Origin of the sequence: Methylobacterium sp. E-025, from assembly GCF_022829705.1 — a bacterium.
GTDB lineage: Bacteria > Pseudomonadota > Alphaproteobacteria > Rhizobiales > Beijerinckiaceae > Methylobacterium.
In genome coordinates this window covers 54,897-167,876 of record NZ_JAKSYR010000120.1, presented here as the reverse complement: position 1 = coordinate 167,876, position 112,980 = coordinate 54,897, and the positions used below count along the sequence as shown (strand labels likewise).

At 70.5% G+C, this 112,980-nt stretch carries 104 protein-coding genes, 1 tRNA gene and 1 other RNA gene (2 of these 106 running past the window's edge); 42 read left to right on the top strand and 64 right to left on the bottom strand.

All coding sequences use genetic code 11. From position 1 onward, the window contains the following. On the bottom strand, positions 1–44 hold the 5' portion of the coding sequence (locus tag MKK64_RS18545) for a hypothetical protein (RefSeq protein WP_147841083.1). 205 nt of this gene lie to the left of the window's left edge; the window shows 44 of its 249 coding nt (coding positions 1–44); it begins with the start codon at positions 42–44; its stop codon lies beyond the left edge, outside the window. Between the two features lie 68 nt (positions 45–112). On the opposite strand from MKK64_RS18545, the gene MKK64_RS18540 reads away from it, so the two are divergent. The 3 genes from MKK64_RS18540 to MKK64_RS18530 all read left to right on the top strand — a co-directional run bounded on the left by MKK64_RS18540 (position 113) and on the right by MKK64_RS18530 (position 2,217). Then, on the top strand, positions 113–340 hold the full coding sequence (locus MKK64_RS18540) for a hypothetical protein (protein WP_243936341.1): 228 nt from the start codon (positions 113–115) through the stop codon (positions 338–340). Positions 341–417: 77 nt separating this feature from the next. Next, positions 418–657, top strand: coding sequence for a DUF2188 domain-containing protein (locus tag MKK64_RS18535; protein ID WP_147726267.1), 240 nt, complete (start codon positions 418–420; stop codon positions 655–657). Between the two features lie 24 nt (positions 658–681). Then, positions 682–2,217, top strand: a complete 1,536-nt coding sequence (locus MKK64_RS18530) for a DUF6880 family protein (protein ID WP_243936340.1) — start codon at positions 682–684, stop codon at positions 2,215–2,217. Between the two features lie 7 nt (positions 2,218–2,224). Here MKK64_RS18530 and MKK64_RS18525 read toward each other — a convergent pair whose 3' ends face one another. Both MKK64_RS18525 and MKK64_RS18520 read right to left on the bottom strand, forming a co-directional pair. Further along, complete coding sequence (locus MKK64_RS18525; protein ID WP_147726268.1) at positions 2,225–2,584, bottom strand: DUF427 domain-containing protein; 360 nt, start codon at positions 2,582–2,584, stop codon at positions 2,225–2,227. Beyond that, complete coding sequence (locus tag MKK64_RS18520) at positions 2,581–3,480, bottom strand: methyltransferase domain-containing protein (RefSeq protein ID WP_147841086.1); 900 nt, start codon at positions 3,478–3,480, stop codon at positions 2,581–2,583. The genes MKK64_RS18525 and MKK64_RS18520 overlap by 4 nt, the downstream gene beginning before the upstream one ends. 166 nt (positions 3,481–3,646) lie before the next feature. On the opposite strand from MKK64_RS18520, the gene MKK64_RS18515 reads away from it, so the two are divergent. Both MKK64_RS18515 and MKK64_RS18510 read left to right on the top strand, forming a co-directional pair. Next, complete coding sequence (locus MKK64_RS18515; protein ID WP_147726270.1) at positions 3,647–3,871, top strand: hypothetical protein; 225 nt, start codon at positions 3,647–3,649, stop codon at positions 3,869–3,871. Between the two features lie 72 nt (positions 3,872–3,943). Beyond that, complete coding sequence (locus MKK64_RS18510) at positions 3,944–4,714, top strand: ComF family protein (protein ID WP_409567972.1); 771 nt, start codon at positions 3,944–3,946, stop codon at positions 4,712–4,714. Positions 4,715–4,732: 18 nt separating this feature from the next. Here the strand turns inward: MKK64_RS18510 and MKK64_RS18505 are convergent, their stop codons facing one another. Beyond that, a complete protein-coding gene (locus MKK64_RS18505) occupies positions 4,733–5,464 on the bottom strand; it encodes a GNAT family N-acetyltransferase (RefSeq protein WP_243936339.1) in 732 nt (243 codons plus the stop codon). 145 nt (positions 5,465–5,609) lie between these two features. On the opposite strand from MKK64_RS18505, the gene zapE reads away from it, so the two are divergent. Further along, positions 5,610–6,839: a cell division protein ZapE gene (gene zapE, locus MKK64_RS18500; protein WP_243936338.1), complete on the top strand. Its 1,230-nt coding sequence runs from the start codon at positions 5,610–5,612 to the stop codon at positions 6,837–6,839. A gap of 189 nt (positions 6,840–7,028) precedes the next feature. Next, entirely contained in the window at positions 7,029–9,965 is a 2,937-nt protein-coding gene (locus MKK64_RS18495; protein ID WP_243936337.1) for a response regulator, read from the top strand. Positions 9,966–10,166: 201 nt separating this feature from the next. On the opposite strand, the gene MKK64_RS18490 is transcribed toward MKK64_RS18495, so the two are convergent. The 7 genes from MKK64_RS18490 to ileS all read right to left on the bottom strand — a co-directional run bounded on the left by MKK64_RS18490 (position 10,167) and on the right by ileS (position 19,582). Continuing rightward, on the bottom strand, positions 10,167–10,940 hold the full coding sequence (locus tag MKK64_RS18490) for a ferredoxin--NADP reductase (RefSeq protein WP_147726273.1): 774 nt from the start codon (positions 10,938–10,940) through the stop codon (positions 10,167–10,169). A gap of 137 nt (positions 10,941–11,077) precedes the next feature. Continuing rightward, positions 11,078–12,010, bottom strand: a complete 933-nt coding sequence (locus MKK64_RS18485; RefSeq protein ID WP_243936398.1) for a ring-cleaving dioxygenase — start codon at positions 12,008–12,010, stop codon at positions 11,078–11,080. A 104-nt stretch (positions 12,011–12,114) separates the two neighbouring features. Next, positions 12,115–13,413, bottom strand: coding sequence for a M16 family metallopeptidase (locus MKK64_RS18480; RefSeq protein WP_147726274.1), 1,299 nt, complete (start codon positions 13,411–13,413; stop codon positions 12,115–12,117). Positions 13,414–13,473: 60 nt separating this feature from the next. Next, on the bottom strand, positions 13,474–14,874 hold the full coding sequence (locus tag MKK64_RS18475) for a M16 family metallopeptidase (RefSeq protein WP_243936336.1): 1,401 nt from the start codon (positions 14,872–14,874) through the stop codon (positions 13,474–13,476). A 178-nt stretch (positions 14,875–15,052) separates the two neighbouring features. Further along, positions 15,053–15,724: a hypothetical protein gene (locus MKK64_RS18470; RefSeq protein ID WP_313898923.1), complete on the bottom strand. Its 672-nt coding sequence runs from the start codon at positions 15,722–15,724 to the stop codon at positions 15,053–15,055. Between the two features lie 158 nt (positions 15,725–15,882). Further along, entirely contained in the window at positions 15,883–16,383 is a 501-nt protein-coding gene (gene lspA, locus MKK64_RS18465; protein WP_243936335.1) for a signal peptidase II, read from the bottom strand. Positions 16,384–16,606: 223 nt separating this feature from the next. After that, positions 16,607–19,582 carry an isoleucine--tRNA ligase gene (gene ileS / locus MKK64_RS18460; protein WP_243936334.1) on the bottom strand — a complete coding sequence of 992 codons (2,976 nt, stop codon included), beginning with the start codon at positions 19,580–19,582 and terminating at the stop codon, positions 16,607–16,609. A 400-nt stretch (positions 19,583–19,982) separates the two neighbouring features. Between ileS and MKK64_RS18455 the strand changes: the two genes are divergently transcribed. Continuing rightward, positions 19,983–20,255: a hypothetical protein gene (locus tag MKK64_RS18455; RefSeq protein WP_147841093.1), complete on the top strand. Its 273-nt coding sequence runs from the start codon at positions 19,983–19,985 to the stop codon at positions 20,253–20,255. Positions 20,256–20,441: 186 nt separating this feature from the next. Further along, entirely contained in the window at positions 20,442–20,714 is a 273-nt protein-coding gene (locus MKK64_RS18450) for a hypothetical protein (protein WP_147841094.1), read from the top strand. A gap of 32 nt (positions 20,715–20,746) precedes the next feature. On the opposite strand, the gene MKK64_RS18445 is transcribed toward MKK64_RS18450, so the two are convergent. The 3 genes from MKK64_RS18445 to MKK64_RS18435 all read right to left on the bottom strand — a co-directional run bounded on the left by MKK64_RS18445 (position 20,747) and on the right by MKK64_RS18435 (position 23,595). Continuing rightward, a complete protein-coding gene (locus tag MKK64_RS18445; RefSeq protein WP_243936397.1) occupies positions 20,747–21,703 on the bottom strand; it encodes a DMT family transporter in 957 nt (318 codons plus the stop codon). A gap of 128 nt (positions 21,704–21,831) precedes the next feature. Beyond that, positions 21,832–22,053 (bottom strand): hypothetical protein, encoded by a 222-nt coding sequence (locus tag MKK64_RS18440; protein WP_243936333.1) that lies wholly within the window; start codon positions 22,051–22,053, stop codon positions 21,832–21,834. Positions 22,054–22,287: 234 nt separating this feature from the next. Next, positions 22,288–23,595: a murein L,D-transpeptidase gene (locus MKK64_RS18435; RefSeq protein ID WP_147729137.1), complete on the bottom strand. Its 1,308-nt coding sequence runs from the start codon at positions 23,593–23,595 to the stop codon at positions 22,288–22,290. Positions 23,596–23,827: 232 nt separating this feature from the next. On the opposite strand from MKK64_RS18435, the gene MKK64_RS18430 reads away from it, so the two are divergent. The 3 genes from MKK64_RS18430 (at position 23,828) to MKK64_RS18420 (ending at position 27,429) form a co-directional block, all read left to right on the top strand. Then, entirely contained in the window at positions 23,828–24,196 is a 369-nt protein-coding gene (locus MKK64_RS18430) for a hypothetical protein (RefSeq protein WP_243936332.1), read from the top strand. 43 nt (positions 24,197–24,239) lie between these two features. Beyond that, positions 24,240–25,208, top strand: coding sequence for a DUF1775 domain-containing protein (locus MKK64_RS18425; protein WP_243936331.1), 969 nt, complete (start codon positions 24,240–24,242; stop codon positions 25,206–25,208). Positions 25,209–25,326: 118 nt separating this feature from the next. Next, complete coding sequence (locus tag MKK64_RS18420; RefSeq protein WP_243936330.1) at positions 25,327–27,429, top strand: TonB-dependent receptor family protein; 2,103 nt, start codon at positions 25,327–25,329, stop codon at positions 27,427–27,429. A 6-nt stretch (positions 27,430–27,435) separates the two neighbouring features. Here MKK64_RS18420 and MKK64_RS18415 read toward each other — a convergent pair whose 3' ends face one another. Continuing rightward, a complete protein-coding gene (locus tag MKK64_RS18415; protein ID WP_243936329.1) occupies positions 27,436–27,834 on the bottom strand; it encodes a DUF2306 domain-containing protein in 399 nt (132 codons plus the stop codon). A 70-nt stretch (positions 27,835–27,904) separates the two neighbouring features. On the opposite strand from MKK64_RS18415, the gene MKK64_RS18410 reads away from it, so the two are divergent. Together MKK64_RS18410 and MKK64_RS18405 are read left to right on the top strand one after the other, a co-directional pair. Further along, positions 27,905–28,474 carry a TetR/AcrR family transcriptional regulator gene (locus MKK64_RS18410; protein ID WP_243936328.1) on the top strand — a complete coding sequence of 190 codons (570 nt, stop codon included), beginning with the start codon at positions 27,905–27,907 and terminating at the stop codon, positions 28,472–28,474. 148 nt (positions 28,475–28,622) lie between these two features. Continuing rightward, positions 28,623–29,153 carry a DUF1465 family protein gene (locus MKK64_RS18405; RefSeq protein WP_243936327.1) on the top strand — a complete coding sequence of 177 codons (531 nt, stop codon included), beginning with the start codon at positions 28,623–28,625 and terminating at the stop codon, positions 29,151–29,153. A 96-nt stretch (positions 29,154–29,249) separates the two neighbouring features. Here the strand turns inward: MKK64_RS18405 and rpmE are convergent, their stop codons facing one another. Further along, a complete protein-coding gene (rpmE, locus tag MKK64_RS18400) occupies positions 29,250–29,501 on the bottom strand; it encodes a 50S ribosomal protein L31 (RefSeq protein WP_147728574.1) in 252 nt (83 codons plus the stop codon). Positions 29,502–29,762: 261 nt separating this feature from the next. Between rpmE and MKK64_RS18395 the strand changes: the two genes are divergently transcribed. Further along, positions 29,763–31,607, top strand: coding sequence for an ABC transporter transmembrane domain-containing protein (locus MKK64_RS18395; protein ID WP_243936326.1), 1,845 nt, complete (start codon positions 29,763–29,765; stop codon positions 31,605–31,607). Between the two features lie 65 nt (positions 31,608–31,672). Then, the gene (locus MKK64_RS18390) at positions 31,673–32,698 is read left to right on the top strand and encodes a D-cysteine desulfhydrase family protein (RefSeq protein WP_243936325.1); all 1,026 of its coding nucleotides are present in this window, start codon (positions 31,673–31,675) and stop codon (positions 32,696–32,698) included. A 107-nt stretch (positions 32,699–32,805) separates the two neighbouring features. Here the strand turns inward: MKK64_RS18390 and MKK64_RS18385 are convergent, their stop codons facing one another. The 6 genes from MKK64_RS18385 to MKK64_RS18360 all read right to left on the bottom strand — a co-directional run bounded on the left by MKK64_RS18385 (position 32,806) and on the right by MKK64_RS18360 (position 38,089). Next, positions 32,806–33,819, bottom strand: coding sequence for a peptidoglycan -binding protein (locus MKK64_RS18385; protein ID WP_243936324.1), 1,014 nt, complete (start codon positions 33,817–33,819; stop codon positions 32,806–32,808). Next, the gene (locus MKK64_RS18380) at positions 33,819–34,727 is read right to left on the bottom strand and encodes a MotA/TolQ/ExbB proton channel family protein (RefSeq protein ID WP_243936396.1); all 909 of its coding nucleotides are present in this window, start codon (positions 34,725–34,727) and stop codon (positions 33,819–33,821) included. Before MKK64_RS18380 ends, MKK64_RS18385 begins: the two co-directional genes overlap by 1 nt. A 268-nt stretch (positions 34,728–34,995) precedes the next feature. Continuing rightward, complete coding sequence (locus tag MKK64_RS18375; RefSeq protein ID WP_243936322.1) at positions 34,996–35,814, bottom strand: TIGR00282 family metallophosphoesterase; 819 nt, start codon at positions 35,812–35,814, stop codon at positions 34,996–34,998. 2 nt (positions 35,815–35,816) lie between these two features. After that, on the bottom strand, positions 35,817–36,404 hold the full coding sequence (locus tag MKK64_RS18370; RefSeq protein ID WP_243936320.1) for a 5-formyltetrahydrofolate cyclo-ligase: 588 nt from the start codon (positions 36,402–36,404) through the stop codon (positions 35,817–35,819). Beyond that, a non-coding RNA gene (ssrS, locus tag MKK64_RS18365) (6S RNA) lies at positions 36,394–36,550 on the bottom strand. Before ssrS ends, MKK64_RS18370 begins: the two co-directional genes overlap by 11 nt. Before the next feature lie 63 nt (positions 36,551–36,613). After that, a complete protein-coding gene (locus MKK64_RS18360; protein WP_313898922.1) occupies positions 36,614–38,089 on the bottom strand; it encodes a formyl transferase in 1,476 nt (491 codons plus the stop codon). A 353-nt stretch (positions 38,090–38,442) separates the two neighbouring features. Between MKK64_RS18360 and MKK64_RS18355 the strand changes: the two genes are divergently transcribed. Then, positions 38,443–40,545 (top strand): GumC family protein, encoded by a 2,103-nt coding sequence (locus MKK64_RS18355; RefSeq protein ID WP_243936316.1) that lies wholly within the window; start codon positions 38,443–38,445, stop codon positions 40,543–40,545. Positions 40,546–40,555: 10 nt separating this feature from the next. Beyond that, the gene (locus tag MKK64_RS18350; RefSeq protein WP_243936314.1) at positions 40,556–41,890 is read left to right on the top strand and encodes a VpsF family polysaccharide biosynthesis protein; all 1,335 of its coding nucleotides are present in this window, start codon (positions 40,556–40,558) and stop codon (positions 41,888–41,890) included. Here MKK64_RS18350 and MKK64_RS18345 read toward each other — a convergent pair. Then, complete coding sequence (locus tag MKK64_RS18345) at positions 41,844–43,097, bottom strand: glycoside hydrolase family 5 protein (protein ID WP_243936312.1); 1,254 nt, start codon at positions 43,095–43,097, stop codon at positions 41,844–41,846. The two genes, MKK64_RS18350 and MKK64_RS18345, sit on opposite strands and share 47 nt — an antisense overlap. A gap of 2 nt (positions 43,098–43,099) precedes the next feature. Next, positions 43,100–44,323, bottom strand: coding sequence for a DUF1972 domain-containing protein (locus MKK64_RS18340; protein ID WP_243936310.1), 1,224 nt, complete (start codon positions 44,321–44,323; stop codon positions 43,100–43,102). A gap of 223 nt (positions 44,324–44,546) precedes the next feature. Between MKK64_RS18340 and MKK64_RS18335 the strand changes: the two genes are divergently transcribed. The 3 genes from MKK64_RS18335 (at position 44,547) to MKK64_RS18325 (ending at position 48,215) form a co-directional block, all read left to right on the top strand. Then, positions 44,547–45,707 (top strand): glycosyltransferase family 4 protein, encoded by a 1,161-nt coding sequence (locus tag MKK64_RS18335; protein ID WP_409567969.1) that lies wholly within the window; start codon positions 44,547–44,549, stop codon positions 45,705–45,707. A gap of 388 nt (positions 45,708–46,095) precedes the next feature. Continuing rightward, a complete protein-coding gene (locus MKK64_RS18330; protein WP_243936308.1) occupies positions 46,096–47,091 on the top strand; it encodes a sterol desaturase family protein in 996 nt (331 codons plus the stop codon). Continuing rightward, positions 47,088–48,215 carry a GNAT family N-acetyltransferase gene (locus tag MKK64_RS18325; RefSeq protein ID WP_243936306.1) on the top strand — a complete coding sequence of 376 codons (1,128 nt, stop codon included), beginning with the start codon at positions 47,088–47,090 and terminating at the stop codon, positions 48,213–48,215. Before MKK64_RS18330 ends, MKK64_RS18325 begins: the two co-directional genes overlap by 4 nt. Positions 48,216–48,236: 21 nt before the next feature. Here the strand turns inward: MKK64_RS18325 and MKK64_RS18320 are convergent, their stop codons facing one another. Together MKK64_RS18320 and MKK64_RS18315 are read right to left on the bottom strand one after the other, a co-directional pair. Next, positions 48,237–49,547, bottom strand: coding sequence for a hypothetical protein (locus MKK64_RS18320; protein ID WP_243936304.1), 1,311 nt, complete (start codon positions 49,545–49,547; stop codon positions 48,237–48,239). 253 nt (positions 49,548–49,800) lie between these two features. Then, positions 49,801–49,974, bottom strand: a complete 174-nt coding sequence (locus MKK64_RS18315) for a hypothetical protein (protein WP_243933309.1) — start codon at positions 49,972–49,974, stop codon at positions 49,801–49,803. 52 nt (positions 49,975–50,026) lie between these two features. Between MKK64_RS18315 and glp the strand changes: the two genes are divergently transcribed. Both glp and MKK64_RS18305 read left to right on the top strand, forming a co-directional pair. Continuing rightward, the gene (glp, locus tag MKK64_RS18310; RefSeq protein ID WP_243936301.1) at positions 50,027–51,277 is read left to right on the top strand and encodes a gephyrin-like molybdotransferase Glp; all 1,251 of its coding nucleotides are present in this window, start codon (positions 50,027–50,029) and stop codon (positions 51,275–51,277) included. A 110-nt stretch (positions 51,278–51,387) separates the two neighbouring features. Further along, a complete protein-coding gene (locus tag MKK64_RS18305) occupies positions 51,388–52,662 on the top strand; it encodes an efflux RND transporter periplasmic adaptor subunit (RefSeq protein WP_243936300.1) in 1,275 nt (424 codons plus the stop codon). 6 nt (positions 52,663–52,668) lie between these two features. On the opposite strand, the gene MKK64_RS18300 is transcribed toward MKK64_RS18305, so the two are convergent. After that, the gene (locus MKK64_RS18300) at positions 52,669–53,058 is read right to left on the bottom strand and encodes a plastocyanin (RefSeq protein ID WP_313898921.1); all 390 of its coding nucleotides are present in this window, start codon (positions 53,056–53,058) and stop codon (positions 52,669–52,671) included. Positions 53,059–53,338: 280 nt separating this feature from the next. On the opposite strand from MKK64_RS18300, the gene MKK64_RS18295 reads away from it, so the two are divergent. After that, entirely contained in the window at positions 53,339–56,161 is a 2,823-nt protein-coding gene (locus MKK64_RS18295; protein WP_243936298.1) for an EAL domain-containing protein, read from the top strand. Positions 56,162–56,220: 59 nt separating this feature from the next. Here the strand turns inward: MKK64_RS18295 and MKK64_RS18290 are convergent, their stop codons facing one another. The 7 genes from MKK64_RS18290 to MKK64_RS18260 all read right to left on the bottom strand — a co-directional run bounded on the left by MKK64_RS18290 (position 56,221) and on the right by MKK64_RS18260 (position 62,832). Next, the gene (locus MKK64_RS18290; RefSeq protein ID WP_243936296.1) at positions 56,221–57,603 is read right to left on the bottom strand and encodes a class II 3-deoxy-7-phosphoheptulonate synthase; all 1,383 of its coding nucleotides are present in this window, start codon (positions 57,601–57,603) and stop codon (positions 56,221–56,223) included. A gap of 155 nt (positions 57,604–57,758) precedes the next feature. Next, a complete protein-coding gene (locus MKK64_RS18285) occupies positions 57,759–58,127 on the bottom strand; it encodes an RNA polymerase sigma factor region1.1 domain-containing protein (protein ID WP_147842866.1) in 369 nt (122 codons plus the stop codon). A gap of 55 nt (positions 58,128–58,182) precedes the next feature. Then, positions 58,183–59,568 (bottom strand): glutathione-disulfide reductase, encoded by a 1,386-nt coding sequence (gene gor, locus MKK64_RS18280; protein ID WP_243936294.1) that lies wholly within the window; start codon positions 59,566–59,568, stop codon positions 58,183–58,185. Further along, a complete protein-coding gene (locus MKK64_RS18275) occupies positions 59,565–60,752 on the bottom strand; it encodes an O-antigen ligase family protein (protein WP_243936292.1) in 1,188 nt (395 codons plus the stop codon). The genes gor and MKK64_RS18275 overlap by 4 nt, the downstream gene beginning before the upstream one ends. 79 nt (positions 60,753–60,831) lie before the next feature. Beyond that, positions 60,832–61,404 carry a DUF2059 domain-containing protein gene (locus tag MKK64_RS18270; protein ID WP_405042593.1) on the bottom strand — a complete coding sequence of 191 codons (573 nt, stop codon included), beginning with the start codon at positions 61,402–61,404 and terminating at the stop codon, positions 60,832–60,834. A gap of 83 nt (positions 61,405–61,487) precedes the next feature. After that, positions 61,488–62,201, bottom strand: a complete 714-nt coding sequence (rpiA, locus tag MKK64_RS18265) for a ribose-5-phosphate isomerase RpiA (protein ID WP_243936290.1) — start codon at positions 62,199–62,201, stop codon at positions 61,488–61,490. Between the two features lie 166 nt (positions 62,202–62,367). Further along, the gene (locus MKK64_RS18260; RefSeq protein WP_243936288.1) at positions 62,368–62,832 is read right to left on the bottom strand and encodes a hypothetical protein; all 465 of its coding nucleotides are present in this window, start codon (positions 62,830–62,832) and stop codon (positions 62,368–62,370) included. Positions 62,833–63,007: 175 nt separating this feature from the next. Here MKK64_RS18260 and gph point away from each other — a divergent pair, with 175 nt between their 5' ends. Then, a complete protein-coding gene (gph, locus tag MKK64_RS18255; protein WP_243936286.1) occupies positions 63,008–63,691 on the top strand; it encodes a phosphoglycolate phosphatase in 684 nt (227 codons plus the stop codon). Here the strand turns inward: gph and MKK64_RS18250 are convergent. The 6 genes from MKK64_RS18250 to MKK64_RS18225 form a co-directional block, all read right to left on the bottom strand. Beyond that, positions 63,682–66,918 carry an efflux RND transporter permease subunit gene (locus MKK64_RS18250; RefSeq protein WP_243936284.1) on the bottom strand — a complete coding sequence of 1,079 codons (3,237 nt, stop codon included), beginning with the start codon at positions 66,916–66,918 and terminating at the stop codon, positions 63,682–63,684. The two genes, gph and MKK64_RS18250, sit on opposite strands and share 10 nt — an antisense overlap. Positions 66,919–67,061: 143 nt before the next feature. Then, on the bottom strand, positions 67,062–68,192 hold the full coding sequence (locus MKK64_RS18245; RefSeq protein WP_409567971.1) for a M48 family metallopeptidase: 1,131 nt from the start codon (positions 68,190–68,192) through the stop codon (positions 67,062–67,064). After that, positions 68,189–69,442: a DUF898 family protein gene (locus MKK64_RS18240; protein ID WP_243936280.1), complete on the bottom strand. Its 1,254-nt coding sequence runs from the start codon at positions 69,440–69,442 to the stop codon at positions 68,189–68,191. Before MKK64_RS18240 ends, MKK64_RS18245 begins: the two co-directional genes overlap by 4 nt. 33 nt (positions 69,443–69,475) lie before the next feature. Further along, positions 69,476–69,910, bottom strand: a complete 435-nt coding sequence (locus MKK64_RS18235; protein WP_147844056.1) for a tellurite resistance TerB family protein — start codon at positions 69,908–69,910, stop codon at positions 69,476–69,478. A 112-nt stretch (positions 69,911–70,022) separates the two neighbouring features. Beyond that, positions 70,023–70,247, bottom strand: a complete 225-nt coding sequence (locus MKK64_RS18230) for a YbdD/YjiX family protein (RefSeq protein ID WP_147844055.1) — start codon at positions 70,245–70,247, stop codon at positions 70,023–70,025. Positions 70,248–70,252: 5 nt separating this feature from the next. Further along, on the bottom strand, positions 70,253–72,310 hold the full coding sequence (locus MKK64_RS18225; protein ID WP_147844054.1) for a carbon starvation CstA family protein: 2,058 nt from the start codon (positions 72,308–72,310) through the stop codon (positions 70,253–70,255). Positions 72,311–72,516: 206 nt separating this feature from the next. Here MKK64_RS18225 and MKK64_RS18220 point away from each other — a divergent pair, with 206 nt between their 5' ends. Continuing rightward, a complete protein-coding gene (locus MKK64_RS18220) occupies positions 72,517–73,383 on the top strand; it encodes an NAD(P)-dependent oxidoreductase (protein WP_147844058.1) in 867 nt (288 codons plus the stop codon). Positions 73,384–73,389: 6 nt separating this feature from the next. On the opposite strand, the gene miaA is transcribed toward MKK64_RS18220, so the two are convergent. Then, the gene (gene miaA / locus MKK64_RS18215; RefSeq protein ID WP_243936279.1) at positions 73,390–74,313 is read right to left on the bottom strand and encodes a tRNA (adenosine(37)-N6)-dimethylallyltransferase MiaA; all 924 of its coding nucleotides are present in this window, start codon (positions 74,311–74,313) and stop codon (positions 73,390–73,392) included. Positions 74,314–74,332: 19 nt separating this feature from the next. Here miaA and serB point away from each other — a divergent pair, with 19 nt between their 5' ends. Next, positions 74,333–75,229, top strand: a complete 897-nt coding sequence (serB, locus tag MKK64_RS18210) for a phosphoserine phosphatase SerB (protein WP_243936278.1) — start codon at positions 74,333–74,335, stop codon at positions 75,227–75,229. Positions 75,230–75,235: 6 nt separating this feature from the next. On the opposite strand, the gene MKK64_RS18205 is transcribed toward serB, so the two are convergent. From MKK64_RS18205 to MKK64_RS18180, 6 genes are all read right to left on the bottom strand, one after another. Next, complete coding sequence (locus MKK64_RS18205) at positions 75,236–75,622, bottom strand: CCDC90 family protein (RefSeq protein WP_243936276.1); 387 nt, start codon at positions 75,620–75,622, stop codon at positions 75,236–75,238. A gap of 161 nt (positions 75,623–75,783) precedes the next feature. Then, complete coding sequence (locus MKK64_RS18200) at positions 75,784–77,307, bottom strand: Do family serine endopeptidase (RefSeq protein ID WP_147727451.1); 1,524 nt, start codon at positions 77,305–77,307, stop codon at positions 75,784–75,786. Between the two features lie 127 nt (positions 77,308–77,434). Next, a complete protein-coding gene (gene hflC / locus MKK64_RS18195) occupies positions 77,435–78,391 on the bottom strand; it encodes a protease modulator HflC (protein WP_147843690.1) in 957 nt (318 codons plus the stop codon). Continuing rightward, on the bottom strand, positions 78,388–79,560 hold the full coding sequence (gene hflK / locus MKK64_RS18190) for an FtsH protease activity modulator HflK (protein ID WP_147728693.1): 1,173 nt from the start codon (positions 79,558–79,560) through the stop codon (positions 78,388–78,390). Before hflK ends, hflC begins: the two co-directional genes overlap by 4 nt. 235 nt (positions 79,561–79,795) lie before the next feature. After that, positions 79,796–80,290 (bottom strand): dihydrofolate reductase, encoded by a 495-nt coding sequence (locus tag MKK64_RS18185; protein WP_243936393.1) that lies wholly within the window; start codon positions 80,288–80,290, stop codon positions 79,796–79,798. A gap of 26 nt (positions 80,291–80,316) precedes the next feature. Then, a complete protein-coding gene (locus tag MKK64_RS18180; RefSeq protein WP_243936391.1) occupies positions 80,317–81,111 on the bottom strand; it encodes a thymidylate synthase in 795 nt (264 codons plus the stop codon). 121 nt (positions 81,112–81,232) lie between these two features. Between MKK64_RS18180 and selA the strand changes: the two genes are divergently transcribed. Both selA and MKK64_RS18170 read left to right on the top strand, forming a co-directional pair. Then, entirely contained in the window at positions 81,233–82,654 is a 1,422-nt protein-coding gene (gene selA / locus MKK64_RS18175; RefSeq protein WP_243936275.1) for an L-seryl-tRNA(Sec) selenium transferase, read from the top strand. 171 nt (positions 82,655–82,825) lie between these two features. Beyond that, entirely contained in the window at positions 82,826–83,302 is a 477-nt protein-coding gene (locus tag MKK64_RS18170; protein ID WP_147726067.1) for a MarR family winged helix-turn-helix transcriptional regulator, read from the top strand. A gap of 13 nt (positions 83,303–83,315) precedes the next feature. Here MKK64_RS18170 and MKK64_RS18165 read toward each other — a convergent pair whose 3' ends face one another. The 3 genes from MKK64_RS18165 to MKK64_RS18155 all read right to left on the bottom strand — a co-directional run bounded on the left by MKK64_RS18165 (position 83,316) and on the right by MKK64_RS18155 (position 86,680). Then, complete coding sequence (locus tag MKK64_RS18165) at positions 83,316–83,837, bottom strand: SRPBCC family protein (RefSeq protein ID WP_243936274.1); 522 nt, start codon at positions 83,835–83,837, stop codon at positions 83,316–83,318. Positions 83,838–83,888: 51 nt separating this feature from the next. Beyond that, positions 83,889–85,223, bottom strand: a complete 1,335-nt coding sequence (locus MKK64_RS18160) for an alpha-amylase family glycosyl hydrolase (protein WP_243936272.1) — start codon at positions 85,221–85,223, stop codon at positions 83,889–83,891. A 62-nt stretch (positions 85,224–85,285) separates the two neighbouring features. Then, positions 85,286–86,680 carry a pentapeptide repeat-containing protein gene (locus tag MKK64_RS18155; protein WP_243936270.1) on the bottom strand — a complete coding sequence of 465 codons (1,395 nt, stop codon included), beginning with the start codon at positions 86,678–86,680 and terminating at the stop codon, positions 85,286–85,288. 185 nt (positions 86,681–86,865) lie between these two features. Here MKK64_RS18155 and MKK64_RS18150 point away from each other — a divergent pair, with 185 nt between their 5' ends. Next, on the top strand, positions 86,866–89,157 hold the full coding sequence (locus MKK64_RS18150; protein ID WP_243936268.1) for an FdhF/YdeP family oxidoreductase: 2,292 nt from the start codon (positions 86,866–86,868) through the stop codon (positions 89,155–89,157). A 103-nt stretch (positions 89,158–89,260) separates the two neighbouring features. Here MKK64_RS18150 and MKK64_RS18145 read toward each other — a convergent pair whose 3' ends face one another. From MKK64_RS18145 to MKK64_RS28285, 5 genes are all read right to left on the bottom strand, one after another. Continuing rightward, positions 89,261–89,476, bottom strand: coding sequence for a hypothetical protein (locus MKK64_RS18145; protein ID WP_243936266.1), 216 nt, complete (start codon positions 89,474–89,476; stop codon positions 89,261–89,263). 101 nt (positions 89,477–89,577) lie between these two features. Then, on the bottom strand, positions 89,578–90,279 hold the full coding sequence (locus MKK64_RS18140; RefSeq protein WP_243936264.1) for a BA14K family protein: 702 nt from the start codon (positions 90,277–90,279) through the stop codon (positions 89,578–89,580). Between the two features lie 116 nt (positions 90,280–90,395). Then, positions 90,396–91,628 carry an acyl-CoA dehydrogenase gene (locus tag MKK64_RS18135; RefSeq protein ID WP_409567968.1) on the bottom strand — a complete coding sequence of 411 codons (1,233 nt, stop codon included), beginning with the start codon at positions 91,626–91,628 and terminating at the stop codon, positions 90,396–90,398. Between the two features lie 128 nt (positions 91,629–91,756). Further along, positions 91,757–92,674: an AEC family transporter gene (locus MKK64_RS18130; protein ID WP_279593246.1), complete on the bottom strand. Its 918-nt coding sequence runs from the start codon at positions 92,672–92,674 to the stop codon at positions 91,757–91,759. A 116-nt stretch (positions 92,675–92,790) separates the two neighbouring features. Next, positions 92,791–93,723: a 3-hydroxyacyl-CoA dehydrogenase NAD-binding domain-containing protein gene (locus MKK64_RS28285; protein WP_243936261.1), complete on the bottom strand. Its 933-nt coding sequence runs from the start codon at positions 93,721–93,723 to the stop codon at positions 92,791–92,793. Between the two features lie 114 nt (positions 93,724–93,837). Here MKK64_RS28285 and MKK64_RS18120 point away from each other — a divergent pair, with 114 nt between their 5' ends. From MKK64_RS18120 to MKK64_RS18100, 5 genes are all read left to right on the top strand, one after another. Continuing rightward, positions 93,838–94,818, top strand: a complete 981-nt coding sequence (locus tag MKK64_RS18120) for an ABC transporter substrate-binding protein (protein WP_243936260.1) — start codon at positions 93,838–93,840, stop codon at positions 94,816–94,818. Beyond that, a complete protein-coding gene (locus tag MKK64_RS18115) occupies positions 94,818–95,627 on the top strand; it encodes an ABC transporter permease (protein ID WP_243936259.1) in 810 nt (269 codons plus the stop codon). The genes MKK64_RS18120 and MKK64_RS18115 overlap by 1 nt, the downstream gene beginning before the upstream one ends. A 7-nt stretch (positions 95,628–95,634) precedes the next feature. Next, the gene (locus MKK64_RS18110) at positions 95,635–96,429 is read left to right on the top strand and encodes an ABC transporter ATP-binding protein (protein WP_243936258.1); all 795 of its coding nucleotides are present in this window, start codon (positions 95,635–95,637) and stop codon (positions 96,427–96,429) included. Between the two features lie 94 nt (positions 96,430–96,523). Continuing rightward, positions 96,524–97,177 (top strand): ABC transporter ATP-binding protein, encoded by a 654-nt coding sequence (locus MKK64_RS18105; protein ID WP_147726065.1) that lies wholly within the window; start codon positions 96,524–96,526, stop codon positions 97,175–97,177. Between the two features lie 88 nt (positions 97,178–97,265). Then, positions 97,266–98,507 carry a capsule biosynthesis protein gene (locus tag MKK64_RS18100; protein WP_243936257.1) on the top strand — a complete coding sequence of 414 codons (1,242 nt, stop codon included), beginning with the start codon at positions 97,266–97,268 and terminating at the stop codon, positions 98,505–98,507. Positions 98,508–98,535: 28 nt separating this feature from the next. Here MKK64_RS18100 and MKK64_RS18095 read toward each other — a convergent pair whose 3' ends face one another. Continuing rightward, positions 98,536–99,276: a general stress protein gene (locus MKK64_RS18095; RefSeq protein WP_243936256.1), complete on the bottom strand. Its 741-nt coding sequence runs from the start codon at positions 99,274–99,276 to the stop codon at positions 98,536–98,538. 197 nt (positions 99,277–99,473) lie between these two features. Between MKK64_RS18095 and flhA the strand changes: the two genes are divergently transcribed. Then, the gene (flhA, locus tag MKK64_RS18090; RefSeq protein WP_147728230.1) at positions 99,474–101,621 is read left to right on the top strand and encodes a flagellar biosynthesis protein FlhA; all 2,148 of its coding nucleotides are present in this window, start codon (positions 99,474–99,476) and stop codon (positions 101,619–101,621) included. Here flhA and MKK64_RS18085 read toward each other — a convergent pair. The 6 genes from MKK64_RS18085 to fliI form a co-directional block, all read right to left on the bottom strand. Continuing rightward, on the bottom strand, positions 101,533–102,054 hold the full coding sequence (locus MKK64_RS18085; RefSeq protein WP_243936255.1) for a hypothetical protein: 522 nt from the start codon (positions 102,052–102,054) through the stop codon (positions 101,533–101,535). The genes flhA and MKK64_RS18085 overlap by 89 nt on opposite strands. Beyond that, entirely contained in the window at positions 102,051–102,194 is a 144-nt protein-coding gene (locus MKK64_RS18080) for a hypothetical protein (RefSeq protein ID WP_243936253.1), read from the bottom strand. Before MKK64_RS18080 ends, MKK64_RS18085 begins: the two co-directional genes overlap by 4 nt. A gap of 41 nt (positions 102,195–102,235) precedes the next feature. Continuing rightward, positions 102,236–102,571 (bottom strand): hypothetical protein, encoded by a 336-nt coding sequence (locus MKK64_RS18075; protein ID WP_243936251.1) that lies wholly within the window; start codon positions 102,569–102,571, stop codon positions 102,236–102,238. 52 nt (positions 102,572–102,623) lie between these two features. Further along, positions 102,624–103,676 (bottom strand): lysylphosphatidylglycerol synthase domain-containing protein, encoded by a 1,053-nt coding sequence (locus MKK64_RS18070; RefSeq protein ID WP_147728231.1) that lies wholly within the window; start codon positions 103,674–103,676, stop codon positions 102,624–102,626. 179 nt (positions 103,677–103,855) lie between these two features. Next, positions 103,856–104,263: a flagellar export protein FliJ gene (fliJ, locus tag MKK64_RS18065; protein WP_147728232.1), complete on the bottom strand. Its 408-nt coding sequence runs from the start codon at positions 104,261–104,263 to the stop codon at positions 103,856–103,858. Between the two features lie 86 nt (positions 104,264–104,349). Next, complete coding sequence (fliI, locus tag MKK64_RS18060) at positions 104,350–105,705, bottom strand: flagellar protein export ATPase FliI (protein WP_147843018.1); 1,356 nt, start codon at positions 105,703–105,705, stop codon at positions 104,350–104,352. 418 nt (positions 105,706–106,123) lie between these two features. Here fliI and ctrA point away from each other — a divergent pair, with 418 nt between their 5' ends. The 6 genes from ctrA to MKK64_RS18030 all read left to right on the top strand — a co-directional run bounded on the left by ctrA (position 106,124) and on the right by MKK64_RS18030 (position 111,918). Next, a complete protein-coding gene (gene ctrA, locus MKK64_RS18055) occupies positions 106,124–106,825 on the top strand; it encodes a response regulator transcription factor CtrA (protein ID WP_147727979.1) in 702 nt (233 codons plus the stop codon). A 415-nt stretch (positions 106,826–107,240) separates the two neighbouring features. Continuing rightward, entirely contained in the window at positions 107,241–108,803 is a 1,563-nt protein-coding gene (locus tag MKK64_RS18050; protein WP_147843017.1) for a 2-isopropylmalate synthase, read from the top strand. 142 nt (positions 108,804–108,945) lie between these two features. Further along, positions 108,946–109,021 (top strand) — tRNA-Lys (locus MKK64_RS18045). Between the two features lie 174 nt (positions 109,022–109,195). Beyond that, positions 109,196–109,993, top strand: coding sequence for an ABC transporter ATP-binding protein (locus MKK64_RS18040; RefSeq protein ID WP_147843016.1), 798 nt, complete (start codon positions 109,196–109,198; stop codon positions 109,991–109,993). Further along, on the top strand, positions 109,993–110,877 hold the full coding sequence (locus MKK64_RS18035; protein ID WP_243936250.1) for an ABC transporter permease: 885 nt from the start codon (positions 109,993–109,995) through the stop codon (positions 110,875–110,877). The genes MKK64_RS18040 and MKK64_RS18035 overlap by 1 nt, the downstream gene beginning before the upstream one ends. 75 nt (positions 110,878–110,952) lie before the next feature. Further along, positions 110,953–111,918 carry an ABC transporter substrate-binding protein gene (locus MKK64_RS18030; RefSeq protein WP_243936249.1) on the top strand — a complete coding sequence of 322 codons (966 nt, stop codon included), beginning with the start codon at positions 110,953–110,955 and terminating at the stop codon, positions 111,916–111,918. A 43-nt stretch (positions 111,919–111,961) separates the two neighbouring features. On the opposite strand, the gene MKK64_RS18025 is transcribed toward MKK64_RS18030, so the two are convergent. Then, on the bottom strand, positions 111,962–112,207 hold the full coding sequence (locus MKK64_RS18025) for a hypothetical protein (protein WP_243936248.1): 246 nt from the start codon (positions 112,205–112,207) through the stop codon (positions 111,962–111,964). 121 nt (positions 112,208–112,328) lie between these two features. Continuing rightward, on the bottom strand, positions 112,329–112,980 hold the 3' portion of the coding sequence (locus MKK64_RS28120) for a cold-shock protein (protein WP_279593245.1). Its footprint extends 134 nt past the window's final position; 652 of the gene's 786 nt are visible here — the last part of the coding sequence; its start codon lies beyond the right edge, outside the window; the stop codon is at positions 112,329–112,331.

The window sequence follows — 112,980 nt, the reverse complement described above, 5'->3', positions numbered from 1 at the left end:
CCGGCCGCGAGGATCGCGGCGGCGAGCGTTGTGCGGTAGGGCATCGATATCCTTCGTCTTGTGGCTCTCGTCAGATAGGGCTGCGGCGGCTCGGGCGGGAACGGAAAACGTCATGGAACCGCATCGGATCGAGCGCGACGGCACGACCTACGACGTCACCTTCGAGCGTGCGCCCGAAGGCTGGGTCGCCCGCATCCGCCGGACGAGCGACGGCGCGGTGCACGTCGTCGCCTTCGCCGACGGCGTGGGCTACGCGGCGGACGACCCACGCGGCTCGCTGATCGCCGGTTGCGAGGCGGCGATCGAACGGCTGCCGTGGGGCGTCCCGACCAGGCACTGATCGCCCGGTCGGCGGAACCTGCGCTTCGCCCCCGTGTTCGCGCTGGACAGATCCTATTCTCAAGACCGGAGTTTTCGATGTCCGAAGTCACCTATCACGTCGTCGAGCACGATGGCGGATACGCCTACAAGGTCGGCGACGTCTTCTCGGAGACCTTTCCGAGCCGCGACGAGGCCCTCCAGGCGGCACAGGCCGCCGCGGCCGAGCAGCAGGTGCCGGGCTCGACCGAGGGCATCCGCTATCAGGACGGTGCCGGCGCGTGGCACGACGAGACCGCGCGCGGCGACGACCGCCCGACCGCGAAGGTCGCGGACTGATCGAGACCCGTCCCGCGTCGAACGATGGCACGCAAGGCGACCTCGGTGCCGCGGAAGCCGAAGACCGAACCGGAACCGGACGTCGTGCCGGTTCTGGCGAAGCTGCCGAAGGGTGCACGCCGAACGACGCCGTCCCGTGAGACGCTCGCCGCCCTCGCCCCCGATCGGCTCATCGGCCTGATCCTCGCCGAGACCGCCCGCAACGCCGCGTTCAAGAAGCTCGTGAGCGCGGCGCTCGCCTCCCTGCAGGGGCCGGAAGCGGTCGCGGCGATCGTCGACCGGCGGCTGACCGCCCTGGAGGGCGCCCGCGGCTTCATCGACTGGCAGAAGCGCCGGGCGTTCACCACGGATCTCGGCGCGATGGTCACGGTGATCCTCACCGAGCTCGCGCCGCTCGATCGCATGGCGGCTCTCGAACGTCTGGTGCGCTTCCTCGGCGGCGCCGACGCGGTGCTCAACCGCGTGGACGACGGTTCGGGCGCGATCCAGGCGATCTACGAGCGCGCTTCGGATGCCGTGGTCGAGATTGCCGCAGAGCTCGAGCCGGACGAGGCCGGGCGGTTCGCGCTGACGCTGATCCCGCGCTTCGTCGCCGACCCCTACGGGCCGTTCGGCGTGCTGATCCGCGATCTGGTCCCGCGCCTCCCCGCTGCCGCCCTCGCCTCGCTCGATGCGAAGCTCGCCGAGGCGGCGGACACGAAGCATCGGGCCGCGGATGCACCGAACGGGCCCGCGGCCTCGCGAGCCGATCTCCGCCACGGGAACATCCTGCGCGTCCGTCAGGACATCGCCGACCGGCGCGGCGACGTCGCGGCCTACATCGCGCTCGAGCAAGCGATCATGCCCGGCCGTCCCGACGGGACCGAGATCGCAGGGCGCCTGCTCGCGGCCGGGCGGGCCGCCGAGGCGCTGGATTGGATCCGCCGCCCGAAATCATCGCGGAGCGGCGTGATCACCCGCGCGATGCTCGCGACCGGAGATGCGGCGCTCGACGGCCCGGACCGCGAGCGGATCGGGCTGGAGATCCGCATCCTCGATGCGCTCGACCGACGCGAGGAGGCTCAGGCTCTGCGCTGGCAGGGGTTCGAAGCGACGCTCGACGCCGACATGCTCCGCGCGCACATCGCCAAGCTCCCGGATTTCGAGGACGAGGAGGTGCTGGAGCGCGCCCTCGACCACGTCGCCCGGCACGACGATGCCCATCGCGCGCTGGCCTTCCTGGTGGCGTGGCCGAGCCTCGACCGCGCGGCGCGCCTCGTCTTCGATCGCCGCGCGGAGTGGCGGAGCGAGGCCTATCGCCTGCTCGGTCTGGCGGCGGAGGCGCTGGAGCCCGATCATCCGGCCGCGGCGACGCTGCTGCTGCGCCGGATGATCGACGACATCCTCCGGGACGGACGCAGCAGCGCCTACCCCTATGCCGCCCGCCACCTCGCCGCCCTCGACGGAATGGCGCCGCGCCTGGCGCCGGGATCGATCGATCCGCCGCCCGAGGCCTACCGCACCGGCCTGCGGACGGCGCATGGACGCAAGCACGGGTTCTGGTCGCTCGTGCCGGCGTGAGGCCGAATCACACCGTCTCGATCGCGTCGACGCGGTCCGGGTAGAAGGCGAGATGCCCTGCGATCTCGGCGACCGCCGGAAACGGCGCCTCGTAGCTCCAGACCGCGTCGGGACGCGATGCGTCGCCGACCGCGAGGCTGAAGTAGCTCGCATCGCCCTTGTACGGGCAGTGGCTGGTCCGCGCCGACTTCGTGAAACGCGAGAGGTCGGCATCGCTGCGCGGAATGTAGAGAACCGGAGGGTACGACGCTTCCTTGAGGGAAAGCACCCGCTCGCTCTCGGCGACGGCGACGCCGTCGAGCATCACCCGGACGCGGCCCGGATGCGGCGTGATGGTGATCGGATGGTCGGGGCCGGGTTGCTTCATCGCGGAATCCTCTCGGTCGGGTTCAACTCGATGGTGCCGAGGGCGTCGGCGAGCCGTGCCTTCGCGCTGCCGGGCTTCAGCGGGACCTGCTGACTCGCATGCGGCGCCCAGCCGGTGAGCCACAGGATCTCGAAGCTGGCGCGAAGCCGCCCGTCCGCGTCGGCGAAGCGCGACGCGTAGATGTCCGCCATCCGCATCAGCGTCGCCCGCCGCAGGGGCGTGCGGCGGCGCTCGACCAGCGCGTTGGTCAGGCCCATGGCGCGCAGGTCCCGCATCAGGGAAAACGGGTCTGCGTAGCGCACCGTCACGGTCTCGGTGTCGGCGACCGGCAGGGCGAAGCCGGCGCGCTGCAGCAGGGCGCCGGCCTCGCGCACCTCGGCGAACGGCGCGACCCGCGGGCTGACGCCGCCCTCGACCTCGCTCTCGGCCTGGGCGAAGCTCGCCCGCAGCTCGTTCAAGGTGGCGCCGCCGAGCAGGCAGCCGAGGAACAGCCCGTCGGGGCGAAGCGAACGGCGGAGCTGCACCAGCGTCCCGGGAAGATCGTTGACGCCCTGGAGCGCCAGCAGCGACACGGCGAGGTCGAAACCCTCGGGCGCGGCCGGCAGCGCCTCGGGGTCGGCGACCGCCTGCCGGACGCCGGGCACGGCCCGGTCCAGGATCGGCGCGAGGCGTAGGACCGTCGCGTCGGGGTAACGCGCCGACAGGACGCGCGCGGCCGCCGCGGTCGGCGTCGCGAGATCGAGGCTTCGGGTGAAGTCGCGCAGCACCGCGCCGAGGCGATCGTCGAGATCCTCCGCGACACGGGCAATCAGGAAATCGGCAAAGCCCGCACGCTGCGCCCGCGCCAGGCGTCGGCGGGCGAGGACGGTGTCGAACAGGGGCGAAGGCGCTGTCATCTGCCCCATCACATGGCGCTCGGATCGCTGTCTTGCCAGCGGCGCGATCGACGGGTGGCGAGGCCCGGACGACGATCACACTTCTGAGAGGGTGGAACGGGAACGGGGCGTCGCCGTTCCTGGTCAGTTCCATCGGCCGCTCGGCCGCGTACCGGAGTCCCATGCCATGATCCGCTTCCTGTCCGGGGCCGCGCTGGCCCTCTCGATCGTCGCTTTCGGCTCGGCCGCCGATGCCAAGGGTTGCATCAAGGGCGCCATCGTCGGCGGGATCGCCGGGCACTATGCCGGCCATCATGGGCTCGTCGGCGCTGCGGCCGGCTGCGCCATCGGCCGCCATCGCGCGAATGCCGAGGCCCGCCGCAACGATCAGACCGCGCCGACGACGCGCTGAGGCGCGCTCCCGATCGCGTCGACGCGGCGGACGGATCGGGCGGTGCATGCGCCTGAGACGTCGAGCATCGAGATCGGCCGTGCGTCGAAGGGCGCGCGGCCTTTCGCCGTTCCGGGTCGCGTCGCCCGCGCCCTGGTCGGTCTCGTCTACCCGCCGTCCTGCGCCGGCTGCGGCGCGGCGACCGCCGATCCCGGCGCGCTCTGCCCGTCCTGCTGGGCCGGCCTGCGCTTCATCGAGGAGCCGTGCTGCGCGCGGTACGGCACGCCGTTCGCCGTCGATCTCGGAATCGGTCCCCTGCTGTCGCCGCGGGCGATCAGCGAGCCGCCGGTCTTCGCGCGGGCCCGCGCCGTGGCGCTCTACGACGACACCGCCCGCGGCCTCGTCCATCGCCTGAAGTACCAGGACCGCCTCGACCTCGCCAAGGCGATGGCCGCGATGATGGCGGCGTCCGGCGCGGCGCTGATCGCGGAGGCCGACTGCGTCGTGCCGGTGCCGCTGCATCGCTGGCGCCTGTGGCGGCGGCGGTTCAACCAGGCGGCGCTGCTGGCGCGGCCGGTCGCCCGGGCCGGCAGCCTGCCGTTCCTGCCGCGGGCCCTGGCGCGCGTGAAGGCGACGCGCTCGCAGGTCGGGCTGACTCGCGCCGGGCGTGCCGAGAACCTTCAGGGCGCCTTCCGGGTGCCGGCGGCGCATCGGGCCGGCATCCAAGGACGGCGCGTCCTCCTCGTCGACGACGTCACCACCACCGGCGCGACCGCCAACGCCGCCGCCCGCGCTCTGCTGCGCGGCGGGGCCGCCTCGGTCGACCTGCTCACCTTCGCCCTGGTGGCCGACCCGATCGGTTGAGCGGGGGCGCGATCGTTCTCACGCGGGCGGCGGGTTTCGCGACTGAAGCGCCGCGATCGTCAGATCGAACGCCTCGGCGATGCTCTCGTGCCAGAGCGAGAACGGGGTGGGCCGTTCGAGGTGCACGGCGGCCTCGGCTTCCGTCCCGCTGGCCTGGAGGTCGGCGCCGTGCCGGATCGCGAGGCGGCGCATCGGTCCGTTCATGGCCAAGCACCGCACGTGCAAATCGCCGACGCCACGATTGCGCCCCGCTTCCGTGATCCGCGCGAACAGCGCGCCGCCGATGCCGCGACGCCGATAGGCGCGCTCCACCGCGAAGGCCGCCTCGGCCTGCCTGCCGAGGTCGAGCGGCGTCGCACCCGGGCCGGACGGTCGCAGCTCCGCGACCCCGCGCAGGGTGCCTGACACGAAGGCACCGAAGATCAATCCGTCGGCCGTGACGGCGCGCTCGGCATAGGCACGGATCCCGGCCTCGCCGACGCTTCCCATGAACCGGTTCGCGCGGGTTTCGGGGTCCAAGCGCAGGAAGTAGGCGAGGATCTGCGCGCGGTCGCTCGCGCGCAGGCGTCGGATCGTGTGTCCCGCCGGTTTCGGCTCGGGCAATGCCATGTGCAGGTCTCCGGTATCGGCGCGCTGGGTGCGCGCATCCGGGCGTGCCCTCCCTCGAGGCAGGCAGGGTCTCGCACCGCCAAGCCGATTATGCAATGCAACAATTCGTCGTCGCATCGCGTCGCGAGGGCTGACATGCACCCAGGGGATGGAACCACTTCTGTTGCATCGCGGTGCGACGCGGGGTTGATCGACCCGCCCGCGCGCGGCAGACGGGTGGGACGGGTCCCGCGTTGCAGCACCGCGCGGATGCCGAGCAGGATCCCGTGGTCGTGAGCCGGAAGCCGTGAGCCCAACCTCGCCGAGCCATGCGCCCTCCGCCGATGCGCGCAGCGGTGCGCTTTCTCCCGGCCCCGTCCACGATCGCTACGAGGCGCTGATCGCCTCCGGCGCGATCGAGCGCGACCCGGCCCAGGCGCGGCTGGTGCGCGCCCTCGACCGCCTGGTCCTCGACCTCGAGCGGAGGCGTCGCGCCAAGAAGGGCAGCGCGCTCGGCTGGCTGTTCTCGCGGAAGGACAGCGTCGGGCCGCCGAAGGGCCTCTACATCTGGGGCTCGGTCGGGCGCGGCAAGACCATGCTCATGGACCTGTTCCACGAGGCCGCCCCCGGGCCGAAGCGCCGCGTCCACTTCCACGGCTTCCTCGCCGACGCGCACGAGCGCATCCACGCCTACCGCCAGGCGCTGAAGCGCGGCGAGGTGAAGGGCGACGACCCGATCGGCCCCGTCGCCGACGCGCTCGCCGACGAGGCGACGCTGCTGTGCTTCGACGAGTTCACGGTCACCGACATCGCCGACGCGATGATCCTCGGCCGGCTGTTCGGCGCGCTGTTCAGGCGCGGCGTGACGGTGGTCGCGACCTCGAACGTCGAGCCGGACCGCCTCTACGAGGGCGGCCTCAACCGCGCGCTGTTCCTGCCCTTCGTCGAGGAGCTGAAGGAGCGGGTCGAGGTGCTGCGCCTGGATTCGCGCACGGATTTCCGCCTGGAGAAGCTCGGCGGCGCACCGGTCTACCATGTGCCCGCGGACGCGGAGGCCCGAGCCGCGATCGATGCCGCGTTCAAGGGGCTGACCGGGAAGGCCAAGGGCCGGTCGGCGACGATCACCGTGCACGGCCGCGCCGTGCCGGTGCCGCAGGAGGCGGCCGGCGTCGCCCGGTTCTCCTTCGCCGACCTCTGCGCCCAGCCGCTCGGCGCCTCCGACTACATGGCGATCGCCCGGGCCTTCCACACGGTGATCGTCGAGGACATCCCGGTGATGGGCGAGCAGAACCGCAACGAGTGCAAGCGCTTCATCACCCTGATCGACACCCTGTACGACCGCCACGTGAAGCTCGTCGCCTCGGCCGCGGCGGAAGCGCAGGACCTCTACACGGTCCGCGAGGGCCGCGAGGCCTTCGAGTTCGACCGCACCGTGTCCCGGCTGATCGAGATGCGATCGACCGAATACCTCGCCCTGCCGCATGGACGGGCGGATTCGGAAGCCTCCGGCGCCACGACCGGCCTCGTCGAGACCTGATGCGGCTTCGCGGCCGCCCGAGCTTCGACGGGTAAGGCTTCGACAACCGCCCCGTCCCGTCTATGTCTGCGCAGGTCGCCTCGGCACGTCGCCGGGCCGATCCGAGGCGCCCGAGATGATCACCGATACGAAACACCCGCTCGCCGCGGGTGGTGCTGCGATGCGGGGCGGGTTCGGGATGGTCGTCGCGTGGTGAGCCCCCGATCGATCTCGTTCCTGCGTCGGTCGAACTGGCGCCGCGCACGGCCCTTCGCCGGGCTGCTCGGCTCGCCGGTCGCCTTCGGCCTCCTGATCGTCGCCCTGGTGGCGGGTGGCTGGAACTACGTCGGCGGCGAGGCGAGCCGCGCGGCGGTCGCGGCCGGAAACACCCGGATCTCGGGGCTCGAGCGGCTGCTCTCGGCGGTGAAGGACCTCGAGACCGGCGAGCGCGGCTACGTCCTCGTCGGCGGCGACGTCTACCTCGAGCCCTACCAGAAGGCGCTCGGCGCGATCGACACCGGTCTCGCCGGGCTCGGCAGCCTCGCCCAGGTGCCGCTGCGCCAGGGCGGGACGTCCCTTGCCGCTCTCATCGCGGACAAGCGCGACTTCGCGGCCCGGGTCGTCGCCGCGCGGCGGGACGTGAGCTTCGATGCGGCGACCGAGATCGTCCGCACCGGCGTCGGCAAGCAGCAGATGGACGCGATCCGCGCCGAGACCGCAGGATTGCAGGCCTCGATCGCCCGGCGAATGGAGGCCGATCGCAGCCGCGACGCCGCGCGTTCCCTGCTGCTATCGATCCTCACGGCGGTCTGCGCGGTCGTGGCGATCGTGCTCCTCGCCCGCCTCGCCCTCGTCCGCCGCCGGGAGGCGATGCGGATGTCGGGCCTGCTCGACGGGGTGCTCGCCAATGCCCCCGTCGGCCTCGGCTTCCTCGACCGCGATCTCAAGATCCGCCACATGAACCGGGCGCTGGCGGTGATGAGCGAGCGCGGCTTCGGCGCCGACCTCGGCGCGCCGATCTGGGCGATGCTGCCGACCCTCGCCGACGCCCTGGGTCCGAAGCTCGCCGCGGCCCTCCACGAAGGGCTGGTGACGCCCGACGTGCCGGTCGCCGTCCCGACGCCCTCGGCCCCCGGCGGCGTGCGCCGCTTCTCGATGAGCTTCTATCCCCTCCGCGGCACCTCCTCTGAGGTCGAGCCGGCGATCGAGGGCGTCGGCATCGTCGTTCTCGACGAGACCCTGCGCTGGATGGTCGAGGAGCGCATGCGCCGCAGCGAGGAGCGCTTCCGCTCGCTGATCGAGGCGAGCGCGTCGATCGTCTGGACCGCGACGGCCGAGGGTACCCTGCACCCGCGGCAGGCCTCCTGGACGCGCTTCACCGGCCAGGACGACGCGGCCTATGGTGGCGAGGGCTTCCTCGACGCGATCCACGCGGACGACCGGGCGCATACGGCCGAGGCCTGGACCGTGGCGGTCTCGACGCTGCAGCCCTACGAGACCGAGCACCGCCTGCGCCGGGCCGACGGCGAGTACCGCCACATGGCGGTGCGCGCCGTGCCGATCCTCGCCGAGGACGGGCGCCTGCGGGAATGGGTCGGCACGCATACCGACATCACCGAGCGCAAGGCGGCCGAGGCCGCCGTCGAGGCGGCTCGTCAGGCGGCGGAGGACGCCAACCGCGCCAAGAGCCAGTTCCTAGCCAACATGAGCCACGAGCTGCGCACGCCGCTTTCCGCGGTGATCGGCTATTCCGAGATGCTGCAGGAGGAGCTGGAAGACCTCGGCGAGCCCTCGCTGATCGCCGACATGAAGAAGATCGAGTCAAACGCCCGCCACCTTCTCGGGCTGATCAACGACGTCCTCGACCTGTCGAAGATCGAGGCCGAGCGCGTGGAGATCTACGCCGAGGACTTCTCCGTCGCCGAGGTCGTGGCCGAGGTCGCCGCGACGGTCGAGGGTCTGATCGCCAAGAAGGAGAACGCTCTCGACCTGACGATCGCCGAGGACGTCGGCACGGCGCATACCGACGTGACCAAGCTGCGCCAGTGCCTGATCAACCTCCTGAGCAACGCGGCGAAGTTCACCGAGAACGGCCGCATCGGCCTTACCGTGACGCGCGATGCGGAGGCCAGGCTCTGCTTCGCGGTCAGCGATACGGGGATCGGCATGACCGACGAGCAGGTCGGGCGGCTGTTCGAGCGCTTCACCCAGGCCGACGCCTCCACGACCCGGCGCTTCGGCGGCACCGGGCTCGGCCTCTCGATCATCCGCGCCTTCGCCGAGCTGCTGGGCGGCACCGTCGAGGTCGCGAGCCGCGAGGGCGCAGGCAGCACCTTCACGCTGATCCTGCCGGCGCAGTTCTCCGGCCCCGACGCCGGAGCGGCACACGAGGAGGATACGGCGGTGGGAAACCGCATCCTCGTCATCGACGATGATGCGGCGACGCGCGACCTGCTCGCGCGCTTCCTCGAGAAGGAGGGCTTCGTGGTCTCCACGGCGGAGGACGGACGCCAGGGCCTGGAACGGGCCAGGGCCCTGCGTCCCCGCGCGATCCTCCTCGACGTGACCATGCCGCGGATGGACGGCTGGTCGGTGCTGCGCGCGCTCCGGGCCGACCCCGAGCTCGGCGCGACGCCGATCATCATGGTGACGGTGCTCGACGAGCAGAACCTCGCCTTCTCACTCGGCGCCACCGACTACCTGCACAAGCCGATCGAGTGGGGGCACCTCAAGGCCGTCACCGACCGGTTCCGCCCCGGCAATGCCGAGGGACCGATCCTCGTCGTCGAGGACGATCCCGACGCCCGCGAGCGCGTGACGACCTTCCTGGAACGCGAGGGCTTTCCGGTGCGCTCGGCCGAGCACGGCAAAATCGCGCTGGAGGAGGTGGCGCGGGAGAAGCCCGCCCTCGTTCTCCTCGACCTGATGATGCCGGAGATGGACGGCTTCGGCTTCCTGCGCGCCCTGCGGACGCGGGCGGAGTGGCGCGACATCCCCGTGGTGGTGCTCACCGCCAAGGACATCACGGCCGAGGACCGACGCCGGCTCGCCGGGCAGGCGGACCGGGTGATCAGCAAGGGCTCGGTCAGCCTGTCGGATCTGGCTCAGGAGGTGCGGGGTCTGGTGGGGATTCCGGCGCGGGATTGAGAAGGGCGCAGCTGCCCGGAACGATCGCGCGAGCGATCACGGTGGCCATGCCCTCCCCGTCATCCCGGGGCGCCGAAGGCGAACCCGCGCTCCGGAACCGCAGGTCGTGCTCCAGCTTGCGCCTTCGACGGTTCTGGATCCCGGGCCCCGCTGCGCCGACCCGGGACGACGACGGTGGTTCTCGGCGGGTCCCGGAAGACCCTACTTCTCGACGAAGGCCTTCTCGATCACGTAGTGACCGGCCTCGCCGTGGTTGCCCTCCTCGTAGCCGCCGTTGGTCAGCAGCTCGCGGGTGTCGCGGATCATGTCGGGGCTGCCGCAGAGCATGAAGCGGTCGTTCTCGACCGACATGTTCGGCAGGCCGATATCCTCGAACAGCTTGCCCGAGGTCATCAGGTCGGTGATGCGGCCGCGGTTGCGGAACGGCTCGCGGGTCACGGTCGGGTAGTAGATCAGCTGCGCGCTGATCATCTCGCCGAGGAACTCGTGCTTCGGCAGGCTCTCGGTGATGGTCTCGCCGTAGGCGAGCTCCTGCACCTGCCGGCAGCCGTGGACGAGCACGACCTTCTCGAAGCGCTCGTAGGTCTCCGGGTCCTTGATGATCGACATGAAGGGCGCGAGCCCGGTGCCGGTGCCGAGGAGGTAGAGGTTCTTGCCCGGAAGCAGGTTGTCGAGCACCAGCGTGCCGGTGGGCTTCTTGCCGACGATGATCGGGTCGCCGACCTTGAGGTGCTGCAGCTTCGAGGTGAGCGGGCCGGCCTCGACCTTGATCGAGAAGAATTCCAGCTCCTCCTCGTAGTTAGCCGAGACGACGCTGTAGGCGCGCAGCAGCGGCCGGCCTTCGACCTCGATGCCGATCATCGTGAACTCGCCGTTCCGGAAGCGGAAGGCCGGATCGCGGGTCGTGCGGAAGGAGAAGAGCGTGTCGGTCCAGTGGTGGACCGACAGAACGCGCTCCTCGTAGAACTTGCTCATCGACTGAGGTGTCCCGAATCCCGATGGGTTTGGCGGTCTTTTCGCAGGTGCGGAACGCAGGTCAAGACGCGCCGACGACACACAGCCATGCAACCGCAACTGATTGGAATCGCTCTTAATACCCGCGGCGATCCGACCTAGAGCGGCTTCAGCCCGGCCTCGATCTCGGCGCGCCGCGGCTCGAGGAACGGCGGCAGGGCGAGGCCCTGACCGAGCCGGTCGAGCGGCTCGTCGGCGGTGAAGCCGGGGCCGTCGGTGGCGATCTCGAACAGGATGCCGTTCGGCTCGCGGAAATACAGGCTGCGGAAGTAGTAGCGGTCGACCGGACCGCTCGACGGCATCCGCCGCACCTTGAGCCGGTCGGCCCAAGCTGCGTAATCCGCATCGGGGATGCGGAAGGCGACGTGGTGCACCGCGCCGGCGCCCTGGCGGGCGGGGGCGGAGGCGTCGCCGACGAGCTGCACCTCGGCGGCCGACCCGCCCTCCCCCATGGCGAAGACGTGGACCGTTCCCTCAGGCGCCTCGAAGCTGCGGTCATGCCGCATCCCGAGGACGTCCACGAGCACCGAGCCGGTCCGCTCCGGCTGAGCGACGGCGAGGCGGATCGGGCCGAGCCCGCGGATCTGATGCTCGGGCATCACCGGGCTGCCGGCCCAGGGGTGCGCATCGCCCGCGCCGCCGTCGTCGACGAGGCTCAGGCGCTGGCCTTCCGGATCCTCGAAATCCAGGGTCAGGCGTCCGTCGCGCTCGACCGGCTCGGAGTGGGCCACGCCCTCCCGCGCGAGGCGCTCGCGCCAGGCGTCGATCGCCGCCGGGCCGGCCACGCGCAGGTGCGTGCGGGTGATGCTGTTCGTCCCGCGTCGCTCGGGCGGCGCCGGCCAGTCGAAGAAGGTCACGTCGGTGCCGGGCGAGGCCAGCCCGTCGGCGTAGAACAGGTGGTAGGCCGAGACGTCGTCCTGGTTCACCGTCTTCTTGACGAGCCGCAAGCCGAGCACGCGGGTGTAGAACGCGTGGTTCTCCGCGGCCCGCGCGGTGATGGCGGTGAGATGGTGGATCCCGGTGAGCTGCATCGGCGAGAGCATCTTCCGTCGAAGCGGTCGCCGGTCCGGCGAAAGAACGTGCGGCACCGCGAAGAGATGGAACAGTCCCCACGACGGGGGTCATCGAGCCTGTGTCAGAGGCCGACCGGCCGCCCGGCGGCGACGACCAGCATCCGGCCGTCGGCGAAGGTCCGCGCGCCGGCGCGGCGGATGTCGTCCTGCGTGACCGAGGACACCAGGGCGTTGCGGCGCTCGATGTAGTCCATCCCGAGGCCTTCGAACGCGATCTGCACTAGCTGGTGGGCGATCTTGGTCGAGGTGTCGAAGCCGAGCGCGTAGGAGCCGGTCAGGTAGTCCTTGGCCTTCTGCAGCTCCTCATCGTCCGGGCCGTCGGCGATCAGGCGGTTGATCTCGTCGCCGATGACCGACAGCGCCTCGCCGACGCGCTCGTTCTTGGTCGCGGTGTAGCCCCAGGTCATCGCCGCCGAGCGGTGGCTGACCAGCGAGGTCCCGACCGAGTAGGCGAGGCCGCGCTTCTCGCGGACCTCTTGGAACAGCCGTGAGGTGAAGGCGCCGCCGCCGAGGATGTGATTGAGCACGTAGGCGGGAATGAAGTCGGGGTCGCGCCAGGCGACGCCGGCCATGCCGAAGCGGATCACCGATTGCGGCACGTCGAGATCGACGACGACGCGCTTGCCGAGGTCGCCCACCGTGGTCCGCTCGATCGCGCGCAGGCCGCCGGCCTCGGGCAGCGCACCGAAGGCGCGGTCGAGGCTCGCGGCGAGCTGCTCGGCGCCGATCGCGCCGACGGCTGCGACCTTCACCGCGCCGCGACCGAGCAGCCGGGCATGCATCGCCACGAGGTCGTCGCGGGTGATCGCCGAGACCGCCTCGATCGTGCCCGAGGACGGGCGGCCGTAGGCGTGCCCGGCGAACGCTTCGGCGAAGAAGCGGCGCGAGGCCATCACGCCCGGATCGTTCTGCTGATAGCGCAGGCCGGCGATCACCTGGCCGCGGACCCGCTCGATCGCGTCGGCGTCGAAGCGCGGCTTGGCGAGCGCCAGGGCCAGCAGCTCGATCGCCTCGTCGGCGTGCTTGACCAGCATCTTCAGCGAGCCGCCGATCGCGTCGGGGCCGGCATGGAACGACAGCTCGATGGCGCGCGCCGCGAGCCGCTCCTGGAAGGCGTCGGAGCCGAGATCGCCCGCGCCCTCGTCGAGAAGGCGTGCCAGCATCTGGGCGCAGCCCGACTTGCCCTCGGGGTCCTGCGCCGCGCCGCCCTCGAAGGTGAAGGCCAGGGCGATCATCGGCACCACCGGCGATTCGACGTGCCACGCCTCGATGCCGGCGGCGGTCTGGATCGGCAGCGCCTTGGCCGGACTCGCCTTGGAGCGGACCGGGGTCTCGGCCAGGTCGGTGTCGGCGAAGTTCATGGACGACCTCGTTGTTCTTGATGTCTGGGTGCGGCGCCGGGCGCCGCAGGCCGAACGTCCCTACTCAGCGGCGATGGCCATCGGTGCGTCCGGGTCGCTGGACTTGACGAGGTAGCCGGTGACCGAGCGCGACGGCGTCAGCCAGCGCTCGCTCGCCTCGGCCAGGCGCTCCCGGGTGACACCCTCGATGTCGGACGGCCAGCGCCGCACTTCCTCGATGGTCTCGCCGATGGCGAGCGCGGAACCGTAGATGCGGGCGAGCGAGGACTGGCTGTCGGAGGAATACACCGTCTCGGCCACGAGGCGGGTCTTGGCCCGCTCGATCGCCTCGGCGTTCAGCGCATCCAACGGCACGCGCCGCAGCACGCGGTCGACCTCGGCCTCCAGCTTCTCCAGGCTGACGCCCTCGGCGGGCACCGCGTAGACGGAGAAGCGGGTGTCGTCGATCGCCGAGCCCATGTACCAGGCGCCCGCGTTGACCGCGAGGCCGCTCTCCATCACCAGCTTGCGGTAGAGATAGGAGGTCGAGCCGCCGCCGAGCACCTCGGCGAGCAGCTCGAGATCGTGACAGCCGCCGTCGCGGGCGGTGATGCAGGACGGGGTGAGATAGAGCCGCTGCAGCGTCGGCTGCTCGACCTTCGGGTCCGCCACCGCGAGGCGGCGCAGCGCCTTCGGCTCCGGCTCGCGCGCACGGACGCGGATCGGGCGGGCGCCCTGCGGCGCGACGCGCCCGTAGGTCGCCTCGGCCAGGCGCCGGACCTCGTCGGGCGTCACGTCGCCGGCGACCACCAGGATCGCGTTCTCGGGGGTATAGAAGCGCTTGTAGTAGTCGAGGGCGTGGCCGCGGTTCAGCTCCTCGATCTCGTGCATCCAGCCGATGATCGGGATGCCGTAGGGATGGTGCACGAAGAGCGAGGCGGCCATCGCCTCGGAGAGCTGGGCCGACGGGTCGGTCTCGACCCGCATGCGGCGCTCCTCGAGCACCACGTCACGCTCCGGCGCCACCACCGCGTCGTCGAGGACGAGGCCGGTCATGCGGTCGGCCTCGAACGCCATCATGGTGTCGAGGTTGTCGCGGGCGACGCGCTGGAAATAGGCGGTGTAGTCGTAGGAGGTGAAGGCGTTCTCCTGGCCGCCGAGGCCGGAGACGGCCTTGGAGAAGGCGCCGACCGGGTGCTTCTCGGTGCCCTTGAACATCAGGTGCTCGAGGAAGTGGGCGATGCCCGACTGGCCGAGCGGATCGTCGGCCGAGCCGTTGCGATACCAGATCATGTGGGTGACGACGGGCGCGCGGTGATCAGGCACCACCACCACGTCGAGGCCGTTGTCGAGGGTGAAGGCCGACACCTCCGGCCCGCCGGCTTCCGAGCGCCCGAACGGCGCCGCCTCGGCGCGTCCCGCATTCGCGAAACGGCCGCCGGCCGGGAACAGGGTGGGCGTCGCCTTCCTGAGCAGATGCATTCCGTCTTCCCTCGTGCGGCCCCGAGGGACCGTCCGTTTCTGGTTCGATGCGGGGCTCCGAGCGCGCCGGCATCGTCTAAAATGGCACGTCCCGTATCTAAATTGGCAAGTCCCGTACCGGATTTGCCAGTCCCGGTCCCGTGCGGAACCGAGACGCGCCGTGTGTCACATCCGCACCTCAGCGCGCCCGCTGCTCACGCAGATAGACACCCGGATCGGCTTCGTCGCGCTCGCGGGTCGGGTTGTTGATCGGGTCGGTGGTGTTGCGGACGATCTTCCGCGGCGGCTGGCGATAGCCCTTGGGCGGGTCGGTGAGCACGTCGCGCGACGGCTCGGCCGCCGCCGGCTCCGTCTTCTCGTTGCCGATCCCCCGGATCAGGTCGAGCGGGTTGACCCAAGAATCCTCGCGGCTGTTCTCGCCGGGCTTGCGCTCGATCTCGCGGGTCAGGTTGGCGTCGGCGCGCCGGCCGGACCGCATCTCGTCGATCGAGAGCGTCGCGTTGTTGTCCTCGTAGCGACCCTGCGCCTGGCTGCCCTTGGGCAGACGGCGCTCGGCGGCGGCGCGCTCGCGCTCGACTACCTCGGGTTCCTTGGGCCATTGCGCCGAGGCGGCGCCGGCGCGGGGCGCCGGAAGGGACTTCCCGTCGAGCTTGGGCGGCATCACCAGCGGCGCGCGCTCGCGATACTCGATCGGCGCCTGCGGCTTCTCGAGAAGGCCGATGCCGCTCAAGGTGTTGCGCAGCAATTCGCCCGTTTCCTGGGCCTGGACCGTCGACGGCAGGGCGATCGCCGCCGCCGCCATGAGAATGAGCTCCCGATACCCGATCATGATGCCCCGCAGCTTGCCCACCGATGCCCGATCCCCGTTCCGGGGTTCTCGAAGCGGCCGAACGGTTGACGGCCTGATCCGGCGCTTCGGGTCTGGGACCGGTTTCCGGCGATCGTATGGCGCCTTGACCGCTCCCGGCCAGCCGCCGGCGACAGGTGGCTGTGGATGTGGTCTCCCGGTCACGCCGGCGGCGGCTCGCCCGGCAGGCCGGGGCGCCGCTCCGGCAGCACGCTGTCGAGGATCAGCCCGACGACGCCCGCCACGATCGCCGCGTCGGCGATGTTGAACACGTACCAGGACCAGGCCCCGGCATGCAGGTGGACGAAGTCGAACACCGCGCCGTAGGCCGCCCGGTCGATCGCGTTGCCGAGCGCGCCCCCGGCGATCAGCCCGAGCGCGGTCGCGAGCAGGCGCGACCCGGCGCGGGTCATCCACACGCTGAGGCCGAGGGCCGCCGCGAGCGACAGCGCCACCAGCAGCCAGCGGCCGATGCCGCCCTCCTGCTGGAACAGGCCGTAGGACACGCCCCTGTTCCAGACCACGACGAACTCGGCGTAGGGGCCGAAGCGCCAGGGCTGGGTCAGCACTAGGTCGGTGCCGAAGTAGAGCCCCAGCTTCGAGGCCTGATCGAGGATCAGCGTCGTGAGCAGGGCGAGGAGTCCGAGGCGCGCGGGCGTCATCGGGTAGCCCCGTCTTCTGTCGCGACGGCGACGGAACGCGGACGGGTCGCGAACGGGGTTTCCCGCCCCTCCCCGTCATCCCGGGGCGCTGTTGCGCAGATCCGGGAAGACCGGATCGGATCCGCTGCGGTGCGCGCCGCGCCGGCCACGCGCTCCCCTGTCCCGACCCGCTTCGCGGGCCACCCTCCCCCGCGGAGGGGGGAGAGAGACGGTTCCGATCCGCTCACGCCGCGCTCGCGGCCGCGTGCGCCGCGTCCCACTCCCGCAGGGCGCGGGCGTCGCGGGGCGTGACGTCGGGATAGTCCGCATCGTTGCCGACCTCCGGCGTGACGCGCCAGGATCGCGCGCATTTCCGGCCCTCGGCGCGCGCCGGCACCACGGCGACGCCCTTGACCTCGTCGAGGCGGAACGCGTCGGCCGGTCCCTCCCCGGCCTCGACTTGGATCGCGGAGGTGATGCAGACGTCGGCGAAGTCGACGCCGTCGAGGGCGGCCAGAAGCTCGGGATCGGCGATGGAGACCACGGGGGCCGCCTCCAGGCTCGCGCCGATGCGCTTGGCGGCCCGCTCGATCTCCAGCGCGCCGGTCACGACCCGGCGGACGCGACGGATCTTCTGCCAGCGCGCGGCCAGCCCGTCGTCGCGCCAGGCCTCGGGCGTCTCCGGCAGGGTCTGCAGGTGGACCGACCCGGTCTCCGACGGGAACCGGTCGAGCCAGGCCTCCTCGGCGGTGAAGGCGAGGACCGGGCTCAGCCAGATCACGACGCGGCGGAAGGCCTCGTCGATCACCTGAAGCGCGGCCCGGCGGGCGACCGACGAGGCCGGGTCGCAGTACAGGGCGTCCTTGCGCACGTCGAAGTAGAACGACGACAGGTCGCCGGTCAGGAAGTTGTTCAGCAGCGCGACCACCCGCTTGGTGTCGAAGGTGCGGTAGGCCTCGCGGATCTCGCCGTCGAGCTCGAGCAGCCGATGCAGCACGAAGCGCTCGAGTTCCGGCATCTCCGCCACCGGCACGTCGTCGCCTGCCACGCGGTGGGCGAGCGAGCCGAGCATCCAGCGCAGGCTGTTGCGCAGCTTCCGGTAGGTCTCGGCGAAGGTCTTGATGATCTCCGGGCCGATGCGCAGGTCGTCGGTGTAGTCCGACGCCGCGACCCACAGGCGCAGGATGTCGGCGCCGGAATCCTTGATGATGCTCTGCGGCGCGACGACGTTGCCCTTCGACTTCGACATCTTCAGCCCCTTGGCGTCGAGGACGAAGCCGTGGGTCAGCACCGTGTCGTAGGGCGCGCGGCCGCGCGTGCCGGCCGATTCGAGCAGCGAGGACTGGAACCAGCCGCGGTGCTGGTCCGACCCCTCCAGGTACATCACCGTGTCCTGCCCGCCGTCGCGCCGGCGCACGACGTTGGCGAGACCCGGGAACGCCTCCGGGTCGTCGAGGACGAAGGCGTGGGTCGAGCCGGAATCGAACCACACATCGAGGACGTCGGTGACCTTCTCGTACGCCGCCGGGTCGTGGTCGGGAGCGAGGAAGCGGGCACCGTCGGCATCGGTGAACCACGCGTCCGCGCCTTCCGCCGCGAAGGCGGCGACGATGCGGGCGTTCACGCCCGCGTCGCGCAGCACCTCGCCGGTGCCCTTTCTCACGAATACGGTGATCGGCACGCCCCAGGCGCGCTGGCGGGAAACCACCCAGTCCGGCCGGTTGCCGACCATGCCGTTGATCCGGTTCTTGCCCTGCGGCGGCACCCACTGGGTGTCCTCGATCGCCTGCAGGGCCACCTCGCGCAGCGTCCGGTCGCCGAGCGACTCCACCGCCTTGTCCATGGCGATGAACCATTGCGGCGTGTTGCGGAAGATCACCGGCTTCTTCGAGCGCCAGGAATGCGGGTAGCTGTGCTTGAGCCGGCCCGACGCCACCAGCGTCCCCGCTTCCTGGAGCGCGGCCATCACGGCCCTGTTGGCATCGCCCTTCTCGCCCTTGTCGGTGAGGACGCGCTTGCCCTCGAAACCCGGCGCATCCTTGGTCAGCGCGCCGTCGGCATCGACCGTGTAGGGGATCCGGGTCTCGATGCCGCGCTCGGCGAGCGCGCGGCCGTTGGCCATCCAGACCTCGAAATCCTCGCGGCCGTGGCCCGGCGCGGTGTGGACGAAGCCGGTGCCGGCCTCGTCGGTGACGTGGTCGCCGTCGAGCATCGGCACGGCGAAGTCGTAGCCGCGGCCGGCGAGCGGGTGGGACAGGGTGAGGCCGTCGAGCTCGGCCGGGCTCACGTCGCGCAGGCGCTCGTGGCCTGCGACGCGCGCGGCCTCGAAGACGCCCGCGGCAAGACCGTCCGCCAGCAGGTAGGTCTGGCCGACCTTGGCCCAATTGTCCTCGGCGGCCTCGGTGACGCGATAGAGGCCGTAGGCGACGCGCTTGGAGTAGGCGACCGCTCGGTTGCCGGGCATGGTCCAGGGCGTCGTGGTCCAGATGACGACGCGGGCGTCGGTCAGGTCGGCGACGGCGCCTTCGCGCACCGGGAAGGCGGCGAAGATGGTGTCGCTGACGTGGTCCTCGTACTCGACCTCGGCCTCGGCGAGCGCGGTCTTCTCGACCACCGACCACATCACCGGCTTCGAGCCGCGGTAGAGCTGCCCGCTCATCGAGAACTTGATCAGCTCGGCGGCGATCGCCGCTTCCGCCGGATAGGCCATGGTGGCGTAGGGATGGTCCCAGTCGCCGGTGACGCCGAGGCGCTTGAACTCCGCGCGCTGCACGTCGAGCCAGTGGCCGGCGAACGTTCGGCATTCCTGGCGGAACTCGATGACCGGCACGTCGTCCTTGTTGCGGCCCTTGGCGCGGTACTGCTCCTCGATTTTCCACTCAATCGGCAGGCCGTGGCAGTCCCAGCCCGGCACGTAGTTCGCGTCGAAGCCGAGGCCGCCCATGGAGCGGACGATCACGTCCTTGAGGATCTTGTTCAGCGCTGTGCCGATGTGGATGTTGCCGTTGGCGTAGGGCGGCCCGTCGTGCAGCACGAATTTCGGCCGTCCGGCGGCCTGCGCGCGAAGCTGGCCGTAGAGGTCGGTCGTACTCCAGCGCTCCAGCAGCAGCGGCTCGCGGGTCGGCAGGCCCGCCCGCATCGGAAAATCGGTCTGCGGCAGGTAGAGGGTCTTCGAATAGTCGCGGCCGGCCGGGGCTTCGGCTTGGGTCTCGTCGGTCATGGGGTCGGGCGTCCTGGATACGGGCGGCGCGCGTGCGGGCTCTGCGGAGGCCCGCGCCTGTCACGGCGCTAGGGGCGAAGGAAGCGGTGGCTCCCGTGACGATCCCGGCCTCCGCGCAGCCGCGCGGGCGCGGCGCTCACGCGGCGGCCGGGCCCATAATTCGAAGACGGAGACAGGCGTCGGCGCTGCGCATGGGCGGCGTTCTAGCAGCGGGTGCGAGCGGAGGCCAGCGGATGCGCGCGTGCCGCGAAGCGATGCCGATTCACCACATCGCCACGCCGCATCCCGAGCCGCTGCCACCAAATCGCGGCGCGTTCGTTGCCATCCCACGCGATCCGCCGCGCCGGCCTGCCCGGCGTGGGTCCGAGACGCGACGGACCATCAAGACAGGGTGCACGCCATGAGACATCTCCTGATCGCCGCGACGCTCGCCGTTTCCGCCTTCGCCATCGCCGGCCCCGCGCAGGCGCAGGGCCTCGTCGGCGGCGTGCAGCGCGGCTCGGCCGAGGGCAACCGCGTCGGCGGGCCGGTGGGCGGCGTGGTCGGCGGAGCGGTCGGCGGTGCCGTCGGAACGGTCAACGGCGCGCTCGGGATCGATCCCGGCCGGCGCGCCTACCGCACCGACCTGCGCTCGCGCCGCGCCGTCCGGCATCATCGCCGCCACCGCCGCTGAGACGTCGAGGTCCGGCCCGGACTGAAAGCGTCCGGCCCGGATTGAAAGCCGTTTCCGCCTCGATCCGGAGCCGGATCTAGGAAAATTGCGACCTTTCGCGGTTTCGCCCGTTGACCCGTCACGGACCTGGAGCCAGCCGATCGCGCGGCCGGGACATTCTCGAAACTCGATCAAGGATCCGACACCATGAAGACACTGCTGATCGCCACGACCCTCGTGCTCTCGCCGCTGGCCCTCTCCGCCACGGCGCAAGCCCAGGGCACCGTCCGCGGCGCCGAGCGCGGCGTCGAGGACGGCAACCGCGCGGCCGGCCCGATCGGCGGCGTGGTCGGCGGCGCCGTCGGTGCGGCCACCGGCACCGTGGGCGGCGTCCTCGGCGTCGATCCGGAGGCGGATCGCCGCGATCGCGAGGACCGCCGCGAGGAGCGGATGGAGCGTCGCGAGCGCATGGGCCGCTAAGCCCGACGCAGCGTCGTCTTAGAACGGGCCGGTCACCCTCGGGTGGCCGGCCCTTTTCGTTGCGCCATCGCGTCGTGGGCGAGCAGGTAGAGGCCCGAGCCGACGATGACCGCCGCGCCGAGCACGGTCCAGCGGTTCGGAACGTCGCCGAACAGCAGGTAGCCGAGCGTCAGCGACCAGAGCAGCTGCGTGTACAGGAACGGCGCGAGCACGTTGGCCGGCGCCCGCGCATGCGCCAGAATCAGCAGCCAGTGCCCCATCGTCCCGAACAGGCCGATGCCGACCAGCAGCGCCCACACCGTGAGGGAGGCCGGGCTGGTCCAGATCCACGGCAGCAGCGGCGTCATCAGCCCGAGGCCGGCCAAGCCGGAATAGATCATCGTCGTCGCGGTCGAATCATGCGCAGCGAGCTTGCGCGTCGCGAGGATGTAGAGCGCATAGCAGAGCATGTTGCCGAGGCTGAGCAGGACCGCCGGGTGAACCTGGCCGAGGCCGGGCCGCACGATCACCAGCACGCCGAGGAAGCCGACCGCGATCGCCGCCATGCGCCTGGGCGACGACCATTCGCCGAGCAGCGGGCCGGCGAGCAGCGCGACGGTGAGCGGTGCCGCGAACTGGATCGACAGGGTCTCGGCGAGCTGCAGGTGGCGGAGCGCGAAGAAGTTCAGCGCCGTCGATCCGAACAGCAACAGCGAGCGCACCACCTGCAGGCCGAGGCGGCGGCTGCGCATGACGGCCGGGGTCGTCACCGGGTTGAGGAACACCGAGGTCAGCGCCACGCTCACGCCGTAGCGCATGAAGGTGGTGAGCAGCGGGTCGACGCCGGACCGAGCCAGCACCTTCGTCGATGCGTCGAGGCAGGCGAAGAACGCCAGCGTCCCGCACATCAGCGCGATGCCGACGAGGCGCCGCCTGTCGGGCCGCGTCCCGCGTTCGCCGGCGGGGCCGGCCGCCGCCTCGCGCGACGCGCAGACCGCGTCGGCTCGTATCGCCTTGCTGGAGGAAATCGCCTTGGACCTTCGGGCCGCCGAGTTCAGCGGATCCTAGCCGGTCGTCGCGTCGGCGGGCACCCGTCCGTCCGCACCCGCGCCGTGTCGCCGACGCGGGGCCGCCGGCGTCACCTGTCTTGCGCCCGCTGCCGACGCGGGGTCGGCTCGGTTCGATTCTGCTCGCGTGAGAACGGCAGGATCGTCGCGCTCGCGACCTGAGGTTCGGTGGGCTCGGCGGCCGAGCGGTTGCCCTTGGGCTTTCGATCGAGCCACAGGCGGACCCAGACCCGGTTTCTCCGGCTCCAGCCGCGACGGGCGACCCAGGCCGGAATCGGTGCCGTATGCTGCATTCAACGTCTTCTCACTCATCATGCGGACGTAGCGCCTGATGAAAGTCCTAGAGTGAGCGTGGGCCTGCCCGCGATGGCTGTGCGTCCCGAATTTTTGTCTCTGCGTCCAGGCTCTCAGAATCATCGACCCACGTAGCAAACGAGAACGGCCCGCATCCGGTGGGATACGGGCCGCGCGTCGATCGTGTTCGCGGGTTTCGTTCGCGGGTCTTGCCGGCGCCCGAGGCGTCGGGGCTAGTTCTCCTCGTCGCCCGGCTCGAAGCTCTGCGGAGCGGTCGATTCGGCGCTGGCGACCGGCGTCGGCGCGCCGATCGTCGAGGGCACGTTCACGCCGTCGCGCTTGTAGATGTCGTCGCGGAACTGCACGAGGCCGTCCGGCGTCGCCCAGGCGGTGATGTAGGTCCAGTAGACCGGCACCGGCGAGGACAGCGTGGCGTCGACGCGCTTGCCGCTCTCGATCGCCTGCTCGACCTGCTCGCGACCCCAGCCGGGCGTGTCCTTCAACAGCCAGGTGATGTACTCGCGCACGTTCTGAACGCGGACGCAGCCTGAGGAGATGAAGCGGAAGTCGTCGCCGAACACGCCCTTGGTGTTCGTGTCGTGCATGAACACGCCGTATGGGTTCGGGATGTTGATGCGCACGATGCCCATCGAGTTGAAGTCGGCGCCCGAATCCTGGCGGTAGCGGTAGCGCGTGCCCTCGTCCGAGTTCCAGTTGACCTGGCTCGGCTGGATCTCGGCCTCGCCGGAGAAGATGCGGATCTTGTTGTCGGTGAGGTAGTTCGGATCCTTCTGCATCTTGGGGATGAGGTCCTTCTTCACGATGGAAGCCGGGACCGTCCAGAAGGGGTTGAAGTTGATCTGCGTTGCCTTGGTGTTCATGATCGGCGACTGGCGGTCGATCTTGCCGACGCCGGCGGCGTGCAGCGTCACGACCTGACCGTTCTCGACCGTCTGAACCAGGGCGGCCGGGATGTTGGTGATGACGAAGCGCTGCCCGAGGTTGCCCGAGTAGGAGCGCAGGCGCACCGCGTTGATCTCGAGCTGGCGCAGGCGGATGTCGGCCGGCACGTTCATGGCCTGCTGCGTCGCCATGCTCATCGTGCCGGTCTGGCTCAGGCCGTGGCGGGCCTGGAAGCGCTTCACGCCGGCGGCGACGTAGGAATCGTACACGCCGGAATTGCCGGCCACCGGGTCGATGTCGCCGGTCACGATCAGGCGCTGACGCACGGCCCCCACCACCGCGCCGCGGGCGCCGATGCGCAGGCGGTCGGCACCGGAGACCGGCTTCCAGCCGCCGCGGGAGACGATCTCCTTGTAGCGCTCGACCATCTGCTCGGTGGCCGCCACCGTCTGCGGCGACAGGATCGGCGTCGACGAGCGCTGGACCTGCATCGCGGCGGGCGAGGCGTAGTCCTGCGCCCACTCGGCCTGGGCATAGCCGGCGCCGGCCTGCTCGCGCGCCGAAGCCGGGGCGACGAGGGCGACGGTTCCGAGGAGCGCGAGGCTCAGGGTCGCGCGGGTGGTAGCCTGAATGAGCATCGTGGTGGCTCTGGTCCATGGATGGGCGAGGTGGAGCGGGCGCTGTGCCGCCGTTTCCCTTGGGCCCAAGGTGTCCGGGTACGGTTAAGACTCCATGGCGACCGGGCTTTATTGTGGCGTGCCGGTGCGTGCCCGCACATCACGGGTGCGTGCGTCCTCCGTGCCACAGCGGAATCGGCCCAGCCGTGCCAAGGAATCGGAAGACGCGACGCGGTCGCCGGACAGGGTCGGCATGACGCCCGGGAGCCACAGGACGAGACCTCTGCGCGCGATCACCGCCGTGATCGCGCTCTACGCGTTCGTCCTGCAGGGCTTCCTCGGCGGCCTGATGCCGACGCCGATGGCCGGCGACCTCCATGCCCTGTGCCTGTCGGGCGCTGCCGCCGCCGGCGATCCCTCGCCGGACACGCCTCACGTCCACGCCGATTGCTGCACCGCCGCCCACCACGTGGCCGACGCGTTGGCGCCTCGCGACACCGCCGCGACGATCATCTGGCCGCAAGGCCGCGTCGCCACCACCGCGTTCTGGCGGGCCGCCGCGAACGGCCCGCGCGCGCCGCCCCGCGCCATCGCCCATCCGCGAGGTCCGCCCGTCGCCTGAACCGATCGCCGCCCGATCCCTTCAGCCAGACGGTAGCTTTGCCATGTCCCGTATCACGCGTGCCGGCCTCTGCGTCGCGCTCGGCTTCGTCCTGCCCGGCCCGGGCGCCTTCGCCCACGCCACCCTCGACCGCAAGGAGGCCAGCCCCAACGCGGCCTATCGCGGCGTCGTGCAGATCAACCACGGCTGCGACGGCCGGCCCACCACGCGGGTCAGGGTCACCATCCCGGAGGGCATGGTCGGCGCCAAGCCGATGCCGAAGCCCGGCTGGCAGGTGACGACGACGCGAGGCGCCTACGCCAGGCCCTACCAGTCCTTCCACGGGATGGTGTCCGAGGGCGTCACGGCGATCACCTGGACCGGCGGCGCCCTGCCGGACGACCAGATCGACGAGTTCACCTTCTTCGCCCGGGTCTCCGACGCCTTCGCGCCGGGCGCGACCGCGTACTTTCCGGTCGAGCAGGATTGCGACGGCGGCGGCTACCGCTGGAGCGAGACCCCCGGTCCCGGCCAGACCGCCCGGGACCTGAAGTCGCCGGCCCCGTCGGTGCGGATCGTCGCGGCGGCCCAGCCCGACGCGGCGCCGGCCGCGATCAAGACCGGCGACCTCACCATCGCCACGCCCTGGCTGCGCGCGACGCCCGCCGGCGCCACCGTCGCCGGCGGCTACGTCAGCGTCACCAACGCCGGCACCGTGCCCGACACCCTGACGGCGGCCGCGATCCCTCTCGCGGGTCGCGGCACGATCCACAGCATGTCGATGGACGGCGGCGTGATGCGGATGGCGCCCGTCGAGGGCGGCCTGACGATCAGGCCCGGCGAGACCGTGACGCTGGCCCCCGGCGGCCTGCACCTGATGTTCGAAGATCTGACCGCGAGCCCGAAGGTCGGCGAGACGGTCGCCGGCACGTTGACCTTCGCGCGCGCCGGCACCGTGCCGGTGACGTTCACGGTCGCGCCGATCGGCGCCCAGGCGCCCGCCGCACCGCCGGCGGGTCACGCCCACCACTGATCCGCGCCGACGCCGCGCGCATCCGCTCGGGATCCGCGTCGGCGTCGCCCTCTCCATCCAGTCCGGACGTGCCTGCCCGCGCCGACGCGCGCCCGGCGGCCGTCGGAAGGTGTCTCGCATGTCCCGTCCCTTCGAAACGGGCGCCCTGGCGCTCGCCGTCCTGCTGTCCGCCGCCCTGCCCTCCCGGGGGCAGGAGCCGTCGGATGCCGTCGTGCTGCCCGAGCTTTCGGTCAGCGGTGCCGCGGCGGGTTCGGTCACCGTCCCGAGCGTCGCCGAGCAGCGCGCGGCTCTGAACGCGACGGTCGGGTCGGTGGCCTTCGTCGACGCGGCGAGCTTTCAGGACCGCTACGCCAACACCCTGCGCGACGTGCTCAAGGACACGCCCGGCGTCGCGGTCCAGGAGCGCTACGGGCAGGAACTTCGTCTGTCGGTGCGCGGGTCGGGCATCGCGCGCGGGTTCCACCTGCGCGGCATCGAGCTTCTGCAGGACGGCATCCCGTTCAACCTCGCCGACGGAAGCGGCGACTTCTACCAGATCGATCCGTTGGCGCTGCGTTCGGTCGAGGTCTACAAGGGCGGAAACGCCCTCACCTTCGGCGCGACGACGCTGGGCGGCGCGATCAACGCCGTGACGCCGACCGCCTACACCGCGTTCGCGCCCAACATCGTCCGAATCGACGGTGGCAGCTTCGGCACGATCCACGAGAACTTCCAGGCCTCGCGGATCTCGGGACCGGTCGATGTGCTGGTGAACGGCACCATCACCAATGCCGACGGCTTCCGCGACCACGAGACCCAGCGGACGCAGAACTTCAACGCCAACCTCGGCTACCAGCTGGCGCCGGGCGTCGAGACGCGGTTCTTCGCGGGCATCTACCTGACCGACCAGAAGCTGCCCGGCACGCTGAGCCTGTCCGACGCGCTGAACAATCCGACGCTGGCCAACGCCGCCGCGATCGCCGGAAACCAGTCGCGCAAGGTCGAGACCGAGCGCATCGCCAACCGCACCAGCTTCGTCCTCGACGTGGGAAAGCTCGACGTCGACACCTGGGCGATCCACAAATCGCTCTACCATCCGATCTTCCAGGCGATCGACCAGGACGGCTGGACCTACGGCATCAGCCCGCACTGGGCCGGCACGTTCGACCTCGGCGGCTTCCGCAACGACACGATCCTGGGCCTGCGTGCCTTCGCCGGGCAGAACTCGGCGCTGCAATTCGTCAACGTCCAGGGCCAGCGCGGCGCGCAGACCCTCAACGCCCTGCAGAGCGCCTCGAACCTCGAGGCCTATGGCGAGAACCGGTTCTGGTTCCTGCCGGACGTGGCCCTGATGACCGGCGCCAAGGCGTTCTCGTCCAACCGCACCTACAGCAACAAGGGCGGCCTGGCGGCGAGCCCGAACGTGCAGTTCGCCGACGAGACCTACGAGGGGGTGAACCCGAAGCTCGGCCTGCTGTGGCAGCCGTTGCCCGAGATCCAGGTCTTCGGCGACGTCACGCGCTCGCGCGACGTGCCGGATTTCGGCGACCTCGTGCAGACCAACATCCTGCGCACCACCTTCGTCCCGCTCCAGGCCCAGCGCGCCTGGACCTACGAGGCCGGCTCTCGCGGACGAATCGACCGCCTGACCTGGGACGTGACCCTGTACCGTGCCGACATCCGGGACGAGCTGATCAACTTCAACACCGCGCTCGGCGCGGCGATCAACCTGCCGGCGGCGACCTTCAACGCGCCGCGCACCCGGCACCAGGGCGTCGAGGCCGCCTTCGGCCTCGACCTCGCCCGCGACCTGTCGGGCGTCGGCGACCGGCTGAGCCTGTCCCAGATCTGGACGCACAACGACTTCCGCTTCGTCGGCGATCCCGTCTACGGCAACAACCGCATCGCCGGCCTGCCCCAGGACGTGCTGCGCACGGTAGTGAGCTACGTCCACCCGAGCGGCTTCCACATCGCCCCGTCGGTCGACTGGGAGCCTCAGGGCGCGTTCGCCGACCACGCCAACACCTTGAAGGTGCCGGGATACGCCCTGCTCAACGTGCAGGCCGGGATCGACTTCGCGAACGGCGTCTCGCTGTTCGTCGACGCCCGCAACCTGCTCGATGCCCGCTACGTCTCCGACATCACCGTGGTCGCGAACGCCGGTGCCGTGGCCGGCGGCCCGGTGGCGTTCTATCCGGGGGCCGGGCGGTCGGTGTTCGGCGGCGTGCGCGCGGCGTTCTGAGGTCTCTCAACCGTCGAAGAGCACGACGTGCATCAGCCGGCCTGGAACCAGGGTGAACAGGCCGGTGATCAGGAGGGCGCCGGCGAACAGGCCGATCATCGTCCAACGATGGGCGAAGATGCGCCCGGCGTGCGCATGCTGGACCCCGACGACCAGCATGACCAGGGTGAAGACGGACAGTCCGTGGATCCAGCTCCACGGGCCGAACTCGCGCATGCCGTGGATGCCGAACGAGCTGAGGGCTGCGGCGGCCAGCAGCGCGACCCAGGCGCGCCCGAACCGTCGATGCCGGCGATCTCCCTTCGGCAGGATGAATTGCGCCGACTCGAGGACGATCGCGAGCAGCGCCGCGAGCGTGTGCGCCTGAACCACGAGACCTGCCGACGCGAGCGGTGCCACGTTCATCACCATCACCCCCGGCCGAAGGCGTGCGTCGGACGACGCCGACGTGACGCGATGATCCGATACGCCTATGTTGGCGATAGCAACATCATGGGAAAACGTGTTGGCAATGTCAACATCTCCGCCTTCAGGCGCTTATCATCACGGCGATCTCCATCGCGCGCTGCTCGAGGCGGCGGCGCGGCTGCTGATCGCGAACGGCGCGGCCGCACTCACCCTGCGCGAGGTCGCACGGGCGGCCGGCGTGTCCCACAATGCGCCCTATCGGCATTTCGCCAGCCGACAGGCGCTGCTGGCCGAGCTCGCGACCGAGGGCTTCGATCGCCTGCGTCGCCGCCTCGACGACGTCGCGCCGCTGACGGAGGAGCGCGTGCGCGCACTCGGCCGCGCCTACCTGAGGTTTGCCGTCGAGGAACGGCCGTATTTCCTGCTGATGTTCGGCGGCGAGAGCGAGAAGTCAGCTTTCCCGGCGCTGGCGGACGCGGCCCTGGCTGCGTACGCGATCCTCGAAGGCGCGGTGGAGGCCGAGGGCGGGCGCGACCCGGGCGAGGCGTTGCGAGCTTGGGCCTTGGTTCACGGCTTGGCCCACCTCGTGGTCGAGCGGCAGATCCCTCCCGAAGCGGCGTTCGCAGCTCTGGGGTGAGCCGAGCGACGAGCGGCGTTAAGGTTACCTTTCGGTTGTCGCGGCGGGACCTCCGTTCGGCGCTAGGATTGCGGCAAGGGTCGCGGACAGGCCGGGAGCGTTCCAAGACGGAACGACGACGGGCCCCGGCAGCGACGCAGGAGGCAGGATGAACGGGTACGACGTCACGTTCCGGGACGAACGGGATTGGGTCGATTTCGGACGGACCTACGTCACGTCCGACGCCTTCCGGACGCTCTTCCACGACGGCATGGCGCTGGTGGAGGAGACCGCGGCGTATCTCGACGGCGAGGGCCGCGACGAGTCGCGCCTGATCTCGCGGGACGCAACCCTGTCCTACGCCTCGGAGAGCATGCGGCTCACCACCCTGCTGATGCAGATCGCGTCCTGGCTGCTGGTGCAGCGCGCGGTGTCCGAGGGCGAGCTCACCGCGAGCCAGGCCTTGCAGGAGAAGAACCGGGTGCGGCTCGCCGCGACCGAGGCGCCGAACGCCGAGAGCTTCACGCTCCTGCCGGTCCGGCTGCAGAACCTGATCCTGCGCGCCCGCCGGCTGCACGCCCGCATCCTGCACCTCGACGGCCTGATCTCGGACGACCGCCCGACGCCGGCCGCCGTCGAGAGCCCGGTCGCCGTCCAGCAGAACCGCCTGCGCTCGGCCTTTCCCGGTCTCCAGGCCTGAGCGGAACGCCCAGAACGCAAGAAGGGCGGCACCGCGGTGCCGCCCTTCTTGCGTTGATCCGGCCCCGGCAGCACGCCGAGGCGGGGATCGAAACCCTTACTTGCGGCCGACGAGGTTGCCGAAGCGCGAGGTGAAGCGCGAGACGCGGCCGCCGCGATCAAGCATCTTCTGCTCGCCGCCGGTCCAGGCCGGGTGGGTCAGCGGATCGATGTCGAGGTTCAGGGTGTCGCCTTCGCTGCCGTAGGTCGAGCGCGTCCGGTACTCGGTGCCGTCGGTCATCACGACCTTGATGAAGTGGTATTCGGGGTGCTCGGTCCCCTTGGCCTTGTCGGCCGCGCTCTTTGCCATGACGTCTCGTCCTCGACGGTGCACGAACTCCGGGAGCGCGGAGGGCGCGGCCCGTAAGATCCGTGGGTTGAAACTCTGTGATCGGACCGTTGCCACGAACCTCACGTTCGTGCGAACCGCTCATGCGAAGCCGACGGCCCGTCTTGGCGGCCCGCGGCCATTGCACACGCGCAATCGGAAGAAGGCGCGCGTATACCGCAGGCTCCGGCCGGTCACAAGCATGCTTGTCGCGCGGACCAGGGACGAAACACCAGAGGCGTGATGGCCCGCAAGAAGAACCCGCCCGCCGAAGGTCGCGACAAGGCCCCGCTGAGCTCGCTGCGGCCGCTGATCCCCTTCGCGGCGGCCTATCGCGGGCGGATCGTCGCCGCCTTCCTGTCGCTGCTGGCGGCCTCGGCCGCCACGCTGACGGTGCCGATCGCCATGCGCCGGGTGATCGATCACGGCTTCTCGCCCGAGGGCGAGAGCATGATCAACGCCTACTTCCTGGCTCTGCTCGGGGTCGTCGCGGTGCTCGCCCTGTCGAGCGCCGCCCGGTACTACACGGTGGTGACGCTGGGCGAGCGCGTGGTGGCCAACCTCCGCAGCGCCGTCTTCCGGCAGCTGACGCTGCTCGATCCCGCCTTCTTCGACAAGACGCAGTCGGGCGAGATCGTCTCGCGGCTCACCGCCGACGCGACCCAGGTCAAGGCGGTGTTCGGCGTCTCGATCTCGATCCTGCTGCGCAACCTGTTCCTGTTCGTCGGCGCCGTCGCGATGATGGTGATCACCAGCCCGAGGCTGTCGGTGCTGGTGCTGGTCGCGATCCCGCTGATCGTGTTCCCGCTGATCATCTCCGGCCGCGGCGTCCGACGCCGCTCGCGCGCGGCGCAGGACCGCCTCGCCGACGCCTCCGCTTACGCGGCGGAAGCGGTCGGCGCGGTCCGCACGATGCAGGCCTTCGGCATGGGCCGGGCCACCGCCGACCGCTTCGCGCAGGCCTCCGAGAACGCCTATTCGGCCGCCGGCGAATCGATCCGCGCCCGCGCGCTGCTCACCGGCGTGGCGATCTTCCTGATCTCGGCCTCCGTCGTCGGGGTGATGTGGTACGGCGCGCAAGGGGTGCTCGCCCACACCATGAGCGCCGGGCAGCTGTCGCAGTTCGTGCTCTACGCCGTCTTCGGCGCGAGCGCGCTCGGGCAGCTCTCGGAGGTCTATGGCGAGCTCGCCCAGGCCGCGGGCGCGGCCGAGCGCCTCGGCGAGATCCTGGCCGCCGTGCCGGCGATCAAGCCGCCGGCCGATCCGGTGCCGATGCCGGTGCCGGCCCGCGGCGCCGTCGCGTTCGAGGCGGTGCGCTTCGCCTACCCGACTCGGGACATGACGGCCGCCCTCGACGGCATCGCCTTCACCGCGGCGCCCGGCGAGCGCATCGCCATCGTCGGCCCCTCGGGCGCCGGCAAGAGCACGGTGCTGCAGCTGCTGCTGCGCTTCTACGATCCGCAATCGGGCCGGGTGCTCGTCGACGGGGTCGACGTCGCGCGCGTCGACCCGGAGGCCCTGCGCGCCCGCATGTCGCTGGTGCCGCAGGACCCGACGGTGTTCTCGGGCTCGGTCGCCGAGAACATCCGCTACGGCCGGCCGCAGGCGAGCGACGCGGAGGTGCAGCGCGCGGCCGAGCTGGCCCATGCCGACGGCTTCATCCGCGCCCTGCCCCAGGGCTACGCCACGCCGGTGGGCGAGCGCGGCGTCACCCTGTCCGGCGGCCAGCGCCAGCGCGTCGCCATCGCCCGCGCGATCCTGAAGGACGCGCCGATCCTGCTCCTCGACGAGGCGACCTCGGCGCTCGATGCCGAGAGCGAGCGCGCAGTGCAGTCGGCGCTCGACGGGCTGATGCGCGGGCGCACGACCCTGGTCATCGCCCATCACCTCGCTACCATCCGCGCCGCCGACCGCATCCTCGTCCTCGACGACGGCCGCATCGTCGAGGAAGGCACCCACGAGAGCCTGCTGGCACAGGGCGCGCTTTACGCGCAGCTCGCCGCCCTGCAGTTCACCGATGCCCTCGACGAGACCGCGCGGGGCAAGGAGCCGCGCCTGCGCGGGGTGAGCGTCTCCGCCGCGGAGTAGCGTCGCGATCGTGCAATCGGAGGTTGCCGGTTCAACCCGGCCGCGCGACGCGGTAGACCCGTGGCATGAGCCGTCTCGACCTTGCCCGCTTCCCCCGTCTCGCGCTCCTCGAGCGTCCGACGCCGATCCAGCCGCTCGACCGGCTCTCGGCGGCCCTGGGCCCGGCGCTTAACGGGGTCCGCCTGTTCGTGAAGCGCGACGACCTCGCGCCGATCGGCGGGGGCGGCAACAAGCTCAGGAAGCTCGAGTTCCTGCTCGGGGCGGCCCGCGCCGAGAACGCCGATACCGTGATCACGGTCGGCGCGCTGCAATCGAACCATGCGCGCCTTACCGCCGCTGCCGCCGCGCGCGAGAACTTCGCTTGCGAACTCTTCCTGACTCGGAGCGTGCCGCGCACCGACCCGGACTACGTCGGCAACGGCAACCGCTTCCTCGACGACCTGTTCGGCGCCCGCGTCCACGAATTGCCGGCCGACGCCGACTCGCTCGCCGCCGCCGAAGCCCGCGCGAACGGGCTGCGGGCCGAGGGCCGGCGGGTCTACGTGTTCCCGTCCGGCGGTTCGAGCGCGATGGGCAGCCTCGGCTACGCCGCCTGCGCCGAGGAGATCGCCGGGCAGGCCGAGGCGATGGGCGTGACCTTCGCCCACATCCTCACCGCCAACGGCAGCGCCGGCACCCATGCCGGCCTCGCCGCCGGGCTATTCGCGATGGGTCGCGATCCGAGGCTCGCGAAGTCCTACGCGGTGCTCGCGGCGCAAGACCATGCCGAGGCCGAGACGCTGGCCAAGGCCAACGCGACCCTGGGGCTGCTGAAGCCTGGCGCGGCGCTGTCCGCTTCCGACATCGTGATCGACGGAAATCATCGCGGCCCGGGCTACGGCATCCCGACCGATGCGATGCGGGAGGCCGTGCGCCTGATGGCCCGCAGCGAAGGCGTGCTGCTCGATCCGGTCTACAGCGGCAAGGCCTTCGCCGGCCTGCTGCACGACGTCCGCGCCGGCCGCTACCGGCCGGGCGAGGCGGTGCTGTTTCTGATGACCGGCGGGGTGCCGGGGCTGTTCGCGTATCGAAGCGCGTTCGCCGAAGCGTAAGCCCCTGGAGCATTTCCCCTGATCCCCGGGTCACGGAAAATGCTCTATCGTGTCGTGGGATCACATTAACTTCCCGCGAGCCGGGATCCACCTCGCTCGACAATGCTCTAGCGCTCGGTCAGCTTCAGCTCGATCCGGCGGTTCTTCGCGTAGGCCTCGTCGGTGGTGCCGGCGTCGAGCGGCTGGAACTCGCCGAAGGCGCCGGCGAGCAGCCGCTGCGGCGGCAGGCCCTTGCTCGCGAGGTACTGTACGACGGCGATGGCGCGCGCCGCCGAGAGCGACCAGTTCGACGGGAACTGCGCGCTGGCGATCGGGCGCGAATCGGTATGGCCGTCGACCCGCAGCACCCAGGGCAGGTCGGCCGGGATCTGCTTGGCGAGGTCGAGGATCGCCCCCGCGATCCGGTCGAGCTCCGGGCCGGCCTCGGCCTTCAGCGAGGCGGAGCCTGCCGGGAACAGCACCTCGGATTGCAGCACGAAGCGGTCGCCGACGACGCGGATGTCGGTGCGATTGCCGAGGATCTGCCGCAGCCGGCCGAAGAAGTCGGAGCGGTATCGGGCAAGCTCCTGCACCTTCTGCGCAAGCGCGACGTTGAGGCGGCTGCCGAGGTCGGCGATGCGGGCCTGGCTCTCGCGGTCGCGGCTCTCGGAAGCCGCGAGCGCATCCTCGAGCGCCGCGAGCTGGCGCCGCATCGCGCCGATCTGGTCGTTGAGCATGTCGATCTGCGACTGCGCCCGGCCGGCCGCGCCGCGCTCGGCCTGGAGCTGCCTGTCGAGGTCGATTGCCTGGCCCTTGCTCGAGGCCGTCGCCGCGGCCTCGGCGCGGGCCCGGTCGCGCTCGGCCTCGGTCGCGAGCAGGGTGTTGCGAAGCGCCTGCGCCGTCTCCTCCTGCCCGCGCCGGTTCGAGCGCTCGAGCGCCAGCAGGTCGGTGAGGTCGACGATCTGGCGATTGAGCTTGGCCAGCACCGTGTCGCGCCCGGTCAGCTCCTGCGACAGGAAGAACTGGCCGACGACGAAGATCGTCAGCAGGAACACCACCGACAGGAGCAGCGTCGCCAGCGCGTCGACGTAGCCCGGCCAGACGTTGACGCCGCGGTCGCGGCGGACGAGGCGGGAGGCCATCAGACCCGCTCGCGGCCGAGCCGGTCGAGCACCTGCTTCATCTCGCGCTCGCGGCCGGCTTGGGCCTCGACCCAGTCGCGGATCATCTGCTGCTCGGCGCGCATGTGCTGGACGAGCCCCTGGATGCCCTCGGCGAGGTTGGTCATCGCCAGCGTCGCCGCCCGCCCGTTGGCGCCTTCCGACACGACGGTGGTCAGGCGGTCGACGGCTTCCTGCAGCGCCTCGACCGCGACCGGCTCCTGCCGCGCCTGAACCGGCGCGGGCGCGGCCGCCTCCTCGCCCGAGACCAGCCAGTCCTCCAGCTCGTTGTGGAAGCGGGCATGGGCCTGGCTCGCCTGCAGGTCGAGGAAGCCGGTGATGAGCGAGCTCGCCAAGCCGAACAGCGACGCCGAGAACGCCAGGCCGATGCCGCCGAGCGGCACGGCCAGCCCGTTCTTCAGCTCGTCGAACATCACGCTGGCCTCGCCGCCGCCGCGCATCGACTTGATCACCGAGCCGACCGCCGAGAGCGTGTCGATGAGGCCCCAGAACGTGCCGAGCAGGCCGAGCAGGATCAGGATGCCGGCGATGTAGCGCAGGGTGTCGCGGCCCTCGTCGAGGCGCGCGGCGACGGTGTCGAGGAAGGCCCGCACCCCCGGCAGCGTCGCGCCGTCGCGCCGGGCTTGGATCGCCGGCACCAGCGGGACGACGAGGCGCGGCGGGCGCTTGGCCGCCTCCCCCGAGGCGACCGCGTTGACGTAGGACGCCTCGCGGTAGAGCCGGATTACCTGCCCGAAGGCCAGCAGCACCGCGATGAGGAGCACGCCGAGGATCAGGCCGTTGAGCCCCGGATTGGCCTGGAAGGCGGGCGTGATCTGGCGAAACAGGATGAAGGCGAGGAACCCGTCCAGGATCAGGAAGACCAGCATCCGGACGAGGTAGATGCCCGGCTTCGCGATCGGTCTCCTGGCCGCCGGAATCTTGCCCGCCGGACTCTTGCCGATCGGCCTGTCCGCACTCGGCTGTGCGGGAAACGCGGTGTCGGAACGGGCGGCCATCGGTCGCGACTCTTCGGAAGGTGGCGCGAGGTCGTCTCCCGAAGATGATCGGCGGCCTCGATCGAGCAGGCCGGCACTGTGGCGTCAGCCTCCGATGCGATCAAGCCGCACGGCGCGCCTTCAGATCGTTCAGTGCGGACTAATCCCAATCCCGCGGCCAGGTCTCCTCGAGATGAGGCCCGAGGCGAACCGCCGAGACCGCGACGGCGAGGCCGGCCGCATTGGTCTCGACGGCGATGCCGCACAGGGTGCCCTCCCCTTGCGCCGCTTCGAGGCGGGCGCCCGGCGTCTTCTGCAGGAAGCGCCGCAGCGGCTCCTCCTTCTGCATGCCGAGCACCGAGTCGTAATCGCCGCACATCCCGGCATCCGTCAGGTAGGCCGTGCCGCCGGGCAGGATGCGGTGGTCGCCGGTCGGGACGTGGGTGTGGGTGCCGACGACGAGGCTGGCGCGGCCGTCGAGGAACACGCCGAAGGCCTGCTTCTCGCTGGTCGCCTCGGCGTGGACGTCGACGACGACCGCATCGGCGGCCTCCCCCAGCGGGCAGGCGGACAGCTCGCGCTCGACCGCGGCGAAGGGGTCGTCCAGCGCGTCGATGAACAGCCGGCCCATCACGTTGACGACGAGGACGCGGGCGCCGGCCCGGGTCTCGACGATGGTGGCGCCCCGGCCCGGCGTGCCGGGCGGGTAGTTCGCCGGCCGGACCAGCTTCGGCTGGCGGGCGATGAAGACCAGCGCCTCGCGCTGATCGAAGGAGTGGTTGCCGAGCGTCACCGCGTCGGCGCCGGCTCCGAGGATCTCGTCGCAGATCGACTCGGTGATGCCGAACCCGCCGGCCGCGTTCTCGCCGTTCACGACCACGCAATCGAGCCGCCAGCGCTCGCGCAAGGCGGGAAGCCGGTCGGTGACGGCCTTTCGGCCGGGACGCCCGACCACGTCGCCGAGAAAGAGAAGCCGCATCGTCAGAGGTCTTTGGTGAGGGGAACGAACCCGGCCTCGGTCACGAGGTGGTCGAGGGGGCGATCGTGCGGCTCGGCCGGGACCCGCTGGATCTCCTGGACCGAGAAGGCGATGCCGATGGTCAGCACCGGGCCGCTGCGCGACAGTCGGCTGATCGCCTGGTCGTAGTAGCCGCGGCCGTAGCCGATGCGCTGGCCGCGCCGGTCGAAGGCGGCGAGCGGCACGATCAGGGCGGTCGGGTCGAGGGCCGGCAGGTCGTCGCGCGGCTCGCTGAGGCCGAAGCGGCCGGCGACCAGCGTCTCGCCCGCGCGCCACTCGCGGAACACCAGGCCGTCCGGCGTGACCTTCGGCAGCGCGACGCGCTGGCCGCGGGCGAACAGGCGCTCGATCAGCGGGCGCGGGTCGGCCTCGCTGCGGATCGGCCAGAAGGCGCCGACGAGGGTGGCCTCGGCGAGGCCCGCCACCGTGAGGGCATGCTCGGCGATCGCGAGCGATCCGGCGCGCCGGGTCTCCGGGTCGAGGGCGTCGCGCCGTGCGAGCGCGTCGCTTCGCAGGGCGGCCTTGTCGGAGGAGGTCGAGTGCGGAGCCACGTGAGCCGTTGGAGGATCGATCCCGGGAAACCTACAGTGTAGGTGGGCGCCGTGTTGGCCAAGTCCAGGGACGAGGCCAGGGACAGCTCCCGGGGGAGTCGATAAGGCCCCGGGGAAAGTGCTCCTGACGGACTCTGCAGCCCCGCCCGACACATGTAGCGGTGCGCCCCCGTCCGCGCCAGGGGGCGCGAGCGCCGAGCGTCGTGAAATCAGCGGCCGAGCAGGGTGCGCAGGCGGGGCGAGCGCGCCGACCCGTCGATGCATTCGAGCGTCGCCGACCGGTTGAGGGTGTGGAGGCGGGTGCCGGGCCAGGACGGCCCGGCGGTCAGCCTCGTCTCGACGGTCTGCGCGTAGCCCTCCGCGTCGAGGCGGTCGATCCGGGCGAGCGCCAGCGCCCGGCCGTAGCCCTCGGTGCAATCCTGGATCGGGCGGATCAGGGCTCCGTCGCGCGCGACGATGCGTCCGGCCGGCCGCGCCGAGGCGACGTCGACCAGCACCGGGTTGTGGGCATGCGGCGTCCAGGGCCCGCGGAAATCCGGTGCCGACCAGAGATGGAGCGCATCCGAGTACGAGCCGCTGCCGAGCGCCGCGCCGAGCGGCGCATCGCGGACGGTCGCGAACATCCACCACAGGCCGCCATGCTCGACCAGGGTCGCGTCGCTGGCGACGACGCCGGAGACCAGCGTCGCCTCCTTCACCCAGCCGCCCGGAAAGGCGGTGGCGCGGTAGAGGTCGATCGTGCCGGCACTGCCGGTCTCGGGCACCATCCAGGCCTCGCCCGCGCGCTCGAACACGAACGGATAGGAGAGGTGATGGGCCTCCTCCAGCACCGGAACCGGCACGCCGATCGGGCCGTCGGCCGAGAACCGCACCGCCGAGACGATGCCCTTGGCCGTCGCGTGGACGAAATCCTCGACGAACAGCCAGGTCTCGCCGCGATGATCGAGGGGGAACGGGTCGGCGTAGAAGCGCCGGCCGTCGTCGGGCAGGGTGGTCCAGCCGGTGTCGGGGTGCCGGCGAAGGTCGATCACGTCCGGCCCGTCGAGCCGGCGCCAGCCGACCCGCCAGTGCGGGGCATGGTAGCACAGGTGGTAGAGCCGCTGCGCGACGGCGTGGGCGAGGATGCGCCCGGTGCGTGACAGGATCTGGGGGGCCGTGAGCTCGGCCGGTGGTGCCGCGATCCCGGGGCGTCCCGTCGCGGGGCCGCCCTCGTGGCGCCCGGCGAGCGCTGCCGCCAGCAGGGACACCGTGCGGATCAGCGCGTCGTCGAAGGAGGTCAGCATCACCCCGCGGCGTTCGGTGCCCGCGCGACCCGATGCGACGAGCCGGCTCCCGTCGGCGAGCGCCATCATCGGGGCCCGCCCGGCCAGGAGGCTCGCGAGCAGACCGGCCTCGCCCGGCCGGCCGTCGTAGGACAACCGCCAGATCGAGCCGGCCTCCGCGGCGGCGACGTCGCCGCAGAGGTCAACGATCAGATCCGGCCGCGCATGCCCGGTCGGCCGCCACGCGGACAGGTCGCGATCCTGCGCCGGCGACGAGGCGCCCGATCGCGGCAGGCGGTGGATCAGCGTCTCGAGCGCAAACAGCAGGTCGGCGTTGGCCGGCCACGCGTCCGGCCCGGGGCGCGCATCGATCTCGATCGCGTCGACGCCCGGCAGGACGGCGATCCGACGGAGCAGGTGCACGTGCCAAAGGCGCGGCCTCCGACCGTCGAGACGCAACCTGAGACGCATGCCGCCGACCGATCCCTCTCGAACGTCCCGGCGAACGCCGCGTCCCCGCCCGTCGCGTTCGGCGCCAGGAACCGGGATACCCGGTGCAATCCGTCGTTGCGATCTATCACCAATTTCGTGACCGAGAAGATAACCTTGAAGACAGAGGCCGCCGACCGATCGACATTAACCCTTACCCGAAGAAGCGATGTCCGAACCCGGGGTGCTACGCAGTCTTGAGGGATTTTCATTCAGTTGCGCGCACCTTGCAGTATCCGGTCAGGCGTCCGTAAAACTGACCCAATTTGACACGACGGTGGCCCACGGTGGCACAGCTGAACAGAAACCTTGCCGTTTCGGCCTGGATCGAGCCGGTCGCGCCCGAGCGCGTGGTCACATCCAAGCCCGAGACCACGGCCGAGCTCGGCGACCTGTGGCGCATCCTGTTCCGGCGCTGGAAGCTGATCCTCGGCACGGCGAGCGTGCTGGGCTTGGCGGCCCTGGCCTACGCCGTCCTCACGCCGTCCCTCTTCACGGCGACCGCGCAACTCCTGATCGATCCGCGCGACCGCGTCGTCGTGAACAACGACGTCAATCCCGGAGCGCTGTCGCCCGACGGCGGCGTGACGCAGGTCGAGAGCCAGGTCCGCGTGATCGAATCGGACACCGTGCTGTCGCGCGCCATCGCCGAGACCGGGCTCGACAAGGATCCCGAGTTCGGTGCGGCGAGCACCGGCATCGTCGGGCGCGCCGTGCGCTCCCTCCGCGAGATGATCGCCGGGCCGCAGCCGGACAAGGTCGTCGACGCTCGCGGGCAGTCCCTCGACCGGCTTCGGCGCAAGCTCGCGGTGAAGCGTGCCGACAAGGTCTTCGTCGTCGACGTGATCGTCACCACCACCGATCCGGACAAGTCGGCGCGGATCGTCAACGCCATCGCCAAATCCTACCTGTCGGACCAGACCGAGGCCCGGGCCGAGGGCGCCAAGCGCGCATCGGGCGAGCTGCGCGCCCGCCTCGACGACCTGCGCAACGCCGTGAACCAGGCCGACCTGCGGCTGGAGGACTACAAGGCGAAGAACGGCCTGATCGCGTCCAGCGGGCGCCTCGTCGGCGAGCAGCAGCTCACCGACAGCAACGCCCGCGTGGTCGCGGCCCGAACCCGCACGGCCGAGGCTCGCGCCCGCCTCCAGGGCGTCAAGGACGCGCGCGGCCGGCCCTTCGCCGCCGGCGCGACGCCCGAGGCGATCCAATCCTCGGTGATCGACCGCCTGCGCGGCCAGTACGCCGAGCTGGCGAGCAAGGAGGCGGACCTGCGCACCAATCTCGGCGAGCGGCACCCGTTCATCGCCGCGACGCGGGCGCAGATGCAGGACGTGAAGCAGCTGATCGACGGCGAGCTCGGCCGCATCGCCCAGGCCGCGGAGTCTGAATATCAGCGGGCGCAGGCCAACGAGCGCACGCTCACCGCCGACCTCGAGAAGCTCCAGAAGCAATCCGCGGTCAGCGCCCAGTCGAGCATCCGCCTGCGCGAGCTGGAGCGCGACGTCGACGCGAGCCGCACCGTCTACAACAACTTCCTCGTGCGCTCGCGCGAGCTGAAGGAGCAGACCGGGATCGACAGCACGAACGCCCGCGTCATCACCTGGGCGCGCCCGCCGGCGGACGCCTCCTGGCCGCCGCGGCTGTTCCTGGTGCTTGCGGCCTCGCTCGCCGGCCTCGGCCTCGGCACCGGCTTCGCCCTGGTTCGGGAATATGCCGAGCCGACGGTGCTGTCGCAGCGCCAGCTCGAGCGCCTGTCGAACGCGCCGGTCGTCGCGACCCTGCCGCGCCTGCGCCGCCGGAGCGACGGCGCCAGCGCGTCGGCGGCGGGCTTCACCCTCGACCACCTCCACGAATCGACCGATGGCGGCCGCTCGATCAGCATCCTCGTCACCTCCGGCGAGGCGGACGACGCCGACCGCAAGGCGGTGATCGACCTGCTCGCCTCCGTCGCGGTGGCGCGCGGCGAGCGGGTGCTGATCGTCGACGCCGACATGCGGATCGACGATTCGAGCGTCGGCGGCCTCCTCGACGTGCTCCGCGGCGAGCAGAGCTTGAACGCCGTCACCCGCCTCGACCCCGCGACGGGCGCGCGTCGGATGGGCATGGGCGACGCGCAGAAGCCGGTGCGCGACGCGTTCCTGCGCACCAACGTCGAGCGCTTCCTCGCCGGGGTGAAGGGGCGCTACGAGCTGGTCATACTCGACGGCGGCGTCTTGTCCGAGAACCTGCGTATCGGGCCGGTCGCGGCGGCCGCCGACCGCCTGCTGCTGATCGTGCGCAACGGCGCCACCCGCCAGCGCGACCTCCTCAGCCTCGTCGGCACCTCGGAGGCCCTGGGCCGGCCGGTCTCCGGCTCGCTGCTGCTCGACGCGCGCGCGGCGAGCTGAGGAACCGATCGTGACGCAGGCGTACCGCCCGACGACGCCGGCGCACGCGGCCCGGCGGCAGCCGCAGGCGTTTCCGCTGCCCTCCCTCGCGCGGTTCGAGTCCTGGGCCCTGGTCGTGCTCGCCCTGGTCACCTGCGGCCTGTCGGGCGGCATGCTCTGGGCCGTGGGCATCAACTACGACGGCATCACCGGCTCGGCGGCGCAGAAGGTCCATCCCGCGACCTACCTCGCGGTGTTCCTGTTCGGCTGGACGATGCTGCGGGCCGGCAACCCGGTGATCCCGATGGCGGCGGCGGCCGAGCGGCGTCCCGCGAGCGTGCTGCTCTGCCTCGTCGGCTTCGGGCTGCTCGCCTTCATCGCCTCGCGGAACGGGACCGGGCTTGCCGGCTCGCTCGACACCTACGTGCTCACCGGCCTCGTCGTAATCCTGATGGCCGACCGGGACGCGATCACCATGCGGCACGTGGAGATCGTGGTGCACGCGCTCATGGTCGCCAACGCCGCGCTCGGCCTCGTCGAGTTCGTGAGCGGCCAGCGCTTCTTCCCGTTCCGCATGGACGGGCAGGCCTTCGACACTGACACGCGCTCGGCGGCGCTGCAGGGCCATCCGCTGGCCAACGCGACGTTGACCGCCTGCTACATCCTCGCGCTGTTCAACGGCGGCGGCCAGCTCCGCCCGATCACCCGCGCCGGCTTCATCACCCTGCAGCTGGTGGCGCTGATCACCTTCGGCGGACGCTCGGCGACGGTGGTGACGCTGTGCTTCGGCAGCGTCTTCGCGGTGGTCGCCCTCAACCGGGCGCTCCGCACCGGGCGCGTGCCGCTGCTCGGGGCGGCGATCGCCGTGCTGATGCTGACGATGGTGCCGATCGTCGTCGGCGGGCTCGCCATCGGCGGCTTCTTCGACGCGCTGCTCGAGCGCTTCGTCTCGGACGGCGGCAGCGCCAATGCCCGCGTCGAGATGCTGGCGATCTTCGATGCGATCCCGTTCCGCGATCTCTTGGTCGGCCCCGATCCGTCGATCGTCGACACCCTGCGTCGGATGTACGGCCTCGAATGGGGCATCGAGAACCCGATCGTCCGCAGCCTCCTCTACAACGGCGTCGCGATGACGGTGCTCCTGATCGTCGCGATCGCGCTGTTCCTCTACGAGGTGGCGCGGCAGTGCCGGCACGGCGTGTTTTTGCCGATCCTCGCCTTCGTCGTGCTGATCAACACCTTCGAGAGCATCGGCGGGAAGACGACCCTTCTTGCCAAGTTCGCGCTGATGCTGCTGGTGCTGTACCCGCGCCGCCCGCTCAGCGCCTCGCCGTCCCCGGCATCGTCAGGCCCAACGCGGCGATGATCGCGGGATCGATGTGGTGGGCGTCGTCCATCAGGCCGAGCCCGTCGAACAGGTTCCAGAACGCCCAGGCGAAGCCCGCGGCCTCCGCCGCCTCGCGGACGTCGCGGATGTAGCGGGCGCGATCGGGGGCGCGCGACGCGACGTAGCGCGCATCGCTCCTCAGGGCGCCGAACTCCCCCATCAGGATCCGTCGCGGCGCGACGCCATAGAGGTCGGCCCAGGTTCGGATGTCGGCGAGATTGCGATCGAGGTAGCCGCGGTCCGGGGCGGCGGCGAAGTACACCTTCATCTTCGTCTCGGTGACGGCGTAGGCCGCCGCCTTGTCCGCGTCGGAGGTCGCGGTGTCGGCGCGCATGCGGGCGCGGACCGCCGCCAGCGTCGCGTCGAGCGTGCCCGCGCGCGCCGGCCACGGCACGTCGTTGAGCGCCCGATAGATCGGCTCGTCCTTCATCCAGGGCGCGCCCTGGTGCGAGAACAGGTAGGGCTCGTAGAAGTGGAAGGTGAAGAGCACCGGAGCGAGGGCGGCGAAGGAGGCGGGGTCGAGGGCGGTGAGGCCCGAGCCCATGCCGCCGCAGGCGCCGGTCGCGACCAGCGTCATGGCGGGCGCCGCCTTCCGCGCCGCGCCGAGGAGCGCCGCCTGCACCCGGTTCCAGGCCACCGCCCCGCAGGCCTGCGGCGGCTCGTTGACCGGTTCCAGGGCGATGCGGCCGGGCGCCCGCCCGCCGAAGCGCCGGGCGAGCTCGACGACGACGTCGCGGTAGGCGGGAAGCAGCGGCGCCGTCGCCGTCCCGTAGAACCGATCGGGGTTGTAGTGGTGGGTCGCGGCGTTGGCCTGGACGTTCAGCACCAGCGACAGCCGGCTCGCGAGGATCACGTCGACCGCCTCGGACAGCATCGCGAACAGCCGCTCCCGCTGCGCGCCGGCGAAGGCGGCGAACGGGCCGGGATCGATCGGCAGGCGCACGAAATCGAATCCGGCCTCCGCCAGCTGTCGCAGGTCGCCGGCATTCGGCACCGGGCGGTCGGGCTGGAACGGCGGCCAGGCGTAGTCGGTGCGCGGCGCGGGGTATTCCCGGGTCAGCGAGAACCACGGCCACAGGCTGATGCCACGGCGCAGCACCACCGGCTCGGGCGTCGCGGCTGCGACCGGCCCGGCGAGCGTCATGGCGAGCGCGCCGCCGATCACCGTACGGCGGTCCGTCGCCATCGTCAGGCGACCGGATCCGCCGCGGCGCCGGCCGTCCGGCGGAGCGGCAGGCCGCCCGCACCCGGGCGCATCGCCGGCGCATCGTCCGTGATCGGCTCGGACATCGGCGGATATCCGCCGAGCCGGCGCGCCTCGCGCTCGTAGGCGGCCAGGATGTCGTTCCACGAAAAGGCGGCGGACCTCCGCCGGGCCGCTGCACGGGCGGCCGCGACGGCCGCGTCGTCGCCGAGAACGGTCTCGATCGCCCGCTCGCAGCCGTCCACGTCGGAGAAGTAGAACTGGCCGTCGCCCGCAGTGCCGCGATTGAAGGCGTTGTCGTGCGCGATCACCGCATTGCCGGCCCACAGGGCCTCGACCAGCGAAGGGTTGGTGCCGCCGACCGTGTGCCCGTGCAGGTAGGCGCGGGCATGGTGGCGCAGCGCCTGGACCGTCTCAGCCTCGTAGATCGCGCCTGGGAACACCACGCCCTCCCCTGCCGCTCGCCGCAACGCCCGGTGGTAGGCGTTGCTCGGGTCGAGCGTGCCGAGCACCACCAGCTTGGCAGAGCGCGGCTTCCTTGAGAACGCCTCGACGAAGGCCAGCACGTTGTTGTCGGGCTCGATCCGCGCGATCGAGACGATGAATCGATCGGGTTCGAGCCCGAGCGTCCGGATCGGCGCTTCCTTCGGCGCGCGGATCGGGTCGCCGCCGTAGGGGATCGTCGCGATCGCCCGGCGCGGACGGCGGGTCGCGAGATGGTCGGCGATCGCCGGGTGGTCGGCGATCAGCCGGTGCGAGCTCCAGGCCGCGATCCACTCGCTCACCCAGAAGAACGCCCGCACCGCCAAGGACCATTTCGGGCGCCGCCACTCGATGCCGTCCATGTTGGTCAGGATCGTGGCGCCGCGCAGCCTGAGATACGGCAGGAAGATCGCCCCGTTGTAGCCGAGCACGAGGCAGACGCCGCCGCGCGTCACGGCGTCGTGCGCGCAGAACGCGTCGAAGGCCAACGTCGCCGCCGGGCCGGTCGCGGCGACCTCCACGGTGATCAGCTCGATCCCCCGCCACATCGTGGTGGAGACGCGCCGCCCGACCCGCTCGACATCCCGCTCGCAGTAGACGCCGACGCGCCAGCCGCGCGCGGCGAGATGCAGCGCGAGCCGTTCCGCGAACGTCTCGAACCCGCCATGCGACGCAGGGATGCCGCGCGTCCCAAGAATTAGGAGCGCCGGCGCAAGATCCCGCATACGCGAACCCCTTCCGATTTCAGTCAACTTCCGGTATGTGAGAAGACTTACTAACGAAGCGTCTCCGGAATACAACCATTAGTTGTTGTATCAGTGGTTAATTCAACTTATGCGTGCTGATCCAATACTTCGGACCGGATATTCTTTCACGGACGGGAATGTTCGGGCGCCGGGCGGGTTCCTCGCCGCGCGGGACGGACGCGCCGTCCGCCGCATCACCTGCGTGCATCAGGGCTACGAGCTCTACGGATCGGATCGCAGCTTCTGCGAGACGGTGCGGACGATCCGCGAGGCCTATCCGCAGGCCTGGATCGACGTGGTGCTGCCCAAGGCCGGCCCGATCGTCGCGATGCTGGAGGACGCCGCGTCGCGGATCGTGATCGAGCCGATCTGGGTGCTGCGCCGGCGCAACCTGCTGCGGCTGGCGACGCTCGGCATGGCGGCCCTGCCCTTCGCCGTCGCCTGCGCGCTCCGGCGCATCCGGGCCAGCGATCTCGTCTACGTGAACACCACCGTCGTGGCGGACTACCTGCTGGCCGCGCGGCTCCTGCCCGGCCGAACCGTCGTCCATGTCCATGAGATTCCGGAGGGGGTGACCCTGACGGTGCTGCGCAACCTGATCCGCTGGAGCCGGGCGAACATCATCTTCAACTCGCGGGCGACGCAGGCCGCCTTCGCGATGCCGAAGGATGCGACCGCGCGCGTGGTCTACAACGGCATCGCCGGCCCGGCCCTGCCCAACACCGCGCGCTACGACGGCAGCCGTCCGCTGCGCCTGCTGATGCTCGGCCGGATCAGCCGCATCAAGGGCCAGGAGGTCCTGGTCGAGGCGATCCGGCGGCTGCCGGAGGCGATCCGGTCGCGCATCGAGCTGAAGATCGTCGGCAGCGCCTTCGAGGACGACGCCCGCGAGGCGGCGCTGGCCGCACAGGTCGCCGAGGCCGGACTGTCGGGGCAGGTCACCTGCTCGCCGTTCGTCGCCGACCCCGCTTCGCTCTACCGCTGGGCGGACGTGGTCACGGTGCCGTCGCAGCTGCCGGAGTCGCTCGGACGCGTCGCGATCGAGGCGCTGGCCTACGGCATCCCGCCGTTGGTCTCCGGCATCGGCGGCCTCACCGAGATCGTCGAGGATCGCGCGACCGGATGGGTCGTGCCCCCCGGCAACGTCGAGGCCTTGTCGCGGGCGCTCGCCGAGATCGTCACCCGCCCGGACCTGTGGACGGGGTATCCGGCGGCGGCGCGCGCCCGCTACGAGCGCATCTTCGACGAGAAGCTCGCGGCCGAGGGGATCGCGGCGATGCTGCGCCTGACCTTCCAGGGCGAGCCCGCCCGTGTGCCCGGCACCCGCACGCCGGCGAACGCCCCGTCGAACTCCGCCGGCTGACGGGGGCGGTCCGCCCGACCGCCGGACCTGCGAAGCCCGCCGGCATCGGCCCTCTTGTGCGTGCTCTGCGCAACGGTCCATTAGCCAAGACCGTAGCCGGTCGCCGGCATGCTCGACCCGGCCCGGAACCGGTTTCGAAACGAAGTCTTGACGATACGGTCGAGCTTACAGCCTCCGGTGATCGCTTCGTAAGTATTCTCCTGCGATCGTTTCGGCGGACGTTGTTCCATCGTTCAACCGCACACGGTATTGCTGTTCCTCATCCACTGCACATCGCGCCTGCGGTTGCGACACTCACACGATCTCGCCGGATCGCGTTCGCGCTCCGGTCTTCCGTGCTTCGACCCGCTTTCGGTCCCATGGCCGGCACGGGCATGAGAGATGGGATATGATCAGCACCTTCATCGAGCAGATCCTCGATCGGATCTCGGCCGCCAACCTCCTCGCCGCCGGCCTCCTGCTCGCGACCGCCCTCGGTTGCGCCGTGATCGCCTATTGGCGGACCGTCGAGGAGAAGTCCTTCGCAGAGTTCTTCGAGTTCCTGCTGCCGCACGAGGTGATCACCCACCCGTCCGCGCGCGCCGACCTGCTGTTCTACATCACCCGCAAGGCGATCATGCCGTTCCTGCTGATCCCGGCGGGCGTGACCTTCGTCGTCGCGGTCGGCTACGCGACCAACAAGATCGTCGGCACGATGTTCGGCATCGATGCGCCGCTGATGGGCGGGTCGCCGGGCCCGATCACGGTGATCGTCTTCACCGTGACCATGCTGCTCGCCTACGACATCTCCTACTACCTGTATCACACCGCCCAGCACCGGTTCCCGTTCCTGTGGGAGCTGCACAAGGTCCACCACTCGGCCGAGGTGATGGTCGGCATCACCAAGGATCGCGTCCACCCGCTCGACGAGCTGATGAACCGCGCCTGGGACGGCGTCATCCCCGGCATCTGCTTCGGTTTGTGGACCTTGATCGCACTCAACCCGGTGGAGGTCACGGTGTTCGGCGTCAACGTCTACATCATGCGCAACATCCTGATGATGGACTTCGTCCGGCACACGCACTTCAAGATCTCGTTCGGCAAGCTCAACAACCTGATCCTGTGCCCGCACTGGCACCAGCTGCACCACAGCACCAACCCGCGCCACTACGACAAGAACTTCGGGCTGCTGTTCTCGTTCTGGGATCGGGTCTTCGGAACCCTGTGCGTTCCCGAGCCGAACGAGAGCTTCAAGTTCGGCCTCGTCGACCGCGACGTGCGCGACTACCAGTCGCTGAACGGCCTCTACATCCTGCCGCTCAAGAAGATGTGGCGGGTCGTCAAGCGCCGCTTGAAGCCGCGTCGCGCCGCCCCGATCCAGGCCCGGGAAGGGTCGCGGCCGTGAGCGCGGAGCGTTTCGAGATCGTCCGCACGGGCGAGCGGCTCGCCGAGGTCGGCCCGGCCTGGACCGCCCTGTGGCGTGAATCCGGTGCGCTGGTGTTCCAGAGCCAGGCCTGGATCGCCGCATGGTGGGCGACGGTGCCGGATCGGGAGCGGCGCGCCTTGCAGATCGTGCTGGCCTGGCGCGGCGACGCCCTGGTCGCGGTGCTGCCGATGGCGACCTGCCGGCGGAAGGGGCTGCGCCTGCTCGAATGGGCGGCCAAGGACCACACCGATTACGGCGACGCCCTCCTGGCCGGCGACGATCCCGGGCTCGTGCGGCGGATGTGGGCGCATCTCTCCGCCGCCGGCGGGTTCGACCTGGTCTACCTGAACCGCCTGCTTCCGGGTGCGAAGGCACGGGCGCTGCTCGATCCGAGCCAGGCGGCCGGCGTGCGCCTGCGACCGAACCATCGCAGCGAGGTCAGCTTCCGCGTCGCCGGCGATTGGCCGACGGGCGAGGCCTGGGTCGCGGCGCAATCGAAGAAGACCCGCCAGAATTATCGCCGCGGCCAGAAGTTCATCGGCGAATCCGGCCCGTTGCGCTTCCGCCTGCTGCCGCCCGACGCGCCGATGGAGCCGGTGCTGCTGCGGCTCGCCGACCTGAAGCGCAAGTGGCTCGCCGGCAACCAGCTCGAATCGAACCTCTACGACGAGGGGTCGCCCGCGCTCTCCGCCCTGGTGCGGGTGCTGGCCGAGACCGGCCTGCTGCGCGCCTTCGTGCTCGAATGCGATGGCGTCATCGTCGCGGTGTCGATCAACTTCGTCCAGGCCGGCACGATGATGGCCTTCGTCACCACCTACGATCCGGCGTTCGAGCGCGGCTCGCCCGGCATGGTGCTGATGATGGACTACATCCAGTGGTCGATCGACCAGGGGCTGCACACCGTCGACTTCCTGTGCGGGGCCGAGGCGTTCAAGAGCCGCTTCGCCACCACCAGCGTCACGCTCGACGCCTTCATGGGCCGCAGGACGCTGCCGGGCGCCGCCGCGATGATGTTCGATTCCTGGAACCTCGTGGTCCGCGACATGCGCCGCCGCAGCGGCACGCCGCCGCCGCAGGTTGCAGCGGCGAGCGAAGCCGCCTGAACCCGGAACGCCGGCGTCCGTTCACGCGGCGGCCGCGGGTGCCGACGTGCCGGCCGCGAAGCGGTCGGCGGCCTCGCGCACCCGCCCGTCGGGATGGCGGGACCGGTCGCGGAACGCCTTCGCCGACCACAACGCGGTGACGCATTCCGACACCGCGAGGCCGATCAGCGCGAAGGGCGGCGCCAGGGTGAGCAGCAGCGGCACCATGATCAGGAAGCCGATGCCGGCGCTGACCAGGGCGCCTGCGGCGATCACCCGGAACGCGGCGGACGCTTCGAGGAACGCTCGCGGGATGGCGTAGAGCAGCGCGATCGTCACCACGCACCAGACGCCGAAACCGATCGCGGCCATCGGCTCGCTTGCGAAGCGCCCGTTGAACAGGTGCCGCTCGATGATCGGCAGCGCCGTCCACATCGCGACCCCGTAGGCGAGGCAGGCGAGGCCGATCAGGGCCGTGCTGCGCACGACGAGGCGCCGCGCCTCGCGCCGGCGGCCCGCGGCGAGCAACGCCGAGATCTCCGGCAGGACCATGTTGTTGAGGGCGTTGGTCGGGATCCGCAGCGGCGCGAACAGCACCAAAGTCGCGGCGATCGGCGCATAGGCCGCGGGCCCGGCCAGCAGCGCGAACAGCAGCGTCAGCCCCTGGCCCTGGACGGTCGTGCCGGTGACGCCCAGCAGCGACCAAGCCAGCGTGCGCCAGATCTCCAGGTAGCGCCGCCGCACGCTGGCACGGAACGAGACCCGGACCGGTCGCCCGATCGCCGCCAACGCCACGGCGATCCCGGCCGCGTGCGCGGCCGCGATGCCGAGGAAGGCGTGCTCGAGCAGGGCGTCGTCGCCGGCATGGAGGAAGACGACGAGCGCCAGCCCGCAGGCCGAATAGACCATGTCGCTCGCGCCCGCGACCCAGGGCGCGCGGCGCGCCAGCAGCACGATCCGCAGGTAGCTGCGGAAGGCGTAGAGCCCGACGAAAGCGCCGCCGGCGAGCGCCGTGACCCCGAGCACCGGCGCGAGCCCGATCGACACAGCGGCGGCCATCAGCAGCGCGACGGCGGTCGCTCCGGAGCCGAACACCATGTCGTGGCCGCGTTCCGCCGGGCGGCCGAGACTGCGCGCGAGAAAGAGCGTCGCCGGCACTGCGACGAGGGCCCGGATGTACGTGACGCCGACGGCGCCGATCGTGAACACGATCGCGAACAGGCCGTACCCGTGGGCGCCGAGCTCCCGCACGAGCATGATGTTCAGGACGAAGTGGAACAGGCTCTGGATCAGTTCGCCGGACAGGATCACGGCGAAGCGCCGACCGAAGCGTCCGATCTTCGGAAGCCTCATGCGCTGCGTCCCCGACGGTCGGAGAGCGCGCGGCACCGTGCAGCAATCACGCGCGCGACGCCAGTCCGTGTCTGAATGTTTCCGTGTCCGGCCATGATATCGATCTGACGAGGTGAAGGTGTCTTCGAGACGAACGATCGCCCTGTGCGATATCCGAATCGACGAATGATCACGCGTTTGCCTAGGACGAATCTCGCATATCTTTTTGCAACGCACCATGCGGTCGCGGGTTACGTAGATCGTCTCCGGCCGACTACGCATGCGGATCGTCCTGCCCGCGAAACGTCATGCGCCCGGCTCGCGGTTCCCCTACGTCGGGAACGCCGTTTGGTTTCAGCGGGGCTTGATCGGCCGGCCGCGATGCCGCAAGCCCGACACCCATCGATCCATCGGCCGCCCGTGACGCCTCGCGCAGCACCTGCTTCATCCGCACGATCCGGTTCGGCACCGCCAGAGGGGCGGCACGGGCGCGGCGCACGATGACGCGCCTCAGCGACGACTGCTTCGATCCGTCAGTGCCGGTGATGACCGTCGCCGAGGCGACGGCGATGATCCTGTCGCGGCTCCCCGTAGTGGCCGGCGTGGAATCCGTTCCGCTGTGGCAGGCCGACGGCCGCATCGCCGCCGAGGATGTTTCGGCGGCGATCGACGTCCCGCCCTTCGACAATTCGGCGGTCGACGGTTACGCGGTGCGCTTCTCCGACCTGTCCGAGACCGGATCGACGCTGCTGCCGGTCCGCGGGCGCCTGCCGGCCGGCGCCGCGCCGTCGGCGCTTTCCGCGCGCGCCGCCGACCGGATCTTCACCGGCGCGGCGACGCCGGATGGTGCCGACACGGTGGTCATGCAGGAGGACGTCGAGGTCACGCCCGCGGGCGTCATGCTGCCGTCCGGCATCGTCCGCGGCGCCAATCGTCGCCCGGCGGGCGAGGACATCGCGCGAGGCAGCGTCGCGATCCCCGCCGGCCGTCGGCTGCGACCGCAGGATCTGGCGCTCGCCGCCGCGATCGGACGCGACGCCATTCCCGTGCGGCGGGCGTTGCGCGTCGCGGTGTTCTCCACGGGAAACGAGCTGACGGAGCCCGGCGGCGCGCGCGCGGCGTCCGGCATCCACGACAGCAACCGCGTGATGCTGATCGCGCTGCTGCGGCGGCTCGGGGCCGATGCCCGCGACCTCGGCATCCTGCGCGACGACCCGGATGTGCTCGCCGCACGCCTGCGCGAGGCGGCGCAGGGGCACGACCTGATCCTCACCTCGGGCGGCGTCTCGGTCGGCGAGGAGGATCACGTGAAGAACGTGGTCGCCGCCGCGGGATCGCTCGCGTTCTGGCGGCTGGCGATCAAGCCCGGACGCCCGGTCGCCATGGGGGTGGTCGCCGGCACGCCGTTCGTCGGGTTGCCCGGCAATCCGGTCGCGGCCTTCGTCACCCTCGCCTTCGTCGTCCGGCCGCTTCTCGATCGCCTCGGCGGCGCGGTCCATACGGAGCCCAGGGGCATGCCCGTGCGGGCCGCCTTCGCGCTGTCGCGAAAGCCGGGTCGGCGCGAGTTCCTGCGCGTCTGCGTGCATCGAGCCGCCGACGGGTCCTGCGAGGCGAGGCTGTTCCCGCGACGCGGTTCGGGCACCATCACCTCGCTCACCGGCAGCGACGGCTTCGCCGACGTGCCCGACCATCTCGACCGGATCGATCCGGGAGACGTTCTGGCATTCCACGCCTTTGCCGCGATGTGGTGACGGCGTGATCGTCGGCGATGCGGCACTGCAACCGCTAGGCTCCAGGCGCGATGCCGGCTATCGTCGAGGTCGCATCGGCATCGTTGCTGCCGGTGGAAGGCGAGCGCATCATGAAGCCCCACGCCGCGGTCAGCGACGTTCCCCCGCCGCCGGGCAAGCGCCCGTTCGTCCTCGTCGGCCTGGTGGCGGCCGGCCTGTTCGGTTGGGGCGGCTACGGGCACTGGAAGCAGTCCGCCGCCGCCACGGAGACGCAGCGCAAGGTGCGGGAGACCGTGCCGGCCGTGCGCGTCGCCGCGGTCGAGCGCAGCGACAAGCCGGTCGACCTGACCCTGCCCGGCGATACCCAGGCCTTCGCCCGCGCCGCGATCTTCGCCCGCGCGACCGGCTACATCGCCGAACGCCGCGTCGACATCGGGTCGCGGGTCAAGGCCGGCGACATCCTGCTGCGGATCGCGGCGCCCGAGCTCGACCAGCAGCTCGCTCAGGCCGAGGCGCAGGCCGGGCAGATGCGGGCGCAATTGCTTCAGGCGAAGGCGCAGGTCGATCAGGCGCGCGCCAACGTCAATCTCGCCAACCTCACCAACAACCGCACCTCGACGCTGGCGACGCAGGGCTGGGCCTCGCGCCAGAACGCGGACAACTCGCAGGCGGGCGTGCTGAGCCAGGGCGCCTCCCTCGCGGCCGCGGAAGCCGGGGTGAAGGTCGCCGAGGCCAACATCAAGGCGCAGGACGCGACCGTCGATCGCCTCAAGGCGCTCACCAGCTTCAAGGACGTGGTCGCCCCCTTCGACGGGGTCATCACCACCCGCAGCGTCGACGTCGGCGACCTGGTCAAGGCCGACGGAAGCGGCACGGCGCTGCTCGGCATGGATCGCGACGACATCCTGCGCATCAGCGTGAACGTGCCGCAGAACGCGGCGATCGGCGTCAGGAAGGGCGTCGTCGCCACGATCAAGGTGCCGCAGATTCCGGACCGCACCTTCTCGGGCCGGGTCGAGCGCAGCTCGGTGGCGCTGCTGACCGCGTCGCGCACCCTGACGACGGAAGTCGATGTGCCGAACCCCGACGGGACGCTGCGCGCCGGCCTCTACGTCTACGTGACCCTAGAGATTCCGCGTCCTGAGCCGGCGGTGATCGTTCCCGCCGAGGGCCTGGTGTTCAACCAGGGGGGCACCCAGGTCGCGGTCGTCGGAGACGACGACCGGGCCGAGTGGCGCTCGGTGCATATCCGGCGCGATTTCGGGACGACGATCGAGATCGACCAGGGCCTGACTGGGCAGGAGCGAATCGTGCTCGGGCCGCCGGCCGACCTTCGCGACGGCCAGCGGATCAAGCGCGATGGCGGCCCCGGCGAGGCCAAGCCGGTCCAGGCGGCGGCGCGCTGAGGGCGCTCAGTTCACCCGGACGATGAGCTTCATCTTCGGGTGGATGCCGCACAGCACGAGGAAGGTGCCGTTCTTCTCGAACGTCACCGGCGTGCGGCTGCCTGGGACCTGATCGCCGGAATCGAAGTTGAAGGCGTCCGACTCGATGTAGATGTGGTGGAGCAGGTCGCTGTCGTCGTTGACGATGGTGATCGTGTCGCCGCGGGTGACGACGAGGCTGTTGGGCTGGAACGCCCGGCCCTTCTGCGACACGAGGTGACCGCTCGCTTCCAACCGGCCGACGAAGGCCATGCCTGCCAGAACGCCCGCGACCAGCGCCGCCGCCGTGCCGGCGACGGAGCGTGGGGCCGAGCGTGGGCTCGCGCGGCCGATCACCGATTCCCTGAGGTTGGGCATGTCGTCCTCGAAGATCACGCCTCATGGTTGCGCGGCCGTGGTTAAGATTCTGCTGATGTCGACGGCGGCTTTCGCGTGCTCCACAACGTAACTGCAGCGTTGCATCGGGCTTCGGTACGAGCCTCGGTGCCCGATCCAGCCGCCGATACGCGGCGCACCGGCTAATGGCGCCTTAACATTTCGCATTTAACTTGGCCGAGCGCGGGCAGAAAGAAGCTACGTCTCGATGCGATGGAATGGGACCGGACCGAATAGGAGGCCACGCTCGGCAACGAGCGGGATGCCGCGCATGGTGGATGCGCGGGTGACCATCCGTGGCCGGATCCTCCTGGCGTTCCTGACCATGAGCCTGATCACCGGCGCGCTCGGTCTCTACGCGATCCGGGGCCTTCAGGATGCGGGCGAGCTCGTCAACCGCACCTACGACGAATCGCTGATGTCGATCAATTACGCGCGGGCCGCGGCAGCGGACTTCGCCAAGATGCGCTCCGCCTTCGCCCGGCGCATGGTGACCGGCGATCCGGCGGCCGCCTCCAAGCTCGATGCCGAGATCAACGAGCTCGCCGCGACGCTCTCCGACGACCTCGGGATCGCCGTCGAGCGCTCGCAATCCGACCGTGTGATCCGTTCGGCAAAGGCCGTCCAGGAGGGCGTGGAGCTCTGGGAGTCGATGCGCCACGGCCTCGACGGATCGACCGGCAAGAGCGCCGCCTGGGACGCCCTCGACCGCCAGGCCGGCATCGTCGACGGGCAGATCGAGCTTCTGGTCAACTATACCGCCGGCGACGGCTTCGTCTTCCGCCAGACCGCCCGGACCGTCGTCGCGCAGGAGATCCGCTTCAACGTGATCGCGACGGCGGTGGCGCTGATCCTGTCCGGCTTCGTCGCCTACCTGCTGAACCGCCGGATCATCGGCCCGCTCGCCTCGGCCTCGGCGGTCGCAGAGCGGATCGCGGCCGGCCGCCTCGACGACGCGGTGCCGACCGGCGGCCGCGACGAGCTGGGTGCGCTCCTGCGGGCCATGGCGACCATGCGCGACAACATCCAGGCGATGATGGAGCGCGAGGTCAGCCAGCGCCGCTCCGCCGAGGCCCTGCTGGCCGACGCGCTCCAAAGCTCGCGCGAAGGCGTCGTGGTCGTCGACGCCCACGGGCGGATCGCTCTGGCCAACGCCCAGGCGCTGGAGTTCTTCAGCGGCCTGCGCTCGGCCGTCGAGGTCGGATCGTCGGTGATCGCGCTCGCCAACGGCGAGATCGACGCGCCGGCCCCGATGATCGACTGCGCGCGGACCCTGTCGCGCGACGGCGAGGTTCTGCTCGCCGACGGCCGCTGGTTGCGCGTCAGCCGCAGCGCCACGCAGGAGGGCGGGTTCGTCGCCGTGTGCAGCGACATCAGCGTCCTGAAGGAGCAGGAGGCCGGGCTCAAGCAGACGAACCTGCGCCTCGACGCGGCGCTCGACAACATGAGCCAGGGCCTGTGCCTGTACGATGCCGACCACCGCCTGATGGTGGTGAACCGGCGCTACGCCGAGATCTACAACCTGCCGCCCGGTTCGGTCGTGCCGGGCATGTCGGCCGAAGCGGTGCTCCAATGCAGCCTCGGCGCCGGCCACCATCCGGGCTCGACCCTCGCCGATATGCTGCGCGAGGCCGCCTGCATCTTCGGGACGAGCCGCCAGCGCACCCATTTCCAGGAACTCGCCAACGGCCGGGTCGTCGCCATCGAGCAGCGGATGACCGCCGATGGCGGCTTCGTCGCGACCTACGACGACGTGACCGAGCGGCGCCAGGCCGAGGCGCGGATCGCCTATCTCGCCCACCACGACACCCTCACCGGCCTGCCGAACCGGATCCTGTTCAGCGAGCAGGTCGACGCCGCGATCGCGCAGGCCGGGCGCGGCACCGGCTTTGCCGTGTTCTGCCTCGATCTCGACGATTTCCGGCCGGTGAACGACACCCTCGGCCACGTGGTCGGCGACGAGCTGCTGCAGGCGGCGGCCAACCGGATCGGCGCCTGCATCCGCGAGATCGACAGCTGCGCCCGCCTCGGCAGCGACGAGTTCGCGATCCTGCAGCGCGGGATCGACACCGCCGAGGATGCCGCCGTGCTCGCCCGCCGCCTTGTCGAAGTGCTGGGCGCGCCCTTCGTCCTGTCGAGCCACACGGTGACCCTCGGCGTCACCCTCGGGATCACCCTGGCGCCTTACGACGGCACGAGCTGCGAGAAGCTCCTGATGAACGCCGACGTCGCGCTGGCGCGGTCGAAGGTCGACGCCCGCGGATCGTTCCGGTTCTTCGAGCCGGAGATGGATGCGCGCCTGCAGGCACGCCGGCTGTTCGAGGTCGACCTGCGCGAGGCGGTCGCCAACGAAGCCTTCGAGGTCCACTACCAGCCGATCTACTGCCTCAACGCCGACCGGATCTGCGGCTTCGAGGCGCTGCTGCGCTGGAACCACCCGGTGCGCGGATGGGTGTCGCCGGTCGAGTTCATCCCCGTCGCCGAGGAGCTCGGCCTGATCGTGCCGTTGGGCGAATGGGTGCTGCACCGCGCCTGCGAGGAGGCCGCCCGCTGGCCCGAGGGCCTGAAGGTCGCCGTGAACGTCTCGGCGGTGCAATTCACCTCCGCGAGCCTGGTCACCGCCGTGCGCGAGGCCCTGCAGCGCACCGGCCTGCCCGGCCAGCGCCTCGAATTGGAGATCACCGAATCGGTGCTGGTCGCCAACCCCGGCGCGACGACGGCGATCCTGCACAATCTCAAGATGCTCGGCGCCCGCGTCTCGATGGACGATTTCGGCACCGGCTACTCGAGCTTGAGCTACCTGCGCAGCTTCCCCTTCGACAAGATCAAGATCGACCAATCCTTCGTGCGTGACCTGTGCGCCGAGAACGGGACCGAGTTCATCGTCCGTGCGGTGATCGGCCTGGGCGCCAGCCTGCGGATGACCACGACGGCCGAGGGCGTCGAGACCGAGGCGCAGCTGTCCAAGCTGCGGGCCGAGGGCTGCGACGAGGTGCAGGGCTACCTGTTCAGCCGACCGGTTCCCTCGGTCGAGCTGCCCGCCCTGATCACCCGCTGGAACGGCGCGGCGCGGGCGATCGCCTGATCCGCGCCGGCCGGTTCGGCCGACGCGGATTCGATCGGTCGAGCCGCGGGCCGGCGGTCCTACTCCGCCGCGTCGAGGCGCGGGCGTTCGATCACCGTGCGGCCGCGCTTGACCAGCTCGGCCGTGCGGAACGCCACTTCCAGGGCCTGCTCCGCGTTGAGGCGCGGGTCGCAGTAGGTATGGTAGCGATCCTGGAGGTCGTCGGCCGTCAGCGCGCGGGCGCCGCCCGTGCATTCGGTCACGTCCTTGCCGGTCATCTCCAGGTGGATGCCGCCCGGGATGGTGCCTTCGGCGGAATGGACGCCGAAGAAGCCCTCGATCTCCTGCATCACCCGCTCGAACGGGCGCGTCTTGTAGCGGCCGGCCGAGATCGTGTTGCCATGCATCGGATCGCAGACCCACACGATGCTGCGCCCCTCGCGCTCGATCGCGCGAACCAGGCGCGGAAGATGCTCGCCGACCTTGTCCGCCCCGAACCGGCAGATCAGGCTGAGCCGACCGGCCTCGTTGCCGGGATTCAGCTTGTCAACGAGCCGGATCAGGCCGTCGGCCTCCATCGACGGCCCGCACTTCAGGCCGATCGGGTTGCAGATGCCGCGGGCGTACTCGACGTGGGCGTGATCGGGCTGGCGCGTCCGGTCGCCGATCCACAGCATGTGGCCCGACGTGGCGTACCAATCGCCGGTCGTCGAATCGACGCGGGTCATCGCCTCCTCGTAGCCGAGCAGCAGCGCCTCGTGGCTGGTGTAGAAGTCGGTGGTCCGCACCTCCTGGTGCGTCTCGGGATTGATCCCGATGGCGCGCATGAAGTCGAGCGCCTCCGTCATCCGCTCGGCGACGTCGGCGTAGCGGGACGATTGCGGGCTGTCCTTGACGAAGCCCAGCATCCAGCGGTGCGAGTTCTCGAGGTTGGCGTAGCCGCCGGTCGCGAAGGCGCGCAGCAGGTTGAGCGTCGCCGCCGACTGCCGGTACGCCTCGAGCTGCCGGCGCGGGTCCGGGATGCGCGCCTCGTCCGTGAAGGTCAGGCCGTTGACGATATCGCCGCGGTAGCTCGGCAGGCTCACGCCGTCGAGCGTCTCGGTCGGCGAGGAGCGCGGCTTGGCGAACTGCCCGGCGATGCGCCCGACCTTCACCACCGGCGACGCGCCGGCGAAGGTCAGCACCAGTGCCATCTGCAGGAACACGCGGAAGAAATCGCGGATGTTGTCGGCCGAATGCTCGTCGAAGCTCTCGGCGCAATCGCCGCCCTGAAGCAGGAAGGCCTGCCCGGTGGAGACGCGCGCGAGCGCCGTCTTGAGCTTGCGCGCCTCGCCGGCGAAGACCAGGGGCGGGAAGCTCGCGAGCTGGGCCTCGACCGCTTCGAGGGCGGCCGGATCCGGATAGGCCGGCACCTGCTGGATCGGCAGGTCACGCCATGTCTTCGGTGTCCAACGCTCGCCCATCACACAACTCCCCCGCACCGTGCGGCGATCTTTCCTCCACGCCGAATCCTGGCGCGAAGCGCGGCTTATAGAGTGCTTTTTTCCGGGGTGCGAGATGAGGCCGGCGCAGGCCAGGGCGGATCGGGGGTCAGGTCCCGTATCCGCCTCCGCGAAGATCAGCCTTCGCCGTCCTCGACCTCGATGCCGTGCTCGGCCAGGATCCAGAAGATCGCTTCCAGGTCCTCCGCCGAGACGTCCCGGGGCGGAAGCGCCTCCTCCAGGTCCTCGTAGGTCAGGCAGCGGCTGCGCCGGGCCGCCGCCTTCGTCAGCAGCGCCTCGATCGCGCCCTGGATGTCGGGCGCCAGCGCGTCCCGGCTTGGCAGGGTGGTGGTGAAGGCCGGCCGGAGCGCGTCTGCCAGGAGGCCGTCGATCACACGCTGGCGCCGCGCCTGCGCGTCGCCGGCCGTCGGCACCGGCTCGGCCGGGCCGGCCTTGCCCGGCTCGCGCTTGCCGGGGTCTTTCTTGCCGGAGTCTTTCTTGCCCATCGATCGGATATGGCTCGTGAAACCGCGCCGTCGAGACCCGGCGCGACCGGGATCGTCAGCCGACGGCGACGGGATGCTTGGTCACCTGCGGGACCCGCATGGTGACCAGTTCCTCGGACGCGGTCGGGTGCACTGCGATGGTGCGGTCGAAATCGGCCTTCGTCGCGCCCATGGTCACCGCGATGCCGACCGCCTGGATGATCTCGCCGGCATCGTGCCCGAAGATGTGGACGCCCACGACCTTGTCGCTGGCGCAGTCGACCAGCACCTTCATCAGGATCTTCTCGTCGCGTCCCGACAGCGTCGCCTTCATCGGCCGGAAGCTCGCCTTGAACACGTCGATCTTGCCGAAGATCGCGCGGGCGGTGTCCTCGTTGTGGCCGACGACGCCGATCTCCGGGGTCGAGAACACCGCGGTCGGGATCAGGCGGTGGTCGACGCAGGCCGGCTTCTCGCCGAACACCGTGTCGGCGAAGGCGTGGCCCTCGCGGATCGCGATCGGCGTGAGGTTGGCGCGATTGGTGACGTCGCCGACCGCGTAGATGGAGGGCACCGCGGTCCGCGAGTAGCCGTCGACCGGGATCGCGCCGGCGGCGTCGGTCTCGATCCCGACGCGGTCGAGGCCGAGCCCGCCGACGTTCGGGCGCCGGCCGGTCGCGATCAGCACCTGGTCGACCGTGATCGTCTCGCCGTCGTCCAGCGTCGCGGCGATCCCGCCCGCGACGCGCTCGAGCTTCGCGAGGGTGCGCCCGAGCTTGAGCGACATCCGCCTGGCGTAGGCTTCGCCGAGCGCGTCGCGGATCTCGTCGTCGAAGCCGCGCAGCAGCCTGTCGCCGCGATGGAGCAGCGTCGTCCGGCTGCCCAGGGCCGCGAACACGCCGGCGAACTCGACGGCGATGTAGCCGCCGCCGATCACCAGGATGCGCTCGGGCAGCGTCTCCAGCTCGAACACCTCGTTCGAGGTGATCGCCAGCTCGGCGCCCGGCACCGCCGGTTCCTTCACCGGATGGGCGCCGACCGCTACCAGGATCACCTTGGCGGTCACGCGCGCGCCGCTGCCGACGAGGCGGATCGTGTGCGCGTCCTCGATCACGGCGCGCTCCGGCACCACCGTGACCCCGGCGCGGATCAGGTTGGCGTCGTAGATCCCTTCGAGCCGGGTCACCTCGGCGTCGCGCCTCCGCTTCAGGACGCTCCAGTCGAAGCGCGGTGCCTCGACGGTCCAGCCGAACCCGGCGGCGTCCTCGAACTCGTCGGCGAAGCGACCGGCATAGACCATCAGCTTCTTCGGCACGCAGCCGCGGATCACGCAGGTGCCGCCGACGCGGTACTCTTCCGCCATGGTCACGCGGGCGCCGTAGCCGGCCGCGATCCGCGCGGCGCGAACGCCGCCCGAGCCGCCGCCGATGACGAACAGGTCGACGTCGTAGATGTCGGTCATGACGGGGTCCGATCGGGCGCGGCCGAGGGCCGGGGAAGGGGTGCCTGCGCGGTGCGGTGCCCGGCATCGCGCAGCCAGGTGATGGCAGCGCCGAGGCCGGCGGTCCACCACGCCGCCCAGGTGTTGTGCTCGACCAAGGCGATGGCCGCCGCCGCCGCGATCAGGGCGAGCGCCGTCGCGCGCTCGGCCGAATCCGAACCCGCGACCGGCGCGAGCATCAGCATCGAGACGGCCGCCACGAGCACGGCGCCGACGACGCCGAGCTCGGCCCAGACCTGAAGGAACGCGTTGTGCGGATGGCCGACCGCCAGAAGCGTGCGCATCTCGGGATCGAGGCGTTGGGCCACCGGCGTCTCGGCGAAGCGGGCGGAGGTGCCGAAGCCCGCCCCGACCCACGGATCCGCCGCGACCGCGGCGCCGAAGCTGCGGGCGATGGCGACGCGGGCGCGCGACGAGGAATGCACCAGCCGCTCGTGCGCGGCCTCCGGCATGAAGCGATCGAGCAGGTCGCCCTCCACCGGCGCCAGCGCCACCGCGAGGCCGAGGCTCAGCCCGGCCACGCCGACGGCGAGCCGGCCCGGCACGAGCCGCGCGAGGGCGAACATCGCTCCGCCGGCGATCAGCCCCATGGCGGCGGCTCCGCTCACCGAGCGCAGGATGCCGAGGGCCGCGAAGGCCAAGGCGACGAGGGCGAGAACCCGCCGGCCCTGCCGCCACAGCGCCAGGGCGAGCGGGCCGGCGACGACGGCGAGGGTCAGCGCCGGGCGGTTGTAGACGAATTCCGCCACCCGCTGACCGAGCGCGCGCTGCAGCGGCAGGCCGGTGGCGAGGCCGACGGCGATGGTCAGCCCGGCGAGCACCACCATCGCCGCCGCGAGCGGAGCCGCGAAGGCCGGGATGCGCCCCGGCGCGAGGCGGACGAGGAGGTAGGCGGCGACGAGCGTCGGCAGGAACTCGCCGGCCATCCGCAGCGACAGCGCGGGGAACGGCGTCCAGGCCAGGGTGAGCGCGCACCAGGCGAGGAACGCCAGCGCGGCGAGGCCGATCGGCCTCGCGAGCGGCGGGACGAGGCGGCGCGGGACCGCGCCGGCATCCTCGACGCAGCGCCCGGCCAGGAACAGCACGGCCGCGATGGCGACGACGAGGGGGCTCGACCGGTTGGCCAGCGCCATCGCCAGGGGCATCACGGCGAGCGCGACGGCGCCCGCTGCATATAGACGTCGGGACGGGGACACGGGCCGGCCGCGCGGTCGATTCGTGTGCCTACTGGAGCTGGTGCCCGCGCTTGCCCATCTCGGCGCGCACGCGGACCATGACGTATTCCGAGACTTCCTGGGTCCAGGTCTGCATCGCCTGCACCATCTCGTCGAGGATCTGAGGCTGGGTCTCGACGTAGCGCTTGCCGGCGGGCGAGCGGAAGAACGCCGCGATGTCCTGCAGCTCGGCTTCGCTCAGCTTGTTCGCGTAGATTCGCGCCGCGGTGTCGATGATGCGCTGCTTCTGCAGCTCCATCTCGGGGTTGAGGCCCTGCAGCACCTCGTCAAGATCCTTGCTCAGCTCGGGGCGGGTCACGGTCTGCTGCTTGATCTGCTCGGCGAAGGCCGGAATGATCGAGTCGAACGAGCGCGCGATGCCGGAATTAAGCATCACCTCGCGGGCGAGCGCGAGATGGTTGGCGCCGATCGTCGGGGCGCCGCGCGTGGCCGGGGCGGCGGGCGCGGCCGGCGTCGCGGCGGGCTTCTGAGGCGCAGCCTTCTGGGCCTGGGCGAGGCCGGGCGCAGCGGCGACTAGGGCCGCGACCAGCACGGGGAAGAGGCGGCGGGAGAGGACGGGCATTCCGGGCATTCCTGAAGCGAGGGGAAGAGCCGGCGCCGGCATCCGAGGCCGTCGCCGGGGCGCCGTCGGGCGCGCTGATGCAGCTATGCGAGGCTGCCGATCACGGTGATCTCGGCCTGCCCGTCGCGGTCCTCGGCGAGGATGGCCGCGGTGGCGATCCCGAGGAACAGGCCGTGCTCGACCACGCCCGGCACCGACCAGAGCAGCGCCGACAGCCGCTCGGGATCGGCGATCCGCCCGAGGCGCGCGTCGAGGATGTGGTGGCCGCCGTCGGTCGTGAGCGGCGCGCCGCCGGGGGCCATGCGCAGCGCGACCGCACCCGTGCAGCCGGCGCGCTCGATCGCCGCCTCGACGGCGCGCCGGGTCGCCGTGAGGCCGAAGACGTTGACCTCGATCGGCAGCGGGAAGGCGCCGAGCGTCCCGACGCGCTTGGCGGCATCGGCGATCACCACCATGCGGCGGCTGGCGCAGGCGACGATCTTCTCGCGCAGCAGCGCCGCGCCGCCGCCCTTGATCAGCCGGAGATCGGCATCGACTTCGTCGGCCCCGTCGATCGTCAGGTCGAGCTCGGGCAGTTCCTCCAGCGTCGCGAGGCGGATGCCTTCCCGCGTCGCCGCCGCGTGGGTCGCCTCGGAGGTCGGGACGCCGACGACGTCGAGGCCGTCGCGAACCCGCGCGCCGAGCAACGCGACGAAGGCCGCCGCCGTCGATCCGGTGCCGAGGCCGAGCCGCATTCCGGGCTCGACGAGATCGAGGGCGCGGGCGGCGGCCGCGCGGCGCAGGTCCGGGCCGCTCACGACGACGTCCCGCCGTCGGGTCTCACGAAAGGATGCATGCGCAGGGTGCCGGTCCGTCCCGTTGGGATGCGGCACGCCCTAGCATGGCCGCCGTCGCGCCGGGAAGCCGCGGTACCGGCCGAGACCGGTATTCGGATGACGATCCCCCCGGTGGGATCAGGCTTCGTCAGAACCGGCTGCCCCCCTGCGGCGGCGTCGCGCTCGCGCCGGCCCGGCCCGGGACGCTGCCGACGAGCGGCGCCTCGGCGGCCCCCTCGGCCGACGGGTTGGTCTGCTGGGTGCAGACGACCTGCTCCTTCTTCACCAGCACGAAGCAGATGCTCATCTCGCCGGTGCGGTAGTTCACCCGGAACACGCCCGCCTCCCGGGTGTGGCGCGTCGCCACGAGCCCATATTCCGACGGGGGCTGCGCACCGGCGCCCTCGCCGGCCGCGAAGCAGACGGTGAGGCCGATGCCGCCGGCGCCTTCCTGCAAGCCGTACTGGCACGAGGTGACCTCGCCGGTGACCTTGTCGACCCGATACATGCGGTTGAGGTCGGCCTGGGGCGCCGGAACGAACTCGAACGAGGCGGCGGCGGCGGCACCCGGCGCGAGCAGGCCGAGGCCGAGGGCGAGCAGAGGGAGTTTCATGGGGGGTCCCGGAGGGTGTGACGCCCCTCCTTTCGAGGGTTTTTCGGGCAAGTGTGGGGCGCCGCACGCCGTCTCGCGCACGACGCGCACGGTTTCGAAACCTGCGCGCAACCTTGCCCCGCCGCGGGCGGCCGGCTAGCGAGGGCCCCTCCCCCCGCCGCCCCGGAAAGACCCGATGCCCACCCTGCCGAAGATCGCCGTGTTCGACCTCGACGGCACCCTGGCCGAGACCGCGGGAGACCTCGTCGGCACGCTCAACGTGCTGCTCGTGCGGGAAGGCCTGCCGGAACTGGCGCTCGAGGAGGCCCGCGACCTGATCGGCGCCGGCGCCAAGGCGCTGATCCGCCGCGGCTTCGAGGCCGCCGGCCGCGAGCTGACGCCGGAGCGGCACGAGGCGCTGTTCGGCGACTTCCTGGAGCATTACGGCGCGCATCTGTGCGAGCGCTCGCACCTCTATCCCGGCGTGGTCGAGGCGCTGGATCGGCTCGAGGCCGAGGGCTTCCGGCTGGCCGTCTGCACCAACAAGGTCGAGGGGCTCGCGGTCAACCTGCTCGACCAGCTCGGCATCGGCGGCCGTTTCGCCGCGATCTGCGGGCGCGCGACCTTCCCCTACAGCAAGCCCGACCCGCGCCACATCACGCTGACCATCGCGCGGGCCGGCGGCGATCCGGAGCGCGCGGTGATGGTCGGCGATTCCCGCGCCGACATCGACGCCGCCAAGGCCGCCGGCATCCCGGTGGTGGCGGTCACCTTCGGCTACACCGACACGCCGGTGGACCAGCTCGGGCCGGACCGGGTGATCTCGCACTTCTCGGACCTGCCCGGTGCCGTCGCCGAGCTGCTGTCGGCTCAGGCGTAGTCCTCCGGCACCCGGACCTTGCCCGCGCGCAGCAGCGTGTAGAGGAACGGCACGAACAGCAGCGTCGCCGGCGTGCCGAAGGCGATGCCGCCCATCACGGCGCGGGCGAGCGCGGCGTTCTGCTCGCCGCCCTCGCCCGTGCCGAGCGCCATCGGGATCAGGCCGAGGAACATCGCGCCCGCCGTCATCAGCACCGGGCGCAGGCGCGTCTCGCCGGCGAGCAGGGCGGCGTCGACCGCCGAGCACCCCGTCGCCTCGCGATGCTCGCGGGCGAAGGTGACGAGCAGGATCGAGTTCGCGGACGCGATGCCCACCGACATGATCGCGCCGAACAGCGACGGGATCGAGAAGGTGGTGCCGGTGATGAACAGGCTCGCGACGATGCCGCAGAAGGCGAGCGGCAGGGCGGCCAGCACCACGAAGGGATCGCCCCAGCTCTGATAGTTCACCGCCATCAGCAGGTAGACGGCGATCAGCGCGATGCTCAGGCCGACGCCGAGGCGCAGGAACGCCGAGTCCATGTTCTCGATCTGCCCGCGCACGGTGATCTTGTCGGGCACCGGCAGCGCCTTCTGCTCCTCGTCGACGATGGTGCGGATCTCCCGCGCCACCGAGCCGAGGTCGGAATCCTGCACCGCCGCGTAGATGTTGTAGGTCGGCGCCGTGTTGACGTGGTTGACCACGGTCTGCGTCGCCTCGCGGCGCAGGGTCGAGACGCTGGAGAGCAGGGTCAGCACGCCCGGCTGGTCGCTGTTGGCGCGCACCAGCAGCGGCGTGTTCTGCAGGTCGGTGAGCGAGGCGTTGCGGTATTCCGGCGTCTGCACCCAGAGCTGGTACGGGATGCCGGTCTTCGGGTCGGTCCAGAAGTTCGGCGTCACCTGGAAGGAGCCCGACAGGGAGACGTTGAGCCCCTGCGCCACCTGCTGCTGGGTCAGCCCGAGCTCCGAGGCGAGGCGGCGGTCGACGTCGACGAAGAACTGCGGCGTGCCGACGATCTGGTGCAGGTGCACGTCGACCGCGCCCTTCGTCTCCTTCAGGCGGCGGACAATGTTCTGGGCGACCGCGAGGTCCTTTTCGGCGTTGCGGCCCGAGACCTGGATGTCGATCTGCGCCAGCGTGCCGAAGTTCAGGATCTGCGTGATGATGTCGGAGGGCTGGAAGTAGACGATCACGTCGGGGAAGCGCTCGCGCAGCACCTCGCGCAGGCGCTTCGTGTAGGCGCCGACGTCGCCGTGTCCCTCGCGCAGGTTCACCAGCATCTGGCCGTCGTTGTAGCCGACGAAGGAGCCGTCCGAGAACGCGAAGTTGTAGTTGTTCGAGGGCAGGCCGATGTTGTCGAGGATCTGCTCGATCTCGCCGTCCGGGATCACCTCGCGCACCGTGGCGCCGACGGCCGCGAAGACCTGCTCGGCGGTCTCGATCCGCATGCCGGGCCGGGTGCGCAGGTGCAGCGTGAGCTGGCTCGAGGCGACCTGCGGGAAGTAATCGCGCCCGACGAAGGTGAACAGCCCGGCCGTGCCGAGGAACACCAGCAGGACGACGGCGATCGTCGCGACGCGGCGGCGCACCACGACGTGGAGCAGCCCGAGATAGCCGCGGTGGAAGCGCTCGAAGCGCGCCTCGAAGCCGTTCCGGAAACGCCCGGCGACGTGGATCACCGGACGCCCGAGCCAACCGATGGCCCGCGCCACCCGCCCGCGCCGCGGCGGCGCGACGGCGTCGTGCTCGCCGCCATGTCGCTCGACGTACTCGCGCGCGACCAGCACGTCGATCAGCACCGGCACGAGGGTGCGCGAGAGCAGGTACGAGGTCAGCATCGCGAACACGACCGCGAGCGCCTGCGGTGTGAACAGGTACTTCGGCGTGTCGGACAGCGCGAAGACCGAGACGAAGGCGGCGCAGATCGACAGCGTCGAGATCAGCGTCGGCTTCGCGATGCTGGCGGCGCCCTCGACCACGGACTTGCGAAACGGCTCGCCCTCCTCGAACAGCCGATAGGTGTTCTCGATCGCCACCGTCGCGTCGTCGACGAGGATGCCGACGGCGAGCGCGAGGCCGCCCAGCGTCATCACGTTGATGGTCTGGCCGAGCGCGGCGAGGATCGCGAGCGAGGTCAGGATCGAGAGCGGGATCGAGATCAGCACGACGATGGTCGAGCGCCATGAGCCGAGGAACAGCAGGATCGTCAGGCCGGTGAGGCAGGCGGCGATCGCCGCCTCGTGGATCACGCCCTCGATCGCGGCGGACACGAAGACCGACTGGTCGAACAGCGGCTTGATCGCCATGCCGTCGGGCGCGGCGGCCTGGATTTCGGGCAGCACCTTCTTGACGTTGTTGACCACGTCCAGCGTCGAGGCGGTGCCGTTCTTGAAGATCCGCATCAGCACCGAATGCAGCCCGTCCGAGCGCACGATGTTGACCTGCGGCGGCCCGCCGTCGCGGACGTAGGCGACGTCGCGCACCAGCACCGGCTGGCCGGCCACGACCTTGATCGGGATCTCGTTCAGCGCCGCGATCGCGTCCGGGGTCGCGTTGAGCAGGACCGGATATTGCTGCTCGCCGATCTTGACCAAGCCGGAGGGCACGGTGAGGTTCTGCGCCGTCATCGCGTTGGTGACGTCGAGCGCCGTGAGGCCGAGCGCCCGCAGCGCCTGGAGGTCGAGATCGACCATGATCTGGCGCGGCGTGCCGCCGAACGGCGACGGCAGCGTCGAGCCCGGCACCTGCACGAGGCGCTGGCGGATGCGGTACTGCGCGTAATCGTAGACCTTGGTCAGGCTCTCCTTGGTCGAGGTCAGCGCGAGCTGGATCACCGGCACCGAGGAGGCCGAGAACCGCAGCACGATCGGCGGCTGCACGCCCGGCGGCATCGCCGAGCGGATCGAGTTCATCGCCGAGACGACCTGGGTGATGGCGAGGTCGACGCTGACCTCGCCGTCGAAGTAGATCTTCTGGATCGCGGTGCCCTGGAGCGTCGTCGACTCCATCCGCTTGATGTTGTTGACGTTGTTCGAAAGCGAGAACTCGGCGTAGGTGGTGATCCGCCGCTCCATCTCCGGCGTCGACAGGCCGGTATAGGTCCAGACCACCACGACCACGGGGATGTCGACGATCGGCAGCACGTCCTTGGGCGCGACCACGATCGCGCCGCCTCCGGCGAGCATCATCAGCACGGCGAGCACGTAGGTCGTGATGCGGAACTTCAGTGCGTACTGGACGAGGCCCATCTGGTCTCCGCGATCCGGCCACGGTCCGGATCATCGCATCATGAATTCAGGCGCCACCGAACGCGAGTATTGTTTCGCGATCATGTCCACGCGCTGCGGCTGCGAAGAGGCCGCAGGCCCTTGCGGCGTGGTCGAAGGCCGGCTCAGACCCGCCGTCGCTGGCTCGGACGGGGTTTCGGTGCAGGCTTGTCCGGCCCGTCCGTCGCCCCGGGGCAGATCCCGCGCAGCTGCATCCAATCGGCGTCGCTCAGGATGTGCCTGTCGGGGTCCCGGGCCCCGGCGAGGGCGCGGATCGTCGCGGCACGCTCGCGGGTGAAGGGATGGCTGCGCAGGAGGGCCGGGTCGGCATCCGCCTCGTCCTTGGCGATCCGCTCGAGCATCGAGGCCAGCGCCGCCGCGTCGCCGCCGACCGACCGCATCGCGGCGACGGAATAGGCGTCGGCCGCCCGCTCGGCATCGCGGCTGTAGCCGGCCGAGAGCACGGCCTGGCCGAGGGCGACGATCACGGTGGAGCCGGTGAGGTCGCCGAGCACGAGGCTGAGCAGGAACGACGTGCCCGAGGCCTGGATCAGCGCCCGGGTCGGATCGCGCGAGGCCACGTGCCCGAGCTCGTGCGCCAGCACGCCGGCGAACTCGTCGCCGCTCCGTGCCTTGGCGATCAGCTCGGAGAGCACGACGACGCGCGCGCCCGGCAACGTCACCGCGTTCGCGGTGTCGTGGCGGCGGACCGTGACCGCGAGATCGGGCGGCAGGCCGCGACCGGCCGCGAGGCGGGCGACGAGGCGGTCGAGCACGGCCCGGCCAGCCGGCTCCGCGCAGGGCGGCGGATCGCCCATCAAGTCGAGCACCTGCGACTCCACCGCGGTGCCGAGGCGCGCCTCGATGCCGGCCGGCACCAGCGGCGCGAGAACGCCCGCCGCGATCGGAAGGCCGAAGAACACGGTGAGCAGGACCGCGATGCCGACCGCAAGCGAGCCGGCGACGAGGCGCCAGGTCCCTCCACCCGCGTCCGTGCGCTTGCGCAGGTCGGGGTAGCGGGTTTCGAGACATGCGGCGAACGACGGGTCCACGACCTCGACATGGCCGGGATCGCCCGCGATCCCGAGGCGCAGCAGCGGGGCCTGTCCCTCGCCGGCCCGCAGGTCGATCAGGTTCCAGTCGCGATGGACCTCCGGCCCGGTGATCTCGAGGCGCTCGCCGAGGTGCAGGGTCACCGCGTGCGGCGCGGCGCTCCGTCCGTCGAACCAGCGGCCGGACGCGGTGAGCGCCATCAGAACCCGATCTGCAGCGCGCCGCCAACGTCGAGCGCGTCGGCGAGGCCCTCGTTGAGGCCGCTGCCCGGCCCGTGGCTCGCGGCGAGGATGCGGTTCAGGCCGTCGGCATCGGCCACCTGCGTCGTGGTCGCGACCGCGGCCCAGAGGCGGGCCTGGACGACGCGCACGTACAGCACCGCGAAGGCGAGCGCGCCGCCGAGATAGAGCAGGCCGCCGCCGAGCACCGCCGCCCAGGCCAGCCCGTCGCCGCCCGCGGCCCGCGCGGCGAGGCCGGCGAGCAGCGCGATCAGGCCGACCACCACGACGAAGCCGAGGAGCGACAGCGCGTAGACGAGGTAGGGCCAGTAGAATTGCCGCGCGCGGAGCGTCGAGACGAGGCGCACCGGCCCGAGGCGCGCCGCGTTCATGAAGACCCGCGTCTCGCGCGCCCGATAGAACGGCACCAGCAGGAGCGAGAGGGGAAGGCAGCAGCCGGCGGTGATCCCGAGCGCGACGGCGAGGGTCGCGATCCGGGTGCCGGCATAGGCGGGGTTGAGGATGAGATCGCCGGCCTTGCCCCCGGGCTTGGGCAGCATCAGGTCGATCGGCAGGACGAAGTCGTTGGCGGCGACCAGCGCCAGCAGCAAGGTGAGCACCGGGCCGAGCGCCACCGCGTAGAACAGCAGCCAAGGCCCGAGGAGCGCGCGCCCGCGCGCGTCGGACGCCATCCGGCTGGTGCCGATCAGGGTGTGGCCGATGCGGTAGCGCTCGAGGCTGGCACGCATGAACGGGAAGGCGAGGCCCAGCGTCGCCAGCGTCAGCGCCCACCACAGGGCGGCCCGGCCGGCATAGGCGAGGCCCGAGCCGTCCTGGCCGAGGCGGATGCCGCGCCACAGCGTCCGCATCGCCCGGTAGCGGCGCCCGCGGTAGATCGCGAACTGCCCGAGCAGGAACAGGATGACGAAGGACAGGATCGCCGAGTACGGCACCAGGCTCGGCAGCGCGATCGCCAGGCCGAACAGCCCGACATAGATCACGATCAGCAGCCCGAGGGCCGCGAGGAAGCCGAGAAAGAGTTCGCGCCCGGTGCCGGTGTAATCCGCCGGGCTGCCGTCGACGACGGTGCGGCTCCAGAAGAAGCGCCGCAGGTCGGTCATGTACCAGAAGCGGTAGATGCCGAAGGTGACGAGCGAGAGCAGGAACCCGACGAACGCGAGCCCGGTGAGGCCGCGGAGCCGGGTGTCGAAGGCAACCTGTCCGGTCCGCGACATGGATCCCCTTCCGGGCCTGCGATCGACGGCCGGTCAGCGCAGCAGGGCCGATTTCTCGACCTGGAGGGCGGCGGCGATCTCGTCGAGCGCCTTGTGCTCGACCTCGCTGATGCCGCCGAAATCGGCGACGTCGGCGGCGATCAGGAAGATGTCCTGGCGCTGGTCGAGCGGCCGGTCGGCGATGGCCGCGACGTGGCGCAGGTTCTCGATCCGCCCGGCGCGGGTCTTGGCGCGGGCGATGCCCTCGTACAGCTCCTGCTCGATCCGCAGGGTGTCGTAGGATTTCTGGAGGATCGGGTTGGCGCGCATGCCCGAGATCGCCGACTCGACCTCCTCCTCGTCGACGTCGCCGTCGGCGATCGTCACGTTGGCCGCGGCCGAGACCGCGGCCGCAAGAAACAGGCCGTCGCCGGCATAGGACATGATCGTCCGGCCGAACCGCAGAATGGCGTCCTGGAAGATGCTCATTGCCTACCTCGCACTCGCCTGACTCACGGGAAATGCCCGTTCGGAGTCAAGCGTTTCCCGCCCGCGACCGGGCTGCATCCTCGAACGATCCGTCCGTCACGCCGTTGCATAGTCAACAGCAGCGGAATCCGCTGGTGTTGCCGACACCGAACCGCGCGTTCTCCCGATGGCGGAAGAACTCGATCTCGGTCATCGGTGCCTGGTCGGGATGCGTCCGCGCGACGTGGGCGGCGTAGGCCGCGTAATCGCCCTGCCCCACCATCAGGCGCGCGCCGTCGCAGACGCACTTGGACAGGGCCTTCCAACGGTCGCGCAGGTTCTGCGAAGCGGCCTCCATCGGCCCTACTCCGCCGCGACGATGCGGGCTTCGCTCTCGAGGGCCGTCCAGCGGTCGGAGCGCAGCGCCTTGACGCAGGCGGCGATGCCGAAGCCGGCGATCGCCACGACGAGGCCGATGAACAGTGCGGCGAGCACCGCGTCGATCCGGTCGTTCAGCACGATCTGGCCCATCTGGCCGAGGTCCTTGGCCGGTGCCAGCACCTTGCCTTCCGCCAGCGCGCCCGCGTAGCGCTCGGCATGGGCGAGGAACCCGATCTTCGGGTCGGCGGAGAAGATCTTCTGCCAGCCCGCGGTGAGGGTGCAGATGCACAGCCACGCGGTCGGGATGATCGTCACGAACGCGTAGCGCTCGCGCTTCATCTTGAAGATCACCACCGTGCACAGCGTCAGCGCGACGGCGGCCAGCATCTGGTTCGAGATGCCGAACAGCGGCCACAGCGTGTTGATGCCGCCGAGCGGGTCGGTCACTCCCTGGTAGAGGAAGTAGCCCCAGGCGCCGACCGCGATGGCCGTCGCCAGGATGCTCGGCACCCAGGCGTTGGTCTGCTTGAACGACGGCACCGCCAGCCCGACCAGGTCCTGCACCATGAAGCGGCAGGCGCGGGTCCCCGCATCGACCGCGGTGAGGATGAACAGCGCCTCGAACAGAATCGCGAAGTGATACCAGAACGCCATCATCGCCTTGCCGCCGATGGCGCTGGAGATGATGTGCGCCATGCCGACGGCGAGGGTCGGCGCGCCGCCGGCCCGCGCGACGATGGTGCGCTCGCCGACATCGCTGGCGGTCTGGGCGATCACCTCGGGCGTGGTCGGGAAGCCGAGCTTCGTCACCGCGGCGGCGGCGGTCTCCGGCGTCGTGCCGAGGAGCGCGACCGGCGCGTTCATCGTGAAGTACACGCCCGGATCGATGACGGTGGCCGAGACCAGCGCCATCACCGCGACGAAGCTCTCCATCAGCATGCCGCCGTAGCCGATGAAGCGCGCATCCGCCTCGCTGGCGATCAGCTTGGGCGTGGTGCCCGAGGCGATCAGCGCGTGGAAGCCCGAGACCGAGCCGCAGGCGATGGTGATGAACAGGAACGGGAAGAGCTGGCCCGCCCAGACCGGCCCGGTGCCGTCCACGAACTTGGTCACCGCCGGCATCTGCATGTGCGGGGCGACGAAGGCGATGCCCAGCGCGAGGCCGACGATCGTGCCGATCTTCAGGAAGGTCGAGAGGTAGTCGCGCGGGGCCAGCAGGAGCCAGACCGGCAGGATCGAGGCGACGAAGCCGTAGCCGATCAGCATCCAGCAAAGCTGCGTCCCGGTGAAGGTGAAGGCCGGGCCCCAGACCGGGCTGTCGGCGATCGCGCCGCCGCCGAAGATCGCCGCCATCAGCAGGACGAAGCCGAGGATCGAGACCTCGCCGATGCGGCCGGGGCGGATGTAGCGGGTGTAGACGCCCATCAGCATCGCGATCGGGATCGTCGACATCACGGTGAAGGTGCCCCACGGGCTCTCGGCCAGCGCCTTGACGACGATGAGCGCGAGCACCGCCAGCAGGATCACCATGATCAGGAACGTGCCGAACAACGCGATGATGCCCGGGACGGTGCCGAGCTCGGTGCGGATCAGCTCGCCGAGCGAGCGCCCGTCGCGCCGCATCGAGACGAACAGGACCATGAAGTCCTGCACCGCGCCGGCGAGCACGACGCCGGCGAGGATCCAGAGCAGGCCGGGCAGGTAGCCCATCTGCGCGGCCAGCACCGGGCCGACGAGGGGGCCGGCACCGGCGATCGCCGCAAAGTGGTGGCCGAACAGGACGCTCTTGTTCGTCGGGACGTAGTCGAGCCCGTCGTTGTGGAGGACGGCCGGCGTCTCGCGCTTGGGATCGAGCCGCATCACCTTCTCGGCGATGAACAGCGCGTAGTAGCGATAGGCGATGAGGTAGACGCAGACCGCCGCGACGACGAGCCAGAGCGCGTTCACCGCTTCGCCGCGCTCGACGGCGACGATGGCGAGCGCCGCCGCCCCCAACGCACCGACCAGGGCCCAGGGGCCATGCCTACCGATCGCGCCCATCGTTCCACTCCCGAAGCCGGCACTCGGGGGCCGACGATCCCGCGCGTGATGCCGCAATTTTGGATTGAGGAAAATCCCCATCGCGGCAGCGAGTGGACAACCGCGCGGCGTTGTCGCGATCCGCTTCGCTTCGTCGGCGCCGCGGTTTGACGCTGCGGTGCGCGATACCTAGACCGCTCCATCAGCACACGAGACGGAGACGGATGATGGCGAAGGTCGCGTTCCTGGGGCTCGGCGTCATGGGCGCCCCGATGGCCGGACACCTGGTCAAGAAGGGCCACTCGGTCACCGTCTACAACCGCACGGCCGCCAAGGCCGAGGCGTGGGTGGCGGCCAACGGCGGCGCGCATGCGCCGACGCCGCGCGAGGCTTCCGAGGGCGCAGAGATCGTCTTCGCCTGCGTCGGCAACGACGACGACCTGCGCGGCGTCGTGCTCGGTCCGGACGGCGCGCTCGCCGGCATGGAGGCCGGTGCGATCTTCGTCGATCACACCACCGCCTCGGCCGAGGTGGCCCGCGAGCTTGCCGAGGCCGCGACCGCGAAGGGGCTGGGCTTCATCGACGCCCCGGTCTCCGGCGGCCAGGCCGGCGCCGAGAACGGCATGCTCACCGTGATGTGCGGCGGCGGCCAGGGCTGCTACGACAAGGTCGAGAGCGCGATCGGCGCCTATGCGCGCGCCTGCCGGCTGATGGGGCCGGTCGGGGCGGGCCAGCTCACCAAGATGGTCAATCAGATCTGCATCGCCGGCCTCGTCCAGGGGCTGTCCGAGGGCGTGCACTTCGCCAAGAAGGCGGGCCTCGACGTGGAGGCGGTGCTCTCCGTGATCTCGAAGGGGGCCGCCGGCTCCTGGCAGATGGAGAACCGCGGCTCGACCATGAACGCGGGGAAGTTCGACTTCGGCTTCGCCGTCGACTGGATGCGCAAGGACCTCGGCATCCTGCTCGACGAAGCGCGCCGCAACGGCGCCAAGCTCCCGGTCTCGGCCCTCGTCGACCAGTTCTACGCCGACGTCCAGGCCATGGGCGGCAACCGCTGGGACACGTCGAGCCTCGTCGCGCGCCTGGAGCGCTGAGATCCCTCAGGCGATTTCCGCCATCGCCGCCTCGGGCGCCAGCCAGCGCCACTCTGCTCCCATCTGGTGGCGGAACCAGGTGAACTGGCGCTTGGCGTAGCGGCGGGTGTCGGCCTGCCCGCGCACGATCGCCTCCTCGAGCCCGATCGCGCCGTCGAGATGCGCGATCAGGCCGGGCACCCCGTGGGCGCGCATCACCGGCAGCAGCGGGTCGAGGCGGCGCTCGCGCAGCACCGCGACCTCGTCGAGGGCGCCCCGCTGCATCATCGTGCGGAAGCGCGCGTCGATGCGGGCGCGCAGCAGCTCGCGCTCGGGCGCCAGGAAGATCTTCAGCAGCCTTCGCCCCGCGAGCGGACCGGGCACGCGTGGCCCGTGGAACGCGGCGATCGGCCGGCCGGTGGCGGCGAGGATCTCGAGCGCGCGCATGACCCGGGCGCGGTCGCTCGGCCGCAACAGGGCGGCGCCGGCGGGGTCGCGTTCGGCGAGATCGGCGTGCAGCGCCTCGGTCGGGCGGCCCTCGCTCTCGGAGCGGATCGCGGCGCGCACGGCCTCCGGCACCGGCGGGAGGTCGGACAGGCCCTCCTCCAGGCTGCGGAAGTACAGCCCGGTTCCGCCGACGAAGACGGGCAGTCGCCCGTCGAGACCGGCCAGCAGCGACGCAGCGTCCCGCGCGAAATGCCCGGCAGAGTAGTTCACCGCCCCGTCGACATGCCCATAGAGGCGATGCGCGACGCTTGCCTCCTCCGCCCGATCCGGTTGCGCCGAGAGGATGCGCAGGTCGGCGTAGACCTGCATCGAGTCGGTGTTGACGACGATCCCGCCGTGACGGAGCGCCAGCGCCGTCGCGAGCGCCGACTTGCCCGACGCGGTCGGCCCTGCAATGAGGATCGCCTCCGGCCGCCCCTGCGACGACGCACTTGAAAGCGGCAACACGAAATCGTCGGCTCCGATGACCCTTGTCGCGACCCTGATAGCAAACGAGGCCCGCCCCGCCATCACCGATGCGGTGCTGGCCGAGGCGCGCCTGGTTCTCGCGACCGAGCATCAGCCGCGCATCCTGCACGGCGAGGTCGCCGCCGAGTTGCTGGTGCCGGGGGCTGCGGTCGCCGCGCCGGCGTTCACCGCGCGGTTGCGGACGGCGCTCGCGGGCGAGCCGATCGACGTCGCGGTGCTGCCGGCGGACGCCCACCGGCGCAGGCGCCTGTTCCTCGCGGACATGGACTCGACCATGATCGAGCAGGAATGCATCGACGAGCTCGCCGACACGATCGGCCTGAAGCAGCAGGTCTCGGCGATCACCAAGCGCGCGATGCGCGGCGAGATCGCCTTCGAGCCCGCTCTGCGCCAGCGCGTCGCCCTGCTTCGCGACGTGTCGGCCGGCGTCGTCGACGCGCTGATCCGCGACCGGCTGACCCTGACGCCGGGCGGTCGCACGCTCGTGCACACGATGAAGGCGCACGGCGCACGCACCTGCCTGGTGTCGGGCGGCTTCACGCTGTTCACCGGGCCGATCGCCGAAGCGCTCGGCTTCGACGAGCATCACGCCAACCGGCTCGGTCTCTCGGACGGGCGCCTGACCGGCATGGTGGACGACCCGATCGTCGGGCGTGCCGAGAAGCGCGCGACGCTGATCGCGCTCCGCGATGGCCTCGGACTGGACGTTGCGGAGACGATGGCGGTCGGCGACGGGGCCAACGACCTCGACATGCTCGGCGAAGCGGGCCTCGGCGTGGCGTTTCGCGCGAAGCCGGCTGTGGCCGCCGCGGCGCGCGCCCGGATCGAGCACGGCGACCTGAGCGCGCTGCTCTACCTGCAGGGCTACATGGCGAGCGAGTTCGTCGCCTGACCGCCGTCAGTGCAGGCTGCGGACGAGCGCGACGACCGCGCCGAGGATCGCGACCGTCTGGAACCCGATCATCCCGAACATCCACTTGATGATGTTGGACTTCGCCGTCGCGATGTCCATGCGGGTTGCTAGACGCAGGGCATCGATGTCCGCCTTCGTCGAGAAGCGCAGCGCATCGATGTCATGTCGGACCGCGACGATGTCGGCCTGCGTCGTCACGCGGAACGCTTCGATGTCGTGCCGGACATCCGCGATGTCGGTCTTGGTCGGAATGCCGCTGGCGAACACCTCGGACATGGCGTCCGCCATCCCCTCCGCCTGCTCCGGCGTGAGGTGAGCCTTCTCGTGCAGGTTGCGCGCGAACTTCAACGTATCGAAGGCGATGGCGTTCACGGGGGCGGCCGACTCGCGCGCGGGCATCCGCCGGATGCGAAGGGTGACGGGTTCGGTCCTTGCGGGCAAGGCATCCGCCAGCTTTCGTCCGCCACCAAAGAGAACGCCGCCGCCCGGATCGGGCGGCGGCGTCGGTTCGTGCCGTTATCTTCGCGAAAAGGTCAGTCCAGGCCGATCGCCACGAACCGGACGTCGCCAGTCGCGCTGGCGACCAGCAGAAGCACCGACTTGCGGGAATCCTTGCGAAGAGCCTCGACGCGCTTGGTCACGTCGGCCGGCGTGTTGACCGCCTCCTGCCCGACCTCGACGATGACTTCGCCCGGCTGGATGCGCTTGTCGGCCGCGGTCGAGTTCGGGTCGACGCGGGTGACGACCACGCCCTTCACGCCGTCCTTGATGCTGTACTTCCGGCGAAGCTCGTCGGTAAGGCCCGAGAGGTTGAGGCCGAGCGCCTGACGCGTGGCGCTCTCGGCCTCGGGCTGGCGAAGGTTGGCGAGCTGCGGCTTGTCGCTGTCCTCGAGACGGCCGAGCGTCACGGCCTTGGTGCTCTCCTCGCCCTTCCGGACGACGACGACGTCGACCTTCTGCCCGACCGGGGTCGAGGCGACGATGCGCGGCAGGTCGCTCGAGGCCTTCACCGCCGTGCCGTTGAACTTGACGATCACGTCGCCGACCTCGAGGCCCGAGGTCTTGGCCGGCCCCTTCTCGTCGACGCCGGCGATCAGCGCGCCCTTGGCGCCCCCCTTCAGCCCGAGCGCTTCGGCGGTAGCGTCATCCACGTTCTGGATACGCACGCCGAGCCAGCCGCGACGGACCTCGCCGAACTCGCGGAGCTGGTCGATCACCGGCTTGGCCGAGCTCGACGGGACGGCGAAGCCGATGCCGACGGAGCCGCCGGTCGGCGACAGGATCGCCGTGTTGATGCCGATCACCTCGCCGTCCATGTTGAACAGCGGGCCGCCCGAATTGCCCTTGTTGATGGCCGCATCGGTCTGCAGGTAGTTGTCGTAGGGACCGGACTCGATGTTGCGGCCGCGCGCCGAGACGATGCCGGCCGACACTGAGCCGCCGAGGCCGAACGGGTTGCCGATCGCAATGACCCAGTCGCCGGCGCGCATCTTGTCCGAATCGCCGAACGGCACCGCCTTCAGCGGGCGCTCCGCCGTCGGCTTCACGCGCAGCACGGCGAGGTCGATCTTGGAATCCTTGCCGATGATCTCGGCCTTCAGCTTCGTGCCGTCGTGCAGGATCACCTGGATGTCGTTGGCGTCGCCGATGACGTGGTTGTTCGTCACCACGATCCCGGACGCGTCGATGATGAAGCCGGAGCCGAGCGAGCTCGACTTACGCTGCTGGCGCGGGTTGTCGCTCTCGCCGCGCTGCTCCGGGCCGCCGCGCCCGCCGCGCTTGTTGAAGAATTCCTCGAACAGATCCTCGAACGGGGTCCCGGGCGGCAGTTGAGGGCCGGCGCGGTTGCCGGGGCGCGCTTCGACGGTGGTCGACGCCGAGATGTTGACCACTGCGTCGTCGACCTTCTCCGCGAGGTCGGCGAGCGAATCCGGGCCCTTGGCATAGGCCGGCATCGCCACGGACGAGGATGCGATCAGGATCGCGGCGGCGACGGACCGCGCGGATCGGCGGAACCGGGCGAGGGGATGCGCGGGCGCGCTCGCGGCGGGGTGCATGATCGACCTCTTCAAGAACGCGTTTCCGGTGCTGTCGGGTGCCGCCAATCGGCGGCTGGCGGTTCGATGGCCGCCTTAAGATCGGCGGCGGTCCGCCCCGTTCAAGGGCAGGCCGCCTGCGTCATGGTCAGCGTGCCGGGCCGGTCGAGCCGGTCGTCGCCGCCGGGTCGGACCCGCGCGGCGCCCCGCCCTGAGCCGCCTTTCCCTGCGGATCGCTGAAGTAGCGGAAGAAGTCCGAGTTCGGGCTCATCACCAGCCGGGTCTCGTTCCCCTTCAGCCCGGTCTCGTAGGCCTGCATCGAGCGATAGAAGCTGAAGAAGCCCGCATCCTTCCCGAAGGCCTCCGCGAGGATGCGGTTCTTGTCCGCGTCGCCCTGGCCGCGCAGCTTCTCCGCCGTCTGGGTCGCGTCGGCGAGAATCACGGTCACGTCCCGGTCGGCCTTCGCCTTGATCGTCGCGGCGATCTGGTCGCCGTTGGCGCGGATGTCGGCGGCCTCGCGCTCGCGCTCCGTCTTCATCCGGCGATAGACCGCGACGCTGTTCTGGGCGGGCAGGTCGACGCGGGTCATCCGCAGGTCGACGATCTGCACGCCGAGCGCCTTGGCCTCCCGGTTCACGTCCTCCTGGATCTGGTTCATCAGGCGGGTGCGCTCGGTCTTGACGATGGCGTCGCGTGTCGAGCGCGCCAGGACGTTGCGCAGGGACGAGTTGGTGAAGCTCGCGAGGCGCTGGTTGGCCAGCGCGACGTTGTTCACCGACTGGTAGAACCGCAGCGGATCGACGATCCGGTAGCGGGCGAAGGCGTCGACCTCGAGGTTCTGCCGGTCGGCGGTCAGGAGCGTCTGCACCGGCAGGTCGAGGTCGAGGACGCGCTTGTCGAAGAGCACCACGTTCTCGACGAAGGGCAGCTTGAAGTAGAGCCCGGGCTTGTCCTCGCCGGTCTGGTTCAGGACGGCGCGGACGCGGCCGAACTGAAGCACCAGCGCCTGCTGCATCTGCCCGACGGTGAAGACCGAGGCATAGAAGGCGAGTGCGAGGGCGGCGGCGACGACCGCCGAGCCCGTGCGGATGGCCTGTGCGTTCATCGGGCCGCTCCATTGGTCTGCGCCGGGGCGGGGGTGCGGGACCCGAACTCGGCCAGCGGCAGCACCGGCACGACGCCCGCGGCACCGGTCGCGCCGGAGCCGGCGACGCCCTGATCGATGATCACCTTGTTCACGGAGCCGAGCACCTTCTCCATCGTCTCCAGGAAGATCCGCTCGCGGCTGATCGCCGGGGCGGTCTTGTAGGAGGCGTAGACCTCGTCGAAGCGCGCGGCCTGGCCCGTCGCGTCGGCGGTCGCCTTGGTCTTGTAGGCTTCCGCCGCCTGGACGATCTGCGAGGCACGGCCGCGGGCCTGCGGGACCTCGCGGCTGGCATAGGTCTTGGCCTCGTTCTGCGCCGTGTCGGCGTCCTGCTGGGCCGCGTTCACGTCGATGAAGGCGGGCCGGACTTCCGGCGGCGGGTTGACGCTGACGAGCTGCACCACCTCGATGCGCACGCCGGCGCCGTACTCGTCGAGCGCGTTCTGGGTGATCTCCTTGACCTCCTGCGCGACGCTCGACTGCTCGTTCGTCAGGATCGCCTGGATGTTGCGGCGGCCGACCACCTCGCGCATCGCGCTCTCGGCGATCGCCTTGATCGTGCCTTCCGGGTTCTGGAGATTGAACACGTAGTCCGAGGCCTTGAGCGGGTTCACGCGCCACTGCACCTCGAAGTCGAGGTCGACGATGTTCTCGTCACCCGTCAGCATCAGGCTCTCGTCCGGCATGTCACGCGAGCGCGCCTGGGTTCCGCCGCCGGAGCGGAAGCCGACCTGGATCGAGTTCACCTGGCCGACATTCGGCTTGATCACGCCGCCGACCGGATAGGGGAAGTTGTAGCGCAGACCCTCGCCCTTGGAGCCGACGTAGCGCCCGAAGATCGTCTCGATGCCGACCTGGTTGGGGGCGACGGTGTAGAAGCCGGTCGCGAGCCAGAGGCCCACCGCCAAGGCGCCGATCACCACGAAGCTCTTGCCGCCGCCGAGCGAGCCGCCCGGCATCACGCCGCGCAGGCGGTCCTGGCCGCGGCGCAGAAGATCCTCGAGATTGGGCGGTGTCTTGCCGCCACCGCCGCCGCCGCTGCCCCAGGGGCCGCCGCCATTGCCGCCGCCGCCACGACCCCAGGGACCTCCCCCGCCGCCACTGCCGCCGCTCTGATTGCTCCAAGGCATGCTAGCCGTCTTCTCCTGCCTGCTGCGGGATTGCCCGCGCGCCAACGGTTCGAACCGCCCGAACGGCCCGCGACCGTGTCCAAACCTGCCCGGATGAGGCAGCCACCGGAACGAGCGGAGGCCTACGCACCTGCGAGGGACCGTCGCCTGCTGTCAAGGCAAGCAGGTGGGCATCGGCGCCGCCTTTGGCAACCGCGACCGGACGCCCCTCCACATCCGAGGGAAATCGTGGTTTTCACGGGATGCGTTCGAGGTCCACGAACGTGTAGGCGTGCTCGTCGTGCGGATCGGCCGGATGCGCCTCGCGGAAGGTCTCGCGAAACAGGGTCCGGTCGAAGGCGGGGAAGCGCGTATCGCCGTCCGGGCTCGCCGCGACCTCGGTCAGCCTGAGGGCGTCGGCATGGGGGAGCGCGAGCCGGTAGATCTCGGCGCCGCCGACCACCATCAGCTCCTCGGCCGCCGCGGCCGCCAGCGCCTGCGACCAATCGTGAACCGTCTCGATCCCGTCGGCCGCGAAGGCGGGATCGCGGGTCATGACCAGCGTGCGGCGACCCGGCAGGGGGCGGCCGATCGAGGCGTAGGTCTTGCGCCCCATCAGCATCGGCTTGCCCATGGTCACCGCCTTGAACCGTTTCAGGTCGCCGCGCAGGTGCCACGCGAGCCCGTTGTCCCGGCCGATCACGCCGTTCTCGGCCAAGGCTACCACCAAGGTGATCTTGACCGGCCGCATACCGGCCCCGTGCGTCGGGGACGGCATCAGACGGCCACCGGCGCGCGGATGGCGGGATGGGGCTCGTAGCCCTCGATCGCGATGTCCTCGTAGCGGAAGGCGAACAGGTCGCGGACCTCCGGGTTGAGGCGCAGCGTCGGCAGCGGCCGCGGCGCGCGCGTGAGCTGGAGGCGCGCCTGGTCGAGGTGATTCCGGTAGAGATGCGCGTCACCGAAGCTGTGGACGAAATCGCCGGGGCGCAGCCCGGTGACCTGCGCGATCATCGCGGTCAGCAGGGCGTAGCTTGCGATGTTGAACGGCACGCCGAGGAAGGCGTCGGCCGAGCGCTGGTAGAGCTGGCACGAGAGCCGCCCGTCGGCGACGTAGAACTGGAACAGGCAGTGGCACGGCGCCAGCGCCATCCGGTCGAGGTCGGCCGGGTTCCAGGCCGAGACGATGAGACGGCGCGAATCGGGATTGCGGCGGATCTCGTCGACGACCCAGGCGATCTGGTCGACGGTGCCGCCGCCGGGCTTCTCCCAGGAACGCCACTGCTTGCCGTAGACCGGGCCGAGATCGCCCTGCGCGTCGGCCCACTCGTCCCAGATCGTCACGCCGTTGGCGCGCAGCGCGCCGACATTGGTGTCGCCGGTGAGGAACCACAGCAGCTCGTGGATGATCGAGCGCAGGTGCAGCTGCTTGGTGGTGACCAGGGGAAAGCCCCGGCCGAGATCGAACCGCATCTGGTGGCCGAACACCGAGAGGGTGCCGGTGCCGGTGCGGTCTTCCTTGGCGCAGCCCTCGTCGAGGATGCGGGTGAGCAGCTGGTGATACGCGTCCATCATCCGACTTCCTGCCCGCGTTCGCGGGCGTTGCCAAGAGCGGGTCGCGGGCGGAGGGCCGACGGCGCGCGTGCGGCTTCGCGGGACTGGATGGAGCAGTCCGACCTGCTATCACTCGTTCATGGCTTCACGTGCGTCCGCTCCCCGTCCTCGCGAACAGGCACAGGGCGCGCGACCTCCCTCCGTCGAGCGGCTTCTCGGTGACGAAGCCTCCGTCGCGCTGGTGGAGAGGTTCGGCCGAACCGCTCTCCGGGACGCGATCCGCGACGATCTCGCCGCGATCCGGGCCGGCGGGGATGGCGTGCCGGAGGCGGCCGAGATCCTCGCCCGCGTCGGCCATGCTCTGGCCCGGCAGGCGAGCCCGTCCTTGCGGCCGGTCTTCAACCTCACCGGCACCGTTCTGCACACCAATCTCGGCCGCGCCCTGCTGCCGCCCGAGGCGGCCGCCGCGGTATCGGCGGTGATGACGGGCGCGAGCAACCTCGAGTTCGACCTCGCCACGGGCGAGCGCGGCGAGCGCGACGACCATGTCGAGGCGCTGATCTGTCGGCTGACCGGGGCGGAGGCGGCGATCGTCGTCAACAACAACGCGGCGGCCGTCTTCCTCGTCCTGAACGCGCTCGCGATGCGCAAGGAGGTGGTGGTCTCCCGCGGCGAGCTCGTGGAGATCGGCGGCTCGTTCCGCGTGCCCGACGTGATGGCGCGGGCCGGGTGTCGCCTGCGCGAGGTCGGCACCACGAACCGGACCCACCTGCGCGACTTCGACGAGGCGCTCGGCCCGCGCACCGGCCTGGTGATGCGGGTCCATCCCAGCAACTACGAGATCCGCGGGTTCACGGCGCAGCCCCGCGAGGAGGCGCTCGGCGCGCTCTGCCGCGAGCGCGGCGTGCCGCTGGCGCTCGACCTCGGCAGTGGCAGCCTGATCGATCTGGCCGCGCATGGCCTGCCGCCGGAGCCGACCGTGCGGGCCGCCCTCGCCCATGCCGACCTCGTCACCTTCAGCGGCGACAAGCTCCTCGGCGGGGTCCAGTGCGGGATCGTCGCCGGGCGCGCCGACCTGCTGCGTAAGGTTCGCAAGAGCCCGCTGAAGCGCGCGTTGCGGGTCGACAAGATGACCTACGCCGCGCTCGAGGCGACGCTGCGGCTCTACCTGCATCCCGAGCGCTTGGCCGAGCGCCTGCCGACGCTGCGCCTCCTGACGCGCCCGGCCGAGGCGATCGACGCCCAGGCGCGCCGGCTCGCGCGGGAGGTGGCACGTCGCCTCGCCGGCCGGGCGGAGGTCGCGGTCGCGGCCTGCAGCAGCCAGATCGGCTCGGGCGCCCTGCCGGTGGAGACCTTGCCGAGCGCCTGTCTGGTCCTGACCCCGCCCGCGGGCGAGGGCGGGCGCCGCGGCGGTGCCTGGCCGAAGCGCATGGCCGCCCTCCTGCGCGATCTGCCGGTCCCGGTGATCGGCCGGATCGCCGACGGCGCCCTGCACCTCGACCTGCGCACGCTTGAGGACGAGCCCGGCCTGCTCGCGAGCCTCGACGCGCTCGCCGCCTAAGACGGCAAGTGGCTCCATGCAATAAGTGGCTCTATGCAATGAGGTTTGCGACGGAATTTCACGTTCGCCCCCTCACCGATCGGACATATCGTGCTATGCGGGAAGGCCGGGGCGACGCGCGAGCGCGACGGAGACTCGCGCGTGACGATGTGGGCGACTGAGATGGCGTGCATGACGGAGGCGACGCGGGAGGCGCCCGAGGCGGAAGCCGAGCGGACCAGGGATCCCCTGCTCCTCGACAACCAGCTCTGCTACGCCCTCTATGCGGCCGCGCACCGGATGACGAAGTCCTACCGCCCGCTGCTGGAGCGGATCGGGCTGACCTACCCGCAATATCTTGTGCTGATGGTCCTGTGGGAGACCGACGGGGTCACCGTCTCCGAGATCGGGCGGCGCCTGCGCCTCGATTCCGGCACGCTGACGCCGGTGCTCAAGCGGCTCGAGGCGGCCGGCTTGCTCCAGCGCAACCGACGCCGCTCCGACGAGCGCGAGGTCGAGATCGCCCTGACCGAGAAGGGGCGTGCCCTGCGCGCCGACGCGGCGGAGGTGCGCCAGAGCGTCATGTGCCAGCTCGACCTGACCGAGCCCGAGGTGCAGGCGATGCGCATCGACCTGAACCACCTCATCGACAGCCTGTCGAAGGACTGACCGCACGGCTCGCCTAGGGAGCGGCTTCCTTGGCGATGCCGGCGAGGCCCGCCTCGTAGACGCCGGCGATGTCGGCGACCGCCTCGGCCTCGGTCATCCCCTCCGCCTCGAAGCGCGCGGTCCAGGTGACCGTCGCGCCCTTGCCGATCGGCGTGACCGAGAGCGTCGACGTGTAGCCCTTCGCCGGCAACGGCCCGGAGACGAGCCTGTAGGAATAGCTCAGCGCCGCCTCGTCCCGCGCGGTCTCGATCTCGATGAGCGTGCCGAGGCCGCCCGCCGCGACGAGGGCGCGCACCGGGGCGCCGTCTTCCGATGACAGCGTGCAGCGCGTCACCTGCGGGTGCCACCGCGCGATGTCGCAGAAGCCGCCGATCAACGACCAGATCGCGGCGGGCGGCGCGGCGACGATGCGGGAGCGGGTCACTTCCAGCGCCGAGGCGGCCCCGGCATGCGCGACGATGCCGAGCGAGACCGCGAGGACGAGGTGTCCGGGCGACGGCTTGCGGATCCCGGTCGTGCGCGCTCGCGTCTGCATGGTCGGCCTCGTCCGCTTCACGATCTCCACCTAGGGCGGCGCGCCCGGCGATCACGCCTTTGCCGCGAGGATCGCCCATCCGTGCGGCGAAAGGCGGATGCGGGCCTGAGACTCGCCCTCGCCGATCACCTCGCCCTGCCCGGCTTCGAGGCCGAGCGCGCCCGGCGCCGGCTGCTCCGACGGCTCGTCCGACAGGTTGAGGGCGAGGAGGAGCCGTTGCCCGTCGCCGTGCGCTTCCAGCGTCAGGGCGGTGTTGGTCAGATGCAGCGCGCGCGTCCGCGCCGTGTGCAGCCACGGATGCCGCCGGCGCAGGGCGATGAGGTCCTGATGCAGCCGGTAGGTCGGCCAGCCTTCCGGCGTGAGGTCGTCGGGGCTCGGGGGGAAGGCCGGGCGGACGGCGTCGTCGCCGCCGGCCCGGTCCTCCTTGATGCCGCGGAAGGCCTGCTCGTCGCCGGCATAGATCGAGGGCGTGCCGCCGACGGTGAGCAGTACGGCCAGGGCATGGGGCAGGTGCCGGATGTCGGCGATCCGGCTCGCGATCCGGGTGACGTCGTGGTTGCCGACGAAGGTCATCGGCACGAAGGCGTCGAGAAAGTCGTCGTGCCGCTTCAGGGCGTGTGCCAGCTCGAACAGGTTGCGGTCGTTGAAGCCGCTCCAGATCGCCTTCCACAGCTCGTACTGCGTCACCGAATAGAGGCCGGTCTCGGCGATGATGCCGGCGTAATCGCCGTGGATCACCTCGCCGACGAGGTAGGCGTCCGGATGCGCCGCGCGGACCCGCGGCAGGACGCGCGTCCAGAAGGCGCGCGGGACGGCGTAGGCCGCGTCGAGGCGCCAGCCGTCGGCGCCGCGGGCCAGCCAGTGGTTCATCACCGCGACGACGTGGTCGGCGACCTCTGGGTGGTCGTGGTTCAGGGTGACCAGGGCGCTGTGGCCCTCGAAGCAGCGGTGGTCCGGCACGTCGCCGGGGTTGGTGCCCTCCGGCCAGGACAGGTGGAACCAGCCGGCCCGGGCGGCGGACGGGCCCTCGTCGAGGACAGTGCGGAACGCCGGAAAATCCTGCCCGACATGGTTGAACACGCCGTCGAGCAGGACCTTCAGCCCGCGGGCATGGGCCGCCGCGATCAGCCGGTCGAAGTCGGCCTCGTCGCCGAGCCGCGGGTCGATGCGCAGGTAGTCGATCGTGTCGTAGCCGTGGGTCTCGGACGCGAAGATCGGGCCGAGCGCGAGGCCGGTCGCGCCGAGATCGGCGGCGTAGTCGAGCCAGGCGACGATGTGGTCCAGGCGATGCGCGACCTCGGCGCCGCGTCGGCGCGTGCCTTCCGCCCCGACGAAGCCGAGCGGGTAGACCTGCCACCACACGGTGTCGCGAATCCAGTCGGGCATGAAGGTGCGTGATCCTCGGCCGGCGCGGCCCTGCCCCGTGACATAGGGCGCGCCCGGCAAAATCAGCGGCGCAGCCGGTTGCCGAGCACGAAGCCGTAGAGCCCCATCAGGATGATGCCGGCGGCGCCTTCGATGCCGACGAGCAGGTTGGTGAAGCGGCCGATCGGCTTGACGCCGATCTCCGGCGGGTTCGCCGTCATCATGTTGAGCGCGCTGTAGCTCAGCCAGTCGACGGCGTTCCGGGTCGGCTCGGTCGACCCGTCCGGGATCAGGCCGCCGGCGAAGCCGAACAGGACCGCGAAGACGACGATCAGGATGGCGAAGGCGCGGGCGATCCGCGACAGGCTCTCGCCGTAGTCGCACAGCCACTCGACGAAGCGGTCCGAGGTCCAGCGGTAGCCGTGGCGCAGGAACGCCCGCCCGTCCCGTGCGGTCCAGGCCGCGCGGGTCTTCTCCCCGGCCTCGAACCGTCCCATCCTTCGGCCGCGCTTGTACGCCCAGCTCGCCTCGTCGTGGCTCCCGATGCTCTTCAGGTTCTGCTCCAGCGCGAGGTAGCTCGCCTGCGCGCCGGCGTAGTCGCCCGCGGCCTCCTCGCCGACCATGCCGCCGAGCTGCTCGATCCGCATCCGCGTGCCGTTGAGCCAGGCGCCGGCGAAGCGGGCATGGTGCAGCTTGCACGTGACGAAGTTGAGCCGGACCAGGCTGGTCTCCGAGAGGTCCGCGCCGGAGAGGTCGGCGCCGTCGAGCTTGACGTTCGAGAGGTTGGCGCCGCGAAGCCGCGAGCCGACGAGGCGCGCCTTGGTCAGGCTCGCGCCCTCGAAGTCCGCGTGCGTCAGGTTCACGTCGGAGAGGTCGGCCTCGTCGAGCCGCGCCCCCTTGAAGCTGGTGTCGTCGGCATCCGCCCCGGTGAAGTCCGCGCCCCACAGGTCGGCGCCGGAGAAGTTCGCGCCGTCGAGCAGCGCCTGCGGGAACTTCGCGAAGCGCAACGCCGCGTCGTCGAAGCGTGCATCCTCCAGCATCGCCTCGCGGAAGCTCGCCTGGCCGGCGACGATGCCCCGGAAATCGGTGCCGCTGAGGTCGGCCTCGCCGAGGTCGGCCTCTTCCAGGTTCGCGCCGGCGAAGGTGGCGGAGCGGCCGACCGCGCCGGAGAGGTTCGCCCGCCGCAGGTTCGCGGCCGAGAGGTTCGCCCCTTCCATCCGGGCCCGGTCGAGGACCGCGTCGGCGAGGTTCAGGCCGCCGCATTCGGGGTCCCACCACGCCGGCGCGGGCGCCTCCGGGTCGATGCGCTGCGCGAGCGTTGCGCCCGCGGCGTCGATGCGCACGAGATCGAGCCCGTGCTCGCCGGTCCCGAAGCGGGTGCTCCCCGCGGCGGCGATCCGGTCGAGGACCGCTTCGGTTCGGGCGTCGCGCGGGGCGTCTGCGGCGCGCGGCAGCGGGGTCTCGTTCCGGTCGGACAATCGGGGGCGTGCTTTCGATGATGGCCGGGGCGAGCCGTAGCACGGCCGACCGTCCGCCGCCGACCCTGCGCGCGCGCGATGTTTGCCGCATGCGCCCGACCGGACCCTTTCGCACCGACGGACGGTTCTTCCCCGATGATCGCGCCTTCGGCCCGATCCGCGAACGCGAAGTTGGAGTCTCGGGAATGACGGATTCGGTGCAGCTCGATCCCTACGAGGGGCCGGCCGGCGGCTGGGGGTCGGCGAAGTCGCTGACCGAGATCCTGCTGCGCGAGCAGATCCCCGTCACCGGCGGGTTGATGCTGCGCCACCAAAACAAGCCCGGCGGGTTCATGTGCGTCAGCTGCGCCTGGGCCAAGCCCGGCAAGCCGGCGGTGTTCGAGTATTGCGAGAACGGCGCCAAGGCCACCGCGTGGGAGGTGACGCGCAAGCGCGTCGGCGCCGACTTCTTCGCCGCCCATACCGTGACCGAGCTCGCCGGCTGGCGCGACTACGATCTCGAGGAGCTCGGCCGCCTCACCGTGCCGCTGCGCTGGGACGCGGCGACCGACCGGTACCGGCCGGTCTCGTGGGACGACGCCTTCGCGGAGATCGGCGCCGAGCTGAAGGCGCTCGAGCCGAAGCAGGCGGTGTTCTACGCCTCGGGCCGCGCCTCGCTCGAGACCTCGTACATGTACGGCCTGCTGGCGCGGCTCTACGGCAACAACAACCTGCCCGACTCGTCGAACATGTGCCACGAATCGACCTCCGTGGCCCTGCCCGAGAGCATCGGCTCGCCGGTCGGCACCGTGTTGCTGGAGGCGTTCGAGCATACCGACTGCATCCTGTTCTTCGGCCAGAACCCCGGCTCGAACGCGCCGCGGATGCTGCACCCGCTGCAGGACGCCAGCCGGCGCGGCGTCCCGATCATCACCTTCAACCCGTTCCGCGAGCGCGGGCTGGAGCGCTTCACCAACCCGCAGGCGCCGCTCGAGATGCTGACGCGATCCGAGACGCGGATCTCGTCGCAGTACCTCCAGGTGAAGGCCGGCGGCGACCTCGGGGCGATCTACGGCATCTGCAAGGCGCTGCTGGCGCTCGATGACGCGGCGATCGCGAGCGGGGCGGAGCGGGTTCTCGACACCGCCTTCATCGCCGAGCACACCCAGGGCTTCGAGGCGTTCGCGGCCTCCGTGCGCGAAAAGACCTGGGACGAGCTCGAGCGGCATTCCGGCCTGACGCGGAAGGCCTTGGAGCAGACGGCCGCGACCTACGCCAAGGCGAAGGCGACGATCGGCGTCTACGGAATGGGGCTGACGCAGCACCGCATGGGCGTCGAGACGGTGCAGGCCCTGGTCAATCTGCTCCTGATGCGCGGCAACATCGGGAAGCGCGGCGCCGGCATCTGCCCGGTCCGGGGGCACTCCAACGTCCAGGGGCAGCGCACGGTCGGCATCACCGAGAAGCCGGAGCTGGTGCCGAACGACAAGCTGCGGCAGCTCTACGATTTCGAGCCGCCGATGGAGAAGGGCCTCAACACCGTCGAGGCCTGCGAGGGCATCCTCGACGGGTCGGTGAAGGCGTTCGTGGCGCTCGGCGGGAACTTCATCCGCGCCGTCCCTGAGACCACGCTGATGGAGGCGGCCTGGAAGACGCTGCGCCTGACGGTGCAGATCTCGACCAAGCTCAACCGCAACCACCTGATCCACGGCGAGGTCGCCTACATCCTGCCCTGCCTCGGCCGGATCGAGATCGACCAGCAGGCCGGAGGACGGCAGGCGGTCTCGATGGAGGATTCGACCGCGTGCATCCACGGCTCGAAGGGCTATGCCGAGCCGGCGGGACCGGAACTGCTTTCCGAGCCGCGGATCGTCGCCGGGATCGCCAAGGCGACGCTGGCGCCCAATCCGCGAATCGACTGGGATCGCTGGGGCAGCGACTACGCCAGCGTGCGCGACGCGATCGAGGCGACCTATCCGGATCAGTTCAAGGACTTCAACGCGCGGATGTGGACGCCCGGCGGCTTCCGCCGTCCGATCCCCGCGGCCGACCGCGATTGGAAGACCGAGAGCGGCAAGGCGAACTTCGTCACCCCCCGCGGGCTGTCGGCCGATCCCGACACCGAGCAGGCTGATCCGGACGTGATGCGTCTCATCACGATGCGGTCGAACGATCAGTTCAACACCACGATCTACGGCTACGACGATCGCTTCCGCGGCGTCAAAGGCACGCGCATGGTGCTGTTCATGAACCGCGACGACATCGCCCGTCTCGGCCTGCGCGATGCGCAGAACGTCGATCTCGTCGGTGCGGCCAACGACCAGGTTGTTCGGCGGGTGGATGGGTTTCGGGTGCTCGCCTACGACATCCCGAAGGGTTGCGTCGGCGGCTACTACCCCGAATGCAATCCGCTGATCCCGCTCTGGCACCATGCCGAGCGCAGCAAGGTGCCCGCGGCGAAGTCGGTCCCGGTGCGGATCGAGGTCGCCTCGGCCTGAGACCGGTCGCGGGCGAGGGACGACCGGCGCTTGGCGGGCGCCGATCCGACGGGCGATCGATCATGGAACGCCGGCCCGAGCCTTTCGGGTCGGCGTTGGGCCGTCAGCCCTCGGCCTGTATCTCGGGCGCCATGTAAGGGCGGCCCTCGGCGGTCAGCGCCCGGTCGACAGCCTCGATCGCGACGAGGATGCGGGTCAGGTCCTCGGCCATCGAGACCGGCGCGAGATCGATCCCGGCGAGCCGCTTGGTCATCGCGTTGCGCTGGCGTGCGAGCACGGTTCGGGCGCGGTGCAGGTCTTCGATTTCGTCGGTCATCATGATGTGAGTTTCCCTTCGGCCCGGCACGGTATCCGGCCGGCAGCAAAAAGCCCCGCGACCCTCTCGGCCGCGGGGCTCTCCTTCAGTTCGGCACGATGCCGTTACGGGCAGGAATGCCGCTGGCCGTCGTTGCCGAGGTAGGTCTGCGACCGCACATCGTAGGAGCGGAAGCGCTGGATGCAGTAGCTCACCGATTCCTGCGGCCCCGGCGCCACCTCGGTCTGAACCTCGGTGTATCCCGGATTGTAGCCGTAGCCGTAGCCGTAGCCGGCCGGCGCATAGCCGCCGCCGTAGTAGTTGTCGTCGTAGCCGTATCCGCCGTAGCCATAACCGAGGCCGCCGCCGATCAGCGCGCCGGTCGCCAGCCCGAGGCCGAGCCCGGCAGCGCCGTATCCGAGGCCGCGACCGTACCCGCCGCGGTACCCACGCCCATAACCGGCGCCGTAGCCCCGGCCGATCCCGCGGTTGGCGAAGCCCGCGTTGTTGGCGAAGCTGCGGTTTCCGCCGAATGCGCCGCGATTGGCGAAGCCGGCATTGCCGCCGAACGCGCCTCGGTTGGCGAAGCCGCCGCCGATCCCGCGATTGGCGAAGCCACCGCCGCCGATGCCGCGACCCGCGAAGCCGCCGCCACCGAAGCCGCGGCCTCCACCGAAGCCACGGCCGCCGCCGAATCCGCCCCCGCCGAAGCCGTGACCGCCGCCGATGCCGCCGCCGCGACCGCCGAAGCCACGGGCGTCGACCGTCGCCGGAAGCATCGCGAGGGCGCCGACCATCAGCGCGGATGTCAGAACAATCCGTTTCATAAGATTCTCACTCGTTCATCGAAATGATGTTGTCGGATAAACAACGCGCGAGAGAGAGAAACGTACCGGTGTATCGTGTGCCCGCGGCGAAACATCCAATCGTCGCGGTCCTCCGGTCAGAAGAAGGCCTGCAGCCCGGTCTGCGCACGCCCGAGGATCAGGGCGTGGACGTCGTGCGTGCCCTCGTAGGTATTGACCGTCTCGAGGTTCTGGGCGTGCCGCATCACGTGGTACTCGCCCATGATGCCGTTGCCGCCGTGCATGTCGCGGGCGGTCCGCGCGATGTCGAGCGCCTTGCCGCAATTGTTGCGCTTGATCAGCGAGATCATCTCCGGCGCCATCTTGCCCTCGTCCATCAGGCGGCCGACGCGCAAGGACGCCTGCAGCCCGAGGGTGATCTCGGTCTGCATGTCGGCGAGCTTCTTCTGGATCAGCTGCGTCTGCGCCAGCGGACGGCCGAACTGCTTGCGCTCCAGGGTGTAGGACCGCGCCCGGTGCCAGCAATCCTCGGCGGCACCCATCGCCCCCCACGAGATGCCGTAGCGGGCGCGGTTAAGGCAGCCGAACGGCCCCTTCAGCCCGGAGACGTTCGGCAGCAGCGCGTCCTCGCCGACCTCAACGCCCTCCATCACGATCTCGCCCGTGGTCGAGGCGCGAAGCGACAGCTTTCCCTTCAGCGTCGGGGCGGAGAGCCCCTTCATGCCCTTCTCCAGGATGAAGCCGCGGATCGCGCCGTCATGCGCGTCGGACTTCGCCCAGACCACGAACACGTCGGCGAAGGGCGCGTTCGAGATCCACATCTTGGCGCCCGACAGGCGGTAGCCGCCGTCGATCTTCTCGGCTCGCGTCTTCATCCCGCCGGGATCCGAGCCGGCATCGGGCTCGGTCAGGCCGAAGCAGCCGATGAACTCGCCGGATGCGAGCTTCGGCAGGAACTTACGGCGCTGCGCCTCGGAGCCGTAGGCGTGGATCGGGTACATCACCAGGGACGACTGCACGCTCATCATCGAGCGGTAGCCGGAATCGACCCGCTCGACGGCGCGGGCCACCAAGCCGTAGGCGACGTAGCCGGCGCCGGCGCAGCCGTACTCCTCCGGGATCGTCACGCCGAGCAGGCCCAGCGCGCCCATCTCGCGAAACAGGTCCGGGTCGGTCTTCTCCTCGGCGTAGGCCTCGACGATGCCGGGCAGCAAACGCTCCTGCGCGAAGTCGTGCGCAACGTCGCGGATCGCGCGCTCGTCTTCGGTGAGCTGGTCGTTGAGCAGGAACGGGTCGTCCCAGACGAAGCCGGCCGACGCCTTGGCCGTGGGGCCGGCGCTTCCGGCAGGCGCGCGCATCGGTGCGTTCATGGTCGGTCCCTCTCCGAGACTGTCTTCGCCGGTTCGGTGGTCCGCCGGTCCGTTGCTCGCGAAGATAGACGGATGCGCGCCGACTTCCACCGCGCCCGGCGCGGCGAAGGGTCAGCCGCGCGCCGCTGTCACGCCCGGCCGAGCAGGGTCAGCCAGGCGATGGTGGTGAAGGGCGCGAGCAGCGTCGAGACCAGCAGGGAGGCCGCGATCAGCCCGGTCTCGGTGCGGTAGCGCATGGCGAGCAGGTAGGCGTTGATGCCGACCGGCATCGCCGCGAACAGGGTCGCGACGCCGGCATAGGCCGGCGGCATCGCGAACACCTTGGTCGCCAGCAGCCACACGATCAGCGGATGCACGACGAGCTTGAGCAGCGCGATCACCACGGCACCCGGCAGGTCGAACAGCACCCGGTAGCGCCGCAGCCCGGCGCCGAGCGCGATCAGCGCGCAGGTCGAGGCGGTCGCCGCGAACATGTCGATCAGCGACTTTGGGATGCTGGACGGGACGACGCCGCCCTGCTTCAGCGCCATCCCGATGAGCAGCGCCACGAAGATCGGGTTGCGGATCAGCACGAGAGCGAGGCCGCGCAGGCGCTGCCACAGGGAGCGACCGGCCTCCGCCTCAATCAGGAAGGTGGCGCAGCCCATCATCAGCGGCAGGTGGACGGCGAGCAGCAGGAAGAGCGGGAACGCGCCCTCCTCGCCGTAGGCCTGCAGGATGGTCGGCACGCCGACGAAAATCGTGTTGGACTGGCTCGCAGCGAAGCCGTGCAGGATCGCGCCCTGCCGCCCGATGCCGTCCCGCCGACGCGCGATCAGCGAGCCGGCGAGCCACGACACGCCGGCGCCGCCGAAATAGGCGATCCAGTAGCCCCAGGCGATCTCGCCTTCGAGGCCGGGCCGGGTCAGCGTCGCGATGATCAGCGACGGCACGGCGATGGCGAAGACGTATTCCGACAGGCCCTCGCTCACCTTGTCGGAGAGCAGGCCGGCGAGCGCGGCGCCCCAGCCGATCAGGATGATCCCGAAGATCGGGACGATGATCATCACGGCGTTCACGGGATGGCCGACCGGTTCGTGTTCGAGGAGGTGCCGCGCATAGCACGCCCGTTGCGGCCGTCGCGCTGCGCCCGGCGCATGGCCGCAGCGAACCCTTGCGCCGGCTACGGCCCGGCCACCTCGGTCCGGGCCTTCAGGATGTCGATCAGCGCCCGGTCGCGGCGGGCTTCGAGGTCGGCGAGCGAGCGTCCGGCCGCCTCCGCCGCGACGCCCTCGACGATCGCGTCCTTCACCGCCTCGCTCAGGTCGGGATGGCCGAGGCTCTCCCAGCGGCGGACCTGGCTCGGGCCGAGATGATCGAGATAGTGCCGGATGCCGCCCGACCCGCCGCCGAGATGGTAGGTCATGTGCGGCCCCATCGCCGCCCAGCGCAGGCCCGGCCCGTTGCAGAGCGCGGCGTCGATGTCGGCGACGCTGGCGACCCCCTCGGCGACGAGGTTCACCGCCTCGCGGTACAGGGCCGAGGCGAGGCGGTTGGCGACGTGGCCCGGCATCTCGCGCCGCAGGATCACCGGGCGCCGTCCGAGCCCGGCGTAGAACGCCGCCGCGCGCTCGGCGACCGCGGCGTCGCCGGCGACGATCTCGACCAGCGGAACCAGGTGCGGCGGGTGGAACGGGTGGGCGACGATCACGCGCTCGGGCGTGCCGCAATCGGCGACGATCCGGCTGCGCAGCATCGCCGAGGTGCTCGACGCGACGATCACGCCGGGGGCCGCCCGCGCGTCGAGCTCGGCTAGGATCGCGCGCTTGACCGCTTTGTTCTCCGGCGCGTTCTCTTGGACGAAGACGGCGCCGGACACGGCTTGGTCGAGCGTCTCGCAGATCTCGAGGCGACCCGTGCCGGTCGGGCCGAGCTCGGCCAGCTGATCGCGGTATCGGGCGACGGACGCAAGCATCCGATCGGCGAAGCCGGGGGCGGTGTCGTAGGCCGCTACATCGAAGCCGTGCGCCAGGAAGAGCGCCGCCCAGCTCGCGCCGAGCGTGCCGCAGCCGACCACGGCTATCGGGCCGGTTTCATCCGTTTCAACAGCTGTCACCGCGTCGCCTCCCTGCGCTTTACTTTCAGTCGAGCCCGCGCCTAGTCAATGCGACGCCCGGCGTACAGCGTCGGGCCAAACGCAGGCGGGACGACCTGCGACCGGAGGACATCGATGTTCAAGCGCGCTTCGGCCGCCGCCGCCGCAATCCTGTTCCTGGCCGCCGGAACGGCGCAGGCCGACGACGTCGTCCGCCTCGGGAACCTGAAGTTCGCCCATTACGGCGCGATCTCGTACATGAAGGAGATCGCCCCGAAGTTCGGCCTGAAGATCGACGAGAAGCAGTTCGCCAAGGGCGCCGACATCTATCCGGCGATGGCAGTCGACCAGATCGACATATCGGCCTCGGGCGCCGACGGCGCGGTGGCGGCGCGCGGCAACGGCGTGAAGCTCTACGTCGTGGCGGGCTTCGCCAACGGCGGCGTGCGGATCCTGAAGCGGCCGGACCTCGACGCGGTGAAGACGCTGAAGGACGTGAAGGGCCTCAAGGTCGCCACCGTCCGCGGCGGGACGCAGGACCTGATGCTGCTCGCCGAGCTCGACAAGCACGGCATGACCTGGGGCGAGCGCGCCGGCAAGGACGTGCAGCTGATCTACTTCAACAACTACGCCGACCTGAACCAGGCGCTGGCGCAGAAGTACGTCGACGTGATCTGCCAGTCGGAGCCGCAATCTACCCAGGCGATCAGCGCCGGATGGGGCGTCGAGGTGGTCAAGCCCTACGACACGCCGATCGGCATTCCGGTGCGTCCGCTCGTCATGACCGAAAAGATGTACAACGAGAAGCCCGAGATCGCGGGACGCGTCCTCAAGCTGTTCGTGGCCGCGACCAAGGCGTTCATCGACGACCCGGCGCTCGCCGAGAAGTACGTGCGGGAATCGGTCTTCAAGGGCCAGCTTTCGAGCCAGGACTTTCGCGACGGCATGGCCAACGCGAGCTACACCTACGACGTCCCGGCCGGCCACATGCAGACGACCACCGACTACATGATGAAGTATGGCCTGGGTAAGATGGTGACCCCGCCCAAGAGCGACGCCGAGTGGGTGAAGACCGATCTTCTCGACAGGGCCAAGGCCGAGCTGAAGATCAAGTGATGCGGCTGTCCTCGCTTCGCGGCGCGATCGTCCCGGTCGGGCTGCTCGTCCTCTGGGAGATCCTGAGCCGGGTCGGGGTGTTTTCGCCGATCGTCCTGCCGCCGCCGAGCGCGGTCGCGGTGAAGTGGTATGCCGGCCTCCTGCCCGCCCTCCCCTACGAGCCGGGCCAGGAGAGCTACGTCGCCTGGCTCTTCTCCGGCGAGATGCCCCACGACGCGGTGTCGAGCCTGACGCGGGTGCTGTCGGGCTTCGTCATCGGGGCCGGGCTCGCGGTGCCGACCGGGCTGATGCTCGGCACCAGCGACCGGCTCTACGCGCTGTTCAACCCGCTGCTGCAGGTGCTGCGCCCGATCCCGCCGATCGCCTACATCCCGCTCGCCATCGTCTGGTTCGGGCTCGGCAACCCGCCGGCCCTGTTCCTGATCGCGCTCGGCACCTTCTTCCCGGTGCTGGTCAACACCATCGCCGGCGTCCGGCAGGTCGACTCGATCTACATCCGCGCAGCCCGGAACCTCGGGGCGAATTCCTGGACGATGTTCCGCCGCGTGATCCTGCCGGCGGCGAGCCCCTACGTGCTGGCCGGCATGCGGATCGGGATCGGCACGGCCTTCATCGTCGTGATCGTCGCCGAGATGATCGCGGTCTCCGACGGCCTCGGCTACCGCATCCTCGAGGCGCGCGAGTACATGTGGTCGGACAAGATCATCGGCGGCATGCTGACGATCGGCATCTTCGGCCTGATCATCGACGGCGCGATGAGCCGCCTCAACGACCACCTGCTGCGCTGGCATCGCGGCCTCGAGCGATAGGCCGTTCATGTCCGCAGAGATCGTCGTCGCGAACGCCGTGAAGGTGTTCGGCTCCGGAACCGCCGCGGTCGCGGCGCTGCAGGACATCACCGCCACGGTGCCCGAAGGCCAGTTCCTGTGCCTGCTCGGTCCGTCGGGCTGCGGCAAGTCCACCCTGCTGAACGCCATCGCCGGCTTCACCCCGCTGACCGACGGGCGGATCACGCTGGGCGGCCGCCCGGTGACCCAGCCGGGGCCGGATCGCGGCATGGTCTTCCAGGAATACGCGCTGTTCCCGTGGATGAACGTCGAGGACAACGTGCGCTTCGGCCTCGACATCAAGGGGGTGCCCAAGCCCGAGGCGACCGTCACCGTTGACCGCATCGTCGCGACGCTCGGCCTTTCCGACTTCCGCAAGCGCTATCCGAAGGACCTGTCCGGCGGCATGCGCCAGCGCGTCGCGATCGCCCGCGTCCTGGCCCTCGACCCGCCGGTGATGCTGATGGACGAGCCCTTCGGCGCGCTCGACGCCCTGACCCGCCGAACGCTGCAGGACGAGCTTCTCCGAATCTGGTCGGAATACCGCAAGACGATCGTGTTCGTGACGCACTCGATCGAGGAGGCGATTTACCTCGCCGACCGCATCCTGGTGATGACCTACCGCCCGGGCCGGATCAAACGCGACGTCGTCGTGCCGATGCCGCGCCCGCGCGATCCGGCGAGCCAGGACTTCAACGCGATCAAGCGCGAGCTCGGCGCGTTGGTGATGGAGGAGCAGCAGCGCTTCACCAACGCCGAGTTGCACGCCCCGGCCGTCGATTAGGCGCGTGGCCGGCCATCCTCAGATTCGCCGTTTTCGGTGCGCACAGCCGCGGGGCGGCCTGCCGACCCGGTCGCGCCGAGGAGACCGGCCCGCGGTGATCCGCTTCGAGAACGTCACCAAGATCTACAAGACCGACGGCCACCGCCGCACGATCCTGGAGCGGGTGTCGCTGACGCTGAAGCCCGGCATCAGCTACGGCATCCTCGGGATCAACGGCGCCGGCAAGTCGACGACAATGCGCATGATCGGCGGCACCGAGGAGCCGACGAGCGGCAAGATCAAGCGGAACCTCCGGGTCTCCTGGCCGCTCGGCTTCGGCGGCGGCTTCCACCCGATGATGACGGGGCGCGACAACGTGATCTTCGTCGCCCGGGTGTACGGCGAGGACCCGAAGCGGGTGCTCGACTACGTCGAGGACTTCTCCGAACTCGGCAGCTACCTCGACGTGCCGATCCGGACCTACTCCTCGGGCATGGGCTCCCGCCTCGCCTTCGGGATGAGCATGGCGATCCCGTTCGACTGCTACCTGATCGACGAGGTCACGGCGGTCGGCGACGCGCGCTTCCAGCGGCGCTGCTCGGAGGTGTTCGCCGAGCGGCGCAAGTCGGCCGACGTCATCATGGTGTCCCACTCGATGGAGACCATCCGCGAGTGGTGCACGCAGGGCATCGTGCTGATCAACGGCCGCGCGATCATCTACGAGGACGTCAACGACGCGATCGAGGTCTATCGCCGCCTGAACGCGTGAGGATGCGCGGCGCAGCGGACATCGTTTCGCCGCGCACGAAGCCGAGGGTGGTCGCCGCCTCCGCCGGGACAACGGAAACAGCAGGTCCATGAACGTCGAGATCCGCAATCCCCAGGGCCAGCCGCTGACGACCGCCGACCGGTCCAAGGCGGTGGCGGAGTCGCTGAGCCAGATCGCGCGGCTGTCCCGCTTCGCCGACCGCAAGAAGGGCATCCGCTCCTACCAGAGCCACGTAAAGAGCGATCCGTGGCTGCCGATCCTGTTCGTGCTCTGCTTCGTCCTGCCGACCGCGCTCGGCGGGATCTACTACGGCCTCATCGCCTCCGACCGCTTCGTCACCGAGGCGCGCTTCGCGCTGCGCCCGGCGCTCGGCGGCGCCGAGAAGGCTACCCCCGACGCGGTCGGCACCAACGCCGGCGTTCCCAAGGAGATGCTGGCCCAGGACGTGCTGATCACGCACCAGTACGTCCTCAGCCGGCCGATGCTGGAAGTCATCCAGGCGAAGCTGCCGATCCGGGAATGGTTCAGCCGGGATCAGATCGACTTCTTCTCCCGCTTCGACGCCGAGAAGCCGATCGAGAAGTTCCTGAAATACTGGCGCGAGCGCGTGAACGTCGAGCTCGAGGGCAGCTCCGGCATCATGTCGCTGACGGTGTCGGCATTCGACCCGGCCGAGTCGCTGGCGATCACCAAGGCGGTGATGGCGGAAGCCGAGCGGATGGTGAACGAGCTCAGCATGCGCGCGCGCACCGACGCGGTCGCCGAGAGCAACCGCGAGATGCGCCTCGCCGAGGAACGCCTCGCCAAGATCCGCCTCGCGGTGCGCGACCTGCGCAACCGGGACGGCGTCCTCGACGCGCAGAAGGCCAACGAGACCAATCTGAAGGTGATCGGCGAGCTTCGTGCCGCGCGCATCAACCTGTCGGTTCAGCTGACGATGTCGCTGCGCGACCTCGCACCGGAATCGCGCCGGATCCAAGACATGAAGGCGCAGATCAAGGACCTCGACGACAACATCAGCCGGATCGAGCGTCAGTCAGCGAGCCAGGATCCGGAGCAGAAGCGCCTGCTTTCCGACGCGCTGACGCGCTTCGAAGCCTTGGACAACGAGCGCAAGGACACCGAGAAATACTACGCCAAGGTCATCGCGGCCAACGAGCGCGCGCGGATGATCGCGGCGCGGCAGATCGAGTTCTTCAGCCCGATCGTCGAGCCGGTGCTGGCGGAATCCTCGACGCAGCCGCGGCGCCTGCTGATGAGCAGCCTGGTCGCGGCGGGCGCGGCGGTGTTCTTCGCCGCCGCCCTGTTTGCCCGCAAGCAGATAACCTGATCGCCGCAAGGCGACCAGGTTCGGGGGGTCAGCGGCGGTCCGATCCGAAGGTCTGGGTCGGCGCAGGCGGCGTGCCCGCGGCCTTGTGCTCCTCCGCCGGCAGCAGGGTGTGGCCGCTCTCGGTGTCGAGCCCCGTCGTGGTCGAGCCCGCGGCGCCGGTCGCGGTCGACCCGATCTCACCCCTCGCCCCGTCCGAGCCGGTCATCCCGCCGGTCCAGCCCTGTGCCCGCCAGCCCTGCGCCCTCTCGTCGAGATCGATCGAGCCGTGCCGATCGAGGATGGCGAGGACGCGGTCGGCATGGCCCTCGTCGACGCGCGCGGTGACGAGGGTCCCGCCTCGGCGCACGCCCTCCGCATAGGTCTCCGCCTCGTGCTCGCTGAGGCCGGCGCCGGTCAGCGCGCCGAGTAGCCCGCCCGCCGCCGCGCCGACGCCGGCGCCGGCTGCGGTCGCGATGAGCCAGCCCGCCGCCACCACCGGGCCGATGCCGGGAATCGCCAGCATCCCGAGCCCCGCCAGGAGGCCGGCGCCGCCGCCGAGCACGGTGCCGAGCGTCGCGCCGGTGCCGGCGCCTCCGACGTTGGCGTCGTTCGGGTCGGACGAGCGCGTCGGATCCCCGACGGGGGCCAAGCGCCCGGCGTGCCGATCCTCGGCGTTGTTCGCGACGATGCTGATGTCGCCGTGCGGAATGCCCTCGGCCTCGAGCTTGTCGACCGCGCGGGCTGCCGCGTCGTAATCGTCGAACAGGGCGGTGATGGCTCGCATCGCCATGGGCATTCCTCCGGTGTCGAACCTGGGATCGCGCAACCCGCCTGGACGGCGGGCCCGATCCCGAGCCCGTTCAAGCCCCGGGATCCGAGCCGGGTTCCAGCTTGGCCTTAGGCATCGATCGCGTCCGTTAAGGCGCCGCTAACCATCCGCCCGGCAGATCTTGCCGGGTCCGCCCGTCGCGGGCGGGAGCGGTGGACATGAGCGAGACGGCGATCGCGTCGGAGCGGAGCGGAGGCCTGTCGGCGCTCGCCGGCTTCTCGATGCCGAACCGCGCCAGCCTCGATGCGCTCACCAAGCGCACCGACCTGTTCTTCGCCACCGCGGTGATGGGCATCCTCGCGGTGCTGATCTTCCCGCTGCCGTCGGTGCTGCTCGACCTGCTGCTCGCCGTGTCGATCATCATGTCGGTGCTGATCATGATGACCGGGCTGTTCATCGACAACCCGCTCGAGTTCACCGTCTTCCCGACGCTGCTGCTGATGGCGACCATGCTGCGGCTGGCGCTCAACCTCGCCTCGACCCGGCTGATCCTCGGGCACGGTCACGAGGGCACGGCGGCGGCCGGCCACGTGATCGAAGCCTTCGGCAACTTCGTGATGGGCGGCAACTTCGTCATCGGGATCATCGTGTTCGCGATCCTGATCATCGTGAACTTCGTCGTGATCACCAAGGGCTCGGGCCGCATCGCCGAGGTCGCGGCGCGGTTCACCCTCGACGCGATGCCCGGCAAGCAAATGGCGATCGACGCCGACCTCTCGGCCGGCCTGATCGACGAGAAGGTCGCCAAGGCGCGGCGCTCGGCGCTCGAGGAGGAATCGTCGTTCTTCGGCGCCATGGACGGCGCCTCCAAGTTCGTCCGCGGCGACGCGATCGCGGCCCTGCTCATCACCTTCATCAACGTGGTCGGCGGCATCATCATCGGCGTCGCGCAGCAGGACATGGCGATCGGCGCGGCGGCCAAGAGCTACACCCTGCTCACCATCGGCGACGGCCTCGCCTCGCAGGTTCCGGCGCTGATCGTCTCGACCGCGGCCGGCATCCTCGTCTCGAAGGCCGGCGTGAAGGGCTCGGCCGACAAGGCGCTCGGCAAGCAGCTCGCCAACTACCCGAAGGCGCTCGGCATGTCCTCGGGCGTGATGGTGCTGATCGCGCTGATGCCCGGCATGCCGATGCTTCCGTTCCTCGCCCTCGCCGGCGCCTCCGGCTACGCCGCCTGGCGGTTCGCGAAGACCGCCCGCGAGGCACCCCCGCTCGATGCCGCCGGCGTGCCGATGGACGCGGCGGCGGTGGCGGCCGCGGCCAAGGAGAAGGAGGAGACGGTCACCGACCTCCTGAAGCTCGACGAGCTCAAGCTCGAGATGGGCTACGCCCTCCTCGCCCTCGTCAACGGCGAGGGACAGGACCGGCTGACCGACCAGATCAAGGCGCTGCGCCGGCAGCTGGCGGCCGATCTCGGCTTCGTCATGCCCTCCGTTCGGATCCTCGACAACGTCCAGCTCGATGCCAACGCGTACGTCGTGCGCGTGAAGGAGATCGAGGCCGGAACCGGCCAGATCTTCCCCGGCCAGTTCATGGCGATGGACCCGATGGGCGGGCAGGTGCAGCTTCCCGGCCAGCACATGCTGGAGCCGACCTTCGGCCTGCCGGCGACCTGGATCGACGCGTCCCTGCGCGATCAGGCCCAGCTCAAGGGCTACACGGTAGTCGATGCGGCCACCGTCGTCTCGACGCACCTCACCGAGATCATCAAGGCGCACGTCTCGGAACTTCTCAACCACGTCGAGGTCTCGAAGCTGCTGCGCGAGCTGTCCAAGGAGCACGCCGACCTGGTCAAGGAGGTCGTGCCCTCGCAGATCAACACCACCGGCATCCAGCGGGTGCTGCAGTTCCTGCTGGCCGAGCGGGTCTCGATCCGCGACCTCGGCGCCATCGTCGAGGGCATCGCCGAGGTTGCCGGATCGATCAAGAACCCGCGCGACATCGTCGAGCACGTCCGCGCGCGACTCGGCCGCCAGATCTGTGCGCAGTATCAGGGCGCCGACGGCATGCTGCCGATCATCACCCTGTCGCCGGCTTGGGAGCAGGCCTTCCTCGATTCGATCGTCGGCGAGCGCGACGAGCGCTACCTGGCGATGCAGCCCTCGAAACTCACCGAATTCGTGCAGACGGTGCGCGACCGGTTCGAGACCGCCGCCCGCATGGGCGAGATGCCGGTGCTCGTCACCTCGGTCCAGGCCCGGCCGTTCGTCCGCTCGATCATCGAGCGCTTCCGCCGCGAGACGCCGGTGATGAGCCAGGCGGAGATTCACGCGCGGGCGCGGCTTCGCAACGTCGGCTCGGTGTGAGGTCCGGCGGCGGATAATCGAGCGGCAGGCTTCGAACGCCGCGGCGATAGGGAAATCGCGCGCGTTGCAGCGGATCCGGACCCGTGAAGATCAGGCGAACCCGGAAGGCGACCGGGCTCGCGCAGAGCAGGTAGTCGCGCAGGTTCGGCTCGTCCGGCAGGAACCACGCCGTGGTGAGGTAACGCGCGTCGTCCCGCACCCATCCGGGGATCGGCAATGCCCAACGGCGTGCAAGATGCTCGGCGATCGCACCGAGATAGGCGTCGGCGCGGCGGTCGCCGACGAGTCCGGGATCGCCGGCGATCATCGCCGCCTGGCGCTCGATCTCGCCGTCGAGCGCGTAGAATGCGTCGAGGAACTCGCGGCTGTGATGATCCCATTCGCCATCCTCGCGGATGCGGATGGCGAGCGCGTGCAGCGTGGCGGGTCTCACGACGACGCGTCCAGGACGCCCGAAAAGCGGAGTTGCGCATCGATCGCCGGGGCTTCGTCGTAGATCGACGCGTCGAGGGCGTGCAGGCTTTCCAGGTCGAGGATCCCGAGATGGGCGGCGAGCGTGCGTGCATCGTCCATGTCGCGCGTTCCACGATCGAGGCTGCTCAGGGCGCGGAGCTTCATGGCGAGGAGATCATGCGGACGGGCACGAGCGTCCTCAGCCCCGGGGGGTCCTCGCTGGGATAGGTGCCCGACACATCGAACAAGCTCTCGGGCTCGTCGAGGGGCGTGAACATGCCGACGGCATTGTTGAGCCAGTCGGGATCGAGTCCCATCAGCCCGGCGACCCGGGCGACGGATGGCGCGAGCGTCGCCTCGTCGAAGCCTTCCCGCACCACCACGTCGACGTCCCGCGTCGATCGCCGCCATGCGACGCGAAGGATCAGAGCGCCGCCACGGTGCACGGCCAGTTCGACGAAAAGGCCGCGCGGCCAGATCCGCTCCGAGGGCCTCAAGGGCCTGCCGCAAGCGCTCGTGGCCGAGCGGTTGCGGCATAAGCCCTGTCTCTCACACCGTCTTCTGCTTCAGGTCCCGCTCGATCTTCGCCGGATCGAGGCCGGGCGCGACGAGCGGCGGGTCCGGCGTGGGGGCTGCCGACGTCCCGGTCCCGCGCAGGGCGCCGGCCAGGCGGTTGCGCTCGTAGAGCAGCACCACGATCACCGAGATCAGGAACGGAAGCCAGAAATAGAACATCCGGAAGACGAGGAGCGCGGCGATGATCGAGGGCCGAGCGATGTCGGGCATCGCCACCACGAAGACCAGCTCGAACACGCCGAGGCCGCCCGGCGCGTTCGAGACCAGCGCCGCCGAGAACGAGGCGAGGAAGACCGCAAGGACCACGAGGAAGCCGGGATTGTGCGCCTCGGGCAGCGCGAAATAGATGATGCCGGCGGCCCCCAGCAGCTCCAGCGGGGCCGCGATGATCTGCCGGATCATGATCGGCGGGCGCGGGTACTCGAGCTTGAACGACCGGATCGTCAGCGGCTTCAGCCGGAGCAGCGAGCCGGCGATGTAGAGCGCGACCGCGCCGAGCAGGACAGCGCCGAGGGTGCGGGCGGTGCTCGGGTTGGTGAGGATCGCCGGCAGGTAGCCCTGGAGGCGCGTCAGGGTATCGGGGAGCGCGACGAGCACGAAGCCGCCGAGCAGGATCGTCCCGAGGCCGAAGGTGAAGGAGCACAGGGCCACGAGCACCGCGACCTGCGCGGCCGACAGGCCCTTGGCGGTGTAGGCGCGGTAGCGCACCACCGCCCCGGAGAACACCGAGGCGCCGATGTTGTGCGACAGCGCGTAGGTGGTGAAGGAGCAGACCGAGACGAAGAACGTCGAGATGTGCGTCACGCCGAGATGCAGCAGCGCGATCCGGTCGTACCAGGCCAGAGCGGCGTACGCGACCAGCGTCGACAGGGCGGCGAGCAGGAAGCGGTGCGGCGGGATGGCGGCGAGGCTGCCCTTGATCTCCGACAGCGAGATGCCGCGCAATTCACGAAACAGCAGGTATCCGGAGACGATCACCGCGGCGAGGCCGACGATCGGCCAGATGAAATCGCTGATCTTCTTCATGGACACCGACACCTCGGGGGGAACGCCCCTGATGCGTCAGGACGCGACGCATCGCAAGCACGCCCGCGGGAGCGCGCCTGCGCGGTCTGATGTCATCGGATCATGACGGTTTCGTGCCGCCTTGCCTCTCGCGCGCCCGCGCCCGCGCCCGCGCCTGAGGCGCTGGGGCGCGGCTCGCCTCAGGCGCGGGCGCGGGCGAGGCCGATCCCGTCCATCGCCGCCTGCTCGCGGACGGCTTCCGCGGCGCGCTCGGCCGAGCGCTCGCGATCGTCGAGGATCTCGACCTTCTTCAGGTCCTCGAACGCCTCGCCGAGCTCGGCCTTGGCCTCGGCGAGCTGGCCTTCCAGGGCGATCGCCGATTGGCGCATGTTGTCCCGGCGCGTGGCGGCGGCGCGGGCGTAGGTCGGGTAGGCGAAATGCCCGATGTCGGTGATGCCGGCGCGGGCCTCCTCGTGGACGACCTCGCGGTCGAGCTCCATCGCCATGCGCTGGAAGTCGGCCATCATCATCTCGATCTGGGTGACGCGGCGGCGCTTCTCGTCGACCTGAAAGCGGCGCAGCCGGATCAGCGTGTCACGCGATTTCATGGGATACGCTCACTCCACACAACGCAGGAGATCCAGGCATATGACCCGAGGAGCGGAGGCGGCGAAGGGCCGCCGCACCGCACGTCTCAGGAACCGCCCACGATCTCCGCGAGCCGTGCGTAACCATCGCCGATGGAGGTTGCTTCTTCCTTACCCTGCCCCAGAAAAGCCTCCAATCGCGGCATGAGCGCCACCGCCTCGTCGACCTCGGCCGAGGCGCCGGCGCGGTAGGCGCCGAGGCGGATCAGCTCCTCCATGTCGGCGTAGGTCGCGAGCAGCTTGCGCGCCCGCCGCACCACCGGGAGGAAGGCCGGGTCGCACGACCGCGGCATGGTGCGCGAGACCGAGCGCAGCACGTTCACCGCCGGATAGCGCCCGCGCTCGGCGATGGAGCGCTCCATCACGATGTGCCCGTCGAGGATGCCGCGCACCGCATCCGCCACCGGCTCGTTGTGGTCGTCGCCCTCCACTAGAACCGTGAACAGCGCCGAGATCGTCCCCTCCCCCACGCCGGGGCCGGCGCGCTCGAGCAGGCGCGGCAGCTCCGAGAACACCGTCGGGGTGTAGCCCTTGGCGGTCGGCGGCTCACCGGCGGCAAGGCCGATGTCGCGCTGGGCCATGGCGAAGCGCGTGATCGAATCGATCATGCACAGCACCTTGGCGCCCTGATCGCGGAAATGCTCGGCGACGGAGAGGGTCACGTAGGCGGCGTTCCGGCGCATCAGGGCCGGCTCGTCCGAGGTCGCGACCACGACCACGGACCGGGCGAGGCCGGCGGCGCCGAGGTCGTCCTGCAGGAATTCCTGAACCTCGCGGCCGCGCTCGCCCACGAGACCAATCACCGCGACGTCGGCGGCGGTGTAGCGGGCGAGCATCGACAGCAGCACGGACTTGCCGACGCCGGAGCCGGCGAAGATGCCCATGCGCTGCCCGGCGCACATCGTCAGGAAGGTGTTGAGGCAGCGCACCCCGAGATCGAGCGGCGTCCCGACGCGGCGTCGGGCATGGGCGGGCGGCGGGTCGGCCCGCAGCGGGTAGATCTCCGGCCCGCTGGCGAGCGGGCCGAGGCCGTCCACCGGGCGGCCCAGCGCATCGACGACGCGCCCGAGCCAGGCCGGCGAGGGCCGGATCGCGCCCGCGGCCTCGTCGCGGACGAAGGCGGGGCAGCCGCGGCGGACGCCCTCGAGCGAGCCGAACGGCATGGCGAGCGCCCGGTCGCCCTGGAAGCCGATGATCTCGCACGGGATCAGCCCGGCGCTGCCGGCGCCCTCGACGTCGAGCCGCCCGCCGAGCCGCATCGCGGCGACGGGGCCTGCGACCTCGACGAGCAGGCCGCGAATCGCCACGACCCGTCCGTAGGTCTCCAGCGGCTCGACGCGCTCCAGCCCGGCGCGGATTCCCGAGAGCGTCCGTGCCGCGGTCCCGCCCTGGTCCTGCGTCATTCCTGAAGCCCTAACGGTTCGTTTACCTCCCTCCTTAACACTGCGGTCATCGGGCTTGTAGCGGGGCCGATCGCAGTGCCGGTCCGGGTCCCTCGATCCGCTCAGGACATGCGTGCCGGATGTGGCGGAACGGTCACAAACGGGTGCGGCCCGTTACGGGTGAAGGACTTGGCTGGGGCGGGGGGCGCGGCGTCGGCCGCGGACGGTTTGTGCGGTGAGAACAGACCGCAAACACCGGACGCAAAAAGGTCGAGGCGGGGTCAAACGATCGCTTGCCACACAGAATCAGGTTTTGTTAACGATTAACGAATAGCGTTTCACGTCAATGACGATGGGGCGTCCGTCCACAGGCCGGTGGCGGACGAATGGCGGCGACGTGTCCGAACGCTGATACGGCCGGCCGGGCTGGGGATCGACGATGCGGGTACTTCTGATCGAGGACGACGGCGCCACGGCGCAGAGCATCGAGTTGATGCTCAAGTCCGAGAACTTCAACACCTACACCACCGATCTCGGTGAGGAAGGAATCGATCTCGGCAAGCTCTACGATTACGACATAATCCTGCTCGATCTGAACCTGCCCGACATGTCGGGCTACGAAGTGCTTCGCAACCTTCGCGTCGCCAAGGTCAAGACGCCGATCCTGATCCTGTCGGGCATGGCCGGCATTGAGGACAAGGTGAAGGGCCTCGGCTTCGGCGCCGACGACTACCTCACCAAGCCGTTCCACAAGGACGAGCTCGTGGCCCGCATCCACGCGATCGTCCGCCGCTCGAAGGGCCACGCCCAGTCGGTGATCACCACCGCCGACCTGATCGTGAACCTTGACCAGAAGACCGTCGAGGTCGCCGGCTCCCGCGTCCACCTCACCGGCAAGGAGTACCAGATGCTGGAGCTCCTTTCGCTGCGGAAGGGCACGACGCTGACCAAGGAGATGTTCCTCAACCATCTCTACGGCGGCATGGACGAGCCCGAGCTGAAGATCATCGACGTGTTCATCTGCAAGCTGCGGAAGAAGCTCGCCAACGCCAGCCAGGGCAAGAACTACATCGAGACCGTCTGGGGCCGCGGCTACGTACTGCGCGAGCCGATGGACGCCGAGGAGCGCATCGCCGTCTGATCCTCGCCCGCCCCGGCTCTTCCCTCTACAGGCACCCGCGGATCGCTCCGCGGGTGCCTTCTTCGTTGCAGCGGCCGGTTTCGCCGCTCAGCCGGTCGACGGTCGCGCTTGTCTTCGGGCCCAACCAGGGATATCCACGCTGCCTGCGTCGCCGGCCCCGCACATCTCCGTGCGGTCCCGAGATCGGCGCCGAGGAGAGACGAGCCTTGGCCAGCGCCGGCTCAGCACCCGTCATCGTCGAGGCCGCGACCGCGGCGTCGCTGACGCGCGCCCTCCGCTCGCTTCTGCTTACCCGCCCCTGATGGCCGTCCGGGCGTTCGCCTGGGCCTTCAGGGGATCGCATGGCCGACCTCATAGGCTTCGAAGGCCGCCCGATCCGCTCGGCGGGGGCGCGCCGCGACAGGGTGGACAACCGATGACCAGCGTTTCCGAGACGAAAAAAGACCGCGTCGTGATCTTCGACACGACGTTGCGCGACGGCGAGCAATGCCCGGGCGCGACCATGACCCTCGACGAGAAGCTCGCCGTCGCCGAGCTGCTCGACGCGATGGGCGTCGACGTCATCGAGGCCGGCTTCCCGATCGCCTCGAACGGCGACTTCGAGGCCGTCTCGGAGATCGCCCGCCGCGCCAAGCGCGCCACCATCGCCGGGCTCGCCCGCGCCATACCCGCCGACATCGCCCGGGCCGGCGAAGCGGTGCGGCACGCCCGCCAGGGGCGCATCCACACCTTCGTCTCGACCTCGCCGATCCATCTCGCGCACCAGATGCGCAAGACCGAGGACGAGGTCGTCGAGATCATCCTCAAGACGGTGGCGCAGGCCCGCGACCTCGTCGCCGACGTCGAGTGGTCGGCGATGGACGCGACCCGCACGCCGATCGACTACCTGTGCCGCTGCGTCGAGGCGGCGATCAGGGCCGGCGCGACGACGATCAACCTGCCCGACACCGTCGGCTACGCGACGCCGGGCGAGTACCGCGCGATGTTCGAGGCGGTGCGCGCGCGCGTGCCGAACGCCGACAAGGCGATCTTCTCGGTCCATTGCCACAACGATCTCGGCCTCGCGATCGCCAACACGCTGGCCGGCATCGAGGGCGGCGCGCGGCAGGTCGAGTGCACGATCAACGGCATCGGCGAGCGCGCGGGCAACGCGGCGCTGGAGGAGGTGGTGATGGCGATCCGCACCCGCTCCGACGTGCTGCCCTACGAGACCGGCATCGAATCGACGATGCTGACCCGGGCCTCGAAGCTCGTCAGCCACGCCACGAACTTCCCGGTGCAGTTCAACAAGGCGATCGTCGGCCGCAACGCCTTCGCGCACGAGAGCGGCATCCACCAGGACGGCATGCTCAAGCACGCCGAGACCTACGAGATCATGACCCCGGCCTCGGTCGGCCTCACCAAGACCAACCTGGTGATGGGCAAGCATTCCGGCCGCGCCGCCTTCCGCTCGAAGCTCGACGAGCTCGGATTGCGGTTGTCCGACAACCAGCTGCAGGACGTTTTCGAGCGGTTCAAGGCCTTGGCCGACCGCAAGAAGAACGTCTACGACGAGGACATCGAGGCGCTGGTCGACGAGAATCTCGCCACCGCGCACGACCGCATCCGCTTGGTCTCGCTCTCGGTCATCGCCGGCACGCGCGGGCCGCAGCGCGCGACCATGAAGGTCGCCGTCGACGGCAAGACGCTCACCGAGGAGGCCGACGGCAACGGGCCGGTCGACGCGGTCTTCAACGCGATCCAGGCGCTGGTGCCGCACGAGGCGCAGCTCGAGCTCTACCAGGTCCACGCGGTCACCGCCGGCACGGATGCCCAGGCGGAGGTCTCGGTGCGGCTGAAGGCCGGCGAGCGCTCGATCACCGCACGCGGCGCCGACCCCGACACCCTCGTCGCCTCGGCCAAGGCCTACCTCTCGGCGCTGAACAAGCTCTCGGCCTCGGCCGTGCGCCTCCACGCGCAGCACGCGGCGGCGGAGTAGGCCGAAAACCGACCGGCCCGGGGGAAAATTCCGGCTCGCGGGCAAAAACCGCGAACACGGGGTGGACAGCCCCCGGCCCGGTTGGTATCAGCCCGCATCGCAGCGGGACTTGGTGGACCGCGGCGGATCGCGCAATGCGATCGGGCGCATAGCTCAGTTGGTAGAGCAGCTGACTCTTAATCAGCGGGTCCTAGGTTCGAACCCTAGTGCGCCCACCAAAGAATTCCGAACTTGGATGATGTGAGGGCAGGACGCGGTCGCGCGTCCTGCCCTTCTTCGTTTGGTCCGGCTCCAGCGATCACGCGTGTCTCGCCGTTTCGGCCTCACGCCTGCATTCTGCATGCAGTTTGGCCCGGGCCTTGCTGGATCCCGCCGTCAGCGTGGAGCCGGTGATGGATGCGGTTGCGAACGGCCGGGACGTGCAGCTCGCCCTGCGGGGCATCCGCAAGGCGTTCCCGGCGAAGGGTGGTGCCGTCCCGGTGCTCGACGGGCTGAGCTTCGACATCTACGAGCGCGACTTCGTCAGCATCATCGGCCCCTCCGGCTGCGGCAAGACCACAGTCTTCAACGTGATCGCCGGCCTGCTCGAGCCCGACGAGGGGACGATGCGCTTTCGCGGCGAGATCGTGCCCGGCCTGTCCGGCCGCGTCGGCTACATGATGCAGAAGGACCTGCTGTTCCCCTGGCGCACGGTCCTGCAGAACGTGATGCTCGGCCTGGAGATGAAGGGCGTCGACGCCAGGGCCGCCACCGAGACGGCACGGGACTACCTCGCCCGCTTCGGCCTGTCCGGCTTCGAGAACGCCTACCCCAAGACCCTGTCGGGCGGCATGCGGCAGCGCGCGGCGCTCATCCGGACGCTGATCATGGATCCGGACATCCTGCTCCTCGACGAGCCGTTCTCGGCGCTCGACTACCAGACCCGGCTCTACCTCGAAGGCGTGCTGCTCGACGCGGTCGAGACCTTCCACAAGACCGTCGTGCTCGTGACCCACGACATCGACGAGGCGGTGGCGCTCTCGAAGCGCGTCGTGGTGCTGGGCAATCGCCCGACCCGGGTGAAGGCGGTGCACGACATCGCGCTCAGCGATCGGTCGCCGATCGGCGCCCGCAGCGATCCGCGCTTCTCCGAGTATTTCAACACGCTCTGCGGCGAGCTCGACATCCAGACCAGCGCGAGGGCGGCCTGATGGCGATCCAGATCCTATCCCACGAACAGGCGCCGCCGGCGGCGGCGAGCCGACCGACGCCGCCGGCCCGACGCCGCCGGCCCGGTGCCCTGGCACGGGCGATCGACACCACGCTCGGGCGCGGGCTGATCCAGCTCCTCGCGGTGGCCGTGTTCTTCGCGGCTTGGGAGGTCGCGGTCGATGCCGGCTGGCTCACCGAGTTCCTGGTCGGCGCGCCCTCGGGCATCTGGCGGGTGTTCGTCAAGAGCGTGCTCGACGGCAGCCTCGCCCACGACACCTGGCTTACGGTGGTGGAGGCCATCCTGGGCTTCGTGATCGGCACCGCGATCGGCTCGGTCGCGGGGCTCGGGCTCTGGTACTCGGTGCTGGTGGCGCGGATCGTCGAGCCGTTCATCGTCGCGATCAACTCGGTGCCGAAGATCGCGCTCGCCCCGATCGTGATCCTGTGGTTCGGCACCGGGTTCGTCTCGAAGGTCGCGCTCGCGGTCTCGCTGACGGCGCTGGTCGCGCTGATCGCGGCGTACCAGGCCGCCCGGGACGCCGATCCCGACCTGCAGGCGCTGCTGGCCTCGATGGGCGCCTCGAAGAACCGGATCTTCCGCTCGGTGATCGTGCCGTCGACGCTACCGGCGATCATCGGGATGTTCCGGATCAACATCGGCTTCGCGCTGGTCGGCGCGGTCGTCGGCGAGTTCATCTCGTCCCAGGCCGGGCTCGGCCACCTGATCTACAACGCCTCGTCGCTCTACGACCTCAACGCCGTCTGGGTCGGGCTGTTCGTGCTGATGTTCGTCGGCTTCCTGCTCTACCACGTCATCGATTTCGCCGAGCGCCGCATCCTGCCGTGGCGGCAGGTCGACACCGCCGGCAGCGTCCAGGTCTGAGTTCCAAGCCGGCGGAGCGCGGCTCGCCGCGGCCGTCCGCCCCGCCCTTCCCGCCAGCAGAACGAGAGCCTTCCGATGATCCAGCGTCGTCCCCTCATCGCGACCGTCGCCGCGGCCTGGCTGATGGGGGCCCTGCCCGCCTCGGCGGCGGCGCTGAAGGCGACCGTGAGCCAGGCCTTCCAGTCGATGCTCTACCTGCCGCTCTACGTCGCCCTGGACGAGGGCCTGTTCGAGAAGGCCGGCATCGACGTGACCAAGGAGACGGCCGGCGCGCCGAGCGTCGCGCTCTCGGCGGTGATCTCGAAGAGCGCGCAGTTCTCGATCCACGGCCCGGAATGGACCGCGGTGGCGGCCTCGAAGGGCGCGCCCGTCGGCGTCATCGCTAACGTCGTCAACGGTGCCGCCGTGTGGATCGCGACGACGCCGGACTTCGTCTTCAAGGACGTGAAGGACCTCAAGGGGCAGACCATCGTCACCGGGTTGATGCCGACGACGAGCACCTCGCTGTTCCTCAAGCTCTTGAAGGAGAACGGCCTGTCGAAGGACGACGTGACGCTGACGCAGGTGCAGCTCGGCACCGAGCCGGGCCCGTTCCTCGCCGGCCAGGCCAAGGTCGCCGTGCTGTACGAGCCCGGCCTCGATCAGGTTGCCGCCAAGGGGATGAAGGTCGTCCTCGGCTTCCCCGAGAAGTACGGCCCCTACGCCTTCTCGGCGGTGAGCGCGCGCAAGGATGTCGATCCGGCGGTGGCGCAGGCCTTCGTCGACGGCATGCAGGCGGCGATCCGGCTGATGCAGTCCGATCCGGCCAAGGCGGTCGCGGTGGCGAGGAAGGAGTTCCCCAACCTCGATCCGACCGTGGTCGAGGCTGCGGTCAAGCGCATGATGGGCGACAAGGTCTATCCGGAGAGCGTCGACATCACGTCCGATGCCCTCAAGATCGCCCTCGATACGCAGATCGCCCTCGGCAACCTCGCGGCCCAGCCGGACTACGCCACCTTCGTTCGGCGCGATTTCATCACCAAGGCGATGGCCGGCCAGTAGCGCCCGGTGCCGTCCGCGATCTCAGCGCGGATGGTCCCCCGGCTCAGCGGGCGGCCGGACGCGACGATCGGAGGGACTTCGCTGCCATCGACGCGCTCGGTGGCAGATCGTTCGCGCTCGGAACCGCCGCGTCCTTCTCCGGGACGGGGCCGGGCTTCTTCGCATCCCGCCCGCGCTCGAAGCCGTAGCCGAGGTTCACGCCGGCATAGGCGCCGGTGAAATCCTCGGCCCTCGCCTGCTGCGCCGTGGCGAGGGCGAGCAGGATGCCGAACGGTACGGCACGACGCATGAGATGTCTCCGATTACCGTCCCGGAACGCAAAACGGCGGCCCCGTGAGGGACCGCCGTTTCCAATCGCATCGGGAACGCGGCAGAAGCGAGGCCGCCGCGTTCGCCAAAAACGCCGCCGATCAATCGTCGACGTTGATGCTCTGAGCCTCGCGGCCCTTCTGGCCGTCGACCACACCGAGCGTCACGGTCTGACCCTCGGCAAGCGACTCGAGGCCGGCCCGCGACAGGGCGGAGCGATGGACGAACACGTCCTTGCCGCCGTCGTTCACCGACACGAAGCCGAAGCCCTTGGCTGGGTCGTACCACTTCACGGTGCCCTGCATCTCGGTCGAGGGGCCCGAGGCGACGCGGCCGCCGCCGCCGCCACCGAAGCCGCCACCGGCGCCGCCGTAACCACCGCCGGCACCGTAGCCGCCGGCGCCGCCGAAGCCGCCGGCGCGCGGGGGACGCGCATCGCGCATCTCGCGCCGGGGCGGAGCCGCCTCGGCCGTCGAGGTGTCGACGCTGGTCACGTTGGTGACCTGCGGACCCTTCTGGCCCTGCGCGGTCTGAACGGTGAGCCGGGTGCCCGGCAGCAGGTCGTCATGGCCGGCTGCCTCGACGGCGCGGATGTGGAGGAAGGCGTCGCCCGAGCCGTCGCCGAGCTCAACGAAGCCGAAGCCCTTCTCCTTGTTGAACCACTTGACCGTGGCATCGCGCTCCGGACCCGTAGGGGCCGCCGCAGCTCGGGGAGCGCCGCGATCGAAACCACCGCCGCCGCCACCGAACCCG

Excerpts from the sequence above, each read along its gene's own strand:
- MKK64_RS18385 (WP_243936324.1), bottom strand. The coding sequence starts at position 33,819 with ATGGCCTCCCGCCTCGTCCGCCGCGACCGCGGCGTCAACGTCTGGCCG.
- flhA (WP_147728230.1), top strand. The coding sequence starts at position 99,474 with ATGAGCGAGACGGCGATCGCGTCGGAGCGGAGCGGAGGCCTGTCGGCG.
- MKK64_RS18260 (WP_243936288.1), bottom strand. The coding sequence starts at position 62,832 with ATGAAACTCCCTCTGCTCGCCCTCGGCCTCGGCCTGCTCGCGCCGGGT.
- MKK64_RS18490 (WP_147726273.1), bottom strand. The coding sequence starts at position 10,940 with ATGAGCAAGTTCTACGAGGAGCGCGTTCTGTCGGTCCACCACTGGACC.
- hflC (WP_147843690.1), bottom strand. The coding sequence starts at position 78,391 with ATGAACGCACAGGCCATCCGCACGGGCTCGGCGGTCGTCGCCGCCGCC.
- MKK64_RS18240 (WP_243936280.1), bottom strand. The coding sequence starts at position 69,442 with ATGTCGCGGACCGGACAGGTTGCCTTCGACACCCGGCTCCGCGGCCTC.
- MKK64_RS18300 (WP_313898921.1), bottom strand. The coding sequence starts at position 53,058 with ATGCCCAACCTCAGGGAATCGGTGATCGGCCGCGCGAGCCCACGCTCG.
- MKK64_RS18425 (WP_243936331.1), top strand. The coding sequence starts at position 24,240 with ATGTCCCGTATCACGCGTGCCGGCCTCTGCGTCGCGCTCGGCTTCGTC.
- MKK64_RS18110 (WP_243936258.1), top strand. The coding sequence starts at position 95,635 with ATGTCCGCAGAGATCGTCGTCGCGAACGCCGTGAAGGTGTTCGGCTCC.
- lspA (WP_243936335.1), bottom strand. The coding sequence starts at position 16,383 with ATGACGCCCGCGCGCCTCGGACTCCTCGCCCTGCTCACGACGCTGATC.
- hflK (WP_147728693.1), bottom strand. The coding sequence starts at position 79,560 with ATGCCTTGGAGCAATCAGAGCGGCGGCAGTGGCGGCGGGGGAGGTCCC.
- MKK64_RS18145 (WP_243936266.1), bottom strand. The coding sequence starts at position 89,476 with ATGATGACCGACGAAATCGAAGACCTGCACCGCGCCCGAACCGTGCTC.
- MKK64_RS18150 (WP_243936268.1), top strand. The coding sequence starts at position 86,866 with ATGACGGATTCGGTGCAGCTCGATCCCTACGAGGGGCCGGCCGGCGGC.
- MKK64_RS18485 (WP_243936398.1), bottom strand. The coding sequence starts at position 12,010 with ATGCAGCTCACCGGGATCCACCATCTCACCGCCATCACCGCGCGGGCC.
- MKK64_RS18275 (WP_243936292.1), bottom strand. The coding sequence starts at position 60,752 with ATGCCCCTGGCGATGGCGCTGGCCAACCGGTCGAGCCCCCTCGTCGTC.
- MKK64_RS18095 (WP_243936256.1), bottom strand. The coding sequence starts at position 99,276 with ATGGCGATGCGAGCCATCACCGCCCTGTTCGACGATTACGACGCGGCA.
- MKK64_RS18050 (WP_147843017.1), top strand. The coding sequence starts at position 107,241 with ATGACCAGCGTTTCCGAGACGAAAAAAGACCGCGTCGTGATCTTCGAC.
- MKK64_RS18405 (WP_243936327.1), top strand. The coding sequence starts at position 28,623 with ATGAACGGGTACGACGTCACGTTCCGGGACGAACGGGATTGGGTCGAT.
- gor (WP_243936294.1), bottom strand. The coding sequence starts at position 59,568 with ATGACCGACATCTACGACGTCGACCTGTTCGTCATCGGCGGCGGCTCG.
- MKK64_RS18535 (WP_147726267.1), top strand. The coding sequence starts at position 418 with ATGTCCGAAGTCACCTATCACGTCGTCGAGCACGATGGCGGATACGCC.
- MKK64_RS18525 (WP_147726268.1), bottom strand. The coding sequence starts at position 2,584 with ATGAAGCAACCCGGCCCCGACCATCCGATCACCATCACGCCGCATCCG.
- MKK64_RS18200 (WP_147727451.1), bottom strand. The coding sequence starts at position 77,307 with ATGCACCCCGCCGCGAGCGCGCCCGCGCATCCCCTCGCCCGGTTCCGC.
- MKK64_RS18375 (WP_243936322.1), bottom strand. The coding sequence starts at position 35,814 with ATGCGGCTTCTCTTTCTCGGCGACGTGGTCGGGCGTCCCGGCCGAAAG.
- MKK64_RS18430 (WP_243936332.1), top strand. The coding sequence starts at position 23,828 with ATGACGCCCGGGAGCCACAGGACGAGACCTCTGCGCGCGATCACCGCC.
- MKK64_RS18305 (WP_243936300.1), top strand. The coding sequence starts at position 51,388 with ATGAAGCCCCACGCCGCGGTCAGCGACGTTCCCCCGCCGCCGGGCAAG.
- MKK64_RS18450 (WP_147841094.1), top strand. The coding sequence starts at position 20,442 with ATGAAGACACTGCTGATCGCCACGACCCTCGTGCTCTCGCCGCTGGCC.
- MKK64_RS18030 (WP_243936249.1), top strand. The coding sequence starts at position 110,953 with ATGATCCAGCGTCGTCCCCTCATCGCGACCGTCGCCGCGGCCTGGCTG.
- MKK64_RS18340 (WP_243936310.1), bottom strand. The coding sequence starts at position 44,323 with ATGCGGGATCTTGCGCCGGCGCTCCTAATTCTTGGGACGCGCGGCATC.
- MKK64_RS18380 (WP_243936396.1), bottom strand. The coding sequence starts at position 34,727 with ATGCTGGTCTTCCTGATCCTGGACGGGTTCCTCGCCTTCATCCTGTTT.
- MKK64_RS18520 (WP_147841086.1), bottom strand. The coding sequence starts at position 3,480 with ATGACAGCGCCTTCGCCCCTGTTCGACACCGTCCTCGCCCGCCGACGC.
- MKK64_RS18315 (WP_243933309.1), bottom strand. The coding sequence starts at position 49,974 with ATGAAGCAGGTGCTGCGCGAGGCGTCACGGGCGGCCGATGGATCGATG.
- MKK64_RS18235 (WP_147844056.1), bottom strand. The coding sequence starts at position 69,910 with ATGAGCATCTTCCAGGACGCCATTCTGCGGTTCGGCCGGACGATCATG.
- rpmE (WP_147728574.1), bottom strand. The coding sequence starts at position 29,501 with ATGGCAAAGAGCGCGGCCGACAAGGCCAAGGGGACCGAGCACCCCGAA.
- MKK64_RS18115 (WP_243936259.1), top strand. The coding sequence starts at position 94,818 with ATGCGGCTGTCCTCGCTTCGCGGCGCGATCGTCCCGGTCGGGCTGCTC.
- MKK64_RS18435 (WP_147729137.1), bottom strand. The coding sequence starts at position 23,595 with ATGCTCATTCAGGCTACCACCCGCGCGACCCTGAGCCTCGCGCTCCTC.
- fliJ (WP_147728232.1), bottom strand. The coding sequence starts at position 104,263 with ATGAAATCGCGTGACACGCTGATCCGGCTGCGCCGCTTTCAGGTCGAC.
- MKK64_RS18080 (WP_243936253.1), bottom strand. The coding sequence starts at position 102,194 with ATGGACGATGCACGCACGCTCGCCGCCCATCTCGGGATCCTCGACCTG.
- MKK64_RS18345 (WP_243936312.1), bottom strand. The coding sequence starts at position 43,097 with ATGGCGACGGACCGCCGTACGGTGATCGGCGGCGCGCTCGCCATGACG.
- ileS (WP_243936334.1), bottom strand. The coding sequence starts at position 19,582 with ATGACCGACGAGACCCAAGCCGAAGCCCCGGCCGGCCGCGACTATTCG.
- MKK64_RS18320 (WP_243936304.1), bottom strand. The coding sequence starts at position 49,547 with ATGAGGCTTCCGAAGATCGGACGCTTCGGTCGGCGCTTCGCCGTGATC.
- MKK64_RS18515 (WP_147726270.1), top strand. The coding sequence starts at position 3,647 with ATGATCCGCTTCCTGTCCGGGGCCGCGCTGGCCCTCTCGATCGTCGCT.
- selA (WP_243936275.1), top strand. The coding sequence starts at position 81,233 with ATGGCTTCACGTGCGTCCGCTCCCCGTCCTCGCGAACAGGCACAGGGC.
- ctrA (WP_147727979.1), top strand. The coding sequence starts at position 106,124 with ATGCGGGTACTTCTGATCGAGGACGACGGCGCCACGGCGCAGAGCATC.
- glp (WP_243936301.1), top strand. The coding sequence starts at position 50,027 with ATGACGCGCCTCAGCGACGACTGCTTCGATCCGTCAGTGCCGGTGATG.
- MKK64_RS18415 (WP_243936329.1), bottom strand. The coding sequence starts at position 27,834 with ATGAACGTGGCACCGCTCGCGTCGGCAGGTCTCGTGGTTCAGGCGCAC.
- MKK64_RS18070 (WP_147728231.1), bottom strand. The coding sequence starts at position 103,676 with ATGAAGAAGATCAGCGATTTCATCTGGCCGATCGTCGGCCTCGCCGCG.
- MKK64_RS18025 (WP_243936248.1), bottom strand. The coding sequence starts at position 112,207 with ATGCGTCGTGCCGTACCGTTCGGCATCCTGCTCGCCCTCGCCACGGCG.
- MKK64_RS18130 (WP_279593246.1), bottom strand. The coding sequence starts at position 92,674 with ATGATCATCGTCCCGATCTTCGGGATCATCCTGATCGGCTGGGGCGCC.
- MKK64_RS18185 (WP_243936393.1), bottom strand. The coding sequence starts at position 80,290 with ATGCGGCCGGTCAAGATCACCTTGGTGGTAGCCTTGGCCGAGAACGGC.
- gph (WP_243936286.1), top strand. The coding sequence starts at position 63,008 with ATGCCCACCCTGCCGAAGATCGCCGTGTTCGACCTCGACGGCACCCTG.
- MKK64_RS18295 (WP_243936298.1), top strand. The coding sequence starts at position 53,339 with ATGCCGCGCATGGTGGATGCGCGGGTGACCATCCGTGGCCGGATCCTC.
- MKK64_RS18290 (WP_243936296.1), bottom strand. The coding sequence starts at position 57,603 with ATGGGCGAGCGTTGGACACCGAAGACATGGCGTGACCTGCCGATCCAG.
- MKK64_RS18100 (WP_243936257.1), top strand. The coding sequence starts at position 97,266 with ATGAACGTCGAGATCCGCAATCCCCAGGGCCAGCCGCTGACGACCGCC.
- MKK64_RS18140 (WP_243936264.1), bottom strand. The coding sequence starts at position 90,279 with ATGAAACGGATTGTTCTGACATCCGCGCTGATGGTCGGCGCCCTCGCG.
- MKK64_RS18160 (WP_243936272.1), bottom strand. The coding sequence starts at position 85,223 with ATGCCCGACTGGATTCGCGACACCGTGTGGTGGCAGGTCTACCCGCTC.
- MKK64_RS18170 (WP_147726067.1), top strand. The coding sequence starts at position 82,826 with ATGACGGAGGCGACGCGGGAGGCGCCCGAGGCGGAAGCCGAGCGGACC.
- MKK64_RS18420 (WP_243936330.1), top strand. The coding sequence starts at position 25,327 with ATGTCCCGTCCCTTCGAAACGGGCGCCCTGGCGCTCGCCGTCCTGCTG.
- MKK64_RS18390 (WP_243936325.1), top strand. The coding sequence starts at position 31,673 with ATGAGCCGTCTCGACCTTGCCCGCTTCCCCCGTCTCGCGCTCCTCGAG.
- MKK64_RS18530 (WP_243936340.1), top strand. The coding sequence starts at position 682 with ATGGCACGCAAGGCGACCTCGGTGCCGCGGAAGCCGAAGACCGAACCG.
- MKK64_RS18330 (WP_243936308.1), top strand. The coding sequence starts at position 46,096 with ATGATCAGCACCTTCATCGAGCAGATCCTCGATCGGATCTCGGCCGCC.
- MKK64_RS18250 (WP_243936284.1), bottom strand. The coding sequence starts at position 66,918 with ATGGGCCTCGTCCAGTACGCACTGAAGTTCCGCATCACGACCTACGTG.
- fliI (WP_147843018.1), bottom strand. The coding sequence starts at position 105,705 with ATGACGCAGGACCAGGGCGGGACCGCGGCACGGACGCTCTCGGGAATC.
- MKK64_RS18120 (WP_243936260.1), top strand. The coding sequence starts at position 93,838 with ATGTTCAAGCGCGCTTCGGCCGCCGCCGCCGCAATCCTGTTCCTGGCC.
- MKK64_RS18270 (WP_405042593.1), bottom strand. The coding sequence starts at position 61,404 with ATGCCCGTCCTCTCCCGCCGCCTCTTCCCCGTGCTGGTCGCGGCCCTA.
- MKK64_RS18480 (WP_147726274.1), bottom strand. The coding sequence starts at position 13,413 with ATGAACTTCGCCGACACCGACCTGGCCGAGACCCCGGTCCGCTCCAAG.
- MKK64_RS18475 (WP_243936336.1), bottom strand. The coding sequence starts at position 14,874 with ATGCATCTGCTCAGGAAGGCGACGCCCACCCTGTTCCCGGCCGGCGGC.
- MKK64_RS18220 (WP_147844058.1), top strand. The coding sequence starts at position 72,517 with ATGGCGAAGGTCGCGTTCCTGGGGCTCGGCGTCATGGGCGCCCCGATG.
- MKK64_RS18395 (WP_243936326.1), top strand. The coding sequence starts at position 29,763 with ATGGCCCGCAAGAAGAACCCGCCCGCCGAAGGTCGCGACAAGGCCCCG.
- MKK64_RS18165 (WP_243936274.1), bottom strand. The coding sequence starts at position 83,837 with ATGCAGACGCGAGCGCGCACGACCGGGATCCGCAAGCCGTCGCCCGGA.
- serB (WP_243936278.1), top strand. The coding sequence starts at position 74,333 with ATGACCCTTGTCGCGACCCTGATAGCAAACGAGGCCCGCCCCGCCATC.
- MKK64_RS18040 (WP_147843016.1), top strand. The coding sequence starts at position 109,196 with ATGGATGCGGTTGCGAACGGCCGGGACGTGCAGCTCGCCCTGCGGGGC.
- MKK64_RS18285 (WP_147842866.1), bottom strand. The coding sequence starts at position 58,127 with ATGGGCAAGAAAGACTCCGGCAAGAAAGACCCCGGCAAGCGCGAGCCG.
- MKK64_RS18440 (WP_243936333.1), bottom strand. The coding sequence starts at position 22,053 with ATGCAGCATACGGCACCGATTCCGGCCTGGGTCGCCCGTCGCGGCTGG.
- MKK64_RS18225 (WP_147844054.1), bottom strand. The coding sequence starts at position 72,310 with ATGGGCGCGATCGGTAGGCATGGCCCCTGGGCCCTGGTCGGTGCGTTG.
- MKK64_RS18135 (WP_409567968.1), bottom strand. The coding sequence starts at position 91,628 with ATGAACGCACCGATGCGCGCGCCTGCCGGAAGCGCCGGCCCCACGGCC.
- MKK64_RS18230 (WP_147844055.1), bottom strand. The coding sequence starts at position 70,247 with ATGGAGGCCGCTTCGCAGAACCTGCGCGACCGTTGGAAGGCCCTGTCC.
- MKK64_RS18035 (WP_243936250.1), top strand. The coding sequence starts at position 109,993 with ATGGCGATCCAGATCCTATCCCACGAACAGGCGCCGCCGGCGGCGGCG.
- MKK64_RS18455 (WP_147841093.1), top strand. The coding sequence starts at position 19,983 with ATGAGACATCTCCTGATCGCCGCGACGCTCGCCGTTTCCGCCTTCGCC.
- MKK64_RS18540 (WP_243936341.1), top strand. The coding sequence starts at position 113 with ATGGAACCGCATCGGATCGAGCGCGACGGCACGACCTACGACGTCACC.
- MKK64_RS18180 (WP_243936391.1), bottom strand. The coding sequence starts at position 81,111 with ATGGACGCGTATCACCAGCTGCTCACCCGCATCCTCGACGAGGGCTGC.